This window comes from Paraburkholderia sp. Ac-20342 (assembly GCF_017104985.1).
Taxonomy (GTDB): domain Bacteria; phylum Pseudomonadota; class Gammaproteobacteria; order Burkholderiales; family Burkholderiaceae; genus Paraburkholderia.
In genome coordinates this window covers 57,672-173,014 of record NZ_JAAGPQ010000002.1, presented here as the reverse complement: position 1 = coordinate 173,014, position 115,343 = coordinate 57,672, and the positions used below count along the sequence as shown (strand labels likewise).

Below are 115,343 nucleotides of genomic sequence, written 5' to 3'. Positions count from 1 at the left end.
GGTGGCGAACGAACAGGAAACGAATCGCATGACGATTCAGGAGAGCGTCGACGATCAGACGTTGCACGAGCTCTATATGCTGCCGTTCGAGATGGCGGTGAAAGCAGGCAACGTCGGCGCCGTCATGTGTTCGTATAACTCGGTGAACGGTTTCTCGATGTGCGAACAGAAGCACATTCTCTCCGATGTTCTGCGCGGGCAATGGGGCTTCAAGGGCTACGTGCAATCGGACTTCTTCGCCGCGCATAGCACCGCGCCGACCATGCTGGCCGGTATGGATAACGAAATGCCGCTGCCGCAGAACTGGACCCCGGCGAACCTGAACGCGGCGCTGGCTTCGGGCCAGATTCAGACCTCGGACATCGACAATGCGCTGCTGCGTCGCTATACGCAGATGTTCCGCGCGGGTATCTTCGATCGGCCGATTGCTCAGACTGCCATCAATGCGACGGCGGACGGTACGGTCGCGAAGCAGATCGGCGAGCAGGCCGCCGTGCTGCTGCAGAACAACGGTACCTTGCCGCTGAAAAAGACGGTTCGAAACGTGCTCGTGGTCGGCAAGGCGACGCAGGTCTATGCCCAGCAGGCCGTGGCCGGCGGCAGCTCGGTCGGCAACCCGATGGGTTCCGGCGGCGGCAGCTCCGATGTCGTCGCCTTGTACACGGTGACGCCGGTGCAGGGCATCAAGGACACGCTCGCCAACCTCGGGAACACCGGCGCAACGGTTCACCTGGCGCTCGTGGACGACAGCAATTCGACCGCCACGATCGATGGCGCGGCCGCGTCCATCTCGGCCGTGACGACAGCGGCGACCAGCGCCGATGCCGTGATCTTCATGGCCGGCTCCATGTCGGAAGAAGGCGCTGACCAAGCGACATTTACGGACTCGACGGGCCTGACGCTCGACACCGGCAAATACCTGAATACGCTCGATTGGTATGCGCCGAAGTCGAACTCGATCACGACCTCGAGTACCGCGAAGAACAGCAACACGCTGGCGTTGCTCCAGACCATCGTCGCGGCAAACAGCAATACCGTGCTCGTGCTGAAGGACAGCGCCGCCGAGGCTCTCGATCCTTCGCTTCTCACGGGCGGCACGTCCGCACCGGGCGCGATTCTCGAAACGTGGTTCCCGGGCGAGGAAGACGGGCATATCGTGGCGGATCTGCTGTGGGGTGTTGCGAATCCGTCCGGCAAGCTGCCGGTGACGTTCCCGCAGGTCGGCCAGGGCTTCATGGATTCGATCACGCCGTATCAGTATCCCGGCGTGTCGATCAACGGAAGCGCGACGGTGACTTACTCCGAGGCACTCAATGTCGGTTATCGCTGGTATGACGCGATGGGTAAGACGCCGGCATTCCCGTTCGGTTATGGCCTCTCGTACTCGACCTTCACGATTACCAACCCGACCGTGAGTTCCGGCGCGAACGGCACGTACACGGTGACCGCGGTCGTGAAAAACACGGGTTCCGTGGCGGGCGCCGAAGTGCCGCAGGTGTACGTCGCATTGCCGAGCTCGGCTGGAGAACCGCCCAAGCGTCTGGTGGGATTCCAGAAAGTCAGTCTGAATGCCGGCGGATCGCAGACGGTGTCCATCACGATCGATCCGGCCGCGCCGAATCATCCGCTCAGCACCTGGAACAAAGACTCGCAGCAGTGGACGACCCCGGCCGGTTCTTATTCGGTGTACGTCGGTAACTCGTCGCGCAGCCTGACGCTTGCGGGAACGATTACGCAATAACGTCGTGTTTAACGTTGCGTAAGTCGCCGGAGTCCGATGCTCCTTCGGACTCCGGCATAAGCGCTCGAACCAACCTGAGTGGTCCGCCGAATGAAAGTACTATCACGATGGATGCTTGCACTGGTGTTCGGTGCAACGCTTCCCCTGGCCGCGAGTGCCGCGGAAAAGCCATTTGTCACCGTCAACGGCAAACCGGTTTCTCAAGCAGACGCCGACTTGTATATCGGACAGGCGCATGCGCAAGGTTTTCCCGATTCGCCGCAATTGACCGACCACGTGCGCGACGAACTGGTGCGCCGCGAAGTCATCTTCCAGGCGGCGCAGAAGGCCGGCTTCGACCGGCAACCGGACGTCGCGGCGCGCGCCGAGGCGGCCCGGCAAAAGATTCTGGCTCAGGCTCAGGCAACATGGGAGACTGAAATCGTTAGGGAGTACATGCAGGACTTTCTCAAGAAAAATCCTGTCACTGACGATCAATTGCGGGCGATGTACAACGACATGAAGGCGAAAGGCGGGAGTACCGAATATAAAGTCCGCCATATCCTCGTCAAGGATGAAGGCGCAGCCAAAGACATCATTGCGAAGCTCAATAAGGGCGCATCGTTCGCGGACCTTGCTCGCGAATCGGTCGATCCGGGTTCGAGATATAACGGCGGAGACCTGAGCTGGGTCACGTCCAGCAAGGTCGTCAAACCGTTTGCCGACGCGATGGCTCATTTGCACAAGGGCGAATACACGCAGACTCCGGTTAAAACCGGCTACGGCTTTCACGTCATAGAAGTGGATGACACCCGCCCGTTGCAGGTGCCCTCGTTCGAGGACATGAAGCCGATGCTGTACCAGCAGGCACAGGCCGAACTCGTCGACAGAATGGTGAAGAATCTTCGAGCCAAAGCCACGGTTCAGTGAGCAGGCTCCCCTGACGTTCATCTCCTTGGGATGCGACGGAGAGCCTGGCGAGACGTTATCCAGCCTCTTCGACCTGCCCATTCGCTCCCCGCGCCCTTATCCGGACCGGGGAGCTTTTTTTATTCGAGCGGGGCACGCGCGATTTGCCGATCGCAACCGAACCGCTCAGTTCTTGTGAAACACCACGTGCGAAATGCGCGGCACGAGCAGCGCGGCCGCGAGCGATGCCACCGCCGTCAGCCACACGCCGAGATGGATCGACTGCACGAGCGCATCGCGCGCGCTATCGATCAGCGCGAGCGTGTCGAGTCCCGACGGTTTCATATCGGCGATCAAGCGGATGCGCGATGCTTCGTCGATCAGAATGCGCAGATCGACGAAACGCGGCTGCCATTGCGACGCGGCCGGCTCGCCGAGCACGCTCATCGTGCGCGTGACGACGCTGCGGTAGTGATGCGAAACCACGGTCGTGACGATGCTCGTGCCGAGCATGCCGCCGACCATACGCGTCGATTGCAGCAGCGCGGTCGTGATGCCGAAGCGTTCGCGCCCGGCGATCTCCTGGGCGAACACGTTCAGATTGTTGAGGATGAACCCGAGCCCGATGCCGACCGCGGCCATCGGCAGCGCGATGCGCACGTGCGGCGTATCGGGATAGGCAAACGCAAGCGCGATCGACGCGAACATCAGCAGGGCGAAGCCGATCGAGAGAATTCGCGTGGGCTTCTTCATGTGAATCACGATGCGCGTGTTCAGCAGGCTGCCGAGCGCGATACAGGCGGCGATCGGCGTGGCGAGCAGGCCGGCCTGTTGCGGCGAGAGGCCGAAGCCGCCTTGCAGCAGCAGCGGCGCGAAGAAGATCAGCGAGAACATCACGAAGCCGGACAGCATGCCGAGTGTGAACAGTGTGACGAGTTGCGAGTCCTTGAACAGGTCGAGGGGAATGATCGGGTGCGTCGCGCGTTTTTCGCAGATCAGCAGCGCAACCGTGCCAAGGACCACGCAGGTGCCGAGCACGACGTTGCCGGTCGTGAGGCCATGCTTCGGCACGCCTTCGATCAACGCCTGCAAGCCGCCGAGCACGGCTGCGACGAGCGCCGCGCCGAGCCAGTCGATTTTCACTTCGTCCTGTTGCGGACGCCGGAAGCTCGGCAGATGCGCCCAGGTGAAATAGAGCGCCGCCACGCCGACCGGCAGGTTGACGAGAAACGTGGAGCGCCAGCCGAGGTGTTCGCTCATCCAGCCGCCGAGCGACGGCCCCGCCGCCGTGCCGATGCCGTATGCCGCGGCCAGCACCACCTGCCAGCGAACGCGGGTGCGCGGATCGGGGAACAGATCGGGGATCGAGGCGAACGCGGTGCCGACCATCATCCCGCCGCCGATGCCCTGCAGCCCGCGCGCGATGACGAGAAACAGCATGTCGTTGGCGAGCCCGCACAGCACCGACGCCACCGTGAACGTGATGACCGAGGCAATCACGAAACGCTTGCGGCCGAAGTAGTCGCCGAGCCGCCCGAACACCGGCACCGTCACGACCGAGGCGAGCAGGTAGGCGCTTGCGATCCACGCGAAGTATTCGAAGCCGTGCAATTCGGCGACGATCGACGGCAGCGCGGTACTGACGACGGTCTGGTCGAGCGCGACCAGCATGTTGACGAGACCGATGCCGAGCATCGCGAGGAGGGCGTTGCGAAACGGCAGGGCGGAAGCGGAGGCGGTGGAATTCACGTGTCGGGCAGAAGGCGGTTCGGGTGGGCGCTGCGCGGTGGCGGGCGGGTCGGGCTCTTGGCGGCTTCGTGCAATGCTAGTTGTCTGACCTCTTGATGATTATACGGGTTTCCCCTTAATCGAAACTATTCGTTGAACGAAAAGAGACACGGGGAGGGTAAAAAATGGCCGGTTTCGCTGTGCGTGCGGGAAGGCGCCGGCCCATGCGTGCCGAACATGGTCGAACCTGGCCGAACGTGGTAAGTTCGCTCGCGATATATGTCCGATATGTGTCCGCGGAGGACTTCATCCTGCACGACGCCCCGGCTTCATTGCTCAAGACGGCCCGCACGATCCTCGCGGCCGCATGGCGCCAACGCGATGCGGCGAGGTTTGGCCGGGCCGTCGCCATGAGCGCCGCGCTGCTGCTCCCTTGCCTGCGCGAGGCGGCCGCCGCCGACATGAACGCCGGCTTCGTCTCGCTCTATGGCGTCTTCGACACCAGCATCGAAATCACCGATCCCGGCTCCGGCTGGACGCCGCGCATGGATTCGGGCGCGTATCGCGGTTCGCGCGTGGGCTTGCATGGCGCGGAGCCGATCGGCGGCGGCACGGCGATCGTGTTTACGCTCGAAAACGGTTTCAGCTCGGCCGACGGCTCGTTGCAGGTGCCCGGTTCGCTGTTCAACCGGCAGGCGTGGATCGGCGCGCGTGGCGCGTGGGGCGAAGTGAGAATGGGCCGTCAATATTCGCCGATCTACATCCCGTTCAAGGGCGGTCTCGACGCGTTCGGCGCCGGCATGATCGCCTCGGGGCTCAACAATCTGTCGAAGATCACGCCGTATGCGAACGACGCGTTCGCTTATCTGTCGCCGCGGATCGCCGGTTTCGACGCGACCGTGATGATGGCGACGCGCGATCCCTCCGAGGACGACGGCAACGGCCTCGACGGCTATTACGTCACGGCATCCTATCGGCTCGACGGACTGCACGTGCTGTACGCGCATCAGCAGACGCACGGCGCCGGCGCGCTGCGCGCGAATCTCGGCGGCGCGAGCTACGGCTTCGGCAAGTTGCGCGTGTGGCTCGCCTTCTTCAACGGCGACGGCGGCACGCCGGTGTATCACGGCGCGGGCGGATCGCTGTCGGCGCAGTACCGTTTTTCCGCCGTCGCGCGCGCCTCGCTCGGCTATGCGCATGTACGCGACTACACGCAGGCGGGCGCGAACGCGGACCAGTTCAGCGCCGCCTTCGAATACGACGTTTCGCCCACGCTGCTGCTTTACTTCAGCGCCGCTTATCTCGCCAATCACGACGACGCAAGCTTTACGCTGCGCGGCGTCAACGTGACCGGACTGCCGGTGGCTTATCCGGGCGCGCCGGTCGCGGGCGTGCAATTCGGCCTGCTCGAACGGTTCTGACACGCCGCGCAATACAGCGGGTTTTATTCACTGATTACCCAATCATTAGATAAAAGCGCTTAAATTTTCTGGAATGTGGGAAACAGGATAGGCGGGGACCGGGCGTATTAATTTTGAGATATCGCGTGTGATTTTTTGGCGAAACTATGATTTGCGTGGCAGGAATTTGACAGATTGCCGTAAATACAAGGTTTGCGGAATAAAAAAAGGCCGACACGATGTGTCGGCCTAAAGATCCTGGCGTCCGAGGATGTTTGCCAGAACCTGAGAGACATGCCCACAAACCGGCGCAGGGCACGGTGCACGGGACTTCGAGCCGGAAACCGGAGCGTATGAATATCGCGTCGCGGTTTCCCTCGTCAGGCTGGGACGGCATGTTTGGCCGATGGCGCTGGCGAGTGGGGTATTAACCAGAAAGCATGGCGGCAAGTATAACGTCAGCCCTGAAATTTGTGGGTACGAATGAGGCTAAATTAATTGTAAAAAAGTTCTTCTGCTTATCCAGATATTGGCCGGCTCGAATAAGGCGCCGATACGGAGTCGATAAGACGCCGAATTGAACGGCGCTACGCCCGTTCGAGGCGCCGGTTTGAAGCGCGGGAGCCGATAGCGCAGGATTCGCGGGACAGGCGCTATGCTACCGGTTTCGTCTATCCGAGGAGAAACCCATGACGCAGCCAGCAGGTTCGATGATTACCTTCAACCGTCCCGATGGCCGGCAACTTCAGGGCTACCTGGCCAAACCGCGGAAACCGGAGGGCGCGCCCGCGGTCGTCGTGATCCAGGAATGGTGGGGCGTGAACGGGCAGATTCGCGGTGTCGCCGACCGTCTCGCGCAGGCCGGCTACCTCGCGCTCGTGCCCGACCTCTATCGCGGCAAGTCGACGGTCGAGCAAGAGGAAGCGCACCATCTGATGAGCAGCCTCGATTTCGGCGATGCCGCCACCCAGGACGTGCGCGGCGCGGTGCAGTATCTGAAGCAGCACGCGGCGAACGTGGGCGTGACCGGCTTTTGCATGGGCGGCGCGCTGACGCTGCTCGCGCTGTGCAACGTGCCCGAAGTGGCGGCCGGCGTCGTCTGGTATGGTTTCCCGCCGCTCGACTATCTCGACGCCTCGAAAATCAAGGTGCCGGTGATGGGCCACTGGGCTCTGCAGGACGAATTCTTCGCGGCGGAAACCGTCGACGCGCTCGAAAAGAAGCTCGGCGAGGCGAACGTCGACCTCGAGTTTCACCGTTATCTCGCGCGCCACGCGTTCGCGAACGAAACGGCCGTCGGACCGGGCCGCATCGCGGCGACGCAGTACGATCCGGCATGGGCGCAGCAGGCGTGGGATCGTACGTTGACGTTCTTCGGCCGCACCTTGTGGAAATGAGCGCTTAGCGCCGTTCAGCGGCAGACTGGGGGCAGGCGGGGCAGGCGGGAGCGGCGCAGGGCATCCCGCCGCGCCTCACGCGATTCACGCGAGGACATCTTGACGACCGATTCCGCAACGGGCTACGCGGCCGCTCCGGTTTGCGACTATAGCCACTTCGATACTTACGGTAGCGCCGCGCGCCTGCAGTTGCCCGCGTGGCGCGAGCGCGTCGGCCATTTTCTCGACGTGCCGATCTCGCGCCGGCAACTGGCCGACGGTTTTCGCGGCAGCATCGACAGTTACCGCGTCGGCGGCATGGCTTTCATGGACTGCCGCACCGATCCGGTCGAGCAAACGCGCGCGGTCGCGCGCATCTCCACCGACAACGTGTGCCAGTTCGTGTTTCATGTGGCCGTGGACGGCGTGGTCGAAACCGCGACGGGTCTTTATCCGAAGCGCAATGCGGTGCAAACGGTGCCCGGCATTCTCGCGCTCGATCTGAACCAGCCGATGTGGATGACGCGCGGCCCATGCCGCGTGATGGCCTTGTTCGTGCCCCGCGAGATCGTGGAGGCGGTGCTGCCGGAGGCGGCGTCGATTCATGGCCGCGTGATCGAATATCATTCGCCGCTCGCGCGGATGATTCCCGCACATCTTGCCGAGCTGTCCCGCTCGTTGCCCGAGATGAGCCCGCAGGCCGCCTACGAGGCGCTCCGCGGCTGCGCGATGCTGATCGCCGCGGCCTTCGGCAGGCAGACTGGCTTGACCGGCAACGCTCGCGCGGCGGCGCGCACGGCGATGTTCGCGAGCGCGCGCCGCTATATCGACGCGCATCTCGGCCAGGCGGATCTGACGATCGACAAGGTGCTCGCCGTATCGCAGCTTTCGCGGCCCACGCTGTATCGTCTGTTCGAGCCGGAGGGCGGACTCGCCGCGTATATTCGCAACCGGCGGCTGCGCGAAGCGGCGGACGAGTTGCATCGCTATCCGCACAGGCCGGTGATCGAAGTCGCGTATGGCCTCGGCTTCAATAGCGCGTCGGATTTCAATCGCGCGTTCCGGCGCGCTTACGAAATGTCGCCGGGCGATTTTCGCGAGGCGGCGCTGGCGCTCGGCATACGCAGATAAGCGCGTGGCGAAGCCCGATGCGCGCCGCACAGGCATGCAGATGCAGCGCGAGCCGCCTATCGGCACGTCGGGCACGCCGGGCACACCAGGCACGCCGCGCCGGTCCAGTGAGGCCGTGATCGTTCGGCAAAACAGCCGCTATGGAAGCAGTAACGACATCAATCCGATCGCAGGAGATAACAACGTGGTGGTAAACATCAACCCGACCCGCCTGATGGCCGACCTTAAACATCTGCGCAGTTTCGGCGCGACAGGTCCCGGCGTGGTGCGGCTCTCGCTCTCGCCGGTGGATCTGGCGGCGCGCGCATGGCTCGTCGGCCGGATGACGGAAGCCGGGCTCGAGGCGCGCATCGACGGCGTCGGAACCGTGTTCGGGCGCTCGCGCAACGGCGGCCCCGCGCTGCTGGTCGGCTCGCACACCGACACGCAGCCGACCGGCGGCTGGCTCGACGGCGCGCTGGGCGTGATGTACGGCCTCGAGATCGCCCGCGCGCTCGCGGAGAACGAGGCAACGCGTCATCTCGCGGTGGACGTCGCCTCGTGGATCGACGAAGAGGGCACCTTCTCCGGCCTGCTAGGCAGCCGCAGCTTCGTCGGCGAGGCGGTCGACGAAGCGATTCGCGGCGCGGCGAACCGCCAGGGCGAGCGTCTCGAAGACGTGCTCGCGGCGGCCGGGCTCGCGGGACGGCCGCGCGCGCATTTCGAAGCGGGGCGGCACGTCGCGTATTTCGAGCCGCATATCGAGCAGGGCGGCCGGCTCGAAGCGATCGGCAAATCGATCGGCGTCGTCACGACGATCGTCGGGATGCATGAGTTGCGTTTGCGCTTCACGGGCCAGCGCAATCATGCGGGCACGACGCCGATGGCGATCCGCCGCGACGCGGGCGCGGCGCTCGTGGCGTTCATCGCGCGCATGAACGAGGCATTCGAGCAGCTTGCGGATGCCGACACGGTCTGGACCGTGGGCCGCATCGATCTCGATCCGGGCTCGATGAGCGTCGTGCCGGGCGCGGCCGACATGTATCTGCAATTCCGCGACGCGAACCCCGCGCGTCTGCAGGCGATGGAACAGCGGCTCGCCGAACTCGTGCGCGACTTCAACGCGCATCACGCGGTGAGCGTCGAATGGCAGAAGATCGACGAGCCGATCGAACCCGTCAGCATGGATGCGGCGCTTGCCGGTCATCTGGCGCGCGCCGCCGAAGCGCTCGCGCCAGAGCAATGGCTGCGCATGCCGAGCGGCGCCGCGCACGACGCGCAGGTGATCGCGCGCCGTATGCCCGCCTGCATGATGTTCGTGCCGAGCATCGGCGGCGTGAGCCACGACTTTATCGAAGACACGGCCGAGGAGCATATCGTGCTCGGCTGCCAGGTCGCGGCGACCGCCGCCGCTTCGATGCTGCTGGAAGCGGCCGCCCAGCGCGCCTGAGGGATGGCCGCGCCGGCGGTGCGGTGAGTTGCGTCTTGCCGCCGGCGTCGTCAAACGGGGCGCGCCGCGGTTTTCCCCGTTATTTCCATTTCGAGCCGAGCCCGTCGAGCCCGGCTTTCATCAGATCCGCGGGCAGCATCGCGATGCGCAGTTCGCACTCGGCGTCGAGCTTCAGGAACCACGGCTCGGCGAGTGCGGGAATCGCCGAGGCATCGTCGATGTTCACGACCGCCACCGCGCCGCGTTTGCCGCGTTGCTCGGTGAAGTAGATGCTCTCGGGCTTCGTTTCTTCGAGTATCTGCGCGATCAATTCGCCGGCGCGGCCTTCGCGCACGAGCGTGTTGAATGGCTCGTTGGGTATTTGTATGTTGAGAAGCATCCGCATGTCGTCCTCCCGATCGATGCCGAAATGGCATCTTAAGGATAGGTGCTGCATGCGCCGCCACTGGCGTCCATCGCGGACGATTTATCGCCCGTTATCGCCCGTTGCAGCCGCACGCGGGATGCGTCGGGCTCAGTTGCCGAACAACGAAGCCTGCGTTCCGCGGCTCGCCGCATGGCGCGCGGGTTGAGGCTGCACGCTGTCTTGCCTGGCCTGTGCCGCTTGCGTGGGGGCGGGCTTCGGCGCCGGCGGCCGTGCCTTCGCTGCGGCATCTGTCATTGCATCTGCTGCCTCATCGGCTGCCGCTTCCAGCGAAGTCTGCCCCGCTTCGAGCGAGAGCAGCAGCATCTTGTTCGCGAGTCCGCCAGCGAAGCCGGTCAGATCGCCCGACGCACCGATCACGCGATGACATGGCGCGACGATCGAAATCGGATTCTTGCCGTTGGCCGCGCCCACCGCGCGCACCGCGTTGACGCTGCCGATCTGCTGGGCGATCTCGGTGTAGCTGCGGGTTTGGCCGAACGGGATCGTCAGCAATGCCTGCCACACTTTCTTCTGGAATTCGGTGCCCTGAAAATCGAGCGGCAGATCGAACGCGTCGCGCGTGCCCGCGAAATACTCGCGCAATTGCCGCTCGGTTTCGACGAGCACCGGGTGTTCGCCCGCTTCGCTCATTTCGCCGAGGCGCACCCGGTTCGGCTTGTCGTTTTCCCACAGAATCGCGGCAAGGCAATCGCCCCTGGCCACCAGCTTCAACTGCCCAACGGGCGAGTCGATCAATTTGTATGTGTAAGTCACTTTGCTTGACTCCTGACGGGGTGAGGCCATTCGGGCCGACCGGCGCGAGAAGGCGCGCCGTTATGGAGCAGTGTGCTCGCCGCGTTGTCCGAAGGCGCTCCAGATATTGCTATTTCATTCGCATTGCATGGCCGTATTTGATACGACGATCATGTCACTGTACCGCAGACGGCTCGCGACTCAGTAGAATTGATACCTTCGGTACGACGCGCGGCGCTACCCGAATCTCTTCTCCTCGATCGTGATTACGACTCTAGAACAACTGCGGGCCGGGCAACTGGCGGGTACGCGCCAGCTCAAGCTGGCAGGCGGCCTGCGCGAATTTCCGCGCGAGATTTTCGATCTCGCCGATACGCTCGAAGTGCTCGACCTCTCGAACAACGTGCTCTCGACGTTGCCCGACGATCTGCCGCGCCTGCGCAAGTTGCGCATTCTCTTCGCATCCAATAACCCGTTCACCGCATTGCCCGAGGTGCTTGGCGAATGCGCGCAATTGAGCATGATCGGCTTCAAGGCGAATCGCATCCGTACCGTGCCGGGCCGCGCATTGCCGCCGTCATTGCGCTGGCTGATTCTGACCGACAACGAGATCGAGCGCTTGCCCGCCGAGCTTGGCCGCTGTGCGCAATTGCAGAAGCTGATGCTGGCCGGCAACCGCTTGCGCGCCTTGCCCGAGGAACTGGCCGCGTGCTCGCGGCTCGAACTGCTGCGGCTCGCGGCAAATCGCTTCGACGCCTTGCCGCGCTGGCTGTTGCGTCTGCCGCGCCTGGCATGGCTCGCCTATGCGGGCAATCCGTTTGGCATGGCGCTCGAAAATGCGGCGCTGATCGATATGCCGATCCGCGCGATTCGCTGGGACGCGTTGAAGCTCGAACAGCCATTGGGCGAAGGCGCGTCGGGCGTGATTCATCGCGCCTCGCTGTTTGCCGGCCGTGCGGATGCGCCGGAGCGCGAACCGCATGCGGTCGCCGTAAAGCTCTTCAAAGGCGCGGTGACGAGCGACGGGTTGCCCGACTGCGAAATGGCCGCTTGCATTCGCGGCCGCGACCATGCGAACCTGATTCCGGTGCTCGGCAAGGTGGTCGATCATCCGGCGGGCGCGCACGGTCTCGTGATGGAACTGGTCGATCCGTGCTTCGCCAACCTCGCGGGTCCGCCGAGCTTCGAGTCGTGCACGCGCGACGTCTATCGCGACGGCACGCGTTTCGATCTCGCGACCGTGCTCGGCATTGCAAGCGGCATCGCGGACGTCGCGAGTCATCTGCATCGGCGTGGCGTCATGCATGGCGACCTGTACGCGCACAATATCCTGCATGGCGGTGCGGGGCATGCATTGCTCGGCGATTTCGGCGCGGCATCGTTTTATGATGCCGATGATCGAAGTTCCGGCATGGCCTTGCAGCGGCTCGAAGTGCGAGCCTATGGCTGTCTGCTCGAAGAACTGATCGAGCGGTGCGAAGTGCCCGATACGCCGCCTCGTCGCGCCGCCGTCGCGCAACTCGCGGCGTTGCAGGCGCGCTGCCTGAGCGACGAGATCGACAGCAGGCCGCTCTTCGATGAAATTGCCGCGAGCCTCGCGGCCCTGAAGGACGCACAATGAGCATGCGACGATACCGGCACGGCCGGCGCCACGATAATCCTGCATCGGCACTGAAGGCGCGCGCTACCGCGATACGCCAGGGCCGCAGCGAAGGAGCCACGCGATGACGCCGAACCTGCGCCGCCGCATACTGCTCGCCGGTACGCTGGCCGCAAGCGGACTCGCGGGCCTGCCCGCCCTCTTCGCGAGCGACGCATGCGCTGAAGCGCTGCCCGGCGCGAAGCGCAAGATCGCGCTCGTGCTGAAGTCGATGTCGGACCCGTTCACGGTCTCGATGGTCGATGCCGCACGCAATTATCAGCGGCACTTCGCGTCGCAATTGAGTCTGACCCTGCACGGCACGGCCAAACAGACCGACACGGCCGCGCAGATTCGCATCGTCGAGGACATGATCAAGGCGCAGATGAATGCGATCGTGCTCGCGCCGACCGACTCGAAGGCGCTCGTCGCCGTCGTCGCGCGCGGCATCAAGGCCGGCGTCATCATGATTACGATCGACAATCCGCTCGACGACGCGGCGCAGGCGGCCGCCGGCATTTCCGTGCCGTTCGTCGGGCCGAACAATCGCAACGGCGCGAAGCAGGTGGGCGATTATCTGGCCAGGCACCTGAAGGCCGGCGACGAGGTGGGGATCATCGAGGGCATTTCGGTCAGCACCAATGCGCAGCAGCGCACGGCAGGCAGCCGCGATGCGATGGACGCGGCGAACGTGAAGGTCGTCGCGGTGGAGTCAGGCAACTGGGACTACGCCAAGGGCCGCGACGTGGCCGCGAAAATGCTCGGCGAGCATCCGCAGATTCGCGCGCTGCTGTGCGGCAACGACAGCATGGCGATGGGCGCGGTCGATGCGATTCGCGACGCGGGCCGAAGCGGTAGCGTCTATGTGACCGGCTATAACGCGATCGATGCGATCAAGCCCTTGCTCGCCGATGGCCGCGTGCTTGCCACGATGAACCAGTTCGCCGACCGCCAGGCCGTGTTCGGTATCGACTTCGCGTTGCGGGCGGTCACCGAGCGGCGCAAGCAGCGCGACTTGTCGACGCTGATCGAGACGCCGCTGCAACTCGTGACGTCTCCCAAAGGTTGAAGCACCGCATGCGGGCCCGCTATCCGGGCCGCATTTCTCGCGCACTTTTCGTGACGCTTGATAACGCTTTCTCGAGCGCGGCAATTCAGAAAACAGACTGAAAAAAGTATTGGCGATACTGCTTTGGCGATATCGCATCAAGCCCGTTTGTGTTTTAGCCTGTCGTTTCCGGCGGTTTTGCGTTATCGTGCTGCAGCAAAAATAGCGGCTGCCGGTGTATTTCCCGCGTATAGCGCGGGACGCGCCGCGATTCGATTTATCCATTGCTGCATGGCGATGGATTCGGAAGGATCAGGAACGCCAACCAGCCGGTTGGCAAGCAAAGAGGAGATGTGTCGTATGTCGTTCAAGTTTCATAAGCTGTTGCCGGTTAGCGCCGCGGTCGTGGCATTCGCAAGCATGGTGGGCACCGCGAACGCGGACCAGATCGTCAAGATCGGTCACGTCGGTCCGCTGACGGGCGGCTCCGCCCACCTCGGCAAGGACAACGAAAACGGCGCGCGTCTCGCGATCGAGGAAATCAACGCGAAGGGTCTCACGATCAACGGCCAGAAGGTCACGCTCGTGCTCGACGCACAGGACGACGCCGGCGACCCGCGCCAGGCGACCCAGGTTGCGCAGAAGCTCGTCGACGACAAGGTCGTTGCGGTGGTCGGCCATTTGAACTCGGGCGCGTCGATCCCGGCCTCGAAGATCTATAGCGATGCGGGCATCGCGCAGATTTCGCCTTCGTCGACGAACCCGGCCTATACGCAGCAGGGCTTCAAGACGACCTATCGCGTCGTCGCGACCGACGCGCAGCAGGGCCCCGCGCTCGCGACCTATGCCGCGAAAAACCTGAATGTGAAGAGCGTCGCGGTGGTCGACGATTCGACCGCATACGGTCAAGGTCTCGCGAACGAATTCGAAAAGACCGCGAAGGCACTCGGCCTGAAAGTGATGTCGCACGATGCGACCAACGACAAGGCCGTCGATTTCCGCGCGATTCTGACCAAGATCAAGGGCGAGAATCCCGACGCGATCATGTACGGCGGCATGGATGCCACCGGCGGTCCGTTCGCGAAGCAGGCGCGTCAACTCGGTCTGCGCGCGAAGATGCTGTCGGGCGACGGCGTCTGCACGGAAAGCCTCGCCGATCTCGCCGGCCCGGCGGCAGGCAACGTGGTGTGCTCGCAGGCCGGTATGGCGGTCGAGCGCATGAACGGCGGCGCGGAATTCGCGGCCAAGTACGTGAAGCGCTTCGGCCATCCGATCGAATTCGACGCACCGTTCACGTACGATGCGGTGTATATCGTCGTCGATGCGATGAAGCGCGCTAACTCGACCGATCCGGCGAAGGTGCTCGCGAAAGTGTCGGGCACCGACTACAAGGGCGTGACCGGCGAAACGACGTTCGACGCGAAGGGTGACCTGCAGCACGGCGTCATCTCGCTGTACGACTACAAGGACGGTAAGAAGACGCTGCTCGACGTCATGAAGATGTAAAAGCGCTTGCCAGGGTAGAAGAGGAAAAGGCCGATGAAGCATAGCTTCATCGGCCTTTTTTAACGGCAATGGCTTCGCTCGAGCGAGGCCATTGCATTGATGGCGGCGCTTACAGCACCCACGGCACCTACGGCACGAGCCACAGCGCCACGGCATAGATCACGAGCGACACGGCGAACGTCACTGCCGTATAGCCCATGACGCGCTGAATGCGGATGCCCGCGATCGCGACGATCGGCACGGCCCAGAACGGTTGCAGCATGTTCGACACGTTCTCGGCCATCGCCACGCCCATTGCGGTACGCGGCACCGATGCGTGCAGGCTGATGGCGGCAGGCAGCACGAACGGACCCTGCACTGCCCAGTGACCGCCGGCGCTCGGCACGAGCAGCGTGATAATCAGCGAACTCAGATAGCTCCACAACGGCAGCGTGGCCGGCGAGGCAATCGTCACGAACGCTTTCGCGATCATCGACGCGAGGCCCGTGCCCTTCATGATGCCCATGATGCCGCCGTACATCGGGTATTGCAGCAGCATCGAACCGGTCTGACGCGCCGCGCGGCGGATCGAATTCGCGTAGGCGATCGGCGTGCGCTGCAGCGCGAGTCCGATCAGCAGGAAGATCAGGATCGTGTTGTTGATGTCGAGATCGAAGCCTTCCTTGTGCCACGTCATTGCGAGGTAGCCGATGCCGAGCGCGAGCAGCAGCAGCGTGCCGAGAACCGATCGTTCGAGGCGCGCCGCGAGCGACGAGGCACCGCTCGCGCGAGCATGCGGATCGTCGCTTGGTGCGTCGGCGGCTTCCTCGCCGCTCTGGCGAAACGCGACGACGTTCTCGGCTTTCGGATGCATCCTGATGAAGATCGCGGTCATCACGACCACGACGAGCACGGTCGGAACGAACACGAACGGCGCGAAGATGGTTTCGCCGAGCGGCACCACGTGGCCAGTCGCTTTCTCGACGAGATTCAGCGCGTTGCCGTGCGATGCCTGCGAAAGCGCGATCGAACTCGACAGCCCGCTGTTGCAGATCGACCAGGCCGAATAGCTGCCGGCGACGAGCCACGCGAAATCGACATCGACGCGCCGTGCAATTTCCCGCGACAGCAGCGCGCCGACGATCAGACCGAGCCCCCAGTTGAGCCACGCCGCCACCGCGACGACCGGAAACACGAGCAGCGCGGCGCGCGTCGGCGTATTCGCGTTGGCCGCGAGCGCGCGCAGTCCGCGCTGCACGATGGGGGCTTCCGCAATGGCGTAGCCGGTCGCGAGGATCAGGATCATCTGCAGTGCGAAGCCCAGAATGCCGAATGTTCCGGTGTACCAGGAATCGAGCAGCGTCGGCAGCGTTCCGGTCGGCGCGATCAGCAGCGCGAGCGCGGCGACGAAAAACGTCAGGCAGATGGACAGCACGAACGGGTCGGGCATGACCTGCTCGAAAACGTAAACCAGGCCTTCGACGAGGCTGCGCGACGTGGCGGGCTGGGCGGCAGGGTGGGGGGAAGTGTCTCGCGTCATATGTGTGGCTCTGAATGATGCCCGGTCATTTGCATGACGGAGCGAACAGGGCAGGTGCGCGGCGTGCCGTCAGGACCTCTGCCCTCCTTTTCAATGTTCTTGCAATGAACATCGTTTCGTTAACCGAACGGGCTATTATTCTGCTCACGCGAGATCAATGTCAAGAAAAGCGATGCTCGACGTTGGACGTTTCGATCATAGAGCACCGAGTTTGCAATTCGTCACAATCGCACCTTCGATTGCGCTTGCAGGCGCCGAAGTTAAATGAGAAGGTGCAGCCCCATGAAGACGGGCGAGTTGATCTTTGGCATGACGAAATGAGTCGAGGCCGAACGATTGGAATGCCAGTGCGAGACTGCCGGGCGAAGTCCTGCTGCATGGTGCCGATCCGTTTTCCCTTGACACACTGCGCGAGTCAAGGTGAGCACGCCGAAGGCGTCAGGCCTCGCGTCGCGAACGTTTTTGCGATACGCCCGTTGGGCGCTTGCAATCTCAGCGAACTCAGCGATCTCAACGAACAAGACCAAAGACTATGACGATTGTTTATCGCGGCATGGACCGGCCGACACTCGATGCGGCCTACAACAACACCAAGGCCATTCCTAACTTTCCGGAAGTCCTGGCGGATTTTCAGTCGCGTAGCGCGACGCTGTACGAGCGTGTGCCGGGCCGGCGCGATCTGCGTTACGGCGAGCGCGTTCGCGAGCGTTTCGACTGGCTCTCCTGCGGCGAGGCCGATGCGCCCACCTTCATCTTTATCCACGGCGGCTACTGGCAGAACTGCGTGAAGGAAGATTTTGCGTTTATCGCCGATGGTCCGCTCGCGAGAGGCTTCAATGTCGTGCTGGCCGAATACACGCTGGCGCCCCAAGCCTCGATGACGCAGATCGTCGGCGAGATCGGCCGGCTGCTCGATCATCTGCACGCGGACCCGGATGGGCTCGGCATCGCGGGTCGGCCCGTGTGCCTGAGCGGGCACTCGGCCGGCGGTCATCTGACGGCGCTGCATCGCGCGCACCCGCTCGTCACGCGTGCGCTGCCGATCAGCGCGCTGGTCGATCTCGAACCGGTCAGCCTGTCGTGGCTCAACGACAAGCTGCAATTGAGCCCGCACGAAATCGCCGCCTACAGTCCGCTGCATCACATCGGCAAGGGCGTGCCGACCGTCGTCGCGGTGGGCGCGGCGGAATTGCCGGAGCTCGTGCGCCAGTCCGAGGACTACGCGGCGGCGTGCGGCGCCGCCGGCGAGAACGCCGTCTACGTTCCGATGCCGGGGTGTACGCATTTTTCGGTACTCGACGATCTCGCGCGGCCGGACGGGATGCTGCTGAGCGCGCTTCAGCGACTGGCTTGAGCGTCAGCGCGCCGGAGCGGGGTCGCCGGCATCACCTGATCCGCTCGAATCGATTAATATCTTTTCCGACCCAATGGCGCCGGAAAAATATATTGGACGTCTTACCGGCGCTCTTGCACTATTCGTTTCCAGCGCAAGCCGCGCCCCGTGGCGATTCTCACCGCTCGCGGGCCAGCGGAATGTCGGCGCCGCCCACGGCGGGTCCACGGCAGCGCCCCGGCGGGTCCGCGCGCCATTCCAATTCGATAACAGCAATCCCCAAGGACACAGATGCCTCACTATCGCTCACGCACCTCGACGCATGGCCGCAACATGGCCGGCGCCCGCGCTTTGTGGCGCGCCACCGGCATGAAGGACAACGATTTCGGCAAGCCCATCATTGCGGTGGTGAACTCGTTCACCCAGTTCGTGCCGGGCCACGTGCATCTGCGCGACCTGGGCGCGCTGGTCGCGCAGCAGATCGAAGCGGCTGGCGGCGTGGCGAAGGAATTCAACACGATCGCCGTCGACGACGGTATCGCGATGGGCCACGACGGCATGCTCTATTCGCTGCCGTCGCGCGAACTGATCGCGGACTCGGTCGAGTACATGGTCAACGCGCATTGCGCCGACGCGATGGTTTGCATCTCCAATTGCGACAAGATCACCCCGGGCATGCTGATGGCCGCGATGCGCCTGAACATTCCGGTCGTGTTCGTGTCGGGCGGTCCGATGGAAGCGGGCAAGGTCAAGTCGCCGGCCGACGGCCAGGTGATCGCGAAGATCGACCTGATCGACGCGATGATCAAGGCCGCCGATCCGAAGATCAGCGACGCCGAAGTCGCCGAGGTCGAGCGCAGCGCGTGCCCGACCTGTGGTTCGTGCTCGGGCATGTTCACGGCGAATTCGATGAACTGCCTGACCGAAGCGATCGGTCTCGCCTTGCCGGGCAATGGCACGATCGTCGCGACGCACGCATGGCGCAAGGGCCTGTTCGAGCAGGCCGGCCGTCTCGTCGTCGATCTGTGCCGCCGCTACTATCAGGAAGAGGACGCGTCGGTCCTGCCGCGCAATATCGCCACGAAGCAGGCGTTCGAGAACGCGATGACGCTCGACGTCGCGATGGGCGGCTCGACCAACACCGTGCTGCACCTGCTGGCCGCCGCGCAGGAAGCGGGCGTCGATTTCACGATGTCGGATATCGACCGCATCTCGCGCAAGGTGCCGTGCCTGTGCAAGGCGGCGCCCATGACCGACAAGTACCACATCGAGGACGTGCATCGCGCGGGCGGCATCATCGGTATTCTCGGCGAACTCGCGCGCGCGGAACTGCTCGACCTGTCGTGCGGCAACGTGCATAGCGGCACGCTCGGCAACGCGATTGCGAAGTGGGACGTCGCCGGCGGCGCGGGCGAGGAAGCGCAGAAGTTCTTCCGCGCGGCGCCGGGCGGTATTCCGACCACGGTCGCGTTCAGCCAGGAAGCGACGTTTGCCTCGCTCGACCTGGACCGCAAGAGCGGCTGTATCCGCAGCAAGGCGGATGCGTATTCGAAGGACGGCGGCCTCGCCGTGCTGTACGGCAACCTCGCGCTGAACGGCTGCATCGTGAAGACCGCTGGTGTCGACGAATCGCAGTGGAAGTTCTCGGGCCGCGCGCGCGTGTTCGAAAGCCAGGACGCAGCCGTCGAGGCAATTCTCGGCGACCAGGTGGTCGCGGGCGACGTCGTCGTGATCCGCTACGAAGGTCCGAAGGGCGGCCCCGGCATGCAGGAGATGCTGTACCCGACGTCGTATCTGAAGTCGAAGGGCCTCGGCAAGACCTGCGCGCTGTTTACCGACGGACGCTTCTCGGGCGGTTCGTCGGGCCTCGTGATCGGCCATGCGTCGCCGGAAGCGGCCGAAGGCGGCATGATCGGTCTGGTAGAAGACGGCGACAAGATCGAGATCGACATCCCGGAGCGCAAGATGCATCTCGCGGTGTCGGACGAAGAACTCGCACGCCGTCGCGCGGCGATGGAAGCGCGCGGCGACAAGGCGTGGATGCCGGCGAACCGCGAGCGTGTCGTGTCGCAGGCATTGCAGGCGTATGCGGCGCTCGCGACGTCGGCGGATCGCGGCGCGGTGCGCGATATCTCGCAACTGAAGCGCAAGTAAGACGGGCATGGCGCGCTAACGACGCGCTGATGTGGCGATAACGGCTCCGGCGCGATCGAGCGAGCGGAGCCGATAGACAACCGGTATGCGGGGTTCCGCGTACCGGTTTTTTTTATTTGCCGCGGAGCGTTGTCTAACCAGCGGGCGCAAGGAGGAGGTGCAATGAGCGGGCTGCTTGAAGTATTGGCAACTTCGTGCACGCAGCGGCGGTGCCTTGCGGCGGGTTCGAACAGTCGGGGATTGGCCGCGAGTGCGGCACGTTCAGGCTCGGGGCGTTGCTTGAGCCGAAGAGGGTGTTGCCTGAGGTGAAGCGCAGGAAGCGCAGCGGCAGGAGCCCGCGGATTTTCCGCCAGGCTCGTTGCCGCCGCGTGAGGAACCCGCTTACTTGATGGCCTGGATTTCGTCGGCGATCTGCTTCATTTGCGGGGTCTTCTCGTACTTCGTCCACACCGGCTGCATCGCCTTCACGAAAGCTGCGCGGTCGATCTGCGAAGCGGGGATGATCGTCGCGCCGCCCTTCGTGACCGTCTTCTGCGCATCGGCTTCACGCGCGGTCCACAGCTTCTGGTAGTAAGGCACCGAGTCGGCCGCCGCCTTCTTGATGATCTGCTGTTCCTGCGGGCTCAGCGTGTCCCACACCTTCTTCGAGAACACCAGCACTTCCGGCGTCATCGAATGCTGGGTTTCGGAGTAGATGGTCGCGACTTCGTAGTGCTTGCCTTCTTCATACGTCGGCAGGTTGTTTTCCGCGCCGTCGACGAGGCCGGTCTTCAGGCCCGTATAGACTTCGGCGGTCGGCATCGGCGTCGGGATGCCGCCCATTGCCTTGATTTCGTCGACCATCAGGTCCGACGGCTGCACGCGCACCTTCACGCCCTTCATGTCGGCCGGCGACTTGATCGGCTTCTTCGCGTACATCGAGCGTGCGCCGCTTTCATAGAACGTCAGCGCGATCATGCCTTTCGCCGTGAACGCGTCGAGAATCTTCTGGCCTTCCGGGCCGTACATCACCTTGCGGAATTGGTCGATGTCGCGGAACAGGAACGGCAGCGACGGGATCATCGATTCCGGCACGATTTCGTTGAACGCCGCGCCGTTCGCGCGCGTCATGTCGAGTGCGCCGATGCGGACCTGGTCGATCGTGTCGTTTTCGGAGCCGAGCGAGCTATTGCCGAAGACCTTCACCGAATCCTTGCCGTTGGTCGCCTTGCTGATTTCCTCGCCCATGAACTTCACAGCCATGTTGGTCGGATAGGTATCGCCATGGACGTCGGCCACACGAAACACGCGCGCTTGTGCCGAACCCATGCTGAACGCCAGCGCCGCGGCTGCGACGATCATCGAAACACGGGAAGAGGCAAACTTCTTGTTCATCGTGACATTCCTTAAGAAATAGATCACTCAGCGGATCGCGGATACCGCCGGGTGGTGTGGGGTACGTCGTGCGGCCCGCAAGGCGGGTGGCATTTTTGCGGGCCGCACGGTCGCCTTCATCGAGGGCGAATGCTTTAAACCGGGTTCGATACGCTGACAGGCAAAGGCGCTGCGGCGGCTCAAATGTTGTACGACAACGTACAAATTTTATAAAACTCGTTTGAGCTGCACATTTAGTGTTTACCCGCTAGGTAGATGTAATGGAGATGACGAATCTGTCAGAAAGACAAATTCGATCGCGGGTTTTGGGGACTGGAATCGAGGGTGACGGGTGTGCGGGGCGATGCTGTGGTTGGGGAGGTGGGGGGAGCGGGCTTGATTGAAATAGAGTTGTACGACGACAAACGTTTATCGCCTGGCGCCTCACTTCGCGATAAACGTATCGATCCGTTTAATGAGGGTGATCCAGGCCCTGTCGAATAAAGCGGAAGCAGACAAAAAGTAAACCAGAAGTTGAGCGTCAGTCCACGCGGCAGTCACGACCCGATAATGACGGTTGCCGAACCTCACGGGCGTTGACAGCTTTGTAATATACATAAATAATGAGACGCATTATCATTTCGGGCGTGATGCTCGCTCATCCCGTAACAATGTGACAGGCTCGCACCGCGATTCCGCCCACTCTTCGTTGATCGCTGCCTTCATCAAGCACTACGAAGATCTCGTCAGCCATGTACGGCGTCGCTTTGGCGATCGAGCGTTCGCCTGCGATGTGGTTCAGGATGTCGGTGTCCAGCTTCTCCAGCGGCCTCCTGAAGCCGCCGTCCATGCGCCACTCGCGTTTTTGCGGCATATGTCTATCCATCGGGCGATCGATCGATGGAGAGGGGATGAGGCGCATGCAAGTCACACGGAATCGACGGGTGTGGTTGTTCCCGATACGCGCTCGGACGATAACGACGGAGAGCAGGCCCTGAGTTACCAGCAGACCGTGCAGGAGCTCGAGCAGATCATCAATGCCTTGCCCGAGCGATGCCGCGAGGTGTTCATCCTCCACAAACTGCACGATTTATCGCAGGAAGAAGTGGCGGCACAATTGCGGATGTCGCGTAACATGGTGGCCAAACATATGGCCCGTGCGATGATGGCCCTTACTCCGATCCTGCAGAACACTCTGCATACCTAGACGGCAAATGCCGATGTTGCCTGAGCCTTCCCGTAGTCACGATTCGACATCCCTTCAAGACGGCTCGCTCGATCCCTTCAAGGACGCGTTGCGCGCGCGTTATCCGCTTGACGCGGTGGTGCGCCGGGCGGCTCGCCGCCGAACAATACGGCGCGTTACCGGCAGTACGATGCTGTCTGCGGCGGCGGTCGCTGCAGTCTGGTTCGCCGATCCGCCTTACCGTGTCGATACGCTGCAGACCGCCGTAGGCGAGCACCGTGACTGGTTGCTTGCGGACGGTAGCCGGCTTGCGCTCAATACGGGTTCGTCCGTGCGTGCCGAATGGCATATCCGGTCGCGCCGTGTGCAGATCGATCGTGGAGAGGCATCGATTGAAGTCGCGCATTCCTTGTTCCGCCCGCTGGTGACCTACGCAGGTGATGTCGTGATTCACGACGTCGGGACGACGTTCGCTGTACGGCGCGATGCTGCCAGCGTGCAGGTTGGCGTGGTGTCCGGTTCGGTCGCCGTCGCCACAGGCGCGCAAGCTCCCGTCGACCTTAAGCCCGATCAGGCCGTTACCGTTGCCGCGGGTCATATAGGTGCACGCCAGTCGTTCGATCCCAATCAGGCGTTGGGCTGGCGCGATGGGCGCCTGGCGTTCGACGGAACGCCATTAAGCGTCGCCGTTGCGGAAATGCGCCGTTATCGGCAGGCGCCAATCGAACTCGATCCTCGCGCGGCAAACCTGCGTGTATCTGGCCAGTTCAATACCGCCAACATCGACGCGCTGCTCGATATGTTGCCCCACGTGCTGCCGCTGAAGGTAAAGCGTGACGCCAATGGTGCGGCCATGATCGCGCATCGCTAGTCACCCACCCTGCCTCAAAAATATTTTCTCCGGGACGTCAACAAAACCATCGGCCGATCCGGCAACCCTTGTGAGAGTCATCGATTTATATCGATTCAAACGAGGAGCGGTGGTATGGAGATTCATGGGCGCCATGCTGGTTTGGGGCGCATCGCGTGCGTAGCGGTTGCGAGTAGCTGTCTGTCGGCCGCGGCGTGGGGGCAGGGTGGGGACCTGGCATCATTCGACATTCCTGCGCAGCGACTTGACCGCGCGCTGAATGCGTTTGCGCGGCAGTCCAATGCGCAACTGCTGTTTTCGACGGCCAGCGCCGAGCAGGCGACGAGCCATGCCGTGAAAGGCAGGATGACCGCCTCCGCAGCGCTAGACCAGTTGTTAGCGGGCTCCGGAATGCGCGCTCAAGCGACAGGCGCGAACGCGTTCACGGTGGAGCGTGCAGCGCCCGCATCGCCAGAATCCGATTCGAGTGCGAGCCGTTCGGCGGAGCCGGCAGAGCTCTCGGCCATCGCTATTTCAGCAGATCGGACCCATAGCGACCTCGTTCGTCCCACGCGACAGATCACGGTCATTGACCGCGACGAACTGCGCGATCTGCAAACCGGCTCGAACAATCTGGCGACGGTATTGAGCAAGGCTGTGCCCGGCATGGCCGATTCGAGCCATACGATCACCGACTACGGCCAAACCCTGCGTGGCAGAAATATCCTCGTGCTGGTCGATGGCGTGCCGCTGAACACCAATCGCGATTCCGCCCGCAATCTGGCAAACGTCGATCCGAACAACATCGAGAAAGTCGAAGTCCTGCGTGGCAGCAGCGCGGTCTACGGCGCGGGCGCAACAGGTGGCATTGTGTCGTTCACGACGCGGCAACCCGGTGGTGAGCCTCGCGCCGAGACGACGTTTTCCATGACGTCGCCGCTTTCCCATTTGGGGAGTAGCGGCCTTGGCGGCACCGTCCAGCAGTATTTCGCGGGCAGTCACGGCCCCGTCGAATATGAGTTCAACGTCGACGCGCAGCACATCGGCAGCTCATACGACGCGCGCGGTCATCGCATTGCGCCGGAGCCCAGTCAGGGCGATCTGTTCGACTCGAACGTCTATAACGTCGAAGGCAAACTCGGATTTCGCATCGATGCGAACCAGCGCATCGTGTTTTCAGCGAGCCACTTCGACGCGAAGCAGGACACCGATTACGCAAGCGATCCATCGGTCGCGAAGCTGACACCCGGCACGGTTGCCGCTCGCGCAAAAGATGGACTCCAGCTCGACGACCAGAACCGCATCCGCAACACGCAGCTCAACCTGCAATACAGCAACAAGGATGTGCTGGGCAGCGAGGTCGCGGCGCAAATCTATTATCGGGACTACTACACACGTTTTGCACCGTTCGACGCGCGTGCCGTTGCAACGCGTGGGAGCAATATCGACCAGGTCATGCAGGATTCGAAGGTATTCGGCAGCCGTCTGACGATCACGACGCCGCTCGATCGCGCCGGCCGCACGAAGATCCAGTGGGGCGCCGATTTCAACCAGGAGCGCAGCGACATGCCGGACGATATTTTCTCGCCCACGGCATACGACGCCAGTGGCGGTCTGGTCTATCGCAAGACCGGAACGCTCATGTATCTTCCGCCGCTCACGACGACCAGCGTCGGCGGATTCGCGCAGTTGCAGCACAAGTTCAACGAAAAATGGTCGGCGGAAGGCGGTGTGCGCTACGAGCATGCAAGCGGGAGCTTCGATAGTTTCGTGCCGCTTTCGCAATTGCGGTTGGCGAACAGGTACACGGTGCCGGGTGGATCGACCGATTACGGCGCGTGGTTGTTTAACGCGGGCGTTGCCTATGCGCCCATTCCGGGCCAGGAAGTCTACGCGGCGTTCAGTCAGGGCTTCCAGTTGCCAGACGTCGGCCTGCAATTGCGCAATGCAACCGCAGGTTTCGATATTCACTCGTCGAGCCTTGAGCCTGTTAAAACCAATAACTATGAGATCGGCTGGCGCGGCAGTCTCGGCAAAAACACGGACGGCACCATCGCATTGTTCTACACGACGTCCGAGCTTGGCGATGTGCAGAGCTTTAACAACGGTTTGATTCTTACGCGAACGGCCGAGCGCATTTCCGGCGTCGAAGCGACGCTCGACTACGTGAGCGACGATGACAAGTGGGGCGCAGGCGGCACGCTGACCTACATTCAAGGCCGCGAGCGTCCGCAGAACAGCGCGAATTTTCAGGACATGACGGGCTACCGGATTCCGCCGCTCAAGCTGACCGCGTATCTCGAGTACCGGCCGTCTTCTCGCTGGAGCAATCGCCTGCAGACGACGTTCTACGCGGCCCGCGACTACCGGCTCAACGGCAAGACCAGCTTCGGGCGCATGGATGTGAGCAGTTATACGACCGTCGATCTGATCTCGCGCTATCAGGTCACGAAAAAGGATCGCGTGACGGTCGGCGTCGAAAACCTGCTGAACCGTTATTACTTCCCGCAATACAGCCAGCTCATGCGCAACAGCAACAACACGAGCCGCCTGCCTGCCGCAGGCGCCGTGATGACGGCCAGCTATACCCATCGCTGGTAAGGGTGCGCGGCGTTCTTCGGGGCGCCGTGCGCGTTCGTTAGTTAATGAGACGCAATCTCATTAACTGTTGGAAACATCCTCATCAAGGAGGGAGTGATGATCGGCAGAAATATCGTCGATTGCGTTGGTGGCACGCCGCTTGTGCGGCTCGATCGCCTGTACGCCCAGCATGAAGCCGAAGTGTTCGCAAAGCTGGAAATGCTGAATCCGGCGGGCAGCATCAAGGACCGCCCGGCCGGCTATATCGTCGAACGCGGACTGGCCGACGGCACGATCGCGCCCGGCGCTCACATCATCGAAAGCTCGTCGGGAAATCTTGCGATCGCGCTGGCGATGGTGTGCCGGGTGAAAGGCCTGCGTTTTACCGCGGTCGTCGATCCGAAGATTTCGCCGACGAACCTGAAGATTCTGCGCTGCTACGGCGCGGGCATCGAGCAGGTCAATCGCAAAGACAGTCAGGGTGGTTACCTCGAAACCCGCATTGCACGTGTGCAGGAGATGCTTGCTGGGGACACGAGTGCTGTCTGGATCAATCAGTACGGCAATCCGCGCAACTGGGAGAGTCATTTCCACGGAGAGGGCGATGAGATCGCCCGCGCGCTCGAACAACCGGCCGACGTGCTCGTGCTGGGCGTCAGCACATCGGGCACGGTACTCGGCATCGCGCGACGGCTCAGGCGTGCGTGGCCGGAACTGAAGGTCGTGGCGGTGGACGCGGTCGGCTCGGTCCTGTTTGGCGCGAAACCTGGCCCGCGTGAACTGCCTGGCATTGGTGCGAGTCGCGTTCCCGAGCTGCTTTGTCTGGACGATATCGACGAAGTCGAGCATGTCGATGACTACGACGCGGCGCTCGGCTGCCGGCGTCTGCTCGAACATGAAGGCATTTTCGCGGGCGGGTCGTCGGGCGCCGTTGTCGTCGCGATTGACCGTCTGCTGGCGCGCGCGACGCGCCCCGCAGCGCACCCGCTACGCATCGTCACGCTGCTGCCCGATCGCGGGGAGCGCTATCTCGACAGCGTGTACGACGACGGCTGGCTGGCGCGCATTGCCGCAGCGCGCGCTGCGCAAACGCAGCCTGAAACATCGTCACTTTCAACTTCCCTTCTCGAAGAGGTTCACTGATATGACCCAACCCGCTCATTCCGGCCTTCTCTATCTCGGCCGTCAGGATCTGATCGCCCTCGGTGGCAACCGATCACAACCTTATGTCGACGCCATTGCCGATGGACTGGCCTTGCACGCGCGACGCGCCTTCGTTCAGCCGTTGAAGCCGTATCTGCGCTGGGCGGGTGCGGATCACATCGCGGATCGGATCATCGCGATGCCGTGCTATGTGGGCGGCAACGATCCGATCGCCGGCCTGAAGTGGATCGGCAGCCGGCAGCACAATCCGTCTCGCTTCGGGCTTGAGCGCGCCAGCGCAGTCATCGTCCTGAACGATGCCGATACGAACTATCCGGTTGCGATCATGGAAGGCGGACTGATCAGCGGGATGCGCACGGCCGCGATCAGCGCGGTAGCAACGCGCCATCTCGCGCGTGCCGGCTTCACTGACGTCGCGTGCGTCGGCTGCGGCCCGATCGCGAAGATGCAGATGCAGACACTGCTCGAACAATTCGCCAGCATTCGACGCATTCATCTGTTCGATTTGTCGCGCGACGCGATGCGTGCCTTCAGCCGTGAGTTGAGCGAGCGCTATCCGCAGGTCGCCTTTGAAGAGATGGCGAGCGCCGAACTCGCGGTGCGCGCATCCGATGTGATCGTGACCTGCACGGTCACGGACACGCCCTATCTCGAGTACGCGTGGCTCAAGCGCGGCGCGTTTGTTTGCAACGTCTCGATCATGGACGTGCAGAAGGAGGTCTATGAAAAAGCGGACAAGGTGATCGTCGACGACTGGGATCAGTCGAATCGCGAGAAAAAGATCATCAATCAACTGGTGCTCGAAGGGCGGTTCAGTCGTGAACAACTGCATGCCGAACTCGGTGAAATTGTGATCGGCGAACGCCCGGGGCGCGAGAACGACGACGAAATCATCCTGCTCAACCCCATGGGGATGGCGTTGGACGACATGGTTTGCGCGCGTCATTTTTATCGGCTTGCAACTGAGCAGGGCGTGGGCATCCGGCTGCCGCTGCTATGACATACGCCGAAAACGTGGTCGATTGCAGAACGGCATGCGTCGATCCGCTCGCACACGGCAGTGTCGAACGACTGCTCGCCCAGGATCTGCTCGACGCGCTGTGGCTGGAGGATCTGTACGGCATGCGCGCCCGCATCTGCTGGATTGGCGGCGCCGCCGACACTGCACTCGTATTGTCGCTCGGTCGTGGCCTCGAACTTATGTGGCGAGGCACGCGGCTAAATGGCGTGCGGCCTTTGAGGATCGCGCGATCGGGGCCTGGAGTGCAATTGGCGAGTGAGGCCGGTCGAAAGGCTTTGAACGTCACACAGACACTCGAAGCACTGCAACGAGCGGACTGGTGGCTTGCATACAGCCACCGTCTGGCGGAGTTGCTGGCGCTTGCAGCGCGTCAGATCGAGAGAACGTTTGCTGCACAGGCGCGATGGTTGGCGGATATCGACGCAACGCCGCACAGCCTGATGGCCTGGGAGGCGATTTGCTGTCTGCGCGACCGGCCCTTTCATCCGCTTGCACGCGCAAAATTGTGGCCCGGCAGCCCAGGCGATGCCTTCGAGGTCGAGGCTGGCGAGATCACGCCGCACTGGGTCGCCGTGCCGCGAAACGCGCTGTGGTGTTCGGGTGAGCCGGCATTGGAGTGGGACGACCACCAGCCAATCGCCGGAGCAGTGCTGGATGCAGATGCATTTGCCGTGCTTGCAGAACGTGCCGCCTTGCTCGGTATCGATCCGGCTGCGCTATGGATGCCCGTTCATCCGTGGCAGTGGGGGGAGATCCAGGCGAAGCATCCGCAGCTCGCTGCGCAATGCGTCGATCTCGGCGAAGGATGCGGAACCGTCAGGCCGACCGCTTCGTTGCGTACGCTCGGCATCGGATCGGGCGAACGGTTGCACCTGAAGCTTTCTCTGGGTGTTCAGGCGCTCGGCGCATCGCGCGTGATGCCACCGAGATATCTTCACAACGCAGTGCTTGCCGAGCTTTGCCTGCGCGAGCTTTGTATTCGTGACAAGTGGTTAGGTGAGCATCTTGAACTGTGCGATGAGCGCGCGTGGTGGGCGTTCGGCAACGACAGTACGCTGATTGCCGGGCAGGGAGAGCTGGCGTGCATGCTGCGTCGCTATCCCGACGCTGACGGCTGGCTGTTGCCGATGGCCGCCTGCGCTGCGTCGACGAGCGATGCACATCTTCCCGCGTTTGCCGTGTTATGTCATGCGAATGGAACAACAGGAAAAGCGGATCTGGAATACGCGTGGAGGATGTTCGAGCGTATCGTGCACCTCTTGATCGAACTCGGTCTGCGCTGCTTTGCGCACGGTGTCATGCCTGAGTTGCACGGCCAGAATGTGCTGTTGCGCGTTGGGGAAAATGGGCCATGCAAGATCGTGCTGCGTGACCACGATACGTTGCGGATTTGCCCTGCGGTCATGATCGGGGCGGGCGTGGAGGTGCCTGACTATGTGATCGATCGAAGCACGCCTAATACCCTGATTCTCGAATCGCGGGACGCCTTGCTCGCCTATTTCCAGACCCTCGCGGTCGAAGTCAATCTGTACGCGATCATTGCCGCAATCGCTGATTGTTTCGATGGCGACGAGGCTACGGGTTGGGGCATTGTCGATCGTACGCTGCACGAGGTGCTAGAGCGTGTCTTCGCCACGAGCCCGACGCGCGATTACGTGGCGCGTCTGCTTTTCGACGCACAGCATTGGCCGTTCAAGCAACTGCTTGAACCGCTCGCGGCGCGTGCGGCGCTGGGCACGGGGATGCCCAGTGGAATGGGCGCAATCGGCAATCCACTGCTATCCCGCCGACCGGCGCAACCAGCGAGGGTTCCGTAATGCGTCGTGCGAACCTTGCCGTCGCCATGCTGATCGTGTGCCAGGGCGTGATCACGCTAGGCCTGATGGTGCTGGTGCCCATCATGCCGTTCTATCTCCACGGTCTGAGCGGCGGCTCCAGCGCCGATGCAGCACGCTGGACGAGCATTGCGTTAGCGGCCCCGGGCGTTGGCGCGTTGCTTTGCGCACCTTACGCAGTGCGCTGGTGCGAGCGATTCGGGTATAGGCGGGCACTTCTTTTTGCCCTCGCGCTGTTCGTCGTGAGCATGACGACGATGGCGATATCACGCGACGTCGTGATGTTCGTGGGCGGGCGCCTGCTGCAAGGCGCGAGCACGGTGGGCGTCATCATTACGGCTTTCATCACGCGTGTCAGTGACCCCGCTGCCCAGGGGCGATCGCTTGGCTGGCAGGAGTCCGCTGTAGCGGCGGGCGCTCTTGCTGGTCCCGTTCTTGGAGGCGTGCTGCAGGACCACTGGTCGGTGCGCCCATTGCTACTAGGCGTAGCACTCTGCACGGGCGCCGCATTGCTGCTGCTGGCATTCGCGTTGCGTGAACCCAGCCAGAGAAACGCGGAGCGCGTAGGGGCGGCGGAAACGCCTGGAACGACATTGCTCGCCGATCCTGTCCTGCTTCGTTGGGTTCTCGCAGGCGCATTGACGCAAGCCGGCGCATTCGCGCTCGTGAACGTGTTCGCTCTGTTTGTCGATGAACGCATGGCGGGTGCCAGCTTTCTCGCCAGCAAGATCGGCGTTTTGCATGCGCTTGGCTGGGCCGCCACGCTCGTTGCGGGGCCGTGGTGGGGGGCGCGCAACGACCGTGGGGACCCCGCACGTCACTTCGTCGCTGCGGCGCTGTCGTGCGCGATCGTCCTTGCGCTGATGCCGTTCGCTTCCCGTTTGTGGCAGATCGGCGTTCTGCGCATCGTGCAGGGCGCCAGCTACGCCGCGCTGGCCCAATCAGTTCTGCTGCTTTGCTGCCGCAGTGTGCCGTCTGCAATGCGAAGCCGCATCACGGTGGTCTCCAAAAGCGCCATGGTGCTCGGACAGTTGCTCGGACCGATTGCCGTTCTCGTTTTTCTTCCTTGTGTCGGCGCTTCCGCGACGCTCTGGCTGACCGCATCCATGTTCATCGCCGCAGCGGTAGTCGCGCGTAGCGCGCCGGCGGCCCATCCCATCTCCGTTTCCGATTCGAGGTAAGACTTATGCTGTTTTCCTCTCCGAGATCCGTTTCGCTGACGCGAAATGCTGCGCTGCAGGTGTCCCACGCTTCCCATGCAACGCATCGTGTCGACGAACCTCACAGTGCCGAAAGCGTTCTGTCTGCGCTTGATCGAAGGTTGCTCGAACAATACTTCAACACGTATTGCCGGGAAACCGGCCAGTTCGACCCGCGTGTTTCACCCGATGCAGACCGGGAGCTCGCCGACGATGTCTGCGCCGTCGTGCAAAGCTGGCGCGATGCAGGTTTGGACGTGGCGACGATTGCCTTTCCCGGTGACGGCAGCCGCCTTTATGTCGCGCTCGACTATTTTTCCCTCATTGGATTCCATCGAGTAGGGCGCTACGCCATCGTGGAATTGCCGGGCGGCTCCGGTCATGTCCAGTTCGATGGCATCGAGGCGCTGATTGTACGCATCGCGCAGTCGCTTGCCCGCGGGCTTGCGATCAGCCCCGACTGGATCGCACGCTTCACGACGCTGATGCAAAACAGCGTGGATCGCGTGCGCTACTACCACACGCAGACCCCAGACCCTGGCGTATCGGCGTTCGTGCGCGCGGAACAGTCGCTCCGCTTCGGGCATGTATTCCATGTGACGTCGAAAGCATCGGATGGCTTTGCCGAGCGCGACATGCAGGCGTTCGCGCCAGAACTCGGGGCATCGTTCCGTTTGCATTACTTCGCGGTGGCGACGAACTGCCTGGATACGCGCTCGATTGACGGCACACGTCCGCCGATCGATCCGGAAGCGATGCACGCCGCGGCTGCGTTGCTGGGTGACAGCGAATATCGCCTGCTTCCTTGTCATCCGTGGCAAGCCGAATACCTGTTGCAACAGGAAACAATCCAGAAATTGCTCGCACGTCGCGATCTGATCTCGCTCGGGCCGCTAGGTGAAGTGGTCTGGCCGACGTCATCGGTTAGAACGGTATGGTTGCCCGTGCAACGACGATTCCTGAAGCTTCCGCTCAATGTGCGGATAACGAATTTTATTCGCAACAATCCTCCGGTACAGGTCGTTCGCGCGTTGGATGCGAGTCTCTACATTGCCTCGTTGCCGTCCGGCGATCGGGCTTCCGATGCGTTCGAGGTTCTGCTCGACGGTGCGAGCGCGTCACTCGAGACGACGGAGGATGCCCTGAAGGCGAGTTCGGCGGTCCTCTATCGGGATGGCATGAGCGATGAAGTGGGCGACTATGCCCAGGTGCTGGCGACGGTGATGGAGGAGCCGGCAGAAGGCGAATCATCGCTTGCCATGCTGCTCGAAGAAGCACTCGGGACGGCGCCTGGCGATCAACCCCTCGTCGCCTGGTGGACGCGCTATCTGAATGTCACGCTTATGCCACTGCTTCGGTTGTTCGCGCGCTACGGCGTCAGCCTTGAGGCACATCTGCAAAATACGATGGTCGCGTTTCAGGACGGATGGCCGGTGCGCGGCTATGTTCGCGACATGGAAGGGGCGAGCATCAGCCGCGCGCGATGCCTGCGCCCGTTCAACCTGCCCGACGACAGTCCAGCGCTATACCGCGATGAGGATGCGTGGCATCGCTTCCTGTACTACGTGCTGGTCAATCACATCGGGCACGTGATTGCGGGCGTGGCACGGGCGGGCTATGGCGACGAAGCAATGCTCTGGAGTTTGACCGCCGACATCTGGTCGCGTGATCCAGAGCCCGCAGTCACCGCATTGCTGCGTGACGTTCGTGGCCGGACTTCGCTTCCCGCCAAGGCGAACATGATGAGCTGTTTTGGCCGGCATGGTGAATTACCTGCGTGGGTCGAGATTCCCAATCCGCTGGCGACCGTGGAGGTATCCGTATGAAATTCGCTGCATTCGAAGCGCTGTTCGAAAGCGCCGCCTATCAGGAAGCGGGAGAACGCGTCGTTCGCCAATTGCTTGAGGCGCTACTGTTCGAAGGTGCGCTGCCCGACACGGCGTGGTCCGGCGAAACGTTGTCGATTTCGGCGACCACCAGCAGCGGCGAAGCAGTGTTCTATCGTTGCAAGGCGCAACGAACCGCGTCGTTCGGCAGAATCCGGATTGTTTCGCCGGTGAGTCGGGACCACAACGGGGTGATGACGAAAGCCGATGACGTCGCGCGCGTTGTCGCGGAACTGGGACCGCAACTGGGTGCCGATCCGGTACGCCTCTCGCAATTCGCTGCGGAGTTGTCGGCCACACATATCAAGGATGCGCAGACCCGGATGGCGCAATCAGGAAAACTGCTTCGCACGGGGAGCTACGATGAGATCGAATCCGCGTTAATCGGTGCGCATCCCTACCATCCGGGATACAAATCGAGAGTCGGCTTCACACTCGACGACAACGAACGTTACGCGCCCGAATGTTCTTCCGGCGTCGCGCCGGTACTCCTGGCTGTGCATTCGGATCATTGCCGTTCGAACGTCAGCCGGGACGTGGCGGGACGCGATGCCCAGCAGCTTCTTTCGCTGGAGGAACAAGCGGCGTTCAACGTGCAGCTTGCTCAACGCGGCCTGAATCCCGCGCATTACGTGCCGCTGCCGGTACATCCCTGGCAATGGAGCGCCATTGCTGAAACGGTCTGCCATTCCGCGTTCTCGCGTCGCGAACTGGTGCCCGTTGGACCACTTGCCGGACGATACCAGCCGCAGCAGTCGATCCGGACGCTGGCGAACGTCAATCGGCTCGATGCGCCATCGTTGAAACTGGCGATGAATCTCGTCAATACGTCGACCTCGCGGGTGCTTGCGCCGCACACCGTCTGCAACGCTGCGCCGATCAGCGACTGGCTTGACGATCTCGTCGCGCGAACCGACTGGAGCGAGCCACTCGCGCGGCCCGTGATACTCAAGGAAATTGCAGGCGTCGCCTATGTGCCGACGGTTCCCGTCGCGGGGCTGTATGGTGCGCTAGGTTGTATCTGGCGCGAGAGCGTGCATCGTCATTTGCGGGCCAACGAATCGGCGTTGCCAATGACTGCGCTTACGCATATCGACGCCGATGGCCGGCCGCTGATCGCCGACTGGATCGCGCAACATGGCGCGCGAGTCTGGGTCCGTCGACTGGTGGAGCGGGCCTGGCTGCCTGTGCTCCATCTGCTTTGGCGCAATGGCACTGCGCTTGAATCGCATGCGCAAAACATGGTGCTTCTGCACATGGACGGCCTGCCGGTGCGCGTTGCGCTGAAAGATTTCCACGACGGCGTACGCTATTCGAAGCAATGGCTTTCCGTGCCGCCGCCGTCTTTGTATGCTCCGCCAGCGGAACACGCTCGCGTCAATCCGAATTCGTTCATCGAGACGGACGACGCCAATGAACTGCGCGATTTCACCTGCGACGCGCTCTTCTTCGTCAATCTCGCAGAGATTGCGTGGTTCTTCTCCTGCCACTTCAATCTGGACGAAACCGAATTCTGGGCAATCGTGGCTCGTGCGATTGGCGACTATCAAAGTCAGCATCCCGATCTCGCAGACCGTTTTTCGTTGTTTGACTGTCTGGCGCCGGAGATGGAGGTCGAGTTGCTCGCAAGTCGCCGCTTTCTACCGGAGATCCGTCTGCGAACACGCGCGACCGCAAATCCGCTTGCCCAGCTGGAGTTCGTATGAGATCAATCGCCGAGGCATCAAGATCACTAAAAGAGCGCATTGGAGATGCCGGCACGCCGCCGTTGGTTGGACTGTTTTGTTCAACTCCCGCATCGCTATCGGTTGAGCTGATCGCCGCCGCGGGATTTGATTTCACCGTGATCGATCTTGAGCACACGCTGATCGACGGTTCGACGCTTAACGCAATGCTCCTCGCCGCCCGTGCAAGCGGCATCGCTGCGCTCGTGCGTGTCGCCGCGTCACATCAAGTCGTTCAGGTTCTGGACGCTGGCGCGCAAGGCATCGTCGTTCCGCGTGTGCGAACGGCGCATGAGGCTCGGCTTGCCGTCAGGTCCGCTTATCACGCGCCATTGGGATATCGCGGCTTGAATTCGACCGCCGCAAACGGTTTCGGCCGTGACGATCTCGCGCAATCGGTGCTGCAGGCATCGAACGATACGCTGGTCGTCGCGATGATCGAAGACCGCACAGGACTCGATTCGCTCGATGACATTGCCTCGATCGACGGGATCGATGTTCTGCTCGGCGGCGCTGCGGACCTGTCACAGGATTTGGGTATCCCGTGGCAGACTGGACACGCGGAGATACGATCGGCGCTCGCGCGAATCGAGGCGACGGCCCGCAAGCATGGCAAGGCCTTCTGTGCACTTCCGCGCAACGCCGACGAAATTGCCACGGTACATCGTTGCGGCACTCGCCTGCTGATCGCTGGCGACGATCGCGGTATCGCGCGGCGAGCGATGGTCGAGCAACTGCATGCCTGCCTGCAGGATTTTCAAGGGATTCGGGAATGAATCGAACTTTGGTTGAGCGCTATCTGGCTGGCGTAGCATCGCCGGTGTGCGCTTATCTTTACGATCTGGATCATCTGAGGACGCGCACTGCCGGGCTCGTCGAATTGCTTCCGCGCAATTGTGAGTTGTTTTATGCCATCAAAGCCAATAGCGATGCTGAGGTTTTGCGCTCGCTCGATGGCATCGTTGCGGGCTACGAGGTCGCCTCACTCGGCGAGGTGACGCGTGCCCGGGAAGTTGGCCCTCACGCGCGAATCGTTTTTGGCGGCCCAGGAAAAACCGACTCGGAGCTCGAGGGCGGGCTGGCGCGCGGCGTGGAGCTGTTTCACGTCGAGAGCCAACTGCAATTGCTGCGCCTCAATGCCGTGGCGGCGCAAATGGGGCGAAGCGCGCGCGTGCTCCTGCGGGTCAACCCGAACGCGCTGACTGTCGATCCGGATAGCAAACGGCCGACGGGTACATTGACGATGGGCGGCCAGCCAACTCAGTTTGGCATCGAGGAAAACGAATTGCCTCGAGTGATTGCGATTGCAAACACGCTTGCGGCGGTGGAGGTTGTGGGCTTGCACATACACGCGCTCTCAAACAATCTGGATGCGCAGTCGCATCTTGCTTTGATGGCCCATTACATGACGCTCGCACGCCGGTTACAGCGCGAATGTGGTCTGAGGCTGGAGACGCTTAACGTCGGAGGAGGAATCGGCGTCAATTATGTCGACCCCGACAGCGGTTTCGACTGGAGCGCATTCTGCGCCGGACTCGGTGCTTTGCTGACCGATTTCGACAAGGGTTGCCGGATTGTGTTCGAGTGCGGGCGTTTCATTGCCGCAGATTGTGGCTACTACGTAACAGAAGTCGTCGATCTCAAAAGTAATCACGGAAAGAACTTCGCGATCCTGCGTGGTGGCACCCACCATTTTCGTCTGCCTTCGTCGTGGCAGCACAATCATCCCTTTTCAATCGTGCCCAACGAGACGTGGCCGTATGCGTTCGGGAGACCATCGCTTGAGCGTGCGGCAGTGACGCTGTGCGGAGAGTTGTGCACCCCAAAAGATGTTCTTGCGCGCGAAGTCGAGGTTGGGCGTTTGCGAGTGGGTGATCGCATCGTGTTCAGACTGGCAGGCGCATATGGATGGCATATATCGCATCACGATTTCCTGAGCCATCCGCATCCAGAGCGAAGGTTTTTCGATGTGGTGAGGAACGCTGACGCCCGCGCAGGGACGTTGACATGAAACTTGCGACCGTCGGAATCGAATTCATCGATCCAGAGAGAATTCTGCGCAATGAGGAACACAGCGCGGCACATGCCGAGGAACTTGCGAATGCAATGAAATACAGCGGTCTTTGGCGCGTGCCGATCCTTCTTGAAAAAGAAAGCCTTGCCGTAATGGACGGTCATCATCGTCTCGCGGCAGCGCGTTCACTCGGTCTAATCAGGGTTCCTGTTTTACGGCTTGACTACCAGCATGTCGAGGTAGTGGCGACGCGAGAGGGATTCACGGTGACGCCGGACGAGATTGTGATGCGTGCTCGTCAAGGGAACCTCTACCCGGAGAAGACCACACGTCATATGTTTTCGTCCCCAATACCAAACTGCAATATCTCTTTGGTCCTGTGCCGAGGGCGGGTGCCAGGCATGCCTGAAATCCGGTAACCGCACTCGGAATTCACTTTTATGGTGTGGTTGCGGTTATCGTCCCGACCGCGACCGCCACTTTTCGATGGTCCTCCTGGGTTTTTTGAACTCAAGGCGCGAGGACATGTCGATCATGGCGCGTATCCGAGGACGAATGAGCACGGATCTGCAGCTTTCGAGGCGATGCTGCAACCACGCTCCGAGTTCGTTGCGTCATCTGTGCATGTGGTCAAACAGCTAAGATCATCATTCCTGTGGGCACTGTGTTGTGAAGAGCGTGTACCAAAAACGTCGCCAAAAACGGCCTGCCTCTTCGTGAGTCTTCGATCACGAACACCGAACCCAGCACCAACCCTACACAGAACGTTAGGCTTATGTATAAAACACTGTAACTATGCGCGAGAAAAAATTGCTGAAGCGAGGACTGCGAAGCCTGCTCGGACCCGCGCCTTTCTTAAGATCGGAATACAAAGCCACTGAAGCACCACTGTTTCCAGCAGAGGCGCGACGATGCATTCAGGAACGGTGACTTTGACAGGATCGTGCCGAGTAAGGGTTAGCCCCTTAAACCCTCCCGGGGTAAAGTAAACCTAACGTAATCGGAGGCACAGACGCGATATAAGTTAATAGCAAGGCAAGTGGAATCAGTCTTGCTAGGGACAGCCTTCTTATCCATTCCTTCAGTTTGCAAAGACTTGCATTCCTCGATGCACATATTTACCAGTAAGAACGCCGCCGCCCAAGACCCTGAATGCCAACAGTGCGAGATGATTTTCATCAAAAAACGAGGCCCGATGCCGTAGCCCCTGCGGCTGCAGAACGTTGCATTCGACCTGGCAAGAAACGAAATGGCCTGGGCGGTACAAGCTGATGAGTTGTCTCAACTCCTCGTCGCTCGCATGTCCGCAACCGACGTATCGCACCTTGCCTGAATCTACGAGCCTTTTCGTTGCATCGATAACTTCATCAAGAGGCGATAGGTCGCGATACGAATGCAGTTGATAGAGATCAATGCGGTCGGTTTTGAGACATCGCAAGCTATCTTCAGCCAATTTAACTATGAACTCAGCGACTGCCTCGGTCCGAGGTCCTCGACGGCGCGCGACTTTGTCGCGATTATCACCTCGTCACGACAATTCTGCCGCGCCGTCCCTTTCATTCTCTAGTGATTCACAGGCGCATGGTCTCCTTTCGTGTACGCCGTGCCGATCTCCCATGGCTAAAAATAAGCCGGTGAGGGCTGAAAACGTCTTCATTGTTCCGGGGTGGACGTCCTGTGTGCTGATAATTCTGGCGAGTGGGGTGTCGCCGGTGATCAACCGGTCCGAGATCCTTGCGCTACTGATCGGCGCGAAACTGCGGCGTGCGGTTCCGTCTGCATCCCTTCGTCTTCTTCATCATGCGGTTCACGTTTCTGCCAGCTGTTGAGCTCACCGTTCGGCCCTTATTGCGGCAAAGTCCACTTTCAAAGGGTAAACGATAGGTTCTTGCCTTATTGACTCAAGACGAATTGCTGATACTATCAATTCATCAGCATACTGATCAATTATCTAGGCAAGTCGATGACACTCAAATTCGCGGCAAATCTTGACGATCTGAACCCGGACGAGCCTTACGCAGCAACGGTCGACAAGGAGCAGATCGCCCTGTACCTCGTAGATGGCGAGGTCTATGCGACGCACAACGTGTGCACGCATCAGTTCGCGCTGCTTAGTGACGGTTTCCTCGAGGACGGATGCGTTGAGTGTCCGCTTCATCAGGGGAAATTCGATGTGAAGACCGGCGCCGCGCTTTGTGCGCCGGTGAGCGCTCCGCTCAGGACTTACAAGGTCCACGTGGAAGGCGGTGCGGTGATGGTTGAACTCTGAGCGCCATACCTTTTTGACTACGTCAGGAATCCGAAAGTGGAAACGATTTTGATCGTCGGCGCCGGACAGGCAGGCGGCCGTGCAGCCGAGACGTTGAGGGCGCATGGCTTCGAGGGATCGGTCCTGCTCGTCGGTGATGAACAGCATAGGCCGTACGAGCGGCCTGTATTGTCAAAGACGGTACTGACGGCAGTGGACGATAACGAATGCTTCGACGCGTGGCTACATTCGAGCGACTTCTACGCCACCAGAAAGATCGACTGGATCGCAGACGGTGTCGAAAGACTGGACGTGACACACCGCACTGCGATGCTCAGAAGCGGGCGAAGCATCAGCTTCGACAAGTGCCTGTTGACTACAGGCGGTCGCGCGCGCCACCTGCCCGGCACGCCGGACAGTCGCCATGTATTCACGCTGCGTACGCTGCCGGATGCGATGCGGGTGCGGCAGCGCATGGCCGGTGCTAGTTCGGTGGCCGTCATCGGCGGCGGCTTCCTTGGGCTTGAGTTCGCAGCAAGCGCAAGGGCGCGCGGAATCGATGTCACCGTGGTTGAAGCGGGGGAGCAGATACTGGGCCGCGCGTTGCCGCACGAATTCTCGGAGCGTTTGCGCGCCAGGCACGAACAGAACGGCGTGAAGTTCATGCTGGGCGCAAGGCTGGTTGCCTCCGTGGAGCATGCGTCGGGGGTAGCGCTGACGTTTGCCGACCATGCACCGCAGCGGTTCGATTTCGTGGTGGTTGCCATTGGGCAGCAGCCGAATGAAGAGCTCGCCAAAGCGTCTGGTCTGGAAACGGGCAACGGCATACACGTTGATGCGCATTGCCGGACGTCGGGCGCCGGTGTCTATGCCGCGGGTGATTGTGCAAATTTCCCATTTGGCGCGTCCGGAAGACGTCTGCGTCTCGAATCATGGCAGAACGCGCAAGACCAGGCGATCGTTGCCGCGCGCAACATGCTGGGAGAGTCGATCGAATATCGGCCAAACCCCTGGTTCTGGACAGATCAGTATGACTGGAACGTACAGATGCTAGGAATGCTCGACAGCCCAATAGAGCAATGGATCGAGCGCCGGGTATCGAGCGACAGGGTTCTGCTGATGGGGTTGAGCAACAACGTCATTGTGTACGCGCTCGCAGTCAATAGCGGTGGCGAACTGCGTGCAATTCGCCGTCTCGTTGAGGAGGCGATTCAGGTCGACCCCGAGGCCCTCGCGGACCTGAACGTCAAGTTGCGGCAACTTGAACGAAAAGCTCACTCATAACGCATTCAGGAGAGTACTTTGTATTCGTCAGAGACGGTAATTGGCCTTGGTACGCCGAGCGTCAAAAATAAGCCCATCGAGCAACTGGTCTGGCCGGAGGACGGCCTTCACGCTATTCCAGACTGGGTTTACACGAGCGACGATGTGTACGCTCGCGAGGTTGAGCGGATTTTTCAGGGCCGTACCTGGAACTTCGTTGCGCTGGAGGCCGAAGTGCCCAACAGCGGGGACTACAAGCGCTCGTATGTAGGTCCGACGCCGGTGGTCGTCTCACGCGCAGAAGATGGTTCCATTCATGTGTTCGAAAACCGCTGCGCCCATCGTGGCGCCGAATTATGTCGTCACACGCGCGGCAACAATGCTGAGTTCGTCTGCCCGTATCACCAGTGGTCCTATGACCTGAAAGGGAATCTGCAAGGTATTCCGTTCAAACGGGGTGTGAACAAGCTCGGCGGGATGCCGCGCGACTTCCGTAATGAGGACCACGGTCTCAAGAAGCTTGCTGTCACGACGCGTAACGGAGTGGTCTTCGCCTCGTTCACGCACGACATGGAGCCTATTGAAGATTACCTCACGCCCGAAATCCTGAAAGATTTCGACACCGTCTTCAACGGCAAGAAGCTGCGCATCCTCGGGTTTTACAAGAACGAGCTGCCATGCAACTGGAAGATGTACCACGAGAATCTGAAGGATCCTTACCACGCAACGCTGCTGCACTCCTTCCTGGTGGTGTTCGGCTTGCTGGTTGCAGGGAACCGCTCGGCGATGGTGGCCGACAGTAAATACGGCATACACGGCACGATGGCGTCGGCCAAAAGCGATTCACTCTATGCAACGGTGGACACCGACAAGAAAAAAGAAATGCGCTCGTTCCACGAGGGTATGGTCCTCAAGGATGAGCGGTTCCTTGAGTACGTCAAGGAGTTTGACTCTGAATGGTCGGTGACGATGCAGACGATCTGGCCGAATCTGATCGTCCAGCGTGAAATGAATACTTTGGGGGTGCGGCATATCGTTCCGAATGGGCCAAACAGCATGGTGATGCTGTGGACGATGTTCGGCTACGAAGACGATACAGAAGAGACCACACGCCACCGGCTGCGCCAGGGCAACCTGATGGGACCGGCTGGATTCCTCGGTCTCGAGGACAACGAAGCCATGAAGTTTGTGCAGGAAGGTGTGCGTCGCTCCGTAACCGATCGCAGCGTGCTCAAACTCGACAGTGAAAAAACTGGAACCGCGGACAATCTGATTTCGGAAGCTGCAATTCGCGCGATGTACAAACACTACCGTGACGTGATGGGGTTTTAAATGCTGCCAGGATTCGAAAAGAAACCAATTGCACACGACAAGGCACTTGCTGCGCGCGCAGCCGTGGAAGATTTCCATGCCGAATATTGTGCGGTGCTCGACGGGGGCGACGTCGAGCGGTGGCCGGACTTTTTTACGGAGAACTGTCTTTACCGGGTGACCGAGTACGAAAATGCCGCCCTCGGGTTTCCGGTCGGCCTGGTCTACGCCGAAGGGCGGGACATGCTGCGCGACCGCGCAGTAGCTATCTCCAGAACGCAGATGTTCGCGCCGCGACAGATGCTGCATTTCGTCACCAACGTTCGGATTCTTGACGTGACAGACGAAGAAATCATTGCTCAGAGTAACTACATGTTGATGCAGACCCTGGTCGAAGGCGCGACTTGCCTGCATCAGGCCGGTCGGCTTTTCGACCGCTTTGCTCGAAAGGGCAATGAGCTGCTTCTGAAGGAACGGCAGGCTATTTATGACACGGCGATGATTGCGAACGATCTAGCCTATCCTGTTTGAAGGGGGTAAGCCGAGAATGTCAAGAGCGGGCCACAAACCAGGGGGATGCATATGAGCCACACCGAACCGACGGAAGCGCCCATCGAAAGCGGCGGCATCGGCGCCCGCGTGAGGCGTCGCGAAGATGAGCGCCATTTGCATGGCAAGGGAAAATTCGTTGCCGACTATACGTTTCCTGATTTGCAGGAAGTGGCGTTCCTGCGCAGCCCACTTGCGCATGCTCGCATCGAGCGCATCGGCAAGCCCGAACGCTTCGCTGATCAGGTCATTGTGCGGGAAGACATGCAGACGGCGACAGACATCGTGGCTGATTCCAGCTTGCCGACCTACAAGCCTTCGTCGCACCCGCCGCTCGCCTCCGGGAAAGTCCGCTTTGTCGGCGAACCTGTGGCAATGTGTTTCGCGAGTTCCCGCGCCGAGGCCGAGGACATCGCGGAGGAAGTTGAGCTGGATCTGGAGGAACTGCCTGCGTTTGCGAGTGCATTTACAGCACGCGAGCGCACAGACGTGCGGGTGCATGACCACTGGACAGACAATCTCTTCCTCGATCTGAAGGCGGATGTCAATTTCGACGAGCGCTCCAAAGATGCACCCGTCGTCGTCAGACAAAAGGTCGACCTGGCCCGTCAGTGCATGGTCCCAATGGAAGGCAAGGCCGTACTGGCCTACTGGGACCACACGCAGGCGCAACTGGTCGTCATTACGTCGACCCAGGTCCCGCACATGATCCGTACGGTGCTTGCGCAATGCCTTGGTATTGACCATGCTCAGGTGCGTGTCATTTCGCCTGATGTGGGCGGTGCATTCGGCTACAAATGTGTGCTTCAACAGGAAGAGCTTTGCATTGCGTGGCTTGCTCTCACCTACAAACGTCCGTTTCGCTTTATCGAAGACCGTCGCGAGCATTTGATCGCGGGTGCGAATACGCGCCAGCACCACTACGAACTTACCGCATATGCGGACAACAATGGACGGCTCCTGGCGCTGGACTGTAACCTGTTGATTGACGGCGGCGCGTATTCCGCGTGGCCTTTTACGATTGGGCTCGAAACAGGGCAGGCGTTGGGTAACCTGCCTGGCCCCTATGATTTCAGCGGATACCGCTGCCGTACCCAGTGCGCGGCAACCAACAAGCCCGGGTTCCTCCCGTATCGCGGCGTGGCACGTACCGGCGTCTGTTTCGCGATCGAACTGACGATGGACGCCATTGCGCGCGCAGTCGGCCGCGAAGCGTGGGAGGTTCGCTACGACAATCTGATTCGCGGGGCTGACATGCCCTATACGAACGTTGTCAAGAAGCACTACGACAGTGGCGACTTCCAGAAGAGTCTGAAGCGGGCCGCTGAACAGCTTGATGTTGCCAGATGGCGCCGTCGTCAGAAAGAGGGTGAGCCAGACGGCAGGCTGATCGGTGTCGGGTTCGCGACATTCACGGAGCAATCGGCACACGGCACGGCAGTGTTCGCGTCGTGGGGCTTGCCGGTGGTTCCAGGCTACGACCTGGCAACTGTCCGGATCACAGCGGATGGCGGTCTGGAGGTTCGTGCCGGAATCCATTCCCATGGCCAGGGTATGGAAACGACATTGGCGCAGATCGCAAATGAAGTGCTGGGCGTTCCGATTCAGAAGATCAAGGTCGTGCACGGCGATACGGCTCTCACGCCGTACTCCACGGGTACCTACGCCTCTCGCAGCATTGTCATGGCAGGTGGTGCAGTCGCGGCAACGTGCCGCGAACTGGTACCGCGACTGATCAAAATTGGCGCACATATCCTGGGTGAACCGGAAGACGCGGTCCGATTCGAGGCCGGCGAGGTGGTTGGCGCAACGGGACGGGTATCCCTCGCGGAGATCGGTCACGCGTGGTATCTGCGGCCCGAACGCTTACCGCCGGGCGTGGATCTGACCGGGCTCGAAGCAACTCAGGGTTTCAAGCCGAAGGTCGATACCGGCGCATTCAGCTACGCGACGCATGCGGCTGCCGTGGCGGTTGATACAAAAACGGGCCACGTCGACATTCTGGATTACGTCATCGTTGAAGACTGCGGGCGAATGATTAACCCGATGGTTGTCGAAGGCCAGACCATCGGCGGCACGGCACAGGGCATCGGCACCGCGTTCTATGAAGAAACGCTATACGACGATAACGCGCAGCCACTGACGTCCACGCTCGCAGACTACATGTTGCCCGGGCCGACGGAGTTGCCGTCGTTGACCATCATTCATATGGAGACGCCGTCGCCCTACACGGAATTCGGCGCGAAGGGGGTCGGCGAAGGCGGTGCAATCGCACCCCCCGCCACGCTTTTCAATGCGGTAAACGATGCGCTTAGCCCTATTGGAGCACTCGTCAGCGAGACACCTCTCACGCCGCGACGGCTGCTTGCCGCGATTGAAGCGGCCAAAGCGGCTTCGCACGGCAAGGCAGAAGCAGAACATGCTCACGAGGTGATTTGATGAAGGCCGCCGCTTTTGAATACGTACGCGCTGCTACATTGTCTGACGCGTTACGTGAGTTCGGTGATTCGGCGACGGGCGTGAAACCGATTGCCGGTAGCCAGTCGATGGGGCCGATGCTGAATCTCCGCCTGGCGAGGCCATCGCGCGTGGTCGATGTGTCACATGTTGACGAATTGCGCGGCGTCACTGTCGTAGGCGATGTGGTTCGTGTGGGCGCGGCGATTACTCACGCGGAAATCGAGGACGGGAAGTACGAACCTTTGCGTAACGGATTTATGCAGTATGTCGCTTCGGGTATTGCGTACCGCGCGATTCGTAACAGAGGAACCATCGGCGGCAGTCTGGCGCATGCCGACCCCGCAGCGGACTGGCCGTTGGCGCTTTCGGCCCTCGACGCCAGGCTGGAGCTCGCGAAGGCGGGCAGTACGCGTCACGTGCGCGTCAGTGAGTTCATGCTGGGCGCCTTTACAACGCTGCTTGACGACGGCGAGATTATCTCTGCGGTTCTGTTGCCAAAAATCGGGAGCACCCTGCGTTGGGGCTATTACAAGCTTTGCCGCAAGACTGGCGAGTTCGCCCACGCAAGCGCAGCTGCGGCGTTTGACGCGCAAACCGGCCTGGCCCGCGTGGTCCTTGGCGCGCTTGATGGCCCGCCGACTGCATTGGACTCGCTTGCGCAGTCAATCGCGAAGCAGGGCCCAAGTGCTGCCACGCCGGAAGCGATTGCGGCAGGTGTGGCGAACGCGATGCCGAATGCGGACGCTATCGACCGCTCCATGCACGCCGCCACGGTTGAGCGCTGTCTTGCACAAACCTTCGGTTCATCAGCGCGTTAACGCGTTAACAGGAATTTCCATGTCTGTCATTGAACTCACCATCAACGACCGGGCGATACGCGGCGAGGTTGCGCCGCGCACGCATCTGGGCGATTTCCTGCGCGATAACCAGAATCTGACCGGTACCCACCTGGGGTGCGAGCACGGAGTGTGCGGCGCGTGCACCGTCCTTATCGACGGCGAACCGGTGCGTTCCTGCATTACTTTCGCGGTCGCTTGCGACCACCAGAAGGTGCGTACGATCGAAGGGTTCGACGACGATGAACTGATGAAGCGCATCCGTCGATCTTTCTCGGTGCATCACGGCCTGCAGTGCGGCTACTGTACGCCGGGTATGCTCATTACGGCACGCGATATCGTGCGCCGTTTTCCTGACGCTGATGAGTCGCGCATTCGTCTCGAGCTGTCCGGAAATCTGTGCCGCTGCACCGGCTACATGGGTATCGTCAACGCCATCAAAGCGGTACTTGGCGACCTGAAAGACAATCCGATCGCTGACGTCCTCACCGTTCCCACTGCTCCAGTTCGACAAGCGGCGACGCAGGAAACCGGTGCATTCCAGACATTTGCAGCAGTGGCGGCTGCCCCGTCGATTTCCTCGGAACGCGCGCCGCAAGAGGCGAGCGCGGCATCGCCGGTTTCTGCTGCCCAGCCGGCGGGTGAGCGCAAAGGCTGGACGGCAATTGATGACAGTTTCGTCGTGCCGTTTCCGCTTGAGCGGGTCTGGGGTTTTATGGGAGACCTTCCCTCCGTCACCGGCTGTCTGCCAGGGGCGGAACTGATCGAGCACGATGCTGAAAAAGTGAAAGGCAAGATCGCCATCAAATTTGGGCCGATGTCGGCGAATTTTGCCGGTGCTGCACGCCTTGAACGTGATGACGCGACGCATCGGGCCGTGATGCGTGGAGCCGGCCAGGACAACATCAGCCGCTCGAAGGCGAACGGCGACGTGACTTACGCGTTGAGTGATGAAGCGAACGGGACGCAGACACGAGTGGCGGTCACGTTCGAATACATGCTGCAAGGACCGCTCGCGCAATTTTCTCGTTCCGGGCTTGTTAAAGATTTTGTTCGACGGATGATTGCTGACTTTGGTATGCGAATTACCGCGCAGTTGGGCGGCGCAGACGTGCCGGACTCCGCAACGTTGCAGACCCGATTCAACGTCGGCAGTCTGGTGTGGAGTGTCCTGTGGGGTCGTATGAAACGGCTCTTTGGCCGAGGCGAATAAATGCTGTCACAACGATAGCGGAAGATTGGGGGCGTAGCGTGTCAAGCACGCCGTCTCGCCTCTTTATTGTCAGCATGCTGATTAAAAATGGGAGTTTGTCGTGATTAAACGGATTCGGAAGATTGCCCTGGAAGAGCACTTTTCAACGCCTGGCTTCCAGGGCTACTCAAAAAGCTTCACGCAGCACATCGAGCCGGACGTGCTCGCGGATCTTGCAGCCCGGCTTGCGGATTTCGACGAGCAGCGGATCGTCGAGATGGACCGCGCCGGGATCGATTACACCATCTTGTCCCAGAGTGGGCCGAGTGTGCAGGGCGAGACTGACCCGGCCTTGGCAGTTGCTCGCGCCAGGCAAAGCAATGACTTTCTGGCACAACAGATTGCGCGGCATCCGACGCGGTTTGGCGGGTTTGCCACGCTGCCGATGCACACACCTCATGGCGCCGTTGACGAGTTGACCCGCACGGTTCGGGAATTTGGTTTTAAGGGCGCGCTGGTGAATGGGCACACGCTGGGAACGTACTACGATGGCCGTGCTTACGACCCTTTCTGGGAGCGGATGCAGGAACTCGATGTGCCTCTGTATCTGCATCCTGCCGATGCGTATGTGGTGCCAAAGGTATTCGACGGCCATCCAGAACTGGCGGGTGCCGTGTGGGGGTGGGGTGTTGAAACCAGCAGCCATGCATTGCGCCTTCTCTTCGGCGGTGTCTTCGACCGCTTCCCCGGACTGAAAGTCATTCTGGGCCACATGGGTGAGGGCTTGCCCTACCTGCGCTGGAGGTTTGATAGCCGTTTCGCTGTTTACTCGCACGGTATTCGTCTCGAACGCGCGCCTTCCGAGTACATCGGAACAAACATCCTGATTACCACTTCCGGTGTTTGTTCGGCTCCATCTCTGCTTGGTGCAATCGGGGAAATGGGCCCGGAGGCCGTGATGTTTTCGGTGGACTACCCGTATGAATCCACCGCGATTGCCGCCGATTTCATTGAGCAGGCGCCACTCGACGAGAAAGTCAGAAATCTCGTTTGCCATGGCAATGCCGAACGTATCTTCAAGCTGTGACGCTGGTTTTTTAACCGCGAGCAGCGAAAACATCAGGTTAAATTTATCCAGGAGTAGCAATGACGAATCAGTACCGAATTGGTCAGATTGTGCCGAGTTCGAACACGACGATGGAGACAGAGATTCCGTCGATGTTTCTCGCGCGCCAGACGATCCGTGCCGAGCGTTTCACGTTCCACTCCAGCCGCATGCGCATGAAGAAAGTGGTGAAGGAGGAGCTGGCCGCCATGGACGCGGAGTCGGACCGCTGTGCGCTGGAACTCAGCGACGCGCGCGTGGACGTGCTTGGCTATGCGTGTCTGGTTGCGATCATGGCGATGGGCCACGGTTACCACCGCGTGTCGCAGAAACGACTGCATGAGCGTACGGTCGAGAATGGTGGGGCGGCACCGGTCATCACTAGCGCTGGCGCACTCGTTGATGCGCTAAAGGTGATCGGCGCAAAGCGTATTGTGGTGGTGGCTCCGTATATGAAGCCACTCACCGAGCTGGTGGTCGACTACATCCGTAATGAAGGTTACGAGGTGCTCGATTACCGTGCCCTCGAGATTCCCGACAACCTCGAGGTCGGCCGTCACGACCCCGGTCTGCTACCGGGCATCGTTTCCCAGATGGACACAACGCACGCCGATGCGATCGTGCTCTCGGCATGCGTGCAGATGCCCTCGCTGCCGGCCGTAGCCAAGGTCGAAGCGATGACGGGCAAGCCCGTCATCACCGCCTCGATTGCGACGACCTACGCCATGCTCAAACAGCTCGGTCTGGAAGCCGTAGTGCCGGGTGCCGGCGCGTTGCTCTCTGGTGCCTACTGACGTGCTGACGCTTAACGACTCCGAGACGGGCATGAGCAAAACATCCACATTTCTCTACGGTGGCAACGTTCACGCGAACGGAATCCGCCAGCACTACCTGCGCTACGGCGGTGCGACCGACGCACGTGCCGGCCGGGACTCTGTCATCATCGTGCCGGGCATCACCAGCCCGGCTGTAACGTGGGGTTTCGTCGGTGAGCACTTCGGCACGACGTTCGACACTTATGTGCTCGATGTCCGCGGCCGGGGTTTGTCTTCGGCATCGGACTCACTGGACTACAGCCTGGATGCGCAGGCTGCGGACCTGGTCGCGTTCGCTCAGGCGCTGGGGCTGACACGCTACAGCGTAGTGGGCCACTCGATGGGCGGCCGCATTGGCGCACGCGCCGCGCGCACGCAGCCGCACGGTCTTGTGCGACTGGTCATGCTCGACCCGCCCGTATCCGGACCGGCCCGTCGCTCGTATCCATCACAGCTGCCCTGGTACGTCGATTCGATGCGCCTGGCGCGCGAAGGCACAGACGCTGAGGGTATGCGTGCGTTCTGTCCTACCTGGACCGATGAGCAGCGCCAACTGCGCGCCGAGTGGCTGCACACGTGTGACGAACGCGCCGTGATCGCGAGCTTTGAGGGTTTCCATACCGACGACGTGCATGGGGACCTGCCGCACATCGGCATACCCGTCCTGCTGATGACGGCTGGGCGTGGCGACGTGGTCCGCCCCGAAGACGTCGAAGAGATCCGTACGCTGGTACCGCAACTCGAGCACTCGCACGTGTCCGATGCCGGCCACATGATTCCGTGGGACGACGAGCCCGGTTTCTATCGTGCGTTCGGTGATTTTTTGGGCACGCCTCTGCCGAGTCTGGCCACCGTTCGGGCTTGACGCCCCTTTTTAAGGAGAACTCGATGCCAGTCAGCGACTACCAGATGGTTGAGGCGTGGAAGCAGGTATTGACACTCTCGCGCCTTGAAGCGGGCCAGACTGTCACGATTCTGACGAGCGCGGCTACCCATCCGCAAACGCTCTCGACCGCGTTGATCGCGACGCAGTCGATGGGTGCGATCGTCAACCGGTTGGACCTGCCGCCGGTGAATGGCGAAAAGGCGCTGAGCCGCGACTCGCTTGCCTACCTTGGCACGACACCGCTCACGGGCAACCCCGCGGCGATAGCCGCGCTCAAGGCGAGCGACCTCGTCCTGGACCTGATGACGCTGCTGTTCTCGCCGGAGCAGCTCGACATTCTGAAGACCGGCACCAGGATTCTGCTCGCGGTCGAGCCGCCTGAAGTGCTGACACGGCTAGTGCCAAGTCTGGCCGACCGCGAGCGCGTGCTGGCTGCCCAGGCCCACATCAATCGGTCCAAAGAGATGCGCATCGTGTCGGCCGCCGGAACGGATTTCCACTGTCCGATAGGCGAATTCGAGGCGATCGCGGAGTACGGCTTTGTCGACACGCCGGGCCGGTGGGATCACTGGCCCAGCGGCTTTGCACTGACATTTCCCGACGAGGGGCGAGCCTACGGGCGCATTGTGATCGACCGCGGCGACATCCTGCTGCCGCAAAAATGCTATGTGCAGGACCGGATCGAGCTCACTGTCGAGAACGGCTTTGCTACGCGCATTGAAGGCGGCATGGACGCGGATCTGCTCAAGGAGTACATGGGTACCTTCAAGGACCCCGAGGCGTATGCCATCTCGCACATCGGTTGGGGGCTGCAGCCACGCGCGCACTGGTCAACGTTGGGGCTGTATGACCGGGAGGCAACCATCGGTATGGATGCGCGCGCCTTCGAGGGCAACTTCCTGTTCTCGCTCGGACCGAACAACGAAGCGGGTGGCAAGCGCACAACTACCTGCCACATCGACATTCCGCTGCGCCACTGCGATGTGTTCCTCGATGGTGAAGCAGTGGTGCGCAATGGCAAGGTGCTGGATAAGTGAGGAATCAGCATGTCCAATGAACTTGATACATACCAGCGCCAGAGCTTCGGCTCGACGCTTGAACCGAAGGCGCCGGTGGGCCTCCTTATCGTCGATTTTGTCAACGGCTTTGCCGACCCCGAAGTGTTTGGCGGAGGCAACATCGCGCCAGCTATCGAGCGCACCGTTGCGTTGCTGGCGCATGCGCGCGAGCGCGGCTGGCCCGTCGCCCATACGCGTATCGTATTCGCTGACGACGATGCGGACGAAAACATCTTTACGCTGAAGGTGCCGGGTCTGCTCACACTGAAGGAGCACACGCACAACAGCGCCATCGTGTCGCAACTCACGCCGCGTGAGGGTGAACTGGTGGTGCGCAAGACGGTGCCGTCGGCGTTCTTCGGCACATCACTGGCTGCGTGGCTCACACAGCGCGGTGTACAGACGCTGGCGGTCGCCGGTGCGGTGACGAGCGGCTGCGTGCGCTCGAGCGTAGTGGACGCGATGCAGTACGGCTTCCGTCCGTTCGTGCTCTCAGATTGCGTAGGCGACCGTGCCATCGCTCCGCACGAGGCCAACCTCTTTGATATGGCACAGAAGTACGCCGCTGTCATGACCCGGGACGAAGCACTCAGAGTCCTTGGAAATTTGTAGCCGGGGCCGAAGCAGACGGGCGCGTCAGATAAGGCGTGCCCGGCGCCGATCGCTAGCGCTTTTCGAATCGAAGCGTGCATCAATACTGGTCTGGTTATGCCAGATCATCCTTAAATAATTACGTATAACTAAATATATCTGCGGAGAAAACTGTGCAGCCAGAAGTGGGAGTGGATATCTCGACGTCGAAGCTGTCGCGGCACGCTGTCACGCGTCGCGAATTTACGCTTATCATCGCGTCCTCATTTGGGGCGTTACTCGAATGGTACGACTTCTATATCTACGCCGCCCTGGCGGGAACGTTCAGTACGCTCTTCTTTCCCAGTGGAAATGAGACCACGGCCTTTCTGGCCAGTCTCGCGACATTCGGTGCGGGCTTCCTCGTGCGGCCACTCGGCGCGCTGTTCTTCGGCCGGCTCGGCGACAGGATCGGTCGAAAATATACTTTCATGGCGACCATTGTCCTGATGGGTGTCGCTACAGTGGGTGTGGGACTGCTTCCTTCGTTCGCAAGGATCGGGATGTTGGCGCCGCTGTTGCTCGTATGCCTGCGGCTGTTGCAGGGTTTTGCGCTGGGCGGTGAAACGGGTGGGGCGGCTACCTATCTGGCTGAACATTCCCCAGCCAGGAGTCGGGGTTTGTATACCAGTTCGCTGCAAACGACTGCCACACTGGGTTTGCTGGCATCCATTGCAGTTGTCAGCGCGTGCCGGTCCGCCATGGACAGTACATCGTTTCAGGAGTGGGGCTGGCGGGTGCCGTTCCTGGTTTCGCTCGTGCTACTGGTGATCTCCGTTTACCTTCGAACGAAGTTAGCCGAGTCGCCGACATTCCAGAGTATGAAGCATGCGGGAAAACTGTCGAAATCTCCGATCAGCGAGAGCTTCGGCAGCTGGGAAAATCTCAAGTACGTGCTCATCATGCTGTTCAGTACCGCCTCCGGCGTCGGCGTCGTGTTTGGGACTGGTCATTTTTACTCGATGTACTTTCTGCAGAACACGCTGAAGGTCGCTCCCAACACGGTGAATCTCTATCTGGCCATCGCCTTGGTGTGCGTTTTTCCGTTCTACCTGATCTTCGGCTGGCTCTCCGACCGCATTGGCCGTAAGTGGATCATGATGGCAGCCTGCCTGCTGCTCGCCGTAACGACGCAGTCAATCTTTCACGCGTTGACCCACTACGCGAATCCGAAATTGGAGGCGTTCCAGAAAAACTCACCTGTCATCGTTCACGCAGATGACTGCCACTTTTCGTTGTTTGCCGCACCGAAAACGGATTGCGACCGCATTCGTTCGTTCCTGAGTGCATCGGGCGTTTCATACCAGCAGATGCCATTGCAACCAGGGCAGTCGGCGGATACCACTATTGGCGACGTCACCGTGCACGGCAGCGATCGGCACGAGCTGGAGAATGCGCTGCTGGCCGCTGGGTGGGTGCAGCATGCGGACCCGGCGCAGATCAATACGCCCATGGTCATCTTCCTTATGTGGCTGCTGATTGTGTATCTCGCGATGGTCTACGGTCCGATGGCGGCATTCATGGTTGAATTGTTCCCCGCACGAATCCGCTACACCTCGCTGTCACTTCCGTTCCATCTAGGATCGGGCTGGTTCGGCGGGATGTTGCCGTTCGTTGTTTCGGCCATGGCCGTAGCGAACGGAAACGTCTACTTTGGCCTGTGGTATCCGATTGTGATTGCGGTGCTCTCTCTAATAGTCGGTGTGCTTTTCGTTCCAGAAACTTTTCGCCGGGACATTTCTAAGTAATTCATATTTTAATAAATAGAGAAGATTTATCCTGTTCATTTGGGTAACGGAGATCTTCGTACAATCTTGCATATAAGGTTTGGCGATGAGAAATTCATGGGCCGTTGCTGCAGCAGCGTGTACTCTTGCGGCCGCCATTCCGGCGCGCGCACAATCTTCCGTGCAACTCTGGGGTGCGCTCGATGCGGGGGTCACAATAGTCACTAATCAGAAGGGCGGCCATAACTACACGATGGATAACGGCATCGCGATGCCGAACCTGTGGGGCCTGCGCGGCACGGAAGATCTCGGCGGCGGTAACAAGGCAATATTTGAATTGATCGACCAGTTCAATCTCGGAACCGGCGCAATTTTTCCAACGAACGGCGGCGGACTTTTTGGCCGTAACGCTTATGTGGGTCTGTCGAGCGATCAGTACGGGAAACTGACTTTTGGAGAACAGTACGACTTCATGATTGACTCGTTGCTGCGCTTTGACAATTCGATCTACATCGCGGGATTGTACGGTTTTCGGGAGGGACCATTTTCGGGCCTTGGCATTCCGGGAAATTCCTCAGGGAACGCGAATTTCGACTGCATGTCGGGCACCGCCATTTCCAACTCGGTGAAATACACGACGCCAACGTACTATGGATTCTCAGCCGGCATGCTTTACAGCTTTGGCGGTGTGCCTGGCGCGATCGCGCAGAACGACGGTAAGAGTTTCGGCGCTAACTATGCCAATGGGCCTTTTTCCGCGGGTGTGGCGTATACGTACCAACGGTACGCGCAGCTTGCGAACGGCATGGCAGGGATACGAAATTTCGGGGCCGGCGCCGAATACAAATTCGGTCTGGCCGTGCTTAACGTCTTGTACACGAACACAAAAAACACAGCCAACAACGCAACCATCAACGTATATCAGATCGGTGCGCACTACCAGATTACGTCGGCACTTTCAGTTGGTGGAGACTACGAATTGATGAAAGGCAATGCCGTGCTTGCCAGCGACAAGGCTAACCAGTTCTCAGTGGGCGTTCGATATGCATTGTCCACGCGCACGGTACTTTATACAGAAGCCGTGTATCAGAAGGTGAGTGGCGACAACGACCCGCAGGCATGGATCATGGCAGTGTCGAGTGCGTCGAGCAACGACAGGCAACTGTTGACGCGAGTCGGGATATTGCATCGGTTTTGAGAGCGGAAATATGGCGTCCCAGGACGCCATATTTTCAGTCGAAGTGTTTGAGTAATGTGCGGCCATACTGGTTGTTGCCTTCGACCAGCTGCATCATCATCCGGATGAATTCAATGCGCTCCTTGGCGTCCAAAGGAGCCAGAAATCGGACCTGAGCTTCGCGCATGCTCTCATACATGTCATTCATGACGCGCTGCCCCTTGCTGCTGATATTGGCGATTTTCTGGCGTCCATCAGCGGGACTAGGCTCGCGCTTGACGAGTCCCCGTTCTTCCAGGCGCCGGAGAACGTCGGCCATCGTCGTGCGGTCGACGCCGACTTCGGCGCAGAGTGAGGTCTGGTCGAGCCCAGGACGCTCGCTCAGCGTTGTGAGCAAGCCGTACTGAACCGGCGTAATCGCGAAGTCTTTGCAGCTTTCAAAGAACAGTGCGACGTGGATCTGATTGAGGCGCCGGATCAGGAAGCCCGGACGCTGCCAGAGGTGACCGGTCTCAATCGCCGAATCCGCGACGGCAGTCTTTTTCTCCGTAACTGTACCCATATTCATCCTTTTCAAAGAGTCCTGTCATTCAGGACAAGTGTAACTGTTGTCTGGCGGTGGCAGTCGGTGGCGCTTGCGTCATGGCAGGCTGCGTAGTGCGCGCCTGGGTTGCAGACACGCCGTCTGCAGTCCTTGACGGGACGGCCTGGGGGAACTCCTGTTGCATTCGTTTTTTTTTCGGGATACAAACCTATCTGTCAGTACGCTGATTATTTTACAGCCAAGTTGGCGGGCCGTTGCTAACGGCTGAGATTCCCTTGGTTTTAAGAGTCAACATAAGAGAAGCGTCACGCAGGCATTTCGACCCGAGGATTCGTTAGTGGGCTAGTTCTATACCCTATTTATCAGTGTGCTGATCAATGGGGGTGGCAGTTTTGCCAGGCGTCAACTTTCATGTGTTTGGAGGCAACGAATGAGTACTACCCCTGTACGACCGAATGAGGCTGCCCTGGGCGGGCAGTCGATGTCCTGGCGCGACATCAAGACGCTAGGGCTCGCTTCCCTCGGCGGCGCACTCGAATACTACGACTTCATCGTCGCCGTATTCTTCACGAAGCTACTCGCTACCGTGTTCTTTCCGCCGCACACACCGGAATGGCTTGCCCAACTCGAGGTGTTCTGTATTTTCGCCGCCGGCTACCTCGTTCGTCCGATCGGGGGTATCTTCTTCGCCCACTTCGGCGACCGGATCGGCCGCAAGAAAATGTTTGCACTCAGCCTGTTCCTGATGGCATTTCCCACGTTGCTGATTGGCCTGCTGCCCAGCTATACGATGTTCGGCATGGCCGCGCCACTGCTGTTTCTGCTGTGCCGCGTCCTTCAGGGCCTCTCCGTTGGTGGGGAAGTTCCGGGTGCCTGGATCTTCTGCTCGGAACACGTGCGCCGTGACCGCGTGGGTCTCGCGTGTGGCCTGCTGATGTCGGGTCTTTGCACTGGCATCCTGCTGGGTGCGTTGAGCGCCAAATATCTGATGGGCAATCTCGATGCGGAGAGCCTGAGGAGTTGGGGGTGGCGCATGCCGTTCATCGCGGGCGGCGTCTTTGGGTTGATCTCCGTCTACCTGCGTCGCTACCTGCACGAAACGCCCGTCTTCGAAGCGCTGCGCGCCAAACGTGCCGCTGACTCGCGTTTGCCGCTGTCGGTCGTGCTCAAACATCATCGTGGTGCGATCGTTGTATCGCTGCTGGCCACATGGGTCTTCTCCGGCATCTTCGTGCTGTATTTTCTGTACACACCGACCTTCCTGCAGTCGCAGTTCCACTATGAAGCGAAAGCGGTATTCACCAACAACTCGTGGTCGATTCTGGGACTGATCATAGGCAGCACGATCGCAGGCTGGGTCGCGGACAGGATTGGCGGCGGCAAGGCGTACGCGCTGGGCAGCATTACAATGCTCGTTGTGACGGGCGCCTTCTACTTCGCGCTGACTTCCGGCAGTAGCGCGGTTTGGCCGCTCTATATCGCCGGCGGCTTCCTGATCGGTACCATTACGCTCGGGCCGTACATTATTGTGAAAAGTTTCCCGCCCGAGGTCCGCTTCACGGGTTTTGCACTGTCGTACAACACAGCCTACGCGATCTTCGGCGGCACCGCACCGGCAGTCGCCTCGTACATGGTGGGTCGGCAGGGCATCCTCATGGCGCCCGCCTGGTATATCGCCGCGCTCTGCGTACTCGGCGTCATCATTGGCTTCACCTGGCGTGCTCCAGTCCACGCCGACGTTGCATCCTCACATTGAGGCTGCTGGGCGCATTGGGTCGCCACGGAAATCGCCCTGCGCACCTGCATTTCTTTGTCACTTCGGACGGCTATCGCAAGTTGACCACTCAGTTCAACATCGAAGGTGATCCCCTGATCTGGAATGATTTTGCTTACGCGCCGCGCGAGGAACTGATTCCTCCCGTTACCGAAAAGCAGGGCGGGACGGAACTAGGTTTGAAGAACGATAACTACAGGGAGATCGAATTCGGCTTCGTCGTGATGCCGCTGGTGCAGGGCAGGGACAATCAGATCGTCGAACGTGTGCGCGCTGCGGTTGTAGCGTAACTCGTGGTAAGGGAGCACCCGGTTGCGCTGCGCGGTGCTCCCGTGATTGTCGTCGGATGACATGTATTAGCCTGGACCGGACCTGACAGGTAGTCGGAGACGCGAAGTAAGGAATGCGATTCAGTGAGGAATCGGTTTCCCCCTGGCGAGTTCGAGTGAGTCGAGGAAGGTACGCCAAGGCGTCTTGACGTAGCACTATCGCCCCTGATGTTCGTGCTCATTGTTGTACCGCTCCGGTGGTCGTGTCACGCTGAAATGCAGCCTGCTGATCGCATAGGCGCGCCATCTCGGCCAGAGAACAGCACGTTTAAACCTTGAACAGAGGTTTCCAGGACCGGAGCAGGTGGCGAAATGCCCGAGCCTGAGGGCTTAATGAGTGACCCTTCCGCCAAACAGCGCCAATATCCATCGTCGGCAACTCAGCGCTAATGTCGCGGCGGCTTATGCGACGTCCCTCTAGCGACCACGGTCTATACACCAGGTCAGAGAGAATCGTGACCCCGTGATTCACAGCAACCAGGCTGCGAACCGCCTCGATTGAACGGCTCTGTATGTGGACTTGTGGAGCAAGTCCGTAATGTCCCCAGTACCTGTTGACCGTTGCTATATGCCCATCCATGTCGAGCAGCAGAAATCTTTCTTTTGCAACGTCCTCAAGTGTGACGCGCTCGGCTGCCTGCAGCGGGTGGTCGGGTGCTGTCCAAAGGCGTCTCGGCGAGCGGAGAACGACCTCAAAGGTTAGTTCGTCGGCTGGCGCGACGTTCGATACTAACAGCAGCGCCAATTCCAATTTGTCGTGTATGAGAGCCTCTTCGATATCTTTGCGTGATCGCTCGACAACCTCGATATCCAGGTCTGAAAACCGCTGACGAAGCGATGTGACGAGCGACGGTAGGAGATATGCGGAGATCGTATCCGTCATCCCAACCTTGACGCGGCCAGATATCTGCACTGGAACTTCCTGCGCAGCTGACACGGCATCTTCAACCGAGCGGCTGGCTTGTTGCACATGGCGGAGAAATCTCTCTCCGGCGTCGCTTAGCCGTACGCCTTTTGCATGTCTTAAAAGAAGCTCTACTCCCAGGCTCTCCTCCAATTTTTGGAGCGCGATTGTCATGGACGACTGCGACACATTGCATAGGCTGGAAGATATCGAGATCTGACCCGTGTCGGCGACGGAGATGAAGTACTCGATCTGTCTAAGGGTGATATGAGTGCTCAAGGTGCAACCTCCAATGATCCTGGCGCGAACCCAATGAGGCCGACGACCGGTGTCACAGAAGAATACAACAAACGATATTGAAAAAAACGATATCAGGAGATTAGAAATATGAATTTGGCGATCAAATTGTGACTAGATAGGATTTCTTCGAAATAGCGAAGGAAGGGCAAGATGGAAGTAGAGGAAAAAAAAGGATATTGCACGCTGTGCAGATCGCGATGCGGCACGATAAACACCGTGAAGAACGATGTGCTGGTAAAGGTTCGTCCGGACCCGGACCATCCGACCGGCTCCGCAATGTGCATGAAGGGAAAGGCAGCACCTGAACTCGTGCATAGCCCTAATCGAAAGCTTTATCCGATGCGGCGCACAACGCCCAAAGGGGCGAGCGATCCAGGTTGGATGCGAATCACCTGGGAACAAGCTCTGACAGAGATTGCCGGAAAACTTCTCCAGTTCAAGCGGGAGAGTGGACCGGAGTCAATGGTGTTCGGTGTAAGCACGCCTAGCGGTACGCCAATGAGCGACAGCATTGACTGGGTGGAGCGATTCATCTGGTCTTATGGAAGTCCGAACATCTGCTACGCAACGGAAATATGCAACTGGCACAAAGACTTTGCGCATGCTTTTACATTTGGATGCGGACTTCCTACTGCAGATTATCAGTATGCTGATGTTATCGTCCTTTGGGGGACGAATCCGACCAACACATGGCTTGCTCAGGCCGATGCGATAGGACGTGGACGGCGCGCTGGTGCTTCGCTAGTCGTTGTAGATCCACGCCCGACGGAATTAGCGAAAGAGGCGAATGCATGGATGCGCGTGCGCCCGGGTACAGACGGCGCTCTTGCGCTCGGCATAGCCCGCCGAATGATTGAGATTGGCAATGTGGACTACGAGTTCGTAAAAAAATGGACGAACGGTCCCTTGCTCGTCCGGTCTGATAACGGAATGTTTCTTCGCGAACGGGACATTTCTCCGGGATCGTCTTCAAATCGTTACATGGCATGGAACGCTCTGAAGGGACGGGGAGTGCCGGTCGCTTCTGAACTTCAACAATCGCCAGGTGATCTCGCTATCACAGGGGCGTATGAAATACGAACAATCGATCCGAAGGGGCGGACAATTGTCGTCCAGTGCGTTCCGGCCTTTCAGATTTACAGGGACGCTCTGGAAAGTTATACGCCCGACGCAGTTGAGCAAATAACCGGGGTTGAGCCGGCTGTTTTGCTAACTGTTGCGGGCATGTTGAAACCAGGTAAAAGAATTGCATACCACTCCTGGTCGGGCGTGGCTCAGCATACGAACGCCACTCAAACCGAACGAGCAATCGCCACACTTTACGCGTTGACCGGAGCTTTCGACACGCGAGGGTCGAACCGTGTGCTCACCCAGCAGCCTTATAACAGGATAAATGCTTTCTCTTTGCTTGATCCGTTGCAGGCGGCCAAAGCGCTCGGCTTGGGCGATCGTCCTATTGGCCCTGCAGCGCACGGTTGGGTAACAGCTCGAGATGTTTATAAAGCCATTATCTGCCGAGAGCCCTACCAGGTTAGAGGGCTTTTTGCTTTTGGAACGAATATGCTCGCTTCGCACGCTGATGCGGATTCGGCGCACGAGGCGTTGAGTTCGTTGGAGTTCCACGTGCACTGTGACCTTTTCGAAACGCCAACGTCTCGGTATGCCGACATATTCCTTCCCGTGAACACACCGTGGGAACGAGAGGCGTTGCGTTTCGGCTTCGAGATCAATGACAGAGCGGTTGAGTTAATCCAGCTTCGGCAGCGGATGGTCTCTCCCAGAGGCGAGAGTCGGGGAGACTACGAAATTGTTTTCGACCTTGCAAAACGAATAGGGCTGGAAAAAGAATTTTATGAAGGCAATGTCGAAGCAGGCTGGAATCATATGCTTGCTCCGCTCGGATTAGACATCGGTACTCTCCGAGGAGTACCAGAAGGTGTTATACGGCCGTTGGTTCAGAATGAGCGAAAGTACACTTTTCCGACGGAAAACGGTTTGCGCGGATTTGATACGGAAACTCAGCGCATTGAACTCTATTCCGAAAAACTGTTGCGACATGGCTATCCAGCCGTGCCCACGTATGTCCCTCCTAATAAAAACCCGACACCAGAGAATAATGCGAACTATCCATTGACCGTTACTTCAATCAAAAATGGATACTACTGCCACAGTCAACATCGAAGCTTGGCTAGCCTTCGCCGGCGAGCACCGTATCCAGTCGTGGAGATAAGCGTTGAACTAGCTGAAGAGCGAAAAATCGTAGACGGAGATTGGGTAAAAATAAATTCTACTAATGGTTCAGCTCGTTTTCGTGCGCGTGTGATTAAAGCGTTAGCTCGTGATGTCATCGTCGCCGAGTATGGCTGGTGGCAATCATGCGACGAGATTGGCATGGAGGCAATGGCTGTTCGAGGGCCTGGGAACAGCAACTTCAACAAATTGGCGGACGGCACGGCCGGAGACCCTATCAGTGGTTCCTCGCCACTGCGAAGTATTCCTTGCAATATCGATCTTGATCCTTCGTATGACGTTATGCGAAGAGCGTGGCAAGGATTTCGCGATTTTTATGTGGCTTCAATCAAGGCAGAAGCAAGTGGGGTGCGGACGGTTACTTTAGCAGCCGTGGATGGCGGTTCTTTGCCGGACTATTTGCCAGGGCAACACATCACCGTGTCCGTTCCGTCGCTTGGCGAAGAGGGAACAACCCGGGCGTATTCTCTTGTCTGTCCGGCCGTCGAACCCGATCGGAAAACCTACAGTATTTCCGTGCGGCATCAACGCGGAACAGCTCGAAACGGGCAAGCCTTTGAAGGGGCAATGTCAAGCTACATCCATAACGTTCTCAAAGTTGGAGATCGCGTCTCTGTACGCTCACCAAGCGGCATCTTTACGTTGCCATTGACCTGCAGGCAACCGATTGTGCTCGTTGCGGGCGGAATAGGCATAACACCATTTATCTCCTACCTCGAGTCGGTCAAGGACTCCCCCGATGCGCCGGAGACGTTGCTCCTGTACGCAAACCTGAACAGTCGCACCCACGCTTACCGAGAGCGGGTGGCCGAACTAAAAGGGCACTTGTCGCAGTTCAGGGTGATTGATTGCTATAACCAGCCAGAAGGAGAAACGGCAGGCGTTGATTATGACCTTATGGGTTATTTGACAGCAAAAGACGTCGACGAAGACTTGATTCAAAGGCGAGCCAGATTTTATCTGTGTGGTCCCGATCGGATGATGGAGGCGTTTATTACAGGACTCACCGATCGCGGCGTTCCCTCCTTCGACATCTTCAAGGAGGCTTTCAAGTCGCCTTCCAAGCCTAACCTGGATGCGTCACAGCACTTCACTGTCCAATTTACTCGCTCAAATGTGTGCGCTGAGTGGTCCTCGGAGAAGGGGAGCTTACTATCTTTCGCAGAGAGCTTGGGAATCTCAATGCCCAGCGGGTGTCGAGTTGGACAATGTGAAAGCTGTGCGGTTCGTGTTGTGTCGGGGAAAGTTGACCACATGGGGGGGCATGGACCAGAGGAGGATGGTATGTGTTTCGCCTGTCAGGCTATACCGGCTAGCAAAATTGAGATTGAAGCCTAGCGAGAACCAATCATTGTCAGCAGGATGGTATGGACGATTCCAATCTATTTCCCTTAGCCATTGTAGGGAAAATCAGAAGAATGGCTTAAGGGGCGCGGCGTAGCTGTTTTCACATAATCAGATTATCAAATTGGAGATCGGAGGCAGTCATGGAGCAGATATCAGGCAGAGAATTAGCAGGGGATAGCCGGCAGAACACGGTTGGAACGCTAGAGGGGGTCGCCGCGGCTATGACTCGGTGGTCAGAAAGATGGTTTCCGGATGCGTATATCTTTGCTGCGATCGCAGTTATTGTTGTTGCGGTTGGAGCGATGGCGATTGGAGCGCCAGTTAAAACGGTTGGGCGCGCGTTCGGTGATGGCTTCTGGACGTTAATTCCTTTCACCATGCAAATGGTCATCGGCGCTATCTCTGGATACGTAGTCGCTGTTTCTCCTCCGGCAGCGAAAGTGATGAATCGACTGGCTCGTTTACCGAGAGGGCCACGTTCTGCCGTTGCATTTGTCGCATTCGTGAGTATCTCCACATCGCTCCTGAACTGGGCAATCAGCCTGATCTTTAGTGGTCTATTGGTCCGGGTTCTCGCGAGGCGCGAAGATTTGCGCATGGATTACCGGGCAGCGGGTGCTGCTGCTTACCTGGGCCTAGGAGCCACATGGGCTCTGGGCCTAAGTTCTTCTGCGGCCCAATTACAGGCGAATCCGGAAAGCCTTCCTAAGGGACTGCTCGCTATCACCGGCGTTATTCCATTTTCCGAAACAATTTTTCTTCCACAGTCGTTCTTGGTGGTTGCTGTTCTGACAATAATTTCAGTCCTAATCGCATACTTTTCAGCGCCAACAGGTGATCGGGTACGCACTGCAGTGGATATGGGCGTTGACGTTAGTGACCAGGAGACGCGGTTAAGCGCTCCGGTTCGACCTGGAGATCGGCTTGACCACTCGCCGGTTATTACAATCATGATCGTCCTGCTTGGAGCAGTCTGGATATGGCACGAGTTCACTACGAAAAACCCTATACTCGCGATCTCAAACCTGAACACCTACAACTTTGTCTTTTTGATGCTTGGGATGCTATTGAATTGGCGGCCCAAACGCTTCCTTAATGCGATTGCGAAATCTGTGCCATCTACGGCAGGCGTCCTTATCCAGTTCCCGCTTTACGGCGGAATAGCATTCATCCTCACCAAGGCTGCCGTCCCGTCGGGTGTACCACTGTCCGAGCACCTTGCGCACTTCTTTGTTGCGATTTCTTCTCACTCCAGCTTCTCAGCAGTCATGGGCTTGCACTCCGCAATATTGGGATTCTTCATCCCCTCAGGTGGCGGTAAATGGATAATCGAAGCCCCTTATGTAATCGAGACCGCAAAAGCTGTGCAGGTTCATCTGGGTTGGGCAGTCACGGTTTATAACGCCGCTGAAGCGCTTCCCAACCTCATCAACCCTTTTTGGATGCTGCCGCTTCTAGGAGTCTTAGGATTGCGCGCCAGAGACGTAATCGGTTTTACGTTTACGCAGTTGCTAGTGCATTTTCCCGTTGTTATCTTCCTTCTTTGGGCTCTGACTAGCACTCTTCAATATCATCCACCTTGGATGCCTTAGAAATCCGGAGAACATAATTGTCGAATTTTTCGACATTATTATTTTATATTGATATGTAACCTAAGCCAAATAGTATGTTATTGCGTCTGAGATGAGATGATTCATGGTAAAAAAATGAAGCAAGAATCTCTTTTGGAGGCCATGCAATCGCCTGGGGGGCTGAGCTGCACGGTAGAATCCCCTGGTGATTGCTATGGATAACTTATCGGTCTTATGCCAGATTCCGCCAATGTGCGTGGGGCAGTGGAATTGCGAAGGGGTTGTCAGCTATTTGTGCCGGCTGGCCAAAGCACATGCGGTTGCCGTCGATGATCTCGTCAACCGTCGCCATGCTCGGGATACGATTTCCGGAGATGGAGGCACTTTTCCTGGTGGAATCGTAGTGCCGCCGTTTCCCTGTTTGCGCGCGGACGTACGGAAAGGCTCGAAACGGCTCTGGCGAGAGTAACAGGACTGTCCGCGGTCCGTTACCTTTCGCTTGCGGCGCTCGTGTCAGTGCTGGACCTGGCTGGGTGGCAGCCGATGGGCCGCGTCATTGTCCCGAATGTTTGCGCGAGAGATCGTATCCGGCGGCGTTGCGCCCGATTCTTTGGGATGTCAGTGTCGTTACCGTATGCCCGCGGCATGCGATGCGGCTCGCTCGTTCGACCTGTGGCAGTCCGCCAGCGCGTCGCCTTGGACTATGGTGGCGACGGCAGGTGCCCGGGGTGTGCGCCAGATGCGGCAGTCTGGGCCTGTCATGTGTAAGTATCGGGGTTGAGCGAGTGACCGATGACGAAATGTGGGTGGCCGCTCAGACCGGGGAGATGATTGCAGCTCTTTCCGGCGGCGAGCGGTTTTCGGCTGATCGCGTCCAACAGGGCGTTCTCGCAATGGCCACTCGCATCGGGGACGGGCGTCCCTATCGCGCGGCGGCCGTCTGCGGTTTCAGTAAAGCGCGTCTGTTCGACTGGGTTCCGCAACCAGCTTCTTGAGCCGCGCATTCTCGTCCTGGAACTGCCTGAGTACGCGGACCTGGTTCGACTCCAGGCCCGCGTACTGCTTTTTTCATCGCTAATACGTCTGCTCGGATATCCCCAGCTGCCGGATCAGGTCCGCCACCGGCATGCCCAGCTCAGCCTGCTTGAGCGCCGCCACGATCTGCTCCACCGGGTACTGTTTGCGTTTCGTCGCCAATCTCCCGTGTCATGGGGAAAATTGCTCCGAAACACTAACACTCATTTCTGTCCAGGATTCCTGCAGCAGATCAATAAAGCGATAGTCGATTTTCCGCGTCAACTATCGCTTAATCCGTCAAACCCCTCACACAGCGGAACCCCGCATAAACATACTGATAATGCGGCTGAAACCAGTTGCGGAATTCCGGCCGCAGCATGCATGCCGCGGTACGCGCCGAGCCGCCTTTGAGCACGTAATGCTGTCCGTCGAAGAAGTTGGCCGAATAGCCGGGATAGAACGGAAACGCTTCGAAGCCGGGCAGTGCGTCGAATAACGTCGAGGTCCACTCCCAGCCATTGCCGAACTGACCTTCGACGCCGAACGTGCTGACGTTGTCCGGATGCGCGTCGACGGGTTGCGGGTCCCAACTGCGGAAGTCGAAATTGCCCGATGCCGCCAGCGGCGCGCCATGCGCGGCGCGCTGCCATTGCGCTTCGGTCGGCAGCGTCTTGCCGGCCCAGCGCGCATAGGCGCTCGCTTCGGCGTGACTGACGTAGACGGGCCAATCGAGCGGCAGCGGCACCTCGTCGAACATCGTGCGCAGCGTCCATTCGCCATGGTCGCTTCGCGCCGCGCGTTGCGACCAGCCGGCCGGATGGTCGATGCGCTCGGCTTCGCGCCACGCCCAGTCACGTGGCGACCACCACTTCGGCTCGCGATAACCGCCGTCCTCGATGAACCCGAGGAACGCGCCGTTCGTCACCATATGGCGGTCGACCTCGAACGCGGGCACCTCGACCTGTCTTGCGCCGAACTCGTTGTCCCAGCCGAAGCGGCCGGCCTCGCGCGTCATGCCGAGCACGGCGGTCCCGGCCGGCACGCTCACCATCGACGACAACGCCCCGCGCCGCTCGGGACGCGTCGCCACGGCCTCACGCAATGCGGTGTCCTTCTGCGCGAGCGGCAACTGATGGAACATGTACGCGAGCGTTTCGGCATGCATCAGACGATGCTCGATCGCGACGTTGAGCAACTGCTCTGCTGCCTCGCCGCGAGCCACGTCGCCGAGGTTGTCGAGCGCGTTGTCGATTTGCCGCCGCGCGCGTACCGCGTACTCGCGCACCGTATCGAGCGAGGGCCAGTCGCTCGGCTCGTCGGTCGGATAGCCGCCGCCGACCGGATCGATGCCGAATGCGAAAAGCTGGTCGAGTTCCGGCGCAAACGCGGGCAGATCGAACAGACGCCGGTCGAACAGATTGCGATCGAAGGCTTCGAGGTGGCCGATATAAAACACGATGCGATGACGTTCGCGGATCGGCCGCTCATAGAGGTGTTCGGGTTTGACGACGGCAAAGAGGGCGTCGGTGATTCGACGCGCGTCGATCAGGCGTTGCACGAGCGGGTGATGCGGAGCAGGGTCGCGATTCATTCGCCGGGTCTCCTAAGGCGGTCGAGCAGAGTTAGCGCAAGGCGCTCACTCCTGTCCCGCGCGAGCGGCTTGCCACGGGGGACGGTCCAAAAACTCTATCCGCTCGCAGGGCCCGTGCCAAGGTGAAAAGTGCGCGAAAAGCGCACGAAAAGCTGCGAGGAATACCGCTGGAAAAAGACGGCATACGGGCCCGTAAGCCCTTTCACGAGCGGGCCGACAGACGGCTCAAACCTGCCGCAGTCCTTCGATATCGACGATGCGAATGTGCTTGCCCTGCGTGTCGATGAGACCTTGCTTTTGAAATCTTGACAGGGTGCGGCTGACGGTTTCGAGCGTCATGCCGAGATAGCTTCCCATGTCCTCGCGCGTCATGCGCAGATTGAATTCGGCCCACGAATAGCCGCGCTGCGCATTGCGTTGCGATACGTCGAGCAGGAACGCGGCGACGCGTTCGTCGGCGGACAGCGAGCCGAGCACCATCATCTGCGCCGCCTCGCTGACGATCTGCGCGCCGAGCAGCTTGTGCATGCGTTCCTGCATCGAACTGATCTCGCGGCACAGCAGCTTCAGCGCGCTGTACGGCACGATGCAGACGCTGCTGTCTTCGAGCGCGACGGCACTGCACGCATGCACGTCCGCGCTGATGCCGTCGAGCCCGAGCGCTTCGCCGGCAAGGCGCAAGCCCGTGACCTGCTCGCGGCCGTCGCGATGAACCATCACCGTTTTCATCGAGCCCGAGCGCACCGCGTAGATGCTGTCGAAGTGGTCGCCGCTGCGATAGAGCGCTTCGCCGCGCTGCACGGAACGCGCCGAGCAGATCAGCGTTTCGAGCTTCGACAGCTCTTCCGGCGACAAGCCCTGCGGCATGCAGAGCTGCCGCATCGAGCAACTCGAGCAGCGCGCGGCGGTGCGTGCGGCTGGGGTCCGGCGGCTGCCGCGCGCGGGCGGCGCGCCGGTGGTGCGATCGGCCGTGCCGGTGGCGCGGGGTAGGGAACGGCTAGCAGCGGAAGAGGTCGGCATGGTCTGCGCGCGGTAAGCGTAAGGGTGAATCGATTGTCCCATCCGTCTTTGCACGGGCCGGGTGGCAAAGTGACGCGTGGGCTGAGTGGGCATTCTGCGAAGCCTGCGCGTTCACTCCGGAGCGGGACGATGAGCCGCCGGGGATTGTGCCGGTGGGTTCTCTGCCGGCGGACACGGCGGCCCGGTTGCCGCCAGGCATCGCGTTGTATGCGGTGCCCGGCGCATGCTGCAACAACTCAGGCGGATTCCTTCCCGGTGCCCGCGGCGGACGGAATCAGCAGCACCGGCAGCGTAGCCTGACGCACGCAGCGCTCGGCGACGCTGCCGAGAATCAGCCGCTGGAAGCCGCGCCGGCCATGCGTGCCCATCACGAGCAGATCGGCGCCGAATTCTTCCGCGGCCTTCAGCACGATATCCGACACATCGCCGAGCGATGACGCCTCGGAAACCGCCGGCTCGCCTCGCACACCCTGGTCGGCCATGGCCTTCGAGAATTCCGCGCGAAGCTCCTGGCCTTCCTCGATCAGCCGGTTGCGCAGAATGGACGGATCGTAGCCGGGCGCCTCGAAATACATCGGCGTGTTTTCGACGACATAGAACGGCCGCAAAACCGCGCCATTGGATTTGGCCAGATCGAGCGCTGCTTCGAACGCACGGCGCGAGGTATTGCTGCCGTCGACCGCGACGAGAATGCGTGTGTACATATCGACTCCGCTTCTGAGAAATGCATTTGCCGCAACCGCTGTGCAACAAACGTTGCAGCGGCCGGGCTCCTCGGTCTTTTATACCAACGAAGCTTAGATGATTGCCGGAAAAGATGCACTCGACCAGGATGTAAATCAAACATTTGCCAAATTTCGCGGCTCAGTCGCTGTGCGACGAGCGTTGCGGCGGCAAGCGCGGGCGATCCCCGGGAAAATACAGGGCGCATAAGTTTTCTCAAGGCGTCACAGGGTTGGCCTTACAATCAGACCATATTCAGACAAGTAGCCCAGTCCGCTGATGAACGATCGTAAAACCAGGGGCTTGCCCGACCAGATTTACGGCGACATTCTCAATCGCATTCTCGAAGGCGAGTACAAGGAAGGCGAGAGATTGCCGACCGAGCATGCGCTCGCCGAGCGTTTCGCGACCTCGCGGCCGACGGTGCGCGAGGCGCTGGCGCGGCTGCGGGCGGACGGCATCATTACGACGCGGCATGGCTCGGGCACGACCGTCGCGCGGCGGCCCGATCCGGACGTGCGCCGCTTCGCGCCGCTCGAAACGCTGTCCGATATCCGCCGCTGCTACGAATTCCGCATCGTGACCGAGGCGGGCGCGGCCGCGCAGGCCGCGCTGAAGGCCGATGCCGAGGACATCGCGGCGATCGAGCAGGCGTGGGACGAACTGGAGCGCATCATCGAAGCCCAGGGGATCGGCGCGAAGGACGACTTCATGTTTCATGTGGCGGTCGCGCGCGCCTCGAAGAACCCGTTTTTCATCACGGTCATGTCGTTTATCGAGGAGCAGATCGTGTTCAGCATGAACCTGTCGCGCAATCTGTCGCTCGTGAAAACGGTGGAGCGGCAGCGGCTCGTGCAGGCCGAGCATATGGCCGTGCTCGATGCGATTCGCCGCAGGGACGCGGCTGCCGCCGAGGCGGCGATGCGCGCGCATCTCGAGAACGCTCTCGAACGGATGTTCGGTTCCTGAGTCGGCGCGCATGCCGCCGGATTGGGTGTCGCGGTGGTCAAGCCACAGCCGGGTTGTTGTCAGGCTGCGAATCGGTGCCACAAACCGGGCTTGGAGTCGGATCGAGAGTCGGGCTTGGAATCGGGCGGAGAGTCGGAGCCGTCGATCAGACGGCGATCAGGGCTGCAAACCGTGACCGTCAAACGGTGTCCATAAACCGGGCCGCGCTCGAATTCGCTTCAGCCGGCGATCAGGCTGCCGCCGCGACCGGTCCGAACAATGCGGTAAGGGTCTTTTCGCTCACTGCAACGTTGAGTGCCACGGCGCGCTCGACGCCGATCTGCATCGGCTCGCCGAGCCGGCTGATGTCGAGGCCGGCGCGGCGCAACATCCGTTCGATCGGTGTGGTTGTCACCGTGACGTAACGTGAGATGCCCATGCGCTGCGCGAAGCGCATGACTTCCTGGATCGCGCGGATCGTCATGTCCGTGAAGCCGAACGACTGTTCCTCGCCGCCGGTTTCGATCGCCCAGCGGCTCAATTCCCATATATGCCGGCCGACCGGCGCGGCCGCGCCGTGCAGCAGCTGCGGGAAGGTGTCCTTCAGCATATTGGGCCCTTCCGTCGGCATCAGGCGCCAACAGCCGCGCAACTGTTCGTTTTCTCCCTGAATCAGCATATAGTGCGGCCCGAGCGCATCGTAGCCGTCGATCTCCATGCCGGCGATGGTCGGGATTTCCCAGCCTAGCCGGCCGTGAAATACCCGGGCCCGCAGGCGGTACATCTCGTTGATGACCTCGTTGTCGAATTCCTGCCGCATTCCAATCCGGATCGTTGTCTGCATGACGTTCTCCTGAACGTGTTGGGGGTTACCAGTACGCAGGAAAACTTATGCATTTTGGGTCGTTCTGCCACCTACCTACCTGGATAGGTGTGGATGCTTATCGGGTCACGCAGAATTCGGACACGTATCCACACTCAACCTACAAGGCTCAAAAATGGAACTCCTCGATAGTCACTGGCAACCGCAAACCCATCTCCAGCCGCGCTCGGCGGACGTTTCCTCGGCAGTGGATCGCGTGCTGATCATTGCCTATCGCAAGAAGAAAAAGGAAAGCCAGCGCCGTTTCTGGGCTCGTTTCGGCGTCACGCAGTCGCGCGGCAGCCGCTTCGAGTCGGGCGCGGAGATTCCGGCACCGGTGTCGATTCTGCTGGGCCTGTATTTCATGAAGACGGTGTCCGACGCCGACCTCGGCCGCGCCGAACGCGTGATGTACAGCCGCGACGCCGCCGCGTTGCTCAACCCGGGTCAATAAGCCCGAGCTGCGCCGCAATCACGGCCGCCGCGCGCCGCGAATTCACACCGAATTTCGTCCTGATGTTCTTCATGTGGAAGTTCACCACGGCTTCCGAACAGTTCAGGATGTGGGATATCTCCCAGGTGGATTTGCCGCGCGCGGTCCATTTCAGGCATTCGCGCTCGCGCGGCGTGAGCTTGGGCAGCAACGTCTGGGCATGCGTATTCAGATGCCGCTGACTCGTGTCGATCACGAGATCGCGCAATAACACCAGGTTCGGCAGCACGGCGTTGAGATCGCGCCGGAATTCCTCGGATGGATTGCTGTCGTTGACGAAGCACATCATGCCGGCTTCCTGGTTCGGCCCATGAATCGGCAGCGACACACCGGAGCGCAGGCCGTACGAGCGAGCTTCCTCGTAAAGCGCCTGCTGCGCCGTGGTCGAGAAAAGGTCCGGCGTCCAGATCAGCGGCGCGACGCGCGACAGGCAATGCGCGACCGTCGGGTCGATATGAACCATTCCCGTATCGTCATACGTCTGCCGCCACGCGGGCGCGTAGGTGCTGCGCAGGTAGGCATCTTCCAGACGCATGGTGGGGCGCGGCAGCATGGCGATCAGAATCCTGTCGAAGCCCCACGTCTCGGCAAGGCCCGCGATCGCGCCGAACCATTCCGCCTCGTCGGCGGCGTCCAGTAGCGGAGCCATTTGCTCGATAAAATGTAGCGTCAATTTTGACTCTCTCAGGCTCGCAAACAACCTATTTGCGGTTAACGGCGGGCCGGTATTCCGCGTCCACCTGTTTTATCCACATAATCTAACACTAAAAGGTGAATTCTCGACGCGACGGAACCACAGCCATGAGACGGACAGTGCCCGTAGTGTCGCGAAAAAACATGCGTATTAAATTTTTAGACCATGCCGGGTTCATAGTCTATTGAAAATGCTCATTACGAAAAATAAAGAAATTTAATGCGTGTTATTGACAAAATTATTGCGGCTTCCTTTTGATTAATCGCAATTATCCAGCTTATTCGGGAGGCGGCTTAATTCGGCAGGGTTGCTGCTGTCCCGAAAAAGAGCCGCGATGACGCGCGAGGCGTCGCGCAGGCGCTATTGTCATACGAAATGGACAATTCGCACCTTGCCGTTGACATGGCTCGGACGGGAGACCGGCCTTGCTTCCGGCGGACCAGGTTGTTTGACATCGTCGCGATGCCGGTGCTACCGTCGAATCCCCCGTCCCGCCTGCCTGCGTGAACGATCATGAACGAAGCTCCGCTCCATGACAGCGAGTTCGCCGCGTCGGTGATGGCCGTGCCGCCGCTCGCGCGCCGCGCCGACTACACGCTCGACCCCGAACAGAATCTCGCGCTGATCCGCCATATCGAGGCCGGCGGTGTGCGTACGCTGCTGTACGGCGGCAACGCGAATCTCTATCACACCGCCGTCAGCGAATATCGTGAGCTGCTGGACCTGCTCGCCGATGCCGCGAGCCCCGCTACGCGCGTGATCCCGGCGATCGGCCCCGACTACGGCAAGATGCTCGATCAGGCGCGCATTCTCGCGCAAACGCGCTACCGGACCGCAATGGTGCTGCCGCCTGGCGGCTTCACGACCGCCGAGGGCGTCGAGACGGGACTCGCGCGGATCGCGGACACGGCGGCCATGCCGCTCACGGTCTACATCAAGAGCGAAAACTACGTGGACGTCGACGCGCTCGCGCGGCTCGTCGAGCGCGGTACGCTGTGCGCCATCAAATACGCGATCGTGCGCGACGATCCCGCGCACGATCCTTATCTGCAAAGGCTGCTGCGCAGCGTGCCGGCCGCGAAGATCATCTCGGGCATGGGCGAGCGGCCGGCGCTCGTGCATCTGCGCGAGTTCGGCCTTGCCGCATGGACCACCGGTTCCGGCTGCATCGCGCCGCGCATGGTGATGGCGCTGCTACAGGCGGCGCGTCATGAGTGTGGCAACGAACGGAGCAACGAGCGACGTCATGAGCGAAGCAGCGAGCGGAATAACGAACGAAGCAACGAACGAAGCAATGAACGCAGCAACGGCGGCGACCCCGCGCAACCTCTGTACGACGCGTTTCTGCCGCTCGAAACGCTGCGCGACGAAATCTCGTTGATCCGCGTGCTGCACGACGCGGTCACGTTGTCGGGCATCGCGAACATGGGGCCGCTTCTGCCGCTGCTCAGTTCGACGCCGCCCGGGCATCATACGAAGATCGCGCAGGCCGCGCACATGCTGCTTGCGCGCGAGCGCGAATTCGCGCACACCCACCCGAATCTTTCTCACACTCAGGTATCCGCATGACCGACAACAGCCGCCGCTATCCCGATGCTTCCATCCGCGTGTTCGACCCGCGCTTCAAGTCGCTGATTGTCACGGCCGCGTCGGTCGAGTGTCTGTATCAGGGCGCGCGCTGGTCGGAAGGGCCCGTGTGGTTCGGCGACGGCCGCTATCTGCTGTGGAGCGACATCCCCAACGACCGCATCCTGCGCTGGGACGAAACGACCGGCGCCGTCAGCACGTTCCGGCAATCGTCGAATAACGCGAACGGCCATACGCGCGACCGCGAGGGGCGTCTCGTCAGTTGCGAGCATCTGACGCGGCGCGTCACGCGTACCGAATACGACGGCTCGATCACCGTGCTCGCCGACCGCTATCAGGGCAAGCGTCTCAATTCGCCGAACGACGTGGTCGTGAAGTCCGATGGCTCGATCTGGTTCACCGATCCGACCTTCGGCATCGACAGCTTCTACGAAGGCGAAAAGCAGGCCTCGGAGTTGCCCGCGTGCGTGTATCGGATCGACGGCCAGTCGGGCGAAGTGTCGGTCGTCGCCGACGACGTGCTCGGCCCGAACGGCCTCGCGTTTTCGCCGGACGAGTCGCTGCTGTACGTGGTCGAATCGCGCGGCGAGCCGCGCAAGATCCGCGCGTTCGACGTCGACGCGAGCGGCAAGGGCGCGGCGCTGTCGAACAATCGCGTGCTGATTGACGCGGGTCCGGGTACGCCCGATGGTTTTCGCGTCGACGTGCACGGCAACCTGTGGTGCGGTTGGGGCATGGGCAACGACGAACTCGACGGCGTGCGTGTGTTCACCGCGCAAGGCGAGCCGCTCGGCCATATCGCGTTACCGGAGCGCTGCGCGAACGTATGCTTCGGCGGGCGGCATCGCAATCGCCTCTTCATGGCGGCGAGCCACGGCTTGTACTCGCTGTATGTGAATACGCAGGGCGTTCGCGGCGGTTGAGCGCGCGGCAATTCGCGAGCCCGATGCAGGCGTTTCGCGCGTAGCGGACGAGCGGCAAAAGAGGGAAGCGCGGAAAGCGCGGCGCCAAGGCGGAGACACCGAGGCATGACGAAATCCTGGAGCAGACGTTGACGAAAAGAAAATCCCCCGAGGAGTTGCGCAGCCATCGCTGGTATGGCGTGAACGATCTGCGCTCGTTCGGACATCGCTCGCGCACCGCGCAGATGGGCTACAACCGCGACGAATACGCGGGCAAACCGGTCATCGCGATTCTCAATACGTGGAGCGAGATCAACGCGTGCCATACGCATTTCAGGCAGCGCGTCGAGGAAGTGAAGCGCGGCATCTGGCAGGCCGGCGGCTTTCCGATGGAGCTGCCGGTGCAGACGCTCTCCGAGCCGTTCCAGAAGCCCACCACGATGCTGTACCGCAACTTCCTCGCGATGGAAGCCGAGGAGACGCTGCGCTCATATCCCGTCGACGGCGTCGTGCTGATGGGCGGCTGCGACAAGACCACGCCCGCGCTGCTGATGGGCGCGATCTCGATGGACCTGCCCGCGATCTTTCTTCCCGCCGGCCCGATGCTGCGCGGCAGCTGGAACGGCGTGACGCTCGGCTCGGGCTCCGACTCCTGGAAGTACTGGGCCGAGCTGCGCGCGGGCACGATCACGCCGGAGGACTGGCAGGGCGTCGAAGGCGGCATTGCGCGCTCGCCGGGCCACTGCATGACGATGGGCACTGCATCGACGATGACGAGCGCGGCCGAAGCGCTCGGCTTCACGCTGCCCGGCTTCGCCTCGATTCCGGCGCCCGATTCGCGTCACGCGCAAATGGCCGCGCACACCGGCATGCGCATCGTCGAGATGGTGTGGGAGGACCTGAAGCCCTCGGACCTGCTCACGGCCGGCTCGATCGATAACGCGGTGACCACCTGCGTCGCGCTGTCCGGCTCGACCAATGCGGTGGTCCATATGATCGCGGTGGCGCGGCGCGCGGGTATCGGGTTGACGCTCGATCGCTTCGACGAGATCGCGCGCCGCACGCCGGTGCTCGCGAATATCCGGCCGACCGGCGCCTATCTGATGGAAGACTTTTTCTATGCGGGCGGTTTGCGCGCGTTGCTTGCGGAACTCGGCGAACTGATCGATGGCTCGCAGAAAACGGTGAACGGCCGCACGCTCGGCGAGAACCTCGCCGACGCACGCATTTTCAACGACGACGTGATTCGCCGCCGCGCCAATCCGCTGCTGCGGGACAGCAGTCTCGCGGTGCTGCGCGGCAATCTCGCGCCCGACGGCGCCGTCATCAAGCCGGGCGCGGCCGAGCCGCATCTGCTCGTGCATACCGGGCGCGCGGTCGTGTTCAGCGACTACAACGACATGGCCGCGCGCATCGACGACGACGCGCTCGATATCGACGAGACCTGCGTGATCGTGCTGCAGCATGCGGGACCGGTCGGCGCGGGCATGCCCGAGTGGGGCCAGTTGCCGATTCCGCGCAAGCTGTTGCAAAAGGGCGTGCGCGACATGGTGCGTATTTCGGACGCGCGCATGAGCGGCACGAGCTATGGCGCGTGCGTGCTGCACGTGGCGCCGGAGTCGTTCGTCGGCGGGCCGCTCGCGCTCGTGCAGAGCGGCGATCTGATCGAACTCGACGTGCCGCGGCGCAAGCTCGACGTGCTCGTGTCCGACGACGAACTCGCGCGCCGCAAGGCCGCGTGGGTCAAGCCCGAGCCGCGTTTCGCGCGTGGCTACGGCGCGCTGCATCAGACCCATGTGTTGCAGGCCGACCGCGGCTGCGACTTCGATTTTCTGCAACGCGGCGGTGCGCAGGACCCCGCGGCCGGTGCCACCGGCGAGGGCCGCGCGGGCGAGCCGGAGATTCACTGAGGCGCGTGTCGATATGCCACGGATACGCCACGGATAGGCCACGCGATACCTGCGCCGCCTCCGCACGCGAAAGGCCAGGGCGCGAGATATTGAAACGCCGCGTGCTTGCCTGTTGATTGATTAAGCGGAATAAACGCGGCAATTCAAACGCGAGCCCGTGTTGCAATACGGGCTCGTCGCTTATTTCAGCCGGTGTAATTCGATCACGCGCGTGGGCCGCAAATGATTGAGCGCGTAATGAATGCGGCCACGCTCCTGACGTTGCCCGACGGGGCGTGGATCATCGTATTGATGGTCCGCCGAATAGGCGCCCTGCGGTGCGGTCATGCCCTTGTCGATGACCGCATAGCCCGGTTCGAGCGCAAGCAGCAGATGATTGCCGCCGGGCCGGCTGTCGAAGCCGGCCATGCCGTCGAGCGCCTCGGGCACGCTGTTCGCGAGCGTCGCATTGCTCGTGATGATCTCGTCCGGCGAGATCGGACTGTGGCCCGCGATGCGCGCGGCTTCGAGGTTCTTGCCGTCGGTGTCGACGGTGCTGTCGTGCGTGCGCTCGTTGTGCAGATCCGTCGATTTCGGGTCCTTCACAGCGGGTTTCGTGCCGGCGTTTTCCGGCCTGGTGATCGCGCTGTTCATCGTGCATTCTCCTGCAGAGGATAGGGTGGAAAGCAGCAAAAGCCGTTCCGGGTGACACGGCGCCTCGGCGCTGAACTCGCGATGCGCATGCCCTGTACTTTCATGCGACGGAGGTTGTCTCGCGCGATCGAATGGCGATGGCGTCCGTGATTCTTTTCGATTTTTTTAATGAACGCCTATTTTCTACAGAGTATGATCGTACTCCGGCGTGCCGTGTACGGTGGCACTGACGCCGCGTTCCGGCTGTTCCAGCATGGCCGGAAATAACTAACAACAAAATGGCCGCGCGACTGAATACATACATGTTACGGGGCTGTCATGGGCGGGTGACACATGCACTTCGATGCTGCATTTACACATCGCGGCTATCTGTTGAATTGCGAACCGGCACGCACGGGCGACGGAAGCTGGCAACCGTATGTGGTGATCTCGCGCTCGAGCGACGGCGAACTGGTCGCCAACCGTTTCTTTCCCATCGAACTCCGCTTTCCCGACGAAGCCGGCGCCATCGCGCATGCCCGCGACTGGGCGGTGCGCTGGATCGACGCGAGCAGCATGACGATCTGAATGGCGCGACCGCGCTGTGCAAGCCGTATCGCGCGGGCCGCGTTAAAACGCGGTAATCTTTGCGGATAACCACTTCGAACCGTGCTTGCCGCACGGCGCTGTCTTTATGTCCAACGTGCCCACCCAGAACTGGGGTCTCGAACAGATCGTCGCCGACCTGCGCGCCTCGCGCGAACAATTGCATCGCACGCGGCATCCGCTCGGCATTCGCGAACTGCCGTCGCGCGACGCGATCGTCAATATCGTGGCCGGCCTGCGCGCGGCGCTGTTTCCCACGCATTACGGCGCGCCCGATCTGACCGACGAAACCGTCGACTACTACGTCGGCCATACGCTCGAAAGCACCTTGCGTTTGCTTGCCGCGCAGATTCGCCGCGCGCTGCGCTTTCTGCCCGAGTTCGGCGAGACGCCGGACGCCGAGTTGCAGGAGCGCGCATTCGCCGTGGCGCGCGAATTCGCAACGCAATTACCGGGCATTCGTGCACTGCTCGTCAGCGACATTCAGGCAGCTTTTACCGGTGACCCCGCCGCACAGCACATCACCGAGATCCTGCTCTGCTATCCGGGCGTATGGGCGATGACGCATCACCGCCTCGCGCATGCGCTGCATCGGCTCGGTGTGCCGCTGCTCGCGCGCTTTATCAACGAGATCGCGCACTCGGCCACCGGCATCGATATTCATCCGGGCGCGACGATCGGGCCGAGCTTCTTTATCGACCACGGCACGGGCGTCGTGATCGGCGAGACCGCGATCATCGGCGAGCGCGTGCGCGTGTATCAGGCGGTGACGCTCGGCGCGAAGAGCTTCGCCGCCGATGAGAGCGGCGCGCTGGTCAAGGGCAACGCGCGGCATCCGATCGTCGAGGACGACGTCGTGATCTACGCGGGCGCGACGATCCTCGGACGCGTGACGATCGGGCGCGGCTCGGTGATTGGCGGCAACGTGTGGCTGACGCATAGCGTGCCGCCGGGCAGCAGCGTGTCGCAAGGCAAGGTGCGCGAAGGCGAGCGCGCTGACGAAGGGCGGCAGTGACGCGTGCGAGGTGGGGTGCGCGCGGTGGGGCGCGAAGTTTGCGCGACTCGCGGCGCGCGTGCCGTGCAGAGTGCGAAGAACGGCGAGTGCCGATGCACGATCGCGCGCGTGCGCATGTGCAGCACGGGGCATGACTTCCGCATGAGCCCCGCGTGAGCGGCCTGTAGCGACCCGCTCACCCCACCCGCCAATGCCGCAGCCACGGCAGCCCATGCGCGCCATGCAGCAGCACATGATCGCCGATCAACCACGCTGCGGCCCACGACGCCGCCACCACGATCAGATCGCAGTGCCCGCTATTCCATAGATTCAACGAATGCCGTCCGGCGATCCACGGTACGCCGAGCGGATTCGGCCAGTCGGCGAGCAGATGCATGAGCCCGCCACACGCGAAACCGAACGCCGGCGCGGCATAGAGCGAATGCCCGAGCGAGCGGTACGACAGCACGAGCAACGCGAGCCATGCGAGGCCCCAATGCGTGAGCGTGCGATGCGTGATCCACAGACGCCGCGCGCGCGACCACCATGCGACTTCGAGCCAGTCCGGCGCGGTGCCGCCGGCCACGCCGGCGATAAAACTCAGCAGCACGCCCGGATGAAGCAGGCCGCCGCTGCCGCGCGCGACGATCGCCGCCGCGATGACGCCCGCCGCAAAACCGGTTGCATGATGTGCCTTGCTGGATGCCATCGAAACTCGCGACACGAGCGCCGCGCTAAAAAACACAGGGCGGCTATGTTCGCAGATGAGCGCATAAAAAAATAGCCGATGCGCGAGATAAAAATTCGCGCATCGGCCTCGCGTTCACGCCGCTTATAACGCTGACGGCATGAGCGATCGATGCAAACCTCAGGTCGCGCAGCGCGCGATGTCGAAGCGCAGTTCCTCTTCGGGCGGATCGTTCGGCGCATTCGCGGGACGCATCACCTTGATGACAGTATTGCCGTTGAGCGGCGTCAGCGTAATGAAGTAGGAGTTGTTCGAATCCGCGCCGACCGCGAGTTCGGTGGAGTCGCCCGCCTGCGAGGTGCGCACGCGTGACAGACGATCCTGCAGGCAGGTGGCGATGGATGTAGCCGTGCGTGGCGACGACACATAGACGAGCGGCGCGGACGCATCGCGCGCGGGACCGCTCGACGAGCCGCAGGCGGCGAGAGTGGCGGTGATGGCAACAGCGGGGGCAAGCAGAAGAAGTCTTTTCATGATCCGATCGTCGGCGTTCCCGGTCGTGCATGGGAAGATGAGGCGCGGGCGAAGCGCGCTGCGGCGACGCGCAATGCAATGCTTCGCGACGAAGCCGCGATACACCGTCACGGCGGCGCGGCGGTGTATCGTGGCCGGGGCAGTATACCCACCGCACGCGGGCAGCGGCACTATGCGCGTTCGTTTGTCGATGCGCGCATGAGCGTGTTCAGCGCAACGACGGCGGATCGTAAGGCCCATGAAAAAACCCGCGGCGCGATCGTATCGCGCGCGGGCCGAAGCGCGGCTCGGGTGGATGAACCCGCGCCGCGCGTACTGCGTGGAAGATGGCAAGCGAAGCCGCAGTCACCGCGAGGCGCACGGCCCGGAAGCGGTACCTGCAAGCTGTGCTGCCTGGAGGCGTTGATTAGAAGCGGTGACGCAGACCGACGGCCGCCGCAACCTGATTGCCCGTCGACGACGGCGCGAGCGTGTTGATCGACGCGACGTTCGTGCCGAAGTTGCCGAGTTCGCCCGACGCATGCTGATACACGCCTTCGACATACACGTCGGTGCGGCGGCTCAGCGAGTAGTCGCCTTGCAGCGAGACCGTGTGCCACTTCGGATCGCCCGAGCCGTTCGAGCCCGTCATCTTGCCGTCGGTGAACGTGTACGAAGCCGCGAGGCTCAGTGCCGGCGTCAGCGAGTAACGGCCGTTCACTTCGTAGTTGTCCAGATGCAGGTTGGTGCCCGCGATGCCCGGCAGCGTCGCGCCGCCGACGTTCACGCCGGTGATGCCGTCGAGTTGCGTATGCGTATAGACAAAGCCCGCGGTGGCCGGGCCGTACGTATAGTTGATGCCCGCGCCGAACGTGCGTTGCAGTTCGGCCGCGACTGCCGCGGTGCCGTCGCCTTGCGACACGGCGCCGTTCAGGTTCGCGCTGCCCGAGTTGTTCAGTTGCAGATAGGCGGCTGCGAAGCTGAGCGGGCCGTTATCGTACGAAGCGCCCGCGCTCCATGCGCGATTGTTCGCGAATTCGCCGGCTGCATTGCTGAAGCCGTACAGGCCGCCGAACTTCAGGCCCGCATAGTTCGCGCTCGTGTACTTCACAGCATTCTTGATCGAGAACGAGCTGGCGAGATTGTCGTTGTCGAACGGGTGGGCCGCGAGATTGTTGCCGAAGCCCGCGCCCGCTTCGGACAGCGGCGCCAGATAGTCGCTCACCGAATCGTACTGACGGCCGAGCGTCAACGTGCCGAACTGGTCGCTCTTCAGGCCGACGAACGCCTGGCGATTGAACATCGTGCCGTTCTCTGCGTTCCGCCCGTTGTTCAGGTTGAAGCCGTTTTCCAACGTGAAGATCGCGTGCAGACCGCCGCCGAGGTCTTCGCTGCCGCGCAGGCCGAAGTACGTGTTCGACAGCGAGCTGCTGCCTTGCTGCCAGTTGGTGTGGCCGCCCTGGTTGTTCGAGTAGACGAGGCCCGCGTCGAGCGAGCCATATATCGTGACGCTGCTTTGTGCGTGTGCGGTGACGGCGAAGGTGCCGACCAGACCTGCGGCAATGAGGGTTCTTTTCATCTAGGGATCACTCCGGGATAGGGCATGGACAATCGGATTCCAGTGCGCTGACTGGCGATTCGTTACGAAGTGTAATTGCCGTTATGCGGATATTTAATTCCGCGTACTACAACAATTAATTCTCAAATTAGAGATAGTGAGAATTGATCGCCTAAGTACAGGCTGGCAAAAGAAAAATAATCTTTGCAATTAATGGGCAGAGGGCTTGTCAAGCCACTTGACGTTGTCCGGCAGCGACGGCTTACGGCCTGTCAGGCAGACTGGAGCGCGCCGCGCACCGACTTCATGACGGGAGATTCGCACTGTTTTTTGCAATGCAGTCTTCCGGTGGTGACGTTAAATCGTCAGAGCCGGCCACTTATAATCGTGAAAGACCCCTATGACCAAGGGTGTCTTTTTCATTTTTACACGCGGCCTTCGGGTCGCGTTTTTTTATGGATTTTTAAATCAGGTTTATACATTGCCGCGCGCCGACCGGAATACGTTATTCCGGTCGGCGCGCGGCGCGGCAGGGCTTGTCCGTTCGTCAGAGTCGGCGGGGCGGCGTGGGCGGGGCGGGTAGAATCGCGGGTTCGATATGTTTTTCGCCCCTCGCGAACGTGAGTGAACCTGTAATGACCGACACGCCCCTTTCCTCGTCCGATGCGGATGCCGATCCGAATGCCGATGCCCGCGTGGAAGATTCGTCCGGGCTCGACGACAGCGTGCACGAAGAGCGTCTGTGGCGCGATAACGGCTGGACCGCGCGCATCATCAAGAATGAAGACGACGAAGGCTGGGCCGTCGAAATGATCAAGGACGGCGAAGCGGAGCCCGCGCTCGTCGGACCCTGGACGATGGGCCGCAACAAGAAGGACCCGAAGCCGCTCGACGTTTCGGCGTTCAACACGCTCGTGAAAACCGCCTCGGAAGTGCTGCGCCGTCATGAACAGCAATTGCGCGCGCAACTGCATAAGGCGGTGCGCGTGCCGAGCGCGGACGGCAACGACGAACTCGACATCACGCTCGACATCGTTCCCGACGAAGACGAGCCGTATGCCTTGCTGAGCGCGCTCGATCCCTTCGGCGAGCAGCTCGCGCAAGTGCAGGTCGCGCCCAACTTCAAGCTCAACAAGGCGAGCGCCGCGGCGTGGGTCGAAAACGGCTTTCGCCGGCCGAACTAGACCACCTGTCAGTTCCGCTTGCAGAAAATCGCGGTGATGAACGGCGCGACGTGGTGCACGATCGCCGTGCTGCCGGCATCCGCCAGTGCGCTTTTCACCTTGTCTTCGCTGGCGAACACGACCGCGCCATACGCCGACTGCGCAAGCGGTTCGCCGTCGCCGGTACGGAATATCGGATCGTCCTTTTCGAATCCCACCACCGCGAAGACGCGAAAGCCGAACGCGGTCAGATCGGCATGGGGTACCGGCGAAAACGCGTTGATCGAATTGCTTTCGACATGCGTCGGCTTCGGGTTGATCAGTTGCTGCCCGATCAGATCGGCAATGAACTGATGGCCGCTTTCGTTGCAGGCGAGCGGCGCGTCGAGCGCAACGGCCAGCGCGGGCAGCGGCAGCGCGGCGGCCGCGCTGAACAGCAGGGTGGCAAGAAAACGGTTCATGAGGGTCATGAGCTTGAGCGGCAATCCGGGTTCGCTGTCGTGGTTTTGCAACGGCCGATGGCCTCGCGCGCAGGCCCGCGAGGCCTTGTGTATCAAGGTGATCGGGCGTGACAGGCGCAACAGGATTCGCACTTTATCGCGATTCGGTGAATCCCGCTGCGTGACCGACACACCCCTGTCATCGTCGGATCGAAGAGAAACGTACGGGAAGAAAGCAATCTTTTGTGAACCCGTATATATTTGCAGGTTATGACTTCGAAAGCTCCGCCTCCATTAAACGTTCCAGCGCCCCGCACATGGGACGCCCGGCTCGCACGCCGGCTCGTGACACCGCTAGTCGATACCTGGGTCACTCCTAATCACCTGACCACGCTGCGCCTTCTGATCGGCGTGGCGGGCGCGCTGTGTCTCGCCCGCGGCGGTTTTTCGTCGGCCAATGCGGGCGCATTGCTGATTGTGCTCTCCAATTTTGTCGATCATACGGATGGCGAGCTTGCGCGTATTGGCGGCAAGTCGAGCCGTATCGGTCATTTTTACGATCTTGCCTGCGACGCGCTTGTCACCGTGATGCTGTTCGTCGGCATGGGCATCGGTGTCGGCGGCACGCAGATCGGCGGCCTGAAACTCGCGCCCGGCGTGCTGGGCGCGGTAGCCGGCATTGCGGTCGCGCTGATCTTCTTCCTGCGCATGCGCATCGAGGAAATGGCCGGCAAGGCCGGCACGAAGCAGGCGTCGGTGGGCGGCTTTGAAACCGAAGACGTGCTGTACCTGCTACCTATCGTCACGCTGACGAACGTCGTGACGCCGTTCGTCGTGGTGGCGTCGATCGGCGCGCCGCTGTTCGCCGTCTGGGTCGTGATCGATTATGTGCGCGTGTCGCGCCGCAGCGCCCGGCTGGCAGCCGGCGCCGCCAAAGCCTCCGAAACCAGTCAACTTTGGGCCAGCAAATGAGTATCCACGCCGAAGACGACGTGATCGCATCCCCCGTGGCAACCGCCTCTGTCGCAGCATCTGCCGCGCCCGCACCGGACGCGGACCGCGCGGTCGCAAGCCGCACCCGCACGTTCGACAATCCGCGTCTGCGCAAAGACTTCGCGGCACAGGGTGCGTTTCTTTATCTGGACGACTTTCTCGCGCCGGAAGCCACCGCGCAGCTGGTTCACAGCGCGCGCGCCCTGCTCGATAACGTGAACCGCAGCTATCTGCCGGGTCACAAGCAGGGCGGCAGCGTGAGCCGCCATATGATCGACCGTCTTGCGCCGTTTATCGCCGAACTGTATCGCTCGAAAGAGCTGATCGGCTGGCTCGAGCAGGTGAGCGGCGACAAGCTGCAGGTTTCTCCCGCCGACGATCCACACGCCTACGCGCTCTATTACTACACGCGGCCGGGCGACCATATCGGCTGGCATTACGATACTTCGTACTACGACGGACGCCGTTACACGCTGCTGCTCGGCGTGATCGACGAATCGTCGTGCCGGCTCGAATACGAGCTGCACACGCGCAATCCCGACGTGCCCGACGTGCCTGGCGCGGTGCAGATTCCGCCGGGCGGCCTCGTGTTTTTCGACGGCGACAAGCTGCGCCACCGCATCACGCCGGCCGGCGCCGAAGAAATGCGCGTGTCGCTTACGTTCGAATATGTCACGGACCCCAACATGCGGCCGTGGCGCCGTTTCGTCTCGAACATGAAAGACGCGATTGCGTACTTCGGTTTCCGCCAGGTGTTCCGTCAGATGGTCTCGCGGGGCAAGGGCGCTGCATGAGTCGCGTGGCGCTGCTTCTGCTGTCGATCGGCACGGCGCTGTTCGTCGGCCTGCTCGCGTGGCAGGGCTTCGGCTCGGTGGCTTCGACCTTGCTGGCGGCCGGCTGGGGGCTCGTGGTCGTCGCGGCGTTCCATCTCGTGCCGCTCGTGCTCGATGCCGGCGCGATCTCGGTGCTGCTTCGGCGCAGCGGCGCCGCGCGCGAGAACACCGCTTACGATCTCTCGCTGCGCGATGCGCTGTTCGCACGCTGGATCGGCGAATCGGTCAATAGCCTGCTGCCGGCCGGGCAGATCGGCGGTCCGGTCGTGATGGTGCGGCAGCTGTCGCAGCGCGGCATGCTGCTGCGCGACGCGGCCGCCGCGATCACCGTCAGCACGACCTGGCAGGCGCTCGCACAAATCGTTTTCGCGCTCGGCGGCCTAGCGTTGTTCGGCGCATATGCCGCGCACGGCGCGCTGCACGACCTGCGCATGGCCACGCTGATCGCCACGGCCGTGCTCGGCGCGCTGATCGCCGGTTTCTACTATGCGCAGCGGCGCGGCCTGTTCGGCCGGCTGCTCGGCATGGTGTCGAAGGTGTTCGGCAAGCGCGACTGGTCCTCGCTGATGACGCGCGCCGAAGCCGTCGACGCCGCCGTGCAGTCGCTCTATCGCGAGCGCGGCCGGGTGACGGCGAGCTTTGCGCTGAGCCTGGTCGGCTGGGTTGTCGGTACGGTCGAGGTATGGCTCGCGCTGCGTTTTCTCGGCCATCCGGTCGGCTGGATCGATGCGCTGCTGCTCGAAAGCATCGGCCAGGCGATTCGCGGCGCGGCCTTTATGATTCCGGGCTCGCTCGGCGTGCAGGAAGGGGGGTATCTGCTGCTCGCGCCGCTCGTTGGCCTGCCGCCCGACGCGGCGCTGGCGCTTTCGCTCGCCAAGCGCGCGCGTGAAATCCTGCTCGGCTTGCCGGGTCTGCTGGTTTTGCACTTCAGCGAAAGAAGCTGGCAACGGCGGCGCGCCACGCGGCGCGTGCCGGTTGCCGATTGATCTCCGTATTTTTTCAAAGGACCGCGCATGCGCGCCATCATTCTCGCCGCAGGCCTCGGCCTGCGTCTTCAGCAGCCGCCACAGGCCCAGTTTCCGAAGTGCCTGCTGCAGTTCGACGGCATGAGCCTGCTCGAGCGGCATCTGCAAATGCTCGAAACCGCCGGGGTGACCGACGTCGTGCTGGCGCTCGGCTTTCAACCGGAATCGGTGCAGGCGGAACTCGCGCGCATCGGCTGGCCGCATCGGGTCGAGACCGTGCTGAACCCGCGCTTCGATCTCGGCAGCGTGCTGACCGTGCATACCGTGGCCGATGCGCTGACGCGCGGTGGCGACGTGCTGCTGATGGACGCCGACGTGCTCTACGACGAACGCATCCTGAGCGCGCTGGTGGCCGGTGAATCGGTCAACCGTCTGTTGATCGACCGCGATTTCGAGGCGGGCGACGAGCCCGTCAAGCTGTGTCTGAAAGACGGCGTGCCGGTCGAATTGCGCAAGCAGCTGGCGGTCAATCTCGAGTACGACACGATCGGCGAATCGGTCGGCTTCTTCCGCTTCCGCGAAGAAACCGCGCGCCGCTTTACGCAGATTGTGGCGGGTTATATCGACAGCGGCCGCGCCAACATGCCTCACGAAGAAGCGGTGCGCGACCTGCTGCTCGAACGCAGCCAGGTGTTCGATACCGCCGACGTGACCGGCGCGCCGTGGATCGAAATCGACTTCCCGAACGACGTCGCGCGCGCGGCCAACGAGATCCTCCCGCAGTTGCAGCCGCTCGTTAGCGCGTCGCGCTAAGCCGTAGCGGGGAACCGGGAGCGGGGCATTGGACGGGACACGCGGCGCGTTCCGCCGCCGCCCCGCATCCCACGCGGTAGCCCTTAACTGTCTAATCTCGACACGGAGACACCGAGCCCGGTGCAATACCGGCACGGCGTCGTCCGCACCGCTGTGCGTGGCGAAAATTCCTTCGCACAACAACATGGGTTGCCGCCGCGATGCCATAATCGCTGCTTTAAATCGTCGGCCTAGCCGCCTGCCGCCACGCCCATGCTGCTCGCCTTAGGCCCCTTCATCGTTCCGCTGATCGTTGCGTGCGCGATGTTCATGGAAAACGTGGACGGCACGGTCATTGTGACGTCGCTGCCGGTTCTGGCGCGCGACCTCGGCCACGATCCCATCACCCTGAAGCTTGCGGTCACCTCGTATGTAATCGGGCTGGGCGTCTTTATTCCGATCTGCGGCTGGGTGGCCGACCGCTTCGGTTCGCGTACCGTGTTCCGCACGGCCATCGGTATCTTTATCACCGGCTCGCTGCTGTGCGCGGTCTCCACCTCGCTCGATACCTTCGTTGCCGCGCGCTTCGTGCAGGGCATTGGCGGCGCGCTGATGGTTCCGGTGGGGCGCATCATTATTTTCCGTTCGCTGCCGAAGTCCGAGTTTATTCGCGCGATGAACTATCTGGCGGTGCCGGCGCTGCTCGGGCCGGTAGTGGGGCCGCCGCTCGGCGGCTTTATCACGACGTATCTGCATTGGCGGCTGATCTTCGTCATCAACGTGCCGATCGGTCTGCTCGGCATCTGGCTGACCAACAAATACATCGAGAATACGCACGAGCCGCATCCCGGACGGCTCGACTGGATCGGTTTCGTGCTGTCGGCGAGCGGCGCGTCGCTGTTTATGCTCGGGCTTTCGCTCGTGGGCGGCGAACTCGTCTCGGGTAGCGCATCGTTCGGCATGTGCATGACCGGTATCGCGCTGCTGCTGGCCTATGTGCTGTACGCGGGCCGTGTCGAGTTGCCGGTGCTCGATCTGCGCCTGCTGCGCATTCCGAGCTTTCATGCGAGCGTGATCGGCGGTTCGCTGTTTCGTATCGGCTTGGGCGCCGTGCCGTTTCTATTGCCGCTCGCGTTGCAGGAAGGGCTTGGCATGACCGCGTTCAGAGCCGGTGCGATCACGTGCGCGTCCGCGTTCGGCTCGATCTTTATGAAGACGCTAGCGACGCGCATTCTCGGGCACTACGGCTTTCGTACCGTGCTGATGGTCAATGCCGCCTGCGCGGGTGTTGCGATCGCCGTATATGGGCTGTTCTTTCCGGGTACGCCGCACTGGCTGATCTGGTGCATCGTGCTGGTGGGCGGCTTTTTTCCGTCGCTGCAATTTACGTCGCTCAATACGCTCGCCTATGCGGATATTCCGGGCAGCGATATCGGCCGCGCCACGAGCGTGGCGAGCGTGATCCAGCAGATGTCGCTCGGGCTCGGCGTGACGATCTCGGGTATCGTGCTGCAGATTTCGCATTACGTGCAGGGCCATCCCAAGATCGTGTTCTCCGATTTCTGGCCGGCGTTTGTGGTTGTCGGCCTGTTCTCGTTCCTGTCGATTCCGATTACGGCGCGTCTTCCGCACGATGCGGGCGACGAAATTGCTCGCGGGAGCGCATGAGCGTGTGAGCACAATTCGCGGCGCTTGTAGTGCGCGCTTGCTCTATTTGTGCCGATCGTTTTACGCCTCGCGTTCGCGGCATCGGCTGCGCCGTTTTACCGTTCCCCAGCTTCGATTGCTTTGCTTCTACCCAGCCGATTCGCACTTCGCCAGTGCCAGTGCGATTGCGGCGGCACGTATCAAGCCACGTTCATCCCATTGCGCTTGAGTGCCTTTTTCAAGGCTTTTTATGCGGCAGTACGCCGAGGCATACGGCATATAGCGGTTTAGCAAAACCTTGCTGCGCATGTTATAAGCCCAAGGTAGCCCGATTCGTCATACGGATAAAACCGTCGTTTACGGAGATCGCAATGAAGTCGTTTCGCAGCGCCAAAGCTTCGCTTAGCGTTTCGGCCAGCGGTTTTGCGCTGGTTACGCTTCTGTCTGTTGCCACTGGTTTTCTCGAAGCGACGCCCGCGCTTGCCAAGGCGCCCGCGACAACGCAGCCCGCCGTGCTGAGCGGCTCGGCGATTGCCGTGCCCGATAACTACAGCGCCGATGCCGCCGAGCAGATTTTCAGGCAAGGCGGTAATGCGGTCGACGCGGCCGTTGCGATCGCCTTTACGCTTGCGGTCACGTTTCCGGATGCGGGCAATATCGGCGGCGGCGGTTTTATGACGTTGTATATGGACGGCAAGCCTTACTTTCTCGACTATCGCGAGCGCGCGCCGCTTGCCGCGACCACAAACATGTATCTCGACGACAAGGGCGAGGTCATCAAGGATATGAGCCTTATCGGCTATCGCGCGGTGGGCGTGCCCGGCACCGTCGAAGGCATGTGGGAAGCGCAGCGCCGCTTCGGCAAGCTCCAGTGGAAGCAGGTGCTTGCGCCGGCCATTCACTATGCGCGCGACGGCTTCGAAGTCAGCCAGCCACTACAGCAGCGGCGCGACGAAGCGGAGAAAAACTTCGCGGGCAAGACCAATTTCGATACGTATTTCGGCGGTTTGAAACAGGGCGCCCACTTCAGGCAGCCCGATCTGGCCGCGGTGTTGCAGCGTATTGCCGATCAGGGCGCGAAGGATTTCTATTCGGGCAAGACCGCCGATCTGATCGCAGCCTCGATGCGCGGTCACGGTCTGATTACGAAGGCCGATCTCGAACAATACAAGGCCGTATGGCGTGAGCCGGTGCAGGCCGATTGGAACGGCTATCGTGTGATTACCGCGCCGCCGCCGAGTTCGGGCGGCGTCGGTCTCGTGCAGCTGTTGAAGATGAAGGCCGATCTCGCGCCCGACTTCAAGGGCGTGCCGCTCAATTCCGCGCAGTATGTGCATCTGATCGCGGAGATCGAGAAGCGCGTGTTTGCGGATCGCGCGCAGTATCTCGGCGATCCCGACTTCTATCAGGTGCCGGTCGCGCAGTTGATCGACGATGCGTATCTCGCGAAGCGTGCGGCCGAGGTCAATCCCGTTACGCCTTCGGATACGGCGAGCATTCAGCCGGGCCTCGGCACGTCGATGCCGGAGAAGTCCGAGACCACGCACTATTCGGTGGTCGACAAATGGGGCAATGCGGTTTCGAATACGTATACGCTCAACGGCGCGTTTGGCTCGGGTGTCGTGGTGGATCGCGCCGGTATCGCGCTCAACGACGAGATGGACGACTTTTCCTCGAAGCCCGGCGTCGCGAATGCATTTGGCGTGGTGGGCGCCGATGCGAATGCGATCGAGCCGAAAAAGCGGCCGCTATCGTCGATGGACCCGACGATCCTGACGAAAGACGGCAAGGTCGCGCTCGTCATCGGCACGCCGGGTGGCTCGCGTATCTTTACGTCGATCTTCCAGGTCATCAACAATATCTACGATTACGATATGCCGCTGCCCGATGCGGTTGCCGCGATGCGTTTCCATCATCAGCTCTTGCCGGCAAATACGATTTTCTGGGAGCCGTATAAGCCGATCGAGGGCGAACTCGCGAAGCAGATCGAAGCGAAGGGCTATACGCTGGAAGGACAGGATTTTGTCGGCGATATTCAGGTGATCCAGGTCAATGGCAATAGGCCGGAAGCGGCGACTGATCCGCGCGGGCGAGGGGTGGCGCGGGTGGTTCAGTAGAGGGTGTTGGGGGTTGCGGTTTGCCTATTCCTGGTCGACTTCGGGCCACAAGCGTGGGAATAGAAAGCGAAGGCTTTTTAGTGGGAGTCCAAAGGAAAGATCACCGCGATGCGAAGGCGAATCGAGCAGACCGATATCGAGTAGGGAGCGCGTAATCCGGCGCGCCAGAACATCGCTTACGCCGAGCATCTGATTGAATTCCGCGCGCGTGACTGCGCGGCGCGTCGCCACGAATTCCATAGCCAGTGCTGATGCTTCCGGTTTGATAACCGATTTTTCCGAACCGATCATCCATGGATTGGAATCGAAATATCGCAATAGATCGTGCAGGCGATCCGCAATGCCGTCGAATCCGGTCATGCGGACCATAAAGCTGACCTGGTCCAGGCAACAGTCCAGAAAGAACTGGGCGAACTGCACCAGGCCTTCCTGAGAGAGTGTGCCCCGGCCATCGAGATCATTACGGCGCCGCTGATCGGCCTCGCTTAATCTGACATAGTACTGCTCATGTTCTCGCGCAAGGCCGCGAAGCGGGGACCATAAACCGTGCGTCAAATCGGCTGCACGCAGGGCGAGATGCGAATGCAGGCGCGCGACCCGGCCGTTGCCGTCCGCAAACGGGTGAATCCATGCCAACCGATGATGCGAGCAGGCAATGCCGATCAGCTGGTAATCCTTGATTCGTATGCGTGCATATCGAGTGGACCAGGCATCGAGTAGCGGCTCGATCATCTCGGGCTCCGGCGCCAGATGCCGGCCTACCGTGACATCCGCCTGGCGAAGCTTGCCGGGTTCAATCGGCTCGCCCTCGCTGGTAAAGCGCTCGTCGACCGGCAGATAGGAAAAGAACCGGTTGTGAATGGCGGCAAGCCGTGCGGGTTCGAACAGGGCGGATACCCCGAGCGAAAACCACTCTTCTTCAAGCGTGGTTTCCGTTGCGATATGCGCCAGCGCAAGGCGCTGTTTTTTGCGTTCGGCCATATCGGCGGAATAGTTCCGCTTGAGCGCGGCCTCGATTCGGGCAGGCGTGGTGTGCTGGCCTTCGATCTTGTTTGTGTAGTACGAATTCATTGCCCGCAATTGCGGCACGAGCGCAGCGGCAAGTGGCGTTCCGCTTACGGCAAGCAGCTTTTGTGACGAATCGACGAGTTCGGCGGTGCGTTCGAGCAGCGGATCGAGTACGCGCTCCTCGGGAAACAATGGTTCGAACGAAACGACGGTTGTCATAACAGACAATACGGTTCTATGTAGGGTTTAATGTCCTCGATTATATATCGCAACTAATTGGTTTATAAGGGATAATTTATTTTTATGTAGGGTTGAATGTAGGGTTCGATGTAGAGTGCCCCAGCCCTACCCAGGGGCCGGCCGCGGCGCGGCCAACCCCTTTCCTCACCCCGCCTGCTCCACCGGCGTCAACGTCAGTTCCACCCGCTGCGCGCCGCGCAGCACGGTCACGCTGACTGGCCTGTCGATACGCGAAGCGTCGAGCGTACGTTGCAGGCTATCCACATCCTGCACCGGCTGTGAGTCGATCGCGACAATCGTATCGTCGGTGCGCAAGCCGCCGAGCGCGGCCGGGCTGCCCTTGACGATTTCCATTACATGCACGCCGCTTTGCGCGCTAAGCCCGAAATAGCGCTGCATACGTCGCGACAGCGGCATCGTCGTGCCGGCCACGCCGATATACGCGCGCCGTACGCGGCCATAAGCAAAGATCTGCATGATGACCCATTTGGCGGTATCGATTGCCGTCGCAAAGCAGATTGCCTGCGCGCCGGGGATGATCGCCGTATTGACGCCGATAACCTGGCCCGCCGAATTGATAAGCGGGCCGCCCGAATTGCCGGGATTGAGCGCGGCGTCGGTCTGGATCACGTCGTAGATCATGCGGCCGGAATTCGAGCGCAGCGAACGGCCCAGTGCCGAGACCACGCCGGTCGTGACGGTCTGCTGAAGGCCGAGCGGATTGCCGACCGCAATCGCAATCTGCCCGACGCGCAGCTTCGACGATTCGCCAAGCTCGACATGCGGCAGCGGCTCCGGCGAACCGATGCGCAGCACGGCGAGATCGCTGCCGGGGTCGTCGCCGACCAGATCGGCGTCGAATTTCGCGCCGTCGGCAAGCGTCACCTGAATATGCGTCGCGCCATGCACGACATGGCTATTGGTCAGCAGATAGCCGTCCGGCGTAAATAAAAAACCCGAGCCTGTGCCGCCGCGCGCGCCGCGGCCGTGCCCGGACGGCTCGCCCGGCAGGCGGCGTTCGACGGCGATAAAGGCGACCGCCTGCTGGACGCGCTCGAGCGCGCCGATCACGGTGCGCGAATAGGCGTCGAGCAGGGCAGTGTCGTCGCTAAGCGGTTCGGTGGATTGGGGCCCGGGGGCGTCGGATACGGCGCTCGACAGGTCATCGATAAAGCGGGGGCGGCTTCCCATGGCGATGCTCCGGATAGGCGGGCACAAAGATGCGGGGCGCGCCGAGGATTTTTCAAGGGCGCGCGCATGGGGATGGGACGGCGGCGTGTGAGACACTTGCCGCATGCCGGCGGTTGGGTGCGGGCTCGCGAATTCGAGGTTGATTCGAGGTTAAGTGGGGCGTGCTGGACCGATATCGATAGTGTGGTCTCCATGCCTATGCCGCTGCGCTTTATCGATAAAAAGGAGACGCTTTATGCCCGCAACTGCTTCCTCGTTATCGTCGCAAACCGCTTCTTCCGAACCGCGGATCGAATCGCTGAGTGCGATTACGCTGGCTACCGGCGATATGCGGCGCGCCGTGCCGTTCTACGAAGCGCTCGGTTTTCCGCTTAAATTCGGCGGCCCGCAGGAGACGTTTACATCGTTCGCATTCGGCGGAATCTATCTGAATCTGATTGCCGATGCTCGCGCGCCGGTCAACTGGTGGGGGCGCGTGATTATCTATGTATCGGATGTCGACGCGCTCTATCGCAAAGTACTCGCGGCGGGATTGCAGCCATCGTTCGCGCCATCCGACGCGCCTTGGGGCGAGCGCTATTTTCATCTCACCGATCCGGATGGCCACGAACTGAGTTTCGCCCGGCCGCTAGGCTAGTGGCGGCGTTTGCGATTAGGCTGGCGACTCCATCCAGCCGCTGATCCGGCTATCGGATCGGCGGCCGAATTTGCCGCCGGGAACCGCGCAAAACTCGCTATCCTCGCTATCATGAGTCGCACCGATGCATCGGCAATCTTACGATGCGGTAACAAGGATGACACCTTCTACTCCGATAATCGAGCAACTGCGTCCGCGCCGCGCTTGCCGCTGCGCGCCAATCCATTTCTGTTGCGAGGAGAGCCGCAATGAAAGAGCTTGACCCGAGATCCGAAGCCGAAGTCATGGCGGAGCGGCAACGCCGTTTCGAAGAGGACCTCATCGATGCCTATGACGAAGAGCTCGAAATGGAAGTCGATGACCGCATTATCGACGGCCCGGACAGCTTTACGCCCGAGCATCGCGAGGCGCGCAAGCAGTACTTCCGCGAGCTATTCCGCCTGCAGGGCGAACTGGTCAAGCTACAGGACTGGATCGTGCAGACCGGCCATCGGGTCGTCGTGATCTTCGAGGGGCGCGACGCGGCCGGCAAGGGCGGTGCGATCAAGCGCATTACGCAGCGGCTTAATCCGCGCGTCTGCCGCGTCGCTGCGCTGCCCGCGCCGAATAACCGCGAGCGCACGCAATGGTATTTCCAGCGCTATGTCTCGCATCTGCCCGCGGGCGGCGAGATGGTGCTGTTCGACCGTAGCTGGTACAACCGCGCGGGTGTCGAGCGCGTGATGAATTTCTGCACCGATGACGAGTACGAAGAATTTTTCCGCTCGGTGCCGGAGTTCGAAAAGATGCTTGTGCGCAGCGGCGTGCAGATTATCAAGTACTGGTTTTCGATTACCGACGAAGAGCAGGAAATCCGCTTCCAGAACCGTATTCACGATCCGCTCAAGCAATGGAAGCTGAGTCCGATGGACCTGGAAAGCCGGCGTCGCTGGGAAGCGTATACGCAGGCCAAGGAAGTAATGCTGCAACGCTCGCATATTCCCGAGGCGCCGTGGTGGGTCGTGCAGGCCGTCGACAAGAAGCGCGCGCGCCTGAACTGTATTCAGCATCTGCTGAGCCAGGTGCCGTATCACGAGATCGAGCATGCGCAGATCGATTTGCCGTCGCGCGTCTATCACGAAGACTATAGCCGTCAGCCGGTGCCGCAGACGATGATCGTGCCCGAGGTGTATTGAGGCGCGATTGGCGGTATCAGATTGGCGGTATCAAATAGCAGGGCAAAAAAAGCGCGGTACGTTTTCTACGTACCGCGTTTTTTTATTGGCGAGGCCGGCGGTTACATCAACCGCCGGCCTGGACACTCAAGCTTAGAACACCGTCCGGAACAGCCAGTACAGACCCGCGGCGAGCGCGATCGAAGCGGGCAGCGTCAGCACCCATGCGAGGATCAGGCTGCGCACCGTGCTCCATTGCAGACCCGAGCCATTGGCCGCCATCGCGCCGGCCACGCCGGACGAGAGCACATGGGTCGTCGAAACCGGCAGGCCGTATACGTCGGCGGCGCCGATCGTCACCATTGCCACGACTTCGGCCGCCGCGCCCTGGCCATAGGTCAGATGCTGCTTGCCGATCTTTTCGCCGACCGTCACGACGATGCGCTTCCAGCCAACCATCGTGCCGAGCCCCAGCGCGATCGCGACCGCCACCTTGACCCATGTCGGAATGAACTTGGTGGCGTGATCGATCTGCGTTCTGAAGTTGCCGATCACCTTCGCATGCTCCGGCGCGAACTGCGGCTGGTTGGCCTTCTGCATCAGGCGGATCGCTTCGGACGTGACATACATATTGTTGCGCACGTTATCGACGATACCTTGCGGCACCGCGGCCATCGAGCCCGATGAGCCGACCTGGCTGCCGATCTGCGCGGTCAGCTGTTGCAGCGCGGGCAGCGTGGCCGGCGTCAGATGGCGTGTGCGTACGAACTCTTCGACATCGGCACGCGGATTCGCGGAGGGCGCCGCGCCCTGCGTATAGTTCGCGAGCGTCGTCGCGGTTTGCTGCGCGACGGCGACGAAGTTCTGCGTCTGCTCGGCGGTGACCGCCTTGTTTAGCGCATAGGCGGTCGGCACCGTGCCGATCAGGATCAGCATGATGAGGCCCATGCCTTTCTGGCCGTCGTTCGAGCCGTGTGCGAACGACACGCCCGTGCAGGTCAGAATCAGCAGACAGCGAATCCAGAACGGCGGCGGCTCCTTGCCCTTCGGCTCGGCATAGAGCGCCGGCACGCGCACGGCCGCTTTCAGGATCAGTAGCAGCAGGCCGGCGAGCAGAAAGCCCACGATCGGCGAAAACAGCAGCGACTTGCCGACGCCGAGCGCCTGGTTCCAGTCGACGCCGCTCGTGCCGCTCGCACCGTGCATCATCTGATTCATCAGGCCCACGCCGATGATCGAGCCGATCAGCGTATGCGAGCTCGATGACGGCAACCCGAAATACCAGGTGCCGAGATTCCAGATGATCGCGGCGATCAGCAGTGCGAACACCATCGCAAAGCCCGCGCTGCTGCCGACCTGCAGGATCAATTCGACCGGCAGCAGTTGCAGGATGCCGAACGCGACCGCGCCGCTCGACGTCAGCACGCCGAGAAAATTCCACGCGCCGGACCAGACGACCGCGAGGTTCGGTGTCAGCGAGTGGGTATAGATCACGGTGGCGACCGCGTTCGCCGTATCGTGAAAGCCGTTGACGAACTCGAAGCCGAGCGCGATCAGCAGTGCGATAGCGAGCAGCAGATACGGCAGGAACGAGCTTTCGCGAACGGGTTGCAGATCGTCGAGCAGATTGACGGCGCAATAGATGACGCCGGCGCCGAGCAGGGCGAGAAAGATAAACAGGCCGAAATTGCGCCCTTTGCCGCTAGCAGCGCCTGGTTGCGGATACGAGAGTTCCGGCATGACATGAGCCCCAAAAAGTGAGTCGCAGAGTTTCCGATGCTGCTTTCTTTACATGTCGTAATAATGACAATTGCGTGACGGCACTACAGGGTCTGCTTAACGAAGGCGTGGCAGTCGCTACGTGGCGGTGCGCCGCTCCAGAAAAGGGGTTTTCCCGCATGGCGGACGCAAGCGCACGGATGTCCGAAGCGAACCGGGCCGGCGGCCCGTTACGACGTGCTGGTGCTGCGTTGACCGGAGAAGCCCGCGTGTGGAGCGCAACCCTCGTGGCTTGCGGCTCGTGGTGCGCGGTGATGATGGCGTGCTGCGCGGCTCGACGATTGCGCCGCCCGCGTATAGATCAAGATAGACGCTCGCGACACGCGGCGCCATCGTGCTGCAAGGAAGAGTGTACGGGTATGGATGCGCGTGGGAAATATTTGCGGGCGTTTTTATGCGTATCGAGGGTATCGAATGGGTTGCATACCCGCTGAGTCCCCTTTTTGCTACCCTCGAAGTAACGTCGTGTTGCGGGGGAGTGTCGATGAAGCAAGACAGCGGGACAACCAGCCAACTGGCGCAGGACGCTTCGGCGCAGCAGGCATTTGCATCCTATGCCAGGCCGCTGATCGGCGAGGCGATCGAACTTGCCGAGGCGGTGCATCAGGACCCGTCGCCCGAAGCGCTGCACGAGCTGCGCGTATCGTTGCGGCGCTTGCGCTCATTGTGGTGGGCCTTCGCGCCGTTGCTCGACGAGGGCGAGAATGCACGCCAGCGCGCGGTCTATCAGTTTCTCGCGAGCGCGGCCGGCAAGACGCGCGACTGGGACATCCTGATCGAATTGCTCGCGCGGAACCGCAGCGCGAGGGAACTGATACCCAAACTCGAGGAAGCACGCGGCGAAACGCTTGCGGTTAGCCGCCAAACGCTTCTGAATGCGGACGTCAAGCATCTGCTGCGCGATGCATTCACGCGCACGACGGCGGAACTGAATACCGCGCACGCACCGCGTATTGCGCTGCGTCAATTTGCGTTCAAGCGCGTCAGCGCATCGAAGCGGTCGATGAAAAAGCGCGTCAAACGCGCAAGCCGCGCAAAGCGCTCCGATTACGCGGCTTTTCACGACGTCAGGAAAGCGGGCAAGAAACTGCGCTATCTGTTCGAGTTTTTCGGGCCGGTTCTGAAGGGCGGCCAGAAGCGCACGCTCAAGCGTTTAAAGCGCATCCAGAAATGCTTCGGCGAGCTGAACGACACGGTCGCAAGCGAGGCGCTGTTGCGCGACAATGCCGCATTGCTGGCCGGCGCCGGCGATTTCGACGGCGCGCTGCAGTGGCTCGATAAGGAGCGCAAGCGCCATTTGCGCGCGGTGGCCGGATTGCTGCGCTGATCGCACGCGCTTACGCAGTGCGATGCAGTGCGACGCAGTTCGGCTCGCCGACGCCGCGCGGGCCTGCCAGATTCGAAGCATGACCGGGGTGTAGGCCGCAGCGCAACGACGCCGCGGCGGGATCGTCCGCGAAAGGAGAGTTGATGAGCGTGGCATGGCGGACGCTGCTGTGGCGGTTGCATACGATGTTTCATCTCGGCAGGGCCGCCATGACGCGCTACCTCGGCAACCGGCCATGGCTCGCCGGCGTGGCGGGCACGCTGGTCGCCACGCTCATGGCGGTGCTGACGCTATTGACGCTCGACGCGGGCCGCACCGAAACGCTCGATCATGCGCGGCAGACCTCGCGCAATCTCGTCTCGATCATTTCCGCCGATCTCGCGCGCAACGTCGAAATCTACGACCTGTCGCTGCAATCGATGGTGGACGGCGCGCGCAATCCGGTTATCTCGGCATTGCCCGTCAAGGTGCGGCGCTCGCTGCTGTTCGAGCGCGCGACCACCGCGCCCTATCTCGGCGGCGCCTATCTGATCGGCGCCAATGGCGCAGTCATGGTCGCGCAATACGACGACGCCCACCCCGCGGTTCGTCTCGACGACCGCGATTATTTTCAGGCGCAGCAGCGCAATCCGGCGGCCGGCCTGTTTTTCTCGCATCCTTACCGCTCGCGGCTGCGCGACAACAAACTGTCGATTGCGCTGACGCGGCGCATCAACGACGAGCAGGGCGGCTTTGCCGGTATCGCGCTGATCGCGATTCGCATCGAGTATTTCCAGCATCTGATCGATCGCGTCGATCCCGGCAAACAGGGCTCGGTGTTTATCGCGATGAGCGACGGCACGCTGCTTGCGCGCAAGCCGTTTGTCGCGCGCGATATCGGCGCGAGCATCGCGAAGTCGCTCTCCTTTCAGACGATGGCGACGCACGATGCCGGGACCTATCTGTCGGTCGCGGCCGTCGACGGCGTGCGCCGCATCTATAGCTACGCGCATGTACCGGGCACGCCGCTGATCGCGGTGGTGGCGCCTGCCGTCGACGACGTGCTCGAACCGTGGCGGCACCGCACCGAGATTGCCGTTGCGCTGACGTTCGTATTCGGCGGCGTCTTCGTTTTCGTGTCGTGGCTGCTGGCGTTTGCATTGCGCGACAAGCAGCGCGCGCAGGCCGCGCTGGTGCGGCTTGCCGCGACCGATCCGCTGACGCGGCTCAGCAATCGCCGCGTGCTCGACAAACGGCTCGACGAAGAATGGGGACGCGCGCGGCGCGAGCAGCAGCCGTTGTCGGTGCTGTTTGTCGATATCGATCACTTCAAGCGCTTCAACGATACCTATGGTCATGCGAGCGGCGACGAAACGCTGATCGCGGTGGCCCGTTGCATCTCGTCGGTTGCGCGGCGCCCGGCCGATCTGGTCGCGCGCTATGGCGGCGAGGAGTTCGTGGTGCTGCTGCCGGACACGACGGCGCAGGGCGCCTTCGAGGTTGCCGAGCAGATTCGCCGCAAGGTGGCAAGCCTGGCGATCGAGCGCGGGCACGATACGCCGCTTGCAGTGACGGTGAGCGTCGGTTGCGCGAGCGCGATGCCCGCGCATGGCGGCAGCGCGCTCGAATTGCTGGCTACCGCCGATCAGCAGTTGTATATCGCCAAGGAGCAGGGACGCAATCGCACGAGATCGGCGCAATGGGACGAGTGCGCGGCGACGCAGGGGACGTAGGTATCGGTGCTTTGTGCGGCAAGGCATGTGGCGCAAAGCAAAGCGCATGCGGGGCTGAAGCGGCGCCGGTGCGGCGCTTGCGTCGTCGTGGCCGTGCGGCGTGGCTTCGCGATTGCCGCCGTGCGGCGCGGTGCGCCTCGATGCGCTTGAAGCCGCTTCAATCCGCTTGAGCCTGTGTGAGCCTGCTTGAGCCCGCCTGACCTTGCTTTACCCCCGCCTGACTCCGCTTCAACTTGCCCTGACGCGGCTTACACGCGGCGCGCTGCGTGGCGCGAAACCGCGCAGCGTGATCGCATCCTGCGTGTCGCCGCGCGAGCGCGGCATCTTCGTGGCCGCCGCAATCTGTCCCTCCTTATGCGCCGGCAAGCCGACCGGAAAGCCGCGCCGCTGCCATGCGTCGAGCCCGCCGCGTAGCGCTCGAATCCGCGTATAGCCGTTGCTGCGCATCCGTTGCGAGACGTCGAGCGCGGTCGCGCTGTCCGGGCAGATGCAGTAGATCACCATGTCGTGCGTACGCAGCGCGCCGTCGAGCTGCTCGGGCGAATGCGGATCGAGCGCGAGCGCGCCGGGGATGCCGTGCGTCGAGTCGAGCAGCGGCGCGCCGGGCCGGGCATCGAAGACTTGCGACGGCGCCATGCGGCGCCAGCCGCGCGCGATTTTCGGCGCGGGCCGCGCGGGTTGCATGGATGACTGCACCGAGGCTTGCAGCGAGGCTGCGCGCGCGAGCCGCCGCCCACGGTCGCGCGCATACAGGCGATACAGCAGATACGCGAGCGCCGCGGCGAGCAGGAGATCGGCGAGCGTGCCGCCGCGCGATTCGACGAATGCGCGCAGCATATGCAGCTCTCTTTGGACCGCCGCGCCGCCCAGCAGCCAGAACGTCGCCCAGCCGAGCGCGCTCATGACATCCCAGAGCGCGTAGATACGGGCATCGACGGCGGTCGTGCCCATCAGCGGCGGGGTGATGAGGCCGAGCCCCGGTACGAACTTCGAGATCGACACGAGCGGCACGCCATAGTGCTCGAAGAGCGAGCGCGCCATCTCGAGCCGCGTATCGACGGCCGGCGACAGACGGCCGAGCGCCGCCAGCAGCTTGCGGCCATAGAGACGGCCCGCGGCGAACCAGGCGCCGTCGCCGAGCACTGCGCCGAGCACGGCCGCGCCGAGCACCGGCCAGAACGACAACGTGCCGGCGGCGATCGCCGAGCCCGCGAACAGCAGCACCGGGACCGCGGGAATCGGCATGCCGAGGCGCGTCAGCAAGACATTGGCGAATACGATTGCGCCGCCCCAGGTGGAAATCGCCGACGACGGAAGCTCTACCAATTGAGGCGCTCCTGTTCCTGCGGTTGGGCCGATGCTGCCGGGGCGGCTGGCCCTGGCCGGCTTCACTTGACCGGCTTCAGCGGCCAGCTTCGGTGTCCAGCGTCAGGGGCCGCGACGGCCCGCAAGGCAAGGCTCGGGCGTTCGGAAGAAGTCTCGAGCCCTGATCCCGCTCACGTATTCGGCACCGCCATTCCGCCGGGGCTGCCGACGATCGACAGAAACTCGCGGCGCGTCGACGGATCGGTGCGGAACGTGCCGAGCATGCGCGAGGTGACCATCGTGACGCCGGCCTTATGCACGCCGCGCGTCGACATGCACTGGTGCGCGGCTTCGAGAATCACGCCGACGCCGGCCGGTTGCAGCACGTCGTTCAGCGTATCGGCGATCTGCACGGTCATCTTTTCCTGGATCTGCAGACGCTTCGCGAATGCATCGACGAGCCGCGCGAGCTTCGAGATGCCCACCACGCGATGCTGCGGCAGATAGGCGACGTGCGCGCGGCCGATGATCGGCACCATATGGTGCTCGCAATAGCTTTCGAAGCGGATGTCCTTCAGCACGATCATTTCGTCGTAGCCGTCCACTTCGGAGAAGGTGCGGGCGAGGATTTCGCGCGGATCGGTCTGGTAGCCCGCGAAGAACTCCTCGTACGAGCGGACCACGCGCGCGGGCGTGTCGAGCAGCCCTTCGCGGCGCGGATCGTCGCCGGCCCAGCGCAACAGCACGCGCACGGCGGCTTCAGCTTCTTCGCGGCTCGGGCGGGGCTCGGCCGCTGCGGTTTTGGTCTTTTTTGCCTTGCTGCTGGTCATGCGTCGTTCCTCCTGGATCGCGCGGCGACGCTGCGCGTGGCGCGCGGGGTCAGTCACTGCGGCCATTGTTCCATGTTTGCGCGCAAAGGTGTCGAAGTTCCCGGCGGCGGTCAGGGCGCGCGAGGGAACCGCGTCGATTGCCGCGCGCCCGCGTGCGAAGCGGCACGCTTACTTCGGCCATTCGTCCATCGCGTCGTTGAAGAGCTCGGAGACCACGCCACGCAGCCATGTGCCGCGCGGATCGTTATGAAACTTGCGATGCCAGTGCTGCCGCAGATCGAAGCGCGGCAACGGTAGCGGCGGTTCGACCAGCATGATCGACGCATGCTCCGAGACATAGGCGAAGCCGATCGCGTGCGGCACCGTCGCGAGCAGGTCGGTGCGCGCGAGGATAAACGGCAGGCTCATGAAGTGCGGCGTTTCGAGCACCGCGCGGCGGTTGATGCGCTTTTTCGCCAGATACTGTTCGAGCACTTCCTGGCTGCGTCCCTCGGAGCGCACGACCGCGTGGCCCGAGGCCACGTACTGCTGGAGCGTGAGCGGCGCCTTCGCGAGCGGATGGCCGCTGCGCATCAGGCAGATGAAGCGGTGCGTGAAAAGCCGCTGCTGGAAAAAGTTATTGCCCGCGAGGTCCGGGAAATAGCCGACCGCGAGATCGACGTCGCCCGATTCGAGCCCGCGCTCCACCTGCGACGGCGACAGCGTGACCGAGCGCAGATTCGCGCACGGCGCGCGCTCGGCGAACAGTTGCAGAAGCCGCGGCAGAAACACGATTTCGCCGACGTCGGACAGCGCGATCGAAAACGTATGGGTGCTGGTGGCCGGCTCGAAGTCCTGCACGTCGAGCATGCCTTTCTCGATGCGCAGGAGCGCGTCGCGCGCGGCGGGCAGGATCGCGAGCGCGCGCGGCGTCGGCTCCATGCCTTTGGAGGTGCGCACGAAGAGCGGATCGTCGAAGTATTCGCGCAGCCGGCCGAGCGCGGTGCTGACGCGCGGCTGGCTCACGCCGAGCTGCTCGGCGGCGCGGCTCACGTTGCGCGTGTCTTCCATCGCGACGAGGTAGGGGATCAGGTTCAGATCCAGCGGTGTCTCGGACATGCTCGGCTCGTTATCGGCTTGCGGGGCGGGCGGGCGGTCGGGCGGGCACGGGTGCGGCTCGTTTGTGCCTATTCCGTATCGCTATAAAGGGTAGTTGAAAAATCTCCCGTAAGCATACTGGGAATAGCCGTTGGCGGTTTTTTCGCGCGCCGCGAAGCGCGCGTTGTCACGTGCCGCGACCTATGATGAAGGGGATTTCCCTGCCTTGACAATGCGGCCCAAGGGCAACCATAATCGCCGAATCGTTCGCTAAACGAATCACTGTTCATACAACGAACAAATCGACGGTGAACGAACCGAAGGCGCCAGCCCGCTCCCAACGTCGCGAGCCGTCGCCAGCATGCCCGGAGACTGTTCCGCGCGAGCCTTGCCGGTTACGGCGGTACGCTCGGCGGCACGTAGTGCCCCCAAAGGAAATTCGACATGATCAACAAGATTTTCGAGTCACTGCAGTCGGCGGTCGCCGATGTCCACGACGGCGCGACCGTCATGATCGGCGGCTTCGGCACGGCAGGGATGCCGTCGGAGCTGATCGACGCGCTTATCGAGCAAGGCGCGCGCGACCTGACCATCGTCAACAACAACGCCGGTAACGGCGACATCGGCCTCGCCGCGCTGCTGAAGACCAAGCGCGTGCGCAAGATCGTCTGCTCGTTCCCGCGCCAGAGCGATTCGTATGTGTTCGATGCGCTCTATCGCTCCGGCGAAATCGAACTCGAACTCGTGCCGCAAGGCAATCTCGCCGAGCGCATCCGCGCGGCGGGCGCCGGCATCGGCGGCTTTTTCACGCCGACCGCGTACGGCACCAAGCTCGCCGAAGGCAAGGAAACGCGCCTGATCGACGGCCGCCACTATGTGCTCGAAGCGCCGCTGCATGCGGACTTCGCGCTGATCAAGGCGTACAAGGGCGACCGCTGGGGCAACCTGATCTACCGCAAGACGGCGCGCAACTTCGGCCCGATCATGGCGAGCGCGGCGAAAACCGCGATCGTGCAGGTCTCGCAGGTCGTGCCGCTCGGCGGCCTCGACCCGGAAGAAATCGTCACGCCGGGCATTTTCGTGCAACGCGTGATCGAAGTGCCGCAAGCGGTGCATGCCCCGACGCCCAATCCTCACGACGCTGCTGCCTGATTCGGAGACCGACATGAAGAAACTGACCCGCGATGAAATGGCCAAGCGCGTTGCCCAGGATATTCCTGAAGGCGCTTACGTGAACCTCGGCATCGGCGTGCCGACGCTGGTGGCGAACCACCTCGCCACCGACAAGGAAATCTTCCTGCACAGCGAAAACGGTCTGCTCGGCATGGGCCCGGCACCGGCGAAGGGCGAGGAAGACGACGAACTGATCAACGCCGGCAAGCAGCACGTTACGCTGCTGACGGGCGGCGCCTATTTCCACCACGCCGATTCGTTCGCGATGATGCGCGGCGGCCATCTCGACTTCTGCGTGCTCGGCGCGTTCCAGGTGTCGGCGAAGGGCGACCTCGCGAACTGGCACACCGGCGCACCCGACGCGATTCCGGCTGTCGGCGGCGCGATGGACCTCGCGATCGGCGCGAAGCAGGTCTACGTGATGATGGAGCACCTGACCAAGCAGGGCGAAAGCAAGATCGCCGCCGAGTGCTCGTACCCGGTTACCGGTGTCGGCTGCGTGACCCGTATCTATACGGACCTCGCGATGATCGACGTGGCGAAGGAAGGCCTCGTGGTGCGCGAGATCTTCTCGGATATCGGCTTCGACGAGCTGGTGAAGCTGACCGGCGTGCCGATGACCGACGGCACGCAGTCCGCGCGCGCGGCCTGATGGCTGGCTGAGTGGTGCGACAGGGCCGGCGCCGATGGAGCAAACTCTTCGTTGGCGCCGGCCCGGCAATTTCGGCGCCATGCCCGCCGCGTTTGGCGCAAAATACACGGCGACGCGCAATCGTGCGAACCGGCGTGTCAGGCCACCTGATGCGGCCCTGCGCCGGGCGAGCGTGAGCGTGAGCGCGAAGCACGACATGACGTGCGCAGCCGGAGATTGCAACTGCGGCAAGCGCGCCGGCTCGCGTCAACGTTGAGCCGTTGCGCGCCACGCTCATTCTTCATCCCCGATTCCCTCGAACCCGACGTCACCATGCTCGACTCCAGCGCCCGTCTGACTGGCCTTCTTTGCGGCACGCAGCCGATGAACGACATCTGGGCGCCGCGTGCCACGCTGCAACGGATGCTCGACGTCGAAGCCGCGCTCGCGCGCGCTTCGGCCGCCCATCATGTCATTCCCCACACCGCCGTGCCCGCGATCGAGGCGGCCTGCCAGGCCGACCAGCTCGACGCCGACGCGCTCGCGCGCGATGCCGCGCTCGGCGGCAATCTCGCGATTCCGCTCGTCAAGCAACTGACCGCGCGCGTCAAGGCCGCCGATGCCGAAGCCGGCAAATACGTGCACTGGGGCGCGACGAGCCAGGACATTATCGATACGGCGACGGTGCTGCAACTGCGCGACACGTTCGATCTGCTCGACAGCGGTTTGCAAGCCACCTGCGACGCGGTCGCGACACTCGCGGCCACCCATCGCGCGACGCCGATGATCGGCCGCACATGGCTGCAACAGGCGCTGCCGATCACGCTCGGCCTCAAGTTCGCGCAATGGCTCGACGCGCTGCTGCGTCATCGCGAGCGGCTCGATGCATTGCGCGAGCGCGTGCTCGTGCTGCAATTCGGCGGCGCGGCCGGCACGCTCGCGAGTCTGCGCGAGGCGGCGCCGCAGGTTACGCAAGCGCTCGCGAAGGAACTCGGCCTTGCCGTACCGACCTTGCCGTGGCATACGCAGCGCGATCGCATCGCCGAAACGGCAGCGCTGTTCGGCATGCTGATCGGCACGCTCGGCAAGATCGCACGCGATATCTCGCTACAGATGCAGACCGAAATCGACGAGCTTGCAGAACCGGCCGCGGCCGGCAAGGGCGGTTCGTCGACCATGCCGCACAAGCGCAACCCGGTCGGCTGCGCGGCCGTGCTGACCGCCGCGACGCGCGCGCCGGGACTCGTCTCGACCGTGTTCGCGGGCATGGTGCAGGAGCACGAACGCGCGCTCGGCGGCTGGCAGGCCGAATGGGACGCGCTGCCGGACCTCGCGCGCCTCGCGGGCGGCGCGCTCGCGAATATCGAGCAGATCGCCGCCGGCCTGAATGTGAACGTGACGCGTCTCGCTGCGAATCTCGACGTCACGCACGGCCTGATTCTCGGCGAAGCGGTCATGCTCGCGCTCGGCGATTCGATCGGCCGGCTCGACGCGCACCATCTGGTCGAGCGCGCCTCGAAGGCGGCGATCCGCGACGGCAAGACGCTGTACGAGGTGCTGTCCGCCGACGCGGACGTCACCGCCCATCTTTCGGCCGAGCGCCTGCAAGCGCTGCTCGACCCCGCTCAATACGTCGGCCAGGCGCACGCATATGTGGACGCGGCGCTGGCGCTTCATTCCACGCGCGCGCAGCGCGCCCATTCCAAGGAGTAACCGGCATGCCCTACGCCGCAGTCAACGGCACCGAGCTTCATTACCGCATCGACGGCGACCGTCACGGCCACGCGCCGTGGATCGTGCTGTCGAATTCGCTCGGCAGCGATCTGTCCATGTGGACGCCGCAGGTCGCGGCGTTGTCGAAGCATTTCCGCGTGCTGCGCTACGACACGCGCGGCCACGGCCATTCGGAAGCGCCGAAGGGGCCGTACACGATCGAGCAACTGACCGGTGACGTGATCGGCCTGATGGATACGCTGAAGATCGCGCGCGCGCATTTTTGCGGCGTGTCGATGGGCGGCCTGACCGGCGTCGGTCTTGCCGCGCGTTATGGCGACCGCTTCGAGCGCGTCGTGCTGTGCAATACGGCCGCGCGCATCGGCTCGCCGGAAGTGTGGGTGCCGCGCGCCGCGAAGGCCCGCAACGAAGGCATGCTCGCGCTGGCCGACGCGGTGCTGCCGCGCTGGTTTACGGCTGACTTTATCGAGCGTGAGCCGATCGTGCTGGCGATGATCCGCGACGTGTTCGTGCATACCGACAAGGAAGGCTATGCATCGAACTGCGACGCGATCGACGCGACCGACCTGCGCCCCGAAGCGCCCGGCATCAGGCTGCCGGCGCTCGTCATCAGCGGCACGCACGACGTTGCCGCGACGCCCGCGCAAGGCCGCGAACTCGCCCAGGCGATTCCGGGCGCGCGCTATGTCGAACTCGACGCCTCGCATATTTCCAACATCGAGAAGGCCGACGCTTTCACGAAGACCGTACTCGACTTCCTGACGGAGACGAAATGAACGACGAAGACCGCTACGAAGCCGGAATAGGCGTGCGCCGCGCAGTGCTCGGCAATGCGCACGTCGACCGCTCGCTTGCGAATCGCACCGAGCTGACCGAAGAATTCCAGAACTTTATCTCGCGCTATGCATGGGGCGAGATCTGGACGCGCGATGGCCTGCCGCGCCATACGCGCAGCCTGCTGACCATTGCGATGATGGTCGCGCTGAACCGCAACGAAGAACTCGCGCTGCATCTGCGCGCCGCGAAGAACAACGGCGTGACGCGTGATCAGATCAAGGAAGTGCTGATGCAGAGCGCGATCTATTGCGGCGTGCCGGCGGCCAATTCGGCGTTCCATCTCGCCGACAAGCTGTTCCGCGAAGACGATGCCGCGGCGGCGGCAAAGCCTTAAGCGTATCGCAAGCCGCATCGCCATTTTTCGCTGATTAAAGAACGCGCGCCGGAATGTTGTCCGGCGCGCGTTTTTTTATGCGCCGCCACACACTGCACGCCCGTTCGCTTCGGCGTAGATTTTGTGTGGGTTGTGATGCGGGATGATTCACTGGTAGTGTCCTGCCTTTGACGCGGGCGCATGGTGCCGCACGCGCTGCAACGCCCGCCGACCGTGCCGACGCGCCCGCCGCTCGCACGCCTTTCGGCTGGCCGCCGAGGGTCGCAATGCTTTCGAATCTGCTGGTACAACTGGTCAACGGACTTGCCGATGCCTCGACGCTGTTTCTCGTTGCCGCCGGCCTGTCGCTGATCTTCGGCGTAACGCGCATCGTCAACTTTGCGCATGGCTCGTTCTATATGATCGGGATTTACGTCGCGTACAGCATCGCGAGCCGCTTCGGCCATACGGTGGCGGGCTTCTGGCTGTCGGTGCTGGCTGCCGCGCTGGCGGTCGCGGTGCTCGGCGCGCTCGTCGAAATCGTGGTGCTGCGGCGTATCTATCAGGCACCCGAGTTATTCCATCTGCTCGCGACATTCGCGCTCGTGCTGATCTTTCGCGATGCCGCGCTCTGGCTGTGGGGCCCCGACGATCTGTTCGGCCCGCGCGCGCCGCATCTCGCGGGCGCGGTCGATTTTCTCGGCCATCCGCTGCCGACCTACGATATCGCGCTGATCGTCATCGGTCCGCTGGTGCTGCTGCTGCTCTGGTATGCGTTGACGCGCACGCGCTGGGGCACGCTCGTGCGCGCCGCGACGCAGGACCGCGAGATGCTCGGCGCGCTCGGCATCAACCAGGCGTGGCTGTTTACCGGCGTGTTTTTCATCGGCGCGTTTCTCGCTGGGCTCGGCGGCGCGCTGCAAGGGCCGCGCATGTCGGCGAACCTGTCGCTCGATCTCGAGACGATCGGCAATGCGTTCGTGGTCGTCGTGGTCGGCGGCATGGGTTCGATTCCGGGGGCGTTTATCGCGGCGCTGCTGATCGCCGAAATCAAGGCGCTATGCATCGGCATCGGCCATGTGACGCTGTTCGGCATCGGCTTGTCGCTGAGCCGTTTTACGCTCGTCGCGGAGTTTGTCGTGATGGCGGTCGTGCTTGTCGTGCGGCCGTGGGGACTGCTCGGCCGCGCGAGCGTCGCGGTGCGCGGCATGGGCGCGCCGGAAGCGCCGCTGCGTCCCGCGAGCAGGCGCGTGAAGTGGCTCGCCGCGCTCGTGTTGCTGGTTCTCGCGCTTGCGCCGCTCGCGGCCGGGGCGTTTCCGTATATGCCGGTGCTGCTTGTCGAAGTCCTGATCGCGGTGCTGTTCGCGGCGAGCCTGCATTTCATCATGGGGCCGGGCGGCATGCATTCATTCGGCCATGCCGCGTATTTCGGGCTCGGCGCATACGGCGCCGCGCTGTTTCTCAAGGTGCTCGATCTGCCGATGGAAGCCGCGCTGCTGCTCGGCCCGCTGCTTGCCGTGCTTGGCGCGCTTGTATTCGGCTGGTTCTGCGTGCGCCTCTCGGGCGTCTATCTCGCGATGCTCACGCTCGCGTTCGCGCAGATCGTCTGGTCCGTCGTATTCCAGTGGGACGACGTAACGGGCGGCAGCAACGGCGTGCTCGGCTTATGGCCGTCGAACTGGCTGGCGTCGCCGCTTGCCTACTATTACCTGACGCTCGTTTGTGCCGGACTCGGTGTGTGGCTGTTGCGCCGCATGCTGTTTTCGCCGCTCGGCTATGCGATGCGCGCGTCGCGCGATTCCGTGCTGCGCGCCGAGGCGATCGGCATCGATGCCAGGCGCGTGCAGTGGGCCGCGTTCGTGATCGCGGCGCTGTTCTGCGGGCTCGCCGGTTCGCTGTATGCGTTCTCGAAGGGCACTATTTCGCCGGACGTCATCAGCGTGAGCCGTTCGGTCGACGGTCTCGTGATGGTGCTGCTCGGCGGCCTGCAAACGCTGAGCGGGCCGCTCGTCGGCGCGGCCGTATTCACCTGGTTGCAGGATACGGTCGCGCGGCAGACCGACTACTGGCAGGCGCTGCTCGGCGTCGCGATCCTGCTGCTCGTGATCGCGTTTCCGCAGGGCATGGTCGGCTTCGTTCGCGAGCGTTTCGGCGACGGGGGCCTCGATCATACCGATGAAAATAGCGGCGGCACGTCGCCCGCGCAGCGCACCGAAGCGCTCAAGGAGGGCCTATGAGTCTGCTGCGCGTGAGCGGCCTGTCGAAATCGTTCGGCGGCGTCAAGGCCGTCGACGACGTTTCCTTCGCTCTCGAAGCCGGTCAGCTGCTGGCGCTGCTCGGGCCCAATGGCGCCGGCAAATCGACCTGCTTCAACATGGTCAACGGACAGTTGCCGCCATCGTCGGGCTCGATTCTTCTCGACGGTCACGAGCTGGTCGGCATGCGTCCGCGCGATATCTGGCGGCTTGGCGTGGGCCGCACGTTCCAGATTGCCGCTACGTTCAATTCGATGACCGTGCTCGAAAACGTGCAGATGGCGCTCGTGTCGCGCGAGAAAAAGACCTTCAGTATATGGAGGCCGGCGCGCTCGCGTTATGCCGACGAAGCGTTCGCACTGCTCGAACAGGTCGGCATGACCGCGCACGCGAGCCGCGCATGCGGCGTGCTCGCGTATGGCGACGTGAAGCGCGTCGAGCTCGCGATCGCGCTCGCGAATCGTCCAAAGCTGTTGCTGATGGACGAACCGACGGCCGGCATGGCGCCGCAGGAGCGTCATGAATTGATGGCGCTGACCAAACGGCTTGTTATCGAGAACGGGATCGGCGTGCTGTTTACCGAGCACAGCATGGACGTGGTGTTTGCCTACGCCGATCGCATGATCGTGCTCGCGCGCGGCAAGCTGATCGCCGAGGGCGATGCGCAGACGATCCGCAACGACGCACGCGTGCAGGAAGTCTATTTCGGCACCGGCAAGACGTTCCGCCCGCAGGCGCCGTTGCTTCACGCGGCAGGTGGCGCGAACGGCCACGGTCGAGACGAAGGGGCACGGCAATGAGCGAACCGATGCTGAAGGTGGCCGGCCTCAACGCGTTCTATGGCCGCGCGCATATCCTGTTCGACGTCGATCTCGAAGTCGGCCGCGGCGAAGTCGTCGCGCTGCTCGGCCGCAACGGCGCGGGTAAATCGACGACGATGAAAGCGATCATGGGGTTGCTGCCGCGCCGTCGCGGCGAAGTGACGTTTCGCGGCCAGAATATCGGCGCGCTGCCGCCGCACCGGATCGCGCGCATGGGCGTCGGCTTCGTGCCCGAGGACCGCCGCCTATTCGCCGATCTGAGCGTGATGGAAAATCTCGATACGGGCCGCCAGCCGCCGCGCGAAGGCGCGCCGCAATGGACGCCGGACAAGCTGTTTCGCCTCTTTCCGAATCTCGGCGAAATGCCGAAGCGCCCGGGCGGACAGATGAGCGGCGGCGAGCAGCAGATGCTCACGGTGTCGCGCACGCTGATGGGCAATCCTTACCTGGTGTTGCTCGACGAACCGTCCGAAGGCGTCGCGCCCGTGATCGTCGAGCAGATGGCGAACATGATTCTCGAACTGAAGCGCGAGGGACTCTCTATTCTGTTATCCGAACAGAATCTTCACTTCGCCGAACTGGTCAGCGATCGCGCGTACGTGCTTGAAAAAGGGCAGATTCGTTTCGGCGGCACACTCGGCGAGCTTGCGCAAAACGATACGGTCAGGCGTGCATGTCTAAGCGTATGAGTCGGCGTATGAATGCGCGTATGAAGCGATACGATACGATGCCGGCTTGTTGCGGCGAGTATCGCCTCGGTTGCCGCGCCGCCCGCCACTCGAATACCGGAAAAACCCGCAATCCTTCAGACCACGGAGAAACGCATGACCACGCGCGCAGGATGGATCTCTCGCCTCATGGTGTCGGCCGCGTGCTCGTTTGCCGCATTCGGCGCGAGCGCACAGCAGACCATCAAAATCGGCGAGATCAATAGCTACAAGGCGCAACCCGCCTTTCTCGGACCCTACCGCAACGGCTGGACTCTCGCGCTCGAACAGGTGAACGCGGCGGGCGGCGTACTCGGCAAGCCGCTCGAAGTGATTTCGCGCGACGACAACGGCAACCCCGGCGATACGATTCGCGTTGCGCAGGAGCTGATTGCGCGCGAGCAGGTGCAACTGCTGTTCGGCGGTTATCTGTCGAATACGGGCCTCGCGCTCACCGACTTTGCGAAGCAGAAGAAGATGTTCTTCCTCGCCGCCGAACCGCTGACCGACAAGATCGTCTGGGCCGACGGCAATCAATACACGTACCGTCTGCGTCCGTCGACCTATATGCAGGTTGCGATGCTCGTGCCGGAAGCGGCGAAGCTCAAGAAGAAGCGCTGGGCGCTCGTCTACCCGAACTACGAGTACGGGCAGTCGGCGGTGGCGACCTTCAAGAAACTGCTGACGGCCGCGCAGCCCGATGTGCAGTTCGTCGTCGAACAGGCCACGCCGCTCGGCAATATCGACGCGGGCGCCGTAACCCAGGCGATTGCCGATGCGAAGCCCGACGCGATCTTCAACGTGCTGTTCAGCGCGGACCTCGGCAAGTTCGTGCGCGAGGGCAATACGCGAGGGCTCTTCAAGGATCGCGCGGTCGTTTCGCTGCTGACCGGCGAGCCCGACTATCTCGATCCGCTCGGGGCCGAAGCGCCGAGCGGCTGGATCGTGACCGGTTATCCGTGGTATTCGATCGATACGGCCGCCAATAAAAAATTCGTCGAGGCGTATCAGGCGCGCTTCCACGATTATCCGCGGCTCGGTTCGGTGGTCGGCTATACGGCGATGATGTCGATCGCGGACGGGATTCGAAAGGCCGGCTCGGTCGATTCCGACAAGCTGGCCGCCGCGTTCAAGGGGCTTAATGTGCAGACGCCGTTCGGGCCGATCATGTTCCGTCCGCAGGACAACCAGTCGACCATGGGCGCGTATGTCGGCGTGACGGCGCTGAAGGACGGCAAGGGCGTGATGACGTCGTACCGGTATATCGACGGCGCGAGCGTGCAGCCGTCGGATGCCGAGGTGAAGAAGCTGCGGCCGGCGGAGTAGCGGACTAAGGGCTGGCGGCTTGAAAATACCGGCGGCCTGCACGCTTCACGACACCGAAGGCCGCCGCCAGCTACTCTTCCGCGTCGTGCTCCATGACGAAGTGCTTCAGATAGGCGAGCACGGCCGCTTCCATCGCACGATGATCGGCGGTGCTTTTCGAGCCCGCGCTGGCCTCGTCGCCGAATAGCGTGGCCGGCGCGTCGTGCACGTCCACTTCCTGCCCTTCGCGAAACACGCGAATTTCGTGGACGTCTTCGGCATATTCGGCGACCCAGTGCACGCCCTCGATATGCGCACCCGCGCGAACGGTGGGACTCTTCATGAACGTCTCCTCAAAGCGGTCGACCTGAGTTGGCGCTTCAGCGCCGACTCCGATTCCATGCACCATGCAAAGCGATCGACCTGAGTTAACTCTTCATCGCCTATTCTGATCCCATACCCGGCGGTCGGCCAGATCAGGCATCACTTCAGGTATCACTTTACACACGGTTCTGCGCAAACCGCATCGCGCGCGCCTCGCAAATGTGGACACGACTCCGTGTAATCCCTGGCATGGATTTAGCCGCGTATTACCTCAGCGGCAGTTGGGGTCGCTACATTTGATTCCGTGACCGGCGCGAATCGGCTCGCGCAGTGCCTCACGCGGCCCGGCTCGCGCATCGCACACTGACGGAGAGGGATATGGCCAAGCTTATCCACACGATGATTCGCGTGCGCGATCTGGAGCGCTCGCTCGCTTTCTATGAGACCGTGCTCGGCATGACGCCGAGCCATCGGCTCGATTTCGACGACTTCTCGCTCGTCTATCTGCGCAACGGCGAAGCCGATGCCGAAATCGAACTCACCTGGAACAAAGGCCGCGAGACGCCGTACACGCATGGCGACGGCTACGGCCACGTCGCCGTCGTGGTCGACGACACGCACGCGGAGCGCGAACGCCTGCTCGGTCTCGGCTTCGCGCCCAAGGACCTGCGCGAGTTTAAAAACGACGCGGGCGAATTGCTTGCGCGCTACTTCTTTATCGAAGACCCGGACGGCTACAAGATCGAGGTGCTGGAGAAGCACGGACACTATCGCTAGTCCGGCACCCGCCCGCGCGCAAGGATGCCCACAGTCCGCGCGCCAACATGGAAGGAGACGACGATGACAGGCAAGACCATCGATATTGCCCTCGACGCGCAAGCGGCGAGTGGGACGCGTGCGCGCATCGCGCTTACGCGCCGCGAATGGCTCAAGGGCACGGGCATTCTGATCGGCACGCTCGCGGTATCTTCCTCGCTGGCGATGTTCGCGCCGAGCCGCGTCTGGGCGCTCGAACTCAAGCATCTCGACACGCATCAGGGCGCCGTGCTGCTGGCGCTGACGAAGCAACTCTATCCGCACAAGACGCTCGACGATGCCGTCTATGCGCTCGCGGTCAAGGACCTCGACGCCAAGGCGCAGCACGACGCGGCCGTGCGCAAGCAACTGGCCGACGGCGTGACAGCGCTCGATAAAAAAGCCCCCGGCGGAGACTGGACAAAGCAGGCGGCCGAGGCGCAGGCCAGCGACGTCGCCGCCCTCGCGGGCACGCCGTTCTTCGAAACGGTGCGCGGCACGGCCGTGGTGTCGATCTACAGCAGCACGCTCGCGTATCAACATTTCGGCTATGGCGCGAGCGAGGGCGACGGCGGTTATCTGTTCAAGGGCTTCAACAATCTCGCGTGGCTGCCCGAGCCGCCCGCCGAGGACAGCGGCCCGGTTCCGGCGGCGTGACATCGGGAGACCCAACGTGGCAACGACACAAGGCAGCACACGCTTTTCGCTCGACGACAGCAACGTGGTCGTCATCATCGGCTCCGGCGCGGGCGGCGGCACGCTCGCGAACGAACTCGCGCAGAAGGGCATCGACGTGGTCGTGCTCGAAGCGGGCGCGCACAACACGCCGGCCGATTTCAAAACGGAAGAGTGGGATGCGTTCCATCTGCTCTCCTGGCTCGATCCGCGCACGGCCTCGGGCAGCTGGCGCGTGGCGCGCGATTTCCCCCACCTGCCCGCGTGGATCTGCAAGACGGTCGGCGGCACGACCACGCACTGGGCCGGCGCGAGCCTGCGCATCCAGCCGCACGAATTCAAGGCGCGCACGACCTATGGCGTCATCGACGGCGCGACGCTGCTCGACTGGCCCGTGACGCGCGAGGATCTCGATCCGTACTACGACCGCGCCGAGAAGAAGATGGGCGTGACGCGCACGAACGGCTGGCCGGGCCTGCCGGGCAACAATAATTTCAAGGTGATGTTCGCGGGCGCGACCAAGGTCGGCTATCGCCAATGCAACACCGGGCATATGGCGATCAACAGCGTGAATCGCGACGATCGCAGCCACTGCTATCAACGCGGCTTCTGCTTTCAGGGCTGCCGCTTCAGCGCGAAGTGGTCCACGCTCTATACCGAGCTTCCGAAGGCGCAGGCGACGGGCCATATGGAATTGCGGCCGCATTCGCACGTTGCGCGCATCGAACACGATGCGCACGGCAAGGTGAATGCCGTGCTCTACTACGACGGCAAAGGCAAGCTGCAACGCCAGAAGGCGCGCGTGGTGGCGGTCGCGGGCAATTCGATCGAAACGCCGCGTTTGCTGCTTGCCTCGGCATCGAGCCGCTATCCGAACGGACTCGCCAATTCGTCGGACCAGGTGGGACGCAATTACATGCGCCATACGACGGGCTCCGTCTACGCCACGTTCGAAAACAAGGTCGAGATGTTCAAGGGCACGACGATGGCCGGCATCATCGAGGACGAAGCGCGCTTCGATCCGAAGCGCGGCTTCGCCGGCGGCTATCATATGGAGACCATCTCGCTCGGCTTGCCGTTTTACGCGGCGTTCCTGAATCCCGGTGCGTGGGGCGCCGACTTTGCGCACGCGATGGACGCGTATCCGTACACGGCGGGCATGTGGATCGTCGGCGAGGACATGCCGCGCGCGAACAACCGCATTACGCTCAATCACGACGTGAAGGATCAGTTCGGACTGCCGGTGGCCAACGTCAATTTCGACGATCATCCCAATGACGAGGCGATGCGCGAACATGGCTTCAAGCAGGGCACGGCCGTGTACGAAGCGGCGGGTGCGAAGACGGTGTATCGCGTGCCGCCTTATCCGTCGACGCATAATCTCGGCACGGCCCGCATGAGCGCGCGAGCGGAAGACGGCGTATGCAACCGCTTCGGGCAGACGCACGACATTGCGAACCTGTTTATTTCGGATGGCAGCCAGTTCACGACCGGCGCGGGCGAGAATCCCACCTTGACCATCGTGACGCTCGCGATCCGCCAGGCCGACTATATCGCCGGGCAGATGAGCAAACGCGAAATCTGACGGGCTGGCTTAGCGGCGCGAGGGCCGCTACGTCATCATTTGCGAGGGACAGTATGTGCAATGTCTATGTCAACGCCGATCCGATCCTCTATGAGTCGCGCACGCGCGCGCTGCGCATTCATGGCGTCGTCACGACGGTCCGGCTCGAAAATCTCTTCTGGGATGTACTCCAGGAAATCGCCAACCGCGAGAACATGACCACGACGCAATTCGCCGTCAAGCTCTACGACGAACTGCTGGCCTTGCGCGGCGAAGAGCCGCTGAATTTCGCGTCTTTTCTGCGCGTATGCTGCCTGCGGTATTTATCGACGAGTGCCGCGCGCAACGAGGCGGCGGGAGACTTGCCGGGCAATCCCGCCTTTCGGCCCAAGATCGTGAAGACTGTTTGAGCCTGTGCGTTTGAAGCCGCGTGTTTGAGCACGTGTGTTTGAACGCGCGTATCGCATGCGCATCTACAAGCGCATCCACGCGAGGCGCGATAAAAAAAGCGGCGGCACGCCAACGCGTGCCGCCGCTTCTGCTTGCGCTGAGGGTGTTTCGAGCCGCGCTTACTGCACGGTCGCGAGCACCTCGCCGACCGTCCTGAAGAGATGCGCGATCTGCTCCTCGTCGATGATGAGCGGCGGAGAAAACGCGAGGATATCGCCGGTAAAGCGGATCAGCACGCCCGCCTCGAAGCATTTGACGAACGCCTCGTAGGCCCGCGCGCCCGGCGCGCCGTCGCGCGATTCGAGCTCGATGCCCGCGACGAGGCCGAGGTTGCGCACGTCCTTCACGTGCTTCGCGCCGCGCAGCGCATGCGCGGCCGCTTCGAACGTCGGCGCGAGGCCGGCCGCGCGTTCGAACAGTTTGTCGCGGCGATACAGGTCGATCGTCGCGATCGCGGCGGCGGCCGCGGCCGGATGCGCCGAATACGTGTAGCCGTGGAACAGCTCGATCGCGCCCGGCGCGCCGCTATTCACGACCGTATCGTGGATCGCGCGGCTCGCCGCGACCGCGCCCATCGGAATCGCCGCGTTGTTGATCGCCTTCGCCAGCGTGATGATGTCCGGCGTCACGCCGAAGCACTCGCTCGCGGTCGCTTTGCCGAGGCGGCCAAAGCCCGTGATGACCTCGTCGAA

The 115,343-nt window shown here is 61.7% G+C and carries 97 protein-coding genes and 4 pseudogenes (2 of these 101 cut by a window edge); 74 read left to right on the top strand and 27 right to left on the bottom strand.

Translation table 11 applies throughout. The features are described 5' to 3' along the window. Both G3N58_RS01540 and G3N58_RS01535 read left to right on the top strand, forming a co-directional pair. Positions 1–1,741 carry the 3' portion of a glycoside hydrolase family 3 C-terminal domain-containing protein gene (locus G3N58_RS01540; protein ID WP_241016209.1) on the top strand. The gene continues 482 nt to the left of window position 1, outside the view, so only the last 1,741 of its 2,223 coding nucleotides appear in the window; its start codon lies off the left edge, out of view; the stop codon is at positions 1,739–1,741. Positions 1,742–1,852: 111 nt separating this feature from the next. After that, positions 1,853–2,650, top strand: a complete 798-nt coding sequence (locus tag G3N58_RS01535; RefSeq protein ID WP_205998314.1) for a peptidylprolyl isomerase — start codon at positions 1,853–1,855, stop codon at positions 2,648–2,650. 165 nt (positions 2,651–2,815) lie between these two features. Here G3N58_RS01535 and G3N58_RS01530 read toward each other — a convergent pair whose 3' ends face one another. Beyond that, positions 2,816–4,324, bottom strand: a complete 1,509-nt coding sequence (locus tag G3N58_RS01530; protein ID WP_167044929.1) for an MFS transporter — start codon at positions 4,322–4,324, stop codon at positions 2,816–2,818. 494 nt (positions 4,325–4,818) lie between these two features. Between G3N58_RS01530 and G3N58_RS01525 the strand changes: the two genes are divergently transcribed. The 4 genes from G3N58_RS01525 (at position 4,819) to G3N58_RS01510 (ending at position 9,693) form a co-directional block, all read left to right on the top strand. Next, positions 4,819–5,778, top strand: a complete 960-nt coding sequence (locus G3N58_RS01525; protein ID WP_241016956.1) for a porin — start codon at positions 4,819–4,821, stop codon at positions 5,776–5,778. Positions 5,779–6,446: 668 nt separating this feature from the next. Continuing rightward, positions 6,447–7,154 (top strand): dienelactone hydrolase family protein, encoded by a 708-nt coding sequence (locus tag G3N58_RS01520; protein WP_167044847.1) that lies wholly within the window; start codon positions 6,447–6,449, stop codon positions 7,152–7,154. A 99-nt stretch (positions 7,155–7,253) separates the two neighbouring features. Then, positions 7,254–8,264, top strand: a complete 1,011-nt coding sequence (locus tag G3N58_RS01515) for a helix-turn-helix domain-containing protein (protein WP_205998313.1) — start codon at positions 7,254–7,256, stop codon at positions 8,262–8,264. Positions 8,265–8,451: 187 nt separating this feature from the next. Then, complete coding sequence (locus G3N58_RS01510; protein WP_167044923.1) at positions 8,452–9,693, top strand: Zn-dependent hydrolase; 1,242 nt, start codon at positions 8,452–8,454, stop codon at positions 9,691–9,693. Positions 9,694–9,772: 79 nt separating this feature from the next. Here the strand turns inward: G3N58_RS01510 and G3N58_RS01505 are convergent, their stop codons facing one another. Further along, complete coding sequence (locus tag G3N58_RS01505) at positions 9,773–10,078, bottom strand: panthothenate synthetase (protein ID WP_167281873.1); 306 nt, start codon at positions 10,076–10,078, stop codon at positions 9,773–9,775. Positions 10,079–10,207: 129 nt separating this feature from the next. Continuing rightward, a complete protein-coding gene (locus G3N58_RS01500) occupies positions 10,208–10,873 on the bottom strand; it encodes a methylated-DNA--[protein]-cysteine S-methyltransferase (protein ID WP_205998312.1) in 666 nt (221 codons plus the stop codon). Positions 10,874–11,114: 241 nt separating this feature from the next. On the opposite strand from G3N58_RS01500, the gene G3N58_RS01495 reads away from it, so the two are divergent. The 3 genes from G3N58_RS01495 (at position 11,115) to G3N58_RS01485 (ending at position 15,045) form a co-directional block, all read left to right on the top strand. Continuing rightward, positions 11,115–12,473, top strand: coding sequence for a leucine-rich repeat-containing protein kinase family protein (locus G3N58_RS01495; protein WP_205998311.1), 1,359 nt, complete (start codon positions 11,115–11,117; stop codon positions 12,471–12,473). Positions 12,474–12,576: 103 nt separating this feature from the next. Further along, a complete protein-coding gene (locus tag G3N58_RS01490) occupies positions 12,577–13,560 on the top strand; it encodes a substrate-binding domain-containing protein (protein ID WP_167044832.1) in 984 nt (327 codons plus the stop codon). A gap of 339 nt (positions 13,561–13,899) precedes the next feature. Next, positions 13,900–15,045: a branched-chain amino acid ABC transporter substrate-binding protein gene (locus G3N58_RS01485; protein ID WP_167281877.1), complete on the top strand. Its 1,146-nt coding sequence runs from the start codon at positions 13,900–13,902 to the stop codon at positions 15,043–15,045. A gap of 127 nt (positions 15,046–15,172) precedes the next feature. On the opposite strand, the gene G3N58_RS01480 is transcribed toward G3N58_RS01485, so the two are convergent. Next, complete coding sequence (locus G3N58_RS01480; protein WP_167044828.1) at positions 15,173–16,564, bottom strand: TIGR00366 family protein; 1,392 nt, start codon at positions 16,562–16,564, stop codon at positions 15,173–15,175. Between the two features lie 532 nt (positions 16,565–17,096). Between G3N58_RS01480 and G3N58_RS01475 the strand changes: the two genes are divergently transcribed. From G3N58_RS01475 to G3N58_RS33945, 3 genes and pseudogenes are all read left to right on the top strand, one after another. Next, complete coding sequence (locus tag G3N58_RS01475) at positions 17,097–17,918, top strand: alpha/beta hydrolase (RefSeq protein WP_205988308.1); 822 nt, start codon at positions 17,097–17,099, stop codon at positions 17,916–17,918. 270 nt (positions 17,919–18,188) lie between these two features. Continuing rightward, the gene (gene ilvD / locus G3N58_RS01470; protein WP_167281879.1) at positions 18,189–20,051 is read left to right on the top strand and encodes a dihydroxy-acid dehydratase; all 1,863 of its coding nucleotides are present in this window, start codon (positions 18,189–18,191) and stop codon (positions 20,049–20,051) included. Between the two features lie 206 nt (positions 20,052–20,257). Further along, positions 20,258–20,440: pseudogene (locus G3N58_RS33945) on the top strand (hypothetical protein); the annotation flags it as partial. On the opposite strand, the gene G3N58_RS01465 reads toward G3N58_RS33945, so the two are convergent. Then, positions 20,433–21,425 (bottom strand): TRAP transporter substrate-binding protein, encoded by a 993-nt coding sequence (locus G3N58_RS01465; RefSeq protein WP_167044819.1) that lies wholly within the window; start codon positions 21,423–21,425, stop codon positions 20,433–20,435. The pseudogene G3N58_RS33945 and the gene G3N58_RS01465 sit on opposite strands and share 8 nt — an antisense overlap. Before the next feature lie 652 nt (positions 21,426–22,077). Here G3N58_RS01465 and G3N58_RS01460 point away from each other — a divergent pair. From G3N58_RS01460 to G3N58_RS01405, 12 genes are all read left to right on the top strand, one after another. Next, entirely contained in the window at positions 22,078–22,611 is a 534-nt protein-coding gene (locus tag G3N58_RS01460) for an RNA polymerase sigma factor (RefSeq protein WP_205998327.1), read from the top strand. Positions 22,612–22,624: 13 nt separating this feature from the next. After that, a complete protein-coding gene (locus G3N58_RS01455; protein WP_205998310.1) occupies positions 22,625–23,461 on the top strand; it encodes a FecR domain-containing protein in 837 nt (278 codons plus the stop codon). A 114-nt stretch (positions 23,462–23,575) separates the two neighbouring features. Next, positions 23,576–26,041, top strand: a complete 2,466-nt coding sequence (locus tag G3N58_RS01450) for a TonB-dependent receptor (RefSeq protein WP_205998309.1) — start codon at positions 23,576–23,578, stop codon at positions 26,039–26,041. Between the two features lie 96 nt (positions 26,042–26,137). After that, positions 26,138–27,163 carry a 2,3-diaminopropionate biosynthesis protein SbnA gene (gene sbnA / locus G3N58_RS01445; protein WP_205998308.1) on the top strand — a complete coding sequence of 342 codons (1,026 nt, stop codon included), beginning with the start codon at positions 26,138–26,140 and terminating at the stop codon, positions 27,161–27,163. Between the two features lies 1 nt (position 27,164). After that, on the top strand, positions 27,165–28,184 hold the full coding sequence (gene sbnB / locus G3N58_RS01440) for a 2,3-diaminopropionate biosynthesis protein SbnB (RefSeq protein ID WP_167044918.1): 1,020 nt from the start codon (positions 27,165–27,167) through the stop codon (positions 28,182–28,184). Continuing rightward, on the top strand, positions 28,181–30,022 hold the full coding sequence (locus tag G3N58_RS01435; RefSeq protein WP_205998307.1) for an IucA/IucC family protein: 1,842 nt from the start codon (positions 28,181–28,183) through the stop codon (positions 30,020–30,022). Before sbnB ends, G3N58_RS01435 begins: the two co-directional genes overlap by 4 nt. Then, the gene (locus G3N58_RS01430) at positions 30,022–31,221 is read left to right on the top strand and encodes an MFS transporter (protein ID WP_167044805.1); all 1,200 of its coding nucleotides are present in this window, start codon (positions 30,022–30,024) and stop codon (positions 31,219–31,221) included. The genes G3N58_RS01435 and G3N58_RS01430 overlap by 1 nt, the downstream gene beginning before the upstream one ends. A 5-nt stretch (positions 31,222–31,226) precedes the next feature. Next, complete coding sequence (locus G3N58_RS01425) at positions 31,227–33,065, top strand: IucA/IucC family protein (RefSeq protein WP_205998306.1); 1,839 nt, start codon at positions 31,227–31,229, stop codon at positions 33,063–33,065. Further along, positions 33,062–34,831: an IucA/IucC family siderophore biosynthesis protein gene (locus G3N58_RS01420; RefSeq protein ID WP_205998305.1), complete on the top strand. Its 1,770-nt coding sequence runs from the start codon at positions 33,062–33,064 to the stop codon at positions 34,829–34,831. The genes G3N58_RS01425 and G3N58_RS01420 overlap by 4 nt, the downstream gene beginning before the upstream one ends. Next, positions 34,828–35,625, top strand: coding sequence for an aldolase/citrate lyase family protein (locus tag G3N58_RS01415; protein ID WP_205998304.1), 798 nt, complete (start codon positions 34,828–34,830; stop codon positions 35,623–35,625). The genes G3N58_RS01420 and G3N58_RS01415 overlap by 4 nt, the downstream gene beginning before the upstream one ends. Further along, positions 35,622–36,860, top strand: coding sequence for a type III PLP-dependent enzyme (locus tag G3N58_RS01410; protein ID WP_167281895.1), 1,239 nt, complete (start codon positions 35,622–35,624; stop codon positions 36,858–36,860). Before G3N58_RS01415 ends, G3N58_RS01410 begins: the two co-directional genes overlap by 4 nt. Continuing rightward, complete coding sequence (locus G3N58_RS01405) at positions 36,857–37,282, top strand: ParB N-terminal domain-containing protein (RefSeq protein ID WP_167044790.1); 426 nt, start codon at positions 36,857–36,859, stop codon at positions 37,280–37,282. Before G3N58_RS01410 ends, G3N58_RS01405 begins: the two co-directional genes overlap by 4 nt. A 662-nt stretch (positions 37,283–37,944) precedes the next feature. On the opposite strand, the pseudogene G3N58_RS01395 reads toward G3N58_RS01405, so the two are convergent. Next, positions 37,945–38,331: pseudogene (locus G3N58_RS01395) on the bottom strand (aldo/keto reductase); the annotation flags it as partial. A 495-nt stretch (positions 38,332–38,826) separates the two neighbouring features. On the opposite strand from G3N58_RS01395, the gene G3N58_RS01390 reads away from it, so the two are divergent. The 14 genes from G3N58_RS01390 (at position 38,827) to G3N58_RS01325 (ending at position 54,141) form a co-directional block, all read left to right on the top strand. After that, a complete protein-coding gene (locus tag G3N58_RS01390; protein WP_028197862.1) occupies positions 38,827–39,132 on the top strand; it encodes a non-heme iron oxygenase ferredoxin subunit in 306 nt (101 codons plus the stop codon). A 36-nt stretch (positions 39,133–39,168) separates the two neighbouring features. Next, entirely contained in the window at positions 39,169–40,395 is a 1,227-nt protein-coding gene (locus G3N58_RS01385; protein ID WP_167044784.1) for an FAD-dependent oxidoreductase, read from the top strand. An 18-nt stretch (positions 40,396–40,413) separates the two neighbouring features. Then, on the top strand, positions 40,414–41,706 hold the full coding sequence (locus G3N58_RS01380) for an aromatic ring-hydroxylating dioxygenase subunit alpha (protein WP_205998303.1): 1,293 nt from the start codon (positions 40,414–40,416) through the stop codon (positions 41,704–41,706). Next, a complete protein-coding gene (locus tag G3N58_RS01375; protein ID WP_167281903.1) occupies positions 41,707–42,216 on the top strand; it encodes an aromatic-ring-hydroxylating dioxygenase subunit beta in 510 nt (169 codons plus the stop codon). 51 nt (positions 42,217–42,267) lie between these two features. Further along, a complete protein-coding gene (locus tag G3N58_RS01370) occupies positions 42,268–44,673 on the top strand; it encodes a xanthine dehydrogenase family protein molybdopterin-binding subunit (protein WP_205988324.1) in 2,406 nt (801 codons plus the stop codon). Further along, positions 44,673–45,512, top strand: a complete 840-nt coding sequence (locus tag G3N58_RS01365; protein ID WP_167044772.1) for an FAD binding domain-containing protein — start codon at positions 44,673–44,675, stop codon at positions 45,510–45,512. The genes G3N58_RS01370 and G3N58_RS01365 overlap by 1 nt, the downstream gene beginning before the upstream one ends. A gap of 13 nt (positions 45,513–45,525) precedes the next feature. After that, positions 45,526–46,743, top strand: a complete 1,218-nt coding sequence (locus G3N58_RS01360) for a 2Fe-2S iron-sulfur cluster-binding protein (RefSeq protein ID WP_205998326.1) — start codon at positions 45,526–45,528, stop codon at positions 46,741–46,743. Between the two features lie 103 nt (positions 46,744–46,846). Beyond that, positions 46,847–47,809, top strand: coding sequence for an amidohydrolase family protein (locus G3N58_RS01355; protein ID WP_205998325.1), 963 nt, complete (start codon positions 46,847–46,849; stop codon positions 47,807–47,809). A gap of 59 nt (positions 47,810–47,868) precedes the next feature. Further along, entirely contained in the window at positions 47,869–48,621 is a 753-nt protein-coding gene (locus G3N58_RS01350) for an Asp/Glu racemase (protein WP_205998302.1), read from the top strand. Positions 48,622–48,652: 31 nt separating this feature from the next. Then, on the top strand, positions 48,653–49,507 hold the full coding sequence (locus G3N58_RS01345) for an alpha/beta hydrolase (protein WP_205998301.1): 855 nt from the start codon (positions 48,653–48,655) through the stop codon (positions 49,505–49,507). Between the two features lie 23 nt (positions 49,508–49,530). Continuing rightward, a complete protein-coding gene (locus G3N58_RS01340; RefSeq protein ID WP_167044764.1) occupies positions 49,531–50,565 on the top strand; it encodes a 2,5-dihydroxypyridine 5,6-dioxygenase in 1,035 nt (344 codons plus the stop codon). A gap of 9 nt (positions 50,566–50,574) precedes the next feature. Beyond that, on the top strand, positions 50,575–51,198 hold the full coding sequence (locus G3N58_RS01335) for an N-carbamoylsarcosine amidohydrolase (protein ID WP_167044761.1): 624 nt from the start codon (positions 50,575–50,577) through the stop codon (positions 51,196–51,198). A gap of 152 nt (positions 51,199–51,350) precedes the next feature. Continuing rightward, the gene (locus G3N58_RS01330; RefSeq protein ID WP_346778227.1) at positions 51,351–52,964 is read left to right on the top strand and encodes an MFS transporter; all 1,614 of its coding nucleotides are present in this window, start codon (positions 51,351–51,353) and stop codon (positions 52,962–52,964) included. Positions 52,965–53,049: 85 nt separating this feature from the next. Beyond that, positions 53,050–54,141, top strand: a complete 1,092-nt coding sequence (locus G3N58_RS01325; protein WP_205998300.1) for a porin — start codon at positions 53,050–53,052, stop codon at positions 54,139–54,141. 34 nt (positions 54,142–54,175) lie between these two features. On the opposite strand, the gene G3N58_RS01320 is transcribed toward G3N58_RS01325, so the two are convergent. Beyond that, entirely contained in the window at positions 54,176–54,682 is a 507-nt protein-coding gene (locus G3N58_RS01320; RefSeq protein ID WP_167044753.1) for a MarR family winged helix-turn-helix transcriptional regulator, read from the bottom strand. 412 nt (positions 54,683–55,094) lie between these two features. Here G3N58_RS01320 and G3N58_RS01315 point away from each other — a divergent pair, with 412 nt between their 5' ends. Both G3N58_RS01315 and G3N58_RS01310 read left to right on the top strand, forming a co-directional pair. Further along, on the top strand, positions 55,095–56,420 hold the full coding sequence (locus tag G3N58_RS01315; RefSeq protein WP_167044750.1) for an MFS transporter: 1,326 nt from the start codon (positions 55,095–55,097) through the stop codon (positions 56,418–56,420). Beyond that, positions 56,420–56,728, top strand: a pseudogene (locus G3N58_RS01310) (catechol 1,2-dioxygenase); the annotation flags it as partial. The gene G3N58_RS01315 and the pseudogene G3N58_RS01310, both read left to right, overlap by 1 nt. A gap of 307 nt (positions 56,729–57,035) precedes the next feature. On the opposite strand, the gene G3N58_RS01305 reads toward G3N58_RS01310, so the two are convergent. Next, entirely contained in the window at positions 57,036–57,950 is a 915-nt protein-coding gene (locus G3N58_RS01305; protein ID WP_205998299.1) for a LysR family transcriptional regulator, read from the bottom strand. Between the two features lie 171 nt (positions 57,951–58,121). On the opposite strand from G3N58_RS01305, the gene G3N58_RS01300 reads away from it, so the two are divergent. From G3N58_RS01300 to G3N58_RS33940, 3 genes are all read left to right on the top strand, one after another. Then, a complete protein-coding gene (locus tag G3N58_RS01300) occupies positions 58,122–61,559 on the top strand; it encodes a molybdopterin-dependent oxidoreductase (protein ID WP_205998298.1) in 3,438 nt (1,145 codons plus the stop codon). Positions 61,560–61,708: 149 nt separating this feature from the next. Further along, positions 61,709–63,160 (top strand): TIGR00366 family protein, encoded by a 1,452-nt coding sequence (locus G3N58_RS01295; protein ID WP_167281913.1) that lies wholly within the window; start codon positions 61,709–61,711, stop codon positions 63,158–63,160. Between the two features lie 764 nt (positions 63,161–63,924). Next, positions 63,925–64,134 carry a hypothetical protein gene (locus tag G3N58_RS33940; protein ID WP_240159104.1) on the top strand — a complete coding sequence of 70 codons (210 nt, stop codon included), beginning with the start codon at positions 63,925–63,927 and terminating at the stop codon, positions 64,132–64,134. On the opposite strand, the pseudogene G3N58_RS01285 reads toward G3N58_RS33940, so the two are convergent. From G3N58_RS01285 to G3N58_RS01270, 4 genes and pseudogenes are all read right to left on the bottom strand, one after another. Next, positions 64,115–64,336, bottom strand: a pseudogene (locus tag G3N58_RS01285) (transposase); the annotation flags it as partial. The gene G3N58_RS33940 and the pseudogene G3N58_RS01285 sit on opposite strands and share 20 nt — an antisense overlap. 109 nt (positions 64,337–64,445) lie before the next feature. Beyond that, on the bottom strand, positions 64,446–65,747 hold the full coding sequence (locus tag G3N58_RS01280; protein WP_205998296.1) for an SUMF1/EgtB/PvdO family nonheme iron enzyme: 1,302 nt from the start codon (positions 65,745–65,747) through the stop codon (positions 64,446–64,448). 225 nt (positions 65,748–65,972) lie between these two features. Beyond that, the gene (fnr, locus tag G3N58_RS01275; RefSeq protein WP_167044906.1) at positions 65,973–66,767 is read right to left on the bottom strand and encodes a fumarate/nitrate reduction transcriptional regulator Fnr; all 795 of its coding nucleotides are present in this window, start codon (positions 66,765–66,767) and stop codon (positions 65,973–65,975) included. 236 nt (positions 66,768–67,003) lie between these two features. Then, complete coding sequence (locus tag G3N58_RS01270; protein ID WP_167044732.1) at positions 67,004–67,471, bottom strand: universal stress protein; 468 nt, start codon at positions 67,469–67,471, stop codon at positions 67,004–67,006. A gap of 298 nt (positions 67,472–67,769) precedes the next feature. On the opposite strand from G3N58_RS01270, the gene G3N58_RS01265 reads away from it, so the two are divergent. Continuing rightward, the gene (locus G3N58_RS01265; RefSeq protein ID WP_167281918.1) at positions 67,770–68,459 is read left to right on the top strand and encodes an FCD domain-containing protein; all 690 of its coding nucleotides are present in this window, start codon (positions 67,770–67,772) and stop codon (positions 68,457–68,459) included. 229 nt (positions 68,460–68,688) lie between these two features. Here the strand turns inward: G3N58_RS01265 and G3N58_RS01260 are convergent, their stop codons facing one another. Beyond that, on the bottom strand, positions 68,689–69,282 hold the full coding sequence (locus tag G3N58_RS01260) for an acyl-homoserine-lactone synthase (protein ID WP_167044726.1): 594 nt from the start codon (positions 69,280–69,282) through the stop codon (positions 68,689–68,691). 154 nt (positions 69,283–69,436) lie between these two features. Between G3N58_RS01260 and G3N58_RS01255 the strand changes: the two genes are divergently transcribed. Beyond that, positions 69,437–69,754, top strand: a complete 318-nt coding sequence (locus G3N58_RS01255) for an XRE family transcriptional regulator (protein WP_167044723.1) — start codon at positions 69,437–69,439, stop codon at positions 69,752–69,754. On the opposite strand, the gene G3N58_RS01250 is transcribed toward G3N58_RS01255, so the two are convergent. Further along, positions 69,738–70,442 carry a LuxR family transcriptional regulator gene (locus tag G3N58_RS01250; protein WP_167044721.1) on the bottom strand — a complete coding sequence of 235 codons (705 nt, stop codon included), beginning with the start codon at positions 70,440–70,442 and terminating at the stop codon, positions 69,738–69,740. The genes G3N58_RS01255 and G3N58_RS01250 overlap by 17 nt on opposite strands. 558 nt (positions 70,443–71,000) lie before the next feature. Here G3N58_RS01250 and G3N58_RS01245 point away from each other — a divergent pair. From G3N58_RS01245 to araD, 3 genes are all read left to right on the top strand, one after another. After that, positions 71,001–72,056, top strand: coding sequence for a dihydrodipicolinate synthase family protein (locus tag G3N58_RS01245; protein ID WP_205998295.1), 1,056 nt, complete (start codon positions 71,001–71,003; stop codon positions 72,054–72,056). Then, positions 72,053–72,997 carry an SMP-30/gluconolactonase/LRE family protein gene (locus tag G3N58_RS01240; RefSeq protein WP_167044715.1) on the top strand — a complete coding sequence of 315 codons (945 nt, stop codon included), beginning with the start codon at positions 72,053–72,055 and terminating at the stop codon, positions 72,995–72,997. Before G3N58_RS01245 ends, G3N58_RS01240 begins: the two co-directional genes overlap by 4 nt. Before the next feature lie 128 nt (positions 72,998–73,125). Further along, a complete protein-coding gene (araD, locus tag G3N58_RS01235) occupies positions 73,126–74,886 on the top strand; it encodes an L-arabinonate dehydratase (protein WP_205988336.1) in 1,761 nt (586 codons plus the stop codon). Between the two features lie 180 nt (positions 74,887–75,066). On the opposite strand, the gene G3N58_RS01230 is transcribed toward araD, so the two are convergent. Further along, the gene (locus tag G3N58_RS01230; RefSeq protein WP_167281923.1) at positions 75,067–75,519 is read right to left on the bottom strand and encodes a DUF3005 domain-containing protein; all 453 of its coding nucleotides are present in this window, start codon (positions 75,517–75,519) and stop codon (positions 75,067–75,069) included. 333 nt (positions 75,520–75,852) lie between these two features. On the opposite strand from G3N58_RS01230, the gene G3N58_RS01225 reads away from it, so the two are divergent. Then, positions 75,853–76,086 carry a hypothetical protein gene (locus G3N58_RS01225; RefSeq protein ID WP_167044705.1) on the top strand — a complete coding sequence of 78 codons (234 nt, stop codon included), beginning with the start codon at positions 75,853–75,855 and terminating at the stop codon, positions 76,084–76,086. Positions 76,087–76,192: 106 nt separating this feature from the next. Continuing rightward, entirely contained in the window at positions 76,193–77,119 is a 927-nt protein-coding gene (gene epsC / locus G3N58_RS01220; RefSeq protein ID WP_205998294.1) for a serine O-acetyltransferase EpsC, read from the top strand. Between the two features lie 175 nt (positions 77,120–77,294). On the opposite strand, the gene G3N58_RS01215 is transcribed toward epsC, so the two are convergent. From G3N58_RS01215 to G3N58_RS01205, 3 genes are all read right to left on the bottom strand, one after another. Further along, complete coding sequence (locus G3N58_RS01215; RefSeq protein WP_167044700.1) at positions 77,295–77,807, bottom strand: metal-dependent hydrolase; 513 nt, start codon at positions 77,805–77,807, stop codon at positions 77,295–77,297. 159 nt (positions 77,808–77,966) lie between these two features. Beyond that, positions 77,967–78,320, bottom strand: a complete 354-nt coding sequence (locus tag G3N58_RS01210) for a hypothetical protein (RefSeq protein WP_167044699.1) — start codon at positions 78,318–78,320, stop codon at positions 77,967–77,969. A 406-nt stretch (positions 78,321–78,726) separates the two neighbouring features. Next, entirely contained in the window at positions 78,727–79,878 is a 1,152-nt protein-coding gene (locus G3N58_RS01205) for a porin (protein WP_167044696.1), read from the bottom strand. 614 nt (positions 79,879–80,492) lie between these two features. Here G3N58_RS01205 and G3N58_RS01200 point away from each other — a divergent pair. Further along, positions 80,493–81,041: a hypothetical protein gene (locus G3N58_RS01200; protein ID WP_205988337.1), complete on the top strand. Its 549-nt coding sequence runs from the start codon at positions 80,493–80,495 to the stop codon at positions 81,039–81,041. 8 nt (positions 81,042–81,049) lie between these two features. Here G3N58_RS01200 and G3N58_RS01195 read toward each other — a convergent pair whose 3' ends face one another. Then, positions 81,050–81,481 carry a hypothetical protein gene (locus G3N58_RS01195; RefSeq protein ID WP_205988338.1) on the bottom strand — a complete coding sequence of 144 codons (432 nt, stop codon included), beginning with the start codon at positions 81,479–81,481 and terminating at the stop codon, positions 81,050–81,052. A gap of 249 nt (positions 81,482–81,730) precedes the next feature. Here G3N58_RS01195 and G3N58_RS01190 point away from each other — a divergent pair, with 249 nt between their 5' ends. From G3N58_RS01190 to ggt, 6 genes are all read left to right on the top strand, one after another. After that, positions 81,731–82,432: a CDP-alcohol phosphatidyltransferase family protein gene (locus tag G3N58_RS01190; RefSeq protein ID WP_167044688.1), complete on the top strand. Its 702-nt coding sequence runs from the start codon at positions 81,731–81,733 to the stop codon at positions 82,430–82,432. Further along, entirely contained in the window at positions 82,429–83,247 is an 819-nt protein-coding gene (locus G3N58_RS01185) for a 2OG-Fe(II) oxygenase family protein (RefSeq protein WP_167044685.1), read from the top strand. Before G3N58_RS01190 ends, G3N58_RS01185 begins: the two co-directional genes overlap by 4 nt. Beyond that, entirely contained in the window at positions 83,244–84,272 is a 1,029-nt protein-coding gene (locus G3N58_RS01180; protein WP_205998293.1) for a lysylphosphatidylglycerol synthase domain-containing protein, read from the top strand. The genes G3N58_RS01185 and G3N58_RS01180 overlap by 4 nt, the downstream gene beginning before the upstream one ends. 27 nt (positions 84,273–84,299) lie before the next feature. After that, the gene (locus G3N58_RS01175) at positions 84,300–85,064 is read left to right on the top strand and encodes a phosphocholine cytidylyltransferase family protein (protein ID WP_167044679.1); all 765 of its coding nucleotides are present in this window, start codon (positions 84,300–84,302) and stop codon (positions 85,062–85,064) included. Positions 85,065–85,316: 252 nt separating this feature from the next. Continuing rightward, positions 85,317–86,711 carry an MFS transporter gene (locus tag G3N58_RS01170; protein ID WP_205998292.1) on the top strand — a complete coding sequence of 465 codons (1,395 nt, stop codon included), beginning with the start codon at positions 85,317–85,319 and terminating at the stop codon, positions 86,709–86,711. 350 nt (positions 86,712–87,061) lie between these two features. Further along, a complete protein-coding gene (gene ggt / locus G3N58_RS01165; RefSeq protein WP_167281935.1) occupies positions 87,062–88,807 on the top strand; it encodes a gamma-glutamyltransferase in 1,746 nt (581 codons plus the stop codon). A 24-nt stretch (positions 88,808–88,831) separates the two neighbouring features. Here the strand turns inward: ggt and G3N58_RS01160 are convergent, their stop codons facing one another. Together G3N58_RS01160 and G3N58_RS01155 are read right to left on the bottom strand one after the other, a co-directional pair. After that, complete coding sequence (locus G3N58_RS01160) at positions 88,832–90,034, bottom strand: Fic family protein (protein WP_205988342.1); 1,203 nt, start codon at positions 90,032–90,034, stop codon at positions 88,832–88,834. A gap of 165 nt (positions 90,035–90,199) precedes the next feature. Continuing rightward, complete coding sequence (locus G3N58_RS01155; protein WP_167044668.1) at positions 90,200–91,246, bottom strand: trypsin-like peptidase domain-containing protein; 1,047 nt, start codon at positions 91,244–91,246, stop codon at positions 90,200–90,202. Between the two features lie 235 nt (positions 91,247–91,481). Between G3N58_RS01155 and G3N58_RS01150 the strand changes: the two genes are divergently transcribed. Both G3N58_RS01150 and ppk2 read left to right on the top strand, forming a co-directional pair. Next, positions 91,482–91,883, top strand: coding sequence for a VOC family protein (locus G3N58_RS01150; protein WP_205998291.1), 402 nt, complete (start codon positions 91,482–91,484; stop codon positions 91,881–91,883). 248 nt (positions 91,884–92,131) lie between these two features. Next, the gene (gene ppk2, locus G3N58_RS01145; RefSeq protein ID WP_167281943.1) at positions 92,132–93,058 is read left to right on the top strand and encodes a polyphosphate kinase 2; all 927 of its coding nucleotides are present in this window, start codon (positions 92,132–92,134) and stop codon (positions 93,056–93,058) included. A gap of 132 nt (positions 93,059–93,190) precedes the next feature. Here the strand turns inward: ppk2 and G3N58_RS01140 are convergent, their stop codons facing one another. Then, positions 93,191–94,777, bottom strand: a complete 1,587-nt coding sequence (locus G3N58_RS01140) for an inorganic phosphate transporter (RefSeq protein WP_205998290.1) — start codon at positions 94,775–94,777, stop codon at positions 93,191–93,193. A gap of 523 nt (positions 94,778–95,300) precedes the next feature. Between G3N58_RS01140 and G3N58_RS01135 the strand changes: the two genes are divergently transcribed. Both G3N58_RS01135 and G3N58_RS01130 read left to right on the top strand, forming a co-directional pair. Beyond that, positions 95,301–96,143, top strand: coding sequence for a CHAD domain-containing protein (locus G3N58_RS01135; protein ID WP_205988346.1), 843 nt, complete (start codon positions 95,301–95,303; stop codon positions 96,141–96,143). Between the two features lie 143 nt (positions 96,144–96,286). After that, positions 96,287–97,855, top strand: coding sequence for a GGDEF domain-containing protein (locus G3N58_RS01130; protein WP_241016211.1), 1,569 nt, complete (start codon positions 96,287–96,289; stop codon positions 97,853–97,855). Between the two features lie 228 nt (positions 97,856–98,083). On the opposite strand, the gene G3N58_RS01125 is transcribed toward G3N58_RS01130, so the two are convergent. The 3 genes from G3N58_RS01125 to G3N58_RS01115 form a co-directional block, all read right to left on the bottom strand. Beyond that, a complete protein-coding gene (locus G3N58_RS01125) occupies positions 98,084–99,181 on the bottom strand; it encodes a VTT domain-containing protein (protein WP_205998289.1) in 1,098 nt (365 codons plus the stop codon). A 170-nt stretch (positions 99,182–99,351) separates the two neighbouring features. Beyond that, positions 99,352–99,990, bottom strand: a complete 639-nt coding sequence (gene folE, locus G3N58_RS01120; protein WP_167044651.1) for a GTP cyclohydrolase I FolE — start codon at positions 99,988–99,990, stop codon at positions 99,352–99,354. Between the two features lie 168 nt (positions 99,991–100,158). Further along, complete coding sequence (locus G3N58_RS01115) at positions 100,159–101,088, bottom strand: LysR family transcriptional regulator (protein ID WP_205998288.1); 930 nt, start codon at positions 101,086–101,088, stop codon at positions 100,159–100,161. A gap of 423 nt (positions 101,089–101,511) precedes the next feature. Here G3N58_RS01115 and G3N58_RS01110 point away from each other — a divergent pair, with 423 nt between their 5' ends. The 9 genes from G3N58_RS01110 to G3N58_RS01070 all read left to right on the top strand — a co-directional run bounded on the left by G3N58_RS01110 (position 101,512) and on the right by G3N58_RS01070 (position 110,864). Continuing rightward, a complete protein-coding gene (locus tag G3N58_RS01110; protein ID WP_167044644.1) occupies positions 101,512–102,219 on the top strand; it encodes a 3-oxoacid CoA-transferase subunit A in 708 nt (235 codons plus the stop codon). A 13-nt stretch (positions 102,220–102,232) separates the two neighbouring features. Beyond that, a complete protein-coding gene (locus tag G3N58_RS01105) occupies positions 102,233–102,892 on the top strand; it encodes a 3-oxoacid CoA-transferase subunit B (RefSeq protein WP_167044641.1) in 660 nt (219 codons plus the stop codon). A gap of 312 nt (positions 102,893–103,204) precedes the next feature. Next, a complete protein-coding gene (locus tag G3N58_RS01100) occupies positions 103,205–104,584 on the top strand; it encodes a 3-carboxy-cis,cis-muconate cycloisomerase (RefSeq protein WP_167044638.1) in 1,380 nt (459 codons plus the stop codon). A 5-nt stretch (positions 104,585–104,589) separates the two neighbouring features. Next, positions 104,590–105,381 carry a 3-oxoadipate enol-lactonase gene (gene pcaD / locus G3N58_RS01095; RefSeq protein WP_167044635.1) on the top strand — a complete coding sequence of 264 codons (792 nt, stop codon included), beginning with the start codon at positions 104,590–104,592 and terminating at the stop codon, positions 105,379–105,381. After that, a complete protein-coding gene (pcaC, locus tag G3N58_RS01090) occupies positions 105,378–105,776 on the top strand; it encodes a 4-carboxymuconolactone decarboxylase (protein ID WP_205998287.1) in 399 nt (132 codons plus the stop codon). Before pcaD ends, pcaC begins: the two co-directional genes overlap by 4 nt. 266 nt (positions 105,777–106,042) lie before the next feature. After that, a complete protein-coding gene (locus tag G3N58_RS01085; RefSeq protein ID WP_205998286.1) occupies positions 106,043–107,992 on the top strand; it encodes an ABC transporter permease in 1,950 nt (649 codons plus the stop codon). Continuing rightward, complete coding sequence (locus tag G3N58_RS01080; protein ID WP_205998285.1) at positions 107,989–108,810, top strand: ABC transporter ATP-binding protein; 822 nt, start codon at positions 107,989–107,991, stop codon at positions 108,808–108,810. The genes G3N58_RS01085 and G3N58_RS01080 overlap by 4 nt, the downstream gene beginning before the upstream one ends. Next, positions 108,807–109,520 (top strand): ABC transporter ATP-binding protein, encoded by a 714-nt coding sequence (locus tag G3N58_RS01075; RefSeq protein WP_167044623.1) that lies wholly within the window; start codon positions 108,807–108,809, stop codon positions 109,518–109,520. Before G3N58_RS01080 ends, G3N58_RS01075 begins: the two co-directional genes overlap by 4 nt. Before the next feature lie 135 nt (positions 109,521–109,655). Continuing rightward, on the top strand, positions 109,656–110,864 hold the full coding sequence (locus G3N58_RS01070; RefSeq protein ID WP_205988352.1) for an ABC transporter substrate-binding protein: 1,209 nt from the start codon (positions 109,656–109,658) through the stop codon (positions 110,862–110,864). A gap of 70 nt (positions 110,865–110,934) precedes the next feature. On the opposite strand, the gene G3N58_RS01065 is transcribed toward G3N58_RS01070, so the two are convergent. Then, on the bottom strand, positions 110,935–111,186 hold the full coding sequence (locus G3N58_RS01065) for a hypothetical protein (RefSeq protein ID WP_205998284.1): 252 nt from the start codon (positions 111,184–111,186) through the stop codon (positions 110,935–110,937). A 359-nt stretch (positions 111,187–111,545) separates the two neighbouring features. On the opposite strand from G3N58_RS01065, the gene G3N58_RS01060 reads away from it, so the two are divergent. From G3N58_RS01060 to G3N58_RS01045, 4 genes are all read left to right on the top strand, one after another. Continuing rightward, entirely contained in the window at positions 111,546–111,944 is a 399-nt protein-coding gene (locus G3N58_RS01060) for a VOC family protein (RefSeq protein ID WP_167044613.1), read from the top strand. Between the two features lie 63 nt (positions 111,945–112,007). Then, a complete protein-coding gene (locus G3N58_RS01055) occupies positions 112,008–112,619 on the top strand; it encodes a tat (twin-arginine translocation) pathway signal sequence (protein ID WP_205998283.1) in 612 nt (203 codons plus the stop codon). A 16-nt stretch (positions 112,620–112,635) separates the two neighbouring features. Continuing rightward, on the top strand, positions 112,636–114,222 hold the full coding sequence (locus G3N58_RS01050; protein WP_346778226.1) for a GMC family oxidoreductase: 1,587 nt from the start codon (positions 112,636–112,638) through the stop codon (positions 114,220–114,222). 53 nt (positions 114,223–114,275) lie between these two features. Next, a complete protein-coding gene (locus G3N58_RS01045; protein WP_167044604.1) occupies positions 114,276–114,611 on the top strand; it encodes a ribbon-helix-helix domain-containing protein in 336 nt (111 codons plus the stop codon). A gap of 159 nt (positions 114,612–114,770) precedes the next feature. Here the strand turns inward: G3N58_RS01045 and G3N58_RS01040 are convergent, their stop codons facing one another. Next, on the bottom strand, positions 114,771–115,343 hold the 3' portion of the coding sequence (locus G3N58_RS01040) for an aspartate aminotransferase family protein (RefSeq protein ID WP_167281970.1). 756 nt of this gene lie beyond the right edge of the window; 573 of the gene's 1,329 nt are visible here — the last part of the coding sequence; its start codon lies off the right edge, out of view — the gene reads right to left on this strand; its stop codon occupies positions 114,771–114,773.

Bases quoted from the DNA above. Each gene is read 5' to 3' on its own strand.
- G3N58_RS01535 (WP_205998314.1), top strand. From the start codon at position 1,853: ATGCTTGCACTGGTGTTCGGTGCAACGCTTCCCCTGGCCGCGAGTGCC.
- G3N58_RS01530 (WP_167044929.1), bottom strand. From the start codon at position 4,324: ATGCTCGGCATCGGTCTCGTCAACATGCTGGTCGCGCTCGACCAGACC.
- G3N58_RS01525 (WP_241016956.1), top strand. From the start codon at position 4,819: ATGAACGCCGGCTTCGTCTCGCTCTATGGCGTCTTCGACACCAGCATC.
- G3N58_RS01520 (WP_167044847.1), top strand. From the start codon at position 6,447: ATGACGCAGCCAGCAGGTTCGATGATTACCTTCAACCGTCCCGATGGC.
- G3N58_RS01505 (WP_167281873.1), bottom strand. From the start codon at position 10,078: ATGCGGATGCTTCTCAACATACAAATACCCAACGAGCCATTCAACACG.
- G3N58_RS01490 (WP_167044832.1), top strand. From the start codon at position 12,577: ATGACGCCGAACCTGCGCCGCCGCATACTGCTCGCCGGTACGCTGGCC.
- G3N58_RS01485 (WP_167281877.1), top strand. From the start codon at position 13,900: ATGTCGTTCAAGTTTCATAAGCTGTTGCCGGTTAGCGCCGCGGTCGTG.
- G3N58_RS01480 (WP_167044828.1), bottom strand. From the start codon at position 16,564: ATGACGCGAGACACTTCCCCCCACCCTGCCGCCCAGCCCGCCACGTCG.
- G3N58_RS01475 (WP_205988308.1), top strand. From the start codon at position 17,097: ATGACGATTGTTTATCGCGGCATGGACCGGCCGACACTCGATGCGGCC.
- ilvD (WP_167281879.1), top strand. From the start codon at position 18,189: ATGCCTCACTATCGCTCACGCACCTCGACGCATGGCCGCAACATGGCC.
- G3N58_RS01465 (WP_167044819.1), bottom strand. From the start codon at position 21,425: ATGAACAAGAAGTTTGCCTCTTCCCGTGTTTCGATGATCGTCGCAGCC.
- G3N58_RS01455 (WP_205998310.1), top strand. From the start codon at position 22,625: ATGTTGCCTGAGCCTTCCCGTAGTCACGATTCGACATCCCTTCAAGAC.
- G3N58_RS01450 (WP_205998309.1), top strand. From the start codon at position 23,576: ATGGAGATTCATGGGCGCCATGCTGGTTTGGGGCGCATCGCGTGCGTA.
- sbnA (WP_205998308.1), top strand. From the start codon at position 26,138: ATGATCGGCAGAAATATCGTCGATTGCGTTGGTGGCACGCCGCTTGTG.
- sbnB (WP_167044918.1), top strand. From the start codon at position 27,165: ATGACCCAACCCGCTCATTCCGGCCTTCTCTATCTCGGCCGTCAGGAT.
- G3N58_RS01435 (WP_205998307.1), top strand. From the start codon at position 28,181: ATGACATACGCCGAAAACGTGGTCGATTGCAGAACGGCATGCGTCGAT.
- G3N58_RS01430 (WP_167044805.1), top strand. From the start codon at position 30,022: ATGCGTCGTGCGAACCTTGCCGTCGCCATGCTGATCGTGTGCCAGGGC.
- G3N58_RS01425 (WP_205998306.1), top strand. From the start codon at position 31,227: ATGCTGTTTTCCTCTCCGAGATCCGTTTCGCTGACGCGAAATGCTGCG.
- G3N58_RS01420 (WP_205998305.1), top strand. From the start codon at position 33,062: ATGAAATTCGCTGCATTCGAAGCGCTGTTCGAAAGCGCCGCCTATCAG.
- G3N58_RS01415 (WP_205998304.1), top strand. From the start codon at position 34,828: ATGAGATCAATCGCCGAGGCATCAAGATCACTAAAAGAGCGCATTGGA.
- G3N58_RS01410 (WP_167281895.1), top strand. From the start codon at position 35,622: ATGAATCGAACTTTGGTTGAGCGCTATCTGGCTGGCGTAGCATCGCCG.
- G3N58_RS01405 (WP_167044790.1), top strand. From the start codon at position 36,857: ATGAAACTTGCGACCGTCGGAATCGAATTCATCGATCCAGAGAGAATT.
- G3N58_RS01390 (WP_028197862.1), top strand. From the start codon at position 38,827: ATGACACTCAAATTCGCGGCAAATCTTGACGATCTGAACCCGGACGAG.
- G3N58_RS01375 (WP_167281903.1), top strand. From the start codon at position 41,707: ATGCTGCCAGGATTCGAAAAGAAACCAATTGCACACGACAAGGCACTT.
- G3N58_RS01370 (WP_205988324.1), top strand. From the start codon at position 42,268: ATGAGCCACACCGAACCGACGGAAGCGCCCATCGAAAGCGGCGGCATC.
- G3N58_RS01365 (WP_167044772.1), top strand. From the start codon at position 44,673: ATGAAGGCCGCCGCTTTTGAATACGTACGCGCTGCTACATTGTCTGAC.
- G3N58_RS01350 (WP_205998302.1), top strand. From the start codon at position 47,869: ATGACGAATCAGTACCGAATTGGTCAGATTGTGCCGAGTTCGAACACG.
- G3N58_RS01345 (WP_205998301.1), top strand. From the start codon at position 48,653: ATGAGCAAAACATCCACATTTCTCTACGGTGGCAACGTTCACGCGAAC.
- G3N58_RS01340 (WP_167044764.1), top strand. From the start codon at position 49,531: ATGCCAGTCAGCGACTACCAGATGGTTGAGGCGTGGAAGCAGGTATTG.
- G3N58_RS01335 (WP_167044761.1), top strand. From the start codon at position 50,575: ATGTCCAATGAACTTGATACATACCAGCGCCAGAGCTTCGGCTCGACG.
- G3N58_RS01325 (WP_205998300.1), top strand. From the start codon at position 53,050: ATGAGAAATTCATGGGCCGTTGCTGCAGCAGCGTGTACTCTTGCGGCC.
- G3N58_RS01320 (WP_167044753.1), bottom strand. From the start codon at position 54,682: ATGGGTACAGTTACGGAGAAAAAGACTGCCGTCGCGGATTCGGCGATT.
- G3N58_RS01315 (WP_167044750.1), top strand. From the start codon at position 55,095: ATGAGTACTACCCCTGTACGACCGAATGAGGCTGCCCTGGGCGGGCAG.
- G3N58_RS01300 (WP_205998298.1), top strand. From the start codon at position 58,122: ATGGAAGTAGAGGAAAAAAAAGGATATTGCACGCTGTGCAGATCGCGA.
- G3N58_RS01295 (WP_167281913.1), top strand. From the start codon at position 61,709: ATGGAGCAGATATCAGGCAGAGAATTAGCAGGGGATAGCCGGCAGAAC.
- G3N58_RS01280 (WP_205998296.1), bottom strand. From the start codon at position 65,747: ATGAATCGCGACCCTGCTCCGCATCACCCGCTCGTGCAACGCCTGATC.
- fnr (WP_167044906.1), bottom strand. From the start codon at position 66,767: ATGCCGACCTCTTCCGCTGCTAGCCGTTCCCTACCCCGCGCCACCGGC.
- G3N58_RS01270 (WP_167044732.1), bottom strand. From the start codon at position 67,471: ATGTACACACGCATTCTCGTCGCGGTCGACGGCAGCAATACCTCGCGC.
- G3N58_RS01265 (WP_167281918.1), top strand. From the start codon at position 67,770: ATGAACGATCGTAAAACCAGGGGCTTGCCCGACCAGATTTACGGCGAC.
- G3N58_RS01260 (WP_167044726.1), bottom strand. From the start codon at position 69,282: ATGCAGACAACGATCCGGATTGGAATGCGGCAGGAATTCGACAACGAG.
- G3N58_RS01255 (WP_167044723.1), top strand. From the start codon at position 69,437: ATGGAACTCCTCGATAGTCACTGGCAACCGCAAACCCATCTCCAGCCG.
- G3N58_RS01250 (WP_167044721.1), bottom strand. From the start codon at position 70,442: ATGGCTCCGCTACTGGACGCCGCCGACGAGGCGGAATGGTTCGGCGCG.
- G3N58_RS01245 (WP_205998295.1), top strand. From the start codon at position 71,001: ATGAACGAAGCTCCGCTCCATGACAGCGAGTTCGCCGCGTCGGTGATG.
- G3N58_RS01240 (WP_167044715.1), top strand. From the start codon at position 72,053: ATGACCGACAACAGCCGCCGCTATCCCGATGCTTCCATCCGCGTGTTC.
- G3N58_RS01230 (WP_167281923.1), bottom strand. From the start codon at position 75,519: ATGAACAGCGCGATCACCAGGCCGGAAAACGCCGGCACGAAACCCGCT.
- G3N58_RS01225 (WP_167044705.1), top strand. From the start codon at position 75,853: ATGCACTTCGATGCTGCATTTACACATCGCGGCTATCTGTTGAATTGC.
- epsC (WP_205998294.1), top strand. From the start codon at position 76,193: ATGTCCAACGTGCCCACCCAGAACTGGGGTCTCGAACAGATCGTCGCC.
- G3N58_RS01215 (WP_167044700.1), bottom strand. From the start codon at position 77,807: ATGGCATCCAGCAAGGCACATCATGCAACCGGTTTTGCGGCGGGCGTC.
- G3N58_RS01210 (WP_167044699.1), bottom strand. From the start codon at position 78,320: ATGAAAAGACTTCTTCTGCTTGCCCCCGCTGTTGCCATCACCGCCACT.
- G3N58_RS01205 (WP_167044696.1), bottom strand. From the start codon at position 79,878: ATGAAAAGAACCCTCATTGCCGCAGGTCTGGTCGGCACCTTCGCCGTC.
- G3N58_RS01200 (WP_205988337.1), top strand. From the start codon at position 80,493: ATGACCGACACGCCCCTTTCCTCGTCCGATGCGGATGCCGATCCGAAT.
- G3N58_RS01195 (WP_205988338.1), bottom strand. From the start codon at position 81,481: ATGAACCGTTTTCTTGCCACCCTGCTGTTCAGCGCGGCCGCCGCGCTG.
- G3N58_RS01190 (WP_167044688.1), top strand. From the start codon at position 81,731: ATGACTTCGAAAGCTCCGCCTCCATTAAACGTTCCAGCGCCCCGCACA.
- G3N58_RS01185 (WP_167044685.1), top strand. From the start codon at position 82,429: ATGAGTATCCACGCCGAAGACGACGTGATCGCATCCCCCGTGGCAACC.
- G3N58_RS01180 (WP_205998293.1), top strand. From the start codon at position 83,244: ATGAGTCGCGTGGCGCTGCTTCTGCTGTCGATCGGCACGGCGCTGTTC.
- G3N58_RS01175 (WP_167044679.1), top strand. From the start codon at position 84,300: ATGCGCGCCATCATTCTCGCCGCAGGCCTCGGCCTGCGTCTTCAGCAG.
- G3N58_RS01170 (WP_205998292.1), top strand. From the start codon at position 85,317: ATGCTGCTCGCCTTAGGCCCCTTCATCGTTCCGCTGATCGTTGCGTGC.
- ggt (WP_167281935.1), top strand. From the start codon at position 87,062: ATGAAGTCGTTTCGCAGCGCCAAAGCTTCGCTTAGCGTTTCGGCCAGC.
- G3N58_RS01160 (WP_205988342.1), bottom strand. From the start codon at position 90,034: ATGACAACCGTCGTTTCGTTCGAACCATTGTTTCCCGAGGAGCGCGTA.
- G3N58_RS01155 (WP_167044668.1), bottom strand. From the start codon at position 91,246: ATGGGAAGCCGCCCCCGCTTTATCGATGACCTGTCGAGCGCCGTATCC.
- G3N58_RS01150 (WP_205998291.1), top strand. From the start codon at position 91,482: ATGCCCGCAACTGCTTCCTCGTTATCGTCGCAAACCGCTTCTTCCGAA.
- ppk2 (WP_167281943.1), top strand. From the start codon at position 92,132: ATGAAAGAGCTTGACCCGAGATCCGAAGCCGAAGTCATGGCGGAGCGG.
- G3N58_RS01140 (WP_205998290.1), bottom strand. From the start codon at position 94,777: ATGCCGGAACTCTCGTATCCGCAACCAGGCGCTGCTAGCGGCAAAGGG.
- G3N58_RS01135 (WP_205988346.1), top strand. From the start codon at position 95,301: ATGAAGCAAGACAGCGGGACAACCAGCCAACTGGCGCAGGACGCTTCG.
- G3N58_RS01130 (WP_241016211.1), top strand. From the start codon at position 96,287: ATGAGCGTGGCATGGCGGACGCTGCTGTGGCGGTTGCATACGATGTTT.
- folE (WP_167044651.1), bottom strand. From the start codon at position 99,990: ATGACCAGCAGCAAGGCAAAAAAGACCAAAACCGCAGCGGCCGAGCCC.
- G3N58_RS01115 (WP_205998288.1), bottom strand. From the start codon at position 101,088: ATGTCCGAGACACCGCTGGATCTGAACCTGATCCCCTACCTCGTCGCG.
- G3N58_RS01110 (WP_167044644.1), top strand. From the start codon at position 101,512: ATGATCAACAAGATTTTCGAGTCACTGCAGTCGGCGGTCGCCGATGTC.
- G3N58_RS01105 (WP_167044641.1), top strand. From the start codon at position 102,233: ATGAAGAAACTGACCCGCGATGAAATGGCCAAGCGCGTTGCCCAGGAT.
- G3N58_RS01100 (WP_167044638.1), top strand. From the start codon at position 103,205: ATGCTCGACTCCAGCGCCCGTCTGACTGGCCTTCTTTGCGGCACGCAG.
- pcaD (WP_167044635.1), top strand. From the start codon at position 104,590: ATGCCCTACGCCGCAGTCAACGGCACCGAGCTTCATTACCGCATCGAC.
- pcaC (WP_205998287.1), top strand. From the start codon at position 105,378: ATGAACGACGAAGACCGCTACGAAGCCGGAATAGGCGTGCGCCGCGCA.
- G3N58_RS01085 (WP_205998286.1), top strand. From the start codon at position 106,043: ATGCTTTCGAATCTGCTGGTACAACTGGTCAACGGACTTGCCGATGCC.
- G3N58_RS01080 (WP_205998285.1), top strand. From the start codon at position 107,989: ATGAGTCTGCTGCGCGTGAGCGGCCTGTCGAAATCGTTCGGCGGCGTC.
- G3N58_RS01075 (WP_167044623.1), top strand. From the start codon at position 108,807: ATGAGCGAACCGATGCTGAAGGTGGCCGGCCTCAACGCGTTCTATGGC.
- G3N58_RS01070 (WP_205988352.1), top strand. From the start codon at position 109,656: ATGACCACGCGCGCAGGATGGATCTCTCGCCTCATGGTGTCGGCCGCG.
- G3N58_RS01065 (WP_205998284.1), bottom strand. From the start codon at position 111,186: ATGAAGAGTCCCACCGTTCGCGCGGGTGCGCATATCGAGGGCGTGCAC.
- G3N58_RS01060 (WP_167044613.1), top strand. From the start codon at position 111,546: ATGGCCAAGCTTATCCACACGATGATTCGCGTGCGCGATCTGGAGCGC.
- G3N58_RS01055 (WP_205998283.1), top strand. From the start codon at position 112,008: ATGACAGGCAAGACCATCGATATTGCCCTCGACGCGCAAGCGGCGAGT.
- G3N58_RS01045 (WP_167044604.1), top strand. From the start codon at position 114,276: ATGTGCAATGTCTATGTCAACGCCGATCCGATCCTCTATGAGTCGCGC.